The organism is Prosthecobacter sp., assembly GCF_034366625.1.
In the GTDB taxonomy this organism is placed as follows: Bacteria; Verrucomicrobiota; Verrucomicrobiia; order Verrucomicrobiales; family Verrucomicrobiaceae; genus Prosthecobacter.
In genome coordinates this window covers 115,344-225,956 of the sequence record NZ_JAXMIH010000010.1, presented here as the reverse complement: position 1 = coordinate 225,956, position 110,613 = coordinate 115,344, and the positions used below count along the sequence as shown (strand labels likewise).

The window sequence follows — 110,613 nt, the reverse complement described above, 5'->3', positions numbered from 1 at the left end:
AGCATGAAAAGCAGCGAGCCCAGCAGCCACGCGGAGGGTGACACGCCACCGACACGCTCGCGCTCGTAGATCGCACGCCGCGCGGCGATTTCCCGCGCCCCGAGCCGCACCGCCATGAACATCACCAGCAGCACCTGGACCAGCACGATCATCGAGATCGTGTAAGACGCAGGCCAGACCACCTCGGCATTCACGGCACCACCGCGCATGTCCTTGAGCAGTTTCAGATTCGGCAGCAGCAGCAGGGCGGCAATGGCCGGCGCGCCCACCAGCAGCGCCGCGTGCATGATCCACTCCCGCGGCGTCCGCCGTAGCAGCGACCAGCGGCGGCGCACCAGATGCTGCGCCTGGGTGAACATGCCCGGAAGCGGAATGATCGGCCGCACCTCGACTTCGGCGGGCTTCTTCTCCTCTTCCACCTCGCCACGTTGCTTCATGACGATCGTGCGATCCTCATCGCCAGGATCCTCCTCGGCGGCGGAGAGATTCTCAGCGCCGCCACCGAGCTTGAAGGCCGCGTAATACGCGTCGCGATGTTTCATCCAGGAGTCGCCCCAGCGTTGGGCCGGGCGTTTCGCCAGGCGCGCATAGACTTCGTCATACGTCGGCACCGTGAAATAGTGCGGCACTGCCCGGGCTGGTCCATGGAAGGCCACGTAGCCTTCATGCATCACCACCACCGTGTCATATGCCGCCAGATTCGCCAGAGAGTCCGTCGCATGGACCACGATGCGGTCGGGGCGGTCGCTGGCCACCAGTTTGAGCAGCGCTTCAAACTCGCGCTCGCTGCGCACATCCAGTCCCACGGTGAAATCATCGCACAGCACGATCGCCGGGTCCGCCACCAGCGCGAGGCCGAGCTTCAGCCGCCGCCGTTGCGGCAGCGCCAGCGCCGAGGTGCGCTCCGTGGCGATGTTTTCCAGCCCCACTGTCACCAGCACGTGCGACACGCGGGAGATCATCTCGTCCTTCGTGCGTCCGGCACCGCGCAGCAGGGCCGCGCTGATGAGGTTTTCGCGCACGGTGAGATGCTCGATCAGGCTGTCGTCCCCCGCAGGCACCCAGCCGAGCTGGTTCGGATACAACGGTTGTTTGATCAGATCACGCCCGCGCAGGGTCACCTCGCCGGCCTCGGGATCGGTCAAACCGGCCAGGATGCGCAGCAGCGAGGTCTTGCCGCTGCCAGACGGCCCGATCACCGCCAGCACATGCCCGCCCGGTGCCATGAAGCTGACCTGCTCCAGCACCCGGAGGGGTTCCTTGTTCTTGCCGGGGACAACGTACGAGAGATTGTTGATTTCGAGCATAAAAGACGATCTAAGCTGGTCTGGTAGAAAGAGCAAAGTTCAAAATTCAGGCTTCCCATGCCTCGTCCCTGCTTTATTTCTCCATTCTCATGGCCTCCATCCTCCAAGTCCACCCCTCCGACGACGCCATCGTCGCCCTGCACGATCTCGACGCTGGCGCGGCGCTCTCATTGAACGGCACCACCTGGACGCTGCGCGAAAAAATCCCCGCCAAGCAGAAATTCGCCGCGCATGACTTCGCTGTGGGCGATCTCGTCACCATGTATGGCGTCACGGTTGGCAAAGCCACGCAGCCCATCGCGACGGGCGCTCTCATTCACACGCACAACGTCGTCCACGCCACGTCTGCCTTCAGCGGCAAGCAGCGCGACTACACTTGGACGCCGCCCGATGTCTCGAAGTGGCAGAACCGCACCTTTAACGGCTTCAAGCGCTCCCACGGCCCTGCTGGCACCGCGAACTTCTGGATCGTCATCCCGCTCGTCTTCTGCGAGAACCGCAACCTCGCCTTCATGCGCGAGGCGCTCACCCGCAGCCTCGGCTACGGCAAAACCTCGCCCTATGAGCAGTTCGCGCATCGCCTCGTGCAGATGCAGCGCGAAGGCGCATCCAAGGCGCAAATCGAGGCCGCCATGCTCGAAGCAGAGACTTCCGCCGCCACTGCCCGCGTCTTCAAGAACATCGACGGCGTGAAGTTTCTGGAGCACGGCCTCGGCTGCGGCGGCACGCGACAGGATGCGCAGGCCCTGTGCCGACTACTCGCCGGTTACATCAACCACTCCAACGTCGCCGGAGCCACCATCCTCAGCCTCGGCTGCCAGCACGCGCAGGTCAGCCTCTTGGAAAACGAACTCGCCACGCTCTATCCGCAGTTCGACAAGCCCCTGCTCATCTACGAGCAGCAGAAGAGCAAATCCGAACGCGACATGATGGCCAACGCCATCCGCGACACCTTCCTCGGCCTCGCCACCGCCAATGAGCAGACGCGTGAGCCCTGCGCCCTCAGCAATCTCATCATGGCCGTCGAATGCGGCGGCAGCGACGGCTTCTCCGGCATCTCCGCCAATCCCGCCATCGGCCACACTGCCGATCTCCTCGCCGCGCTCGGCGGTGCGCCCGTGTTGAGCGAGTTCCCCGAACTCTGCGGTGTCGAGCAGAGTCTCAGCGACCGCTGCGTCACCGCCGACCTCGCCGACAAATTCGTCCACCTCATGCGCGCCTATGAAGGTGCGGCCCAGGCCTGCGGTTCCGGCTTTGATGCCAACCCCAGCCCCGGCAACATCCGCGACGGCCTCATCACCGACGGCATCAAATCCGCTGGTGCGGCCAAAAAAGGCGGTACCAGTCCCATCGTCGATGTTCTCGACTATGCCGAGCCCATCCGCCAGCACGGCGGCCTCACGCTCTACTGCACCCCCGGCAACGACGTCGAAAGCACCACCGCCCTCGCCGGTGGCGGCTGCAACATGATGCTCTTCACCACCGGCCTCGGCACCCCCACCGGCAATCCCGTCTGCCCCACGCTCAAAATTGCCACCAACAGCGACCTCGCCCGCCGCATGCCCGACCTCATCGACTTCGACACCGGACCCATCATCACTGGCGCGAAGACCGTCGAGCAAATGGGCGAAGACATGCTCGAACTCGTCATCGCCACCGCCAGCGGCGACTACACGCCGAAAGCCGTCGCATTAGGCCAGGACGACTTCCTGCCGTGGAAGCGGGGCGTGTCATTGTGAAGCATGCTAATGGTCAAGTTCTGGCTATTGGCTGAGCTTGATATTCACCATCGGTGCTTAATGGACGGGGCTGCCATCAACAGCGGAGATGGCAAACGGCCGCCATCCTCCCGGAGGATCCCATTCACCCTCGCCGCGGACAACAGTGGGGCCTGCTTCATCAACGACCACACCGTCCATGCCGACCGGCTCGCTCTTCCAGCGAATCGAACGATCCGGCTCCATCCGGAACAGGCGCTCGCCTGACGCGATCAGCAGATAGTCAGCGGTCGGGTAGAAGTGACCAAAATAAGCCCCCAACTCGAGCGTGTGCGCGGATCGATCGGAGAGGGAGACTGCGTGAACTTCTTCGCCAAAGCCGATAAGCAGGATGTCGCGCCAGAGGATTGCCTCCTGGAAGGCAAAGCAAGCCGGTCTGGAAGCGTGAACATCGACTCGGAAGATGGGACCACCAGCGTCTGACACCGCCACATGACAATCGGGCGTCGCCAAGCCCGCAGGAACACGTCCGACGCGAACCAGTTCGAGTGGCAAGATCTTCTCGTCGATCGTGGTGGAGAGATGGGCGGCTAACATCGTTCTTCGTTTTGCTCAGCGACTCTGCCTGCAACGCGTGGATTGCAACCGGCACGCCGCGGCTACTTGGGCAGCCCCTTCAGTGCGTCCTTGAGCGCCTTCTGCACTTGCGCCTCGATGTCATCACCTGGGGCGTCGCCCGTGGTTTTCTTTGGGGTGGCAGGCGGCGCATCGCCGCCACTGCTCCAATCGAGGCCTTCGGTAAAAATCTTCACCACACTGCCCGCCGCTGCTGGCTGAATCATGATCGTCAGTTCCGCTTCGCCCTGTTTGCGCTTGAGAATCGCATTTGTCTTCCCCATCAAACTCCCGGCACCGTCCTTCCAGCCCTGCTGTTTCAGACTCGCCGAAAACTCCTTCGCCACCGCCTCGACCGGCCGCGCGCAGGAAAACTGGATCTGCTTCACGATCTCCTTGTATTCGACATCGGTCGCATCCTTCGGCAGCGGCAGCTTCCGCGCGGCGATGAGCGGCCCAGCTGCGGGCTTGGCTTCCTTCTTCATCGGTTCGTCCGGTTCACTCGCGGTCGGCTTGGGCGCCGCCGCAGGCGCATTGCGCAGCTTCTCCGGCAAGGGCGCGGCAAAGGTCAGGTCCACCTCCCACTTTTCGCCAAACGTGTCGAGCTCCCCGCCCGTGCTCACGCGACCGGTCACGTTCCCACCCGCGATCTTGAACTCCTCCATCTTGATGCTCCCGAGCGAGGTGAACCCCTGTTTCTCGTGCGCGCTGTGGGCCACCTGGCAGCCGAAAATACCTCCGTCATGATGCACGCTCAGTCGCAGCGCGCTGCCGAGCTTGCCAAACACCGCATCGAACGAAGGCTTCTTCGCCGTCGCAGGATTCTTCTCCGTGAAGATCAGTTTGACTGCTGCCTTCCCGTTGAAGGCCTCTTCTTCCTCAACCAGCACAAACTGGATCGCCGCGTTCTTCCCGTTGCCGGTGAACTTGCCGCTCACCGTCGGCTTCACCGGCGGATCGAGCTTGGCCGGTGTTTGTGCGGTGGCGAAACTTGAGACGAACAGCGCGATCAACGCCGCGGAGATTTGCCAGAATCGAAGCGAAGGAAAAGTCTTCATGGCTGGGAATATCCATAGTCAGAGTTGAGGTGAGTTCGAGTGGTATTTGCGAGCGCATGATCCGCGCCCGCCGCATGCCTGACCTCATCGACTTCAACACCAGCCCCATCATCACCGGCGCGAAGACCGTCGAGCAGATGGGCGAGGAAATGCTCGACCTTGTCATCGCCAGCGGCGACTACACGCCGAAAGCCGTCGTGTTGGGGCAGGATGACTTCCTGCCGTGGAAGCGGGGCGTGTCGCTGTGAGAGCTACAAATTGAACTCCGATCAGAGAAATATTGTCGAGAGATGATTGGCAACATCAGATCGTCACGGAATTTTCGTCTGTCCGCGTAGAATTGCACGCATTGCCTGACGCCGAGGAATGTTGATGAGAACCAAGGTTCCGTAGATCGCATAGCCCGTGAGGCTAAAATATGAAATCGCAGGAAACAAGAACCCCAGAGATGCAAAGCAGCCGGCCAACACTCCCAGATCCAACGAATGCTTGAGTCTGTAATCAGCATGAGCACCAGTGACGATCGCCAACCAAAATCTGAAGACTCCAGCCCAATTGAAGCCCGAACCCAATTGACTTCGCATCGTGCTGGTGATTTCCGCCTTAATTTCGGCAGATGGCATCTCACTAAACACGTTGATCATGATGTAACTTCGTCCGTCGAAGAGGTCGGAAAAGTCGTGTTCTATAACCCCACCAGTTGTCGCATGTATGATCCTCCCATCCTCTGTAAAGCTGCCAACGTGACTCCAGATTGATGACGTATAATACATTACTGCCCAACTCTGCCAGGAACCCACTCCATGCAGGAAGAATAGACGTCCCGCATCCCACTCTCGATAACGAGGAAAGTTTCCCGCCATTGCGAGCCGCCCCCTTGGGCTTTGATCAAATCGTCTCGATAAGGCCCCTTACCGCATCGGTATTGAATGTAATTGATGGCTGCAAAAATCATTTCCTCGGCCCAACTATCTAGGCAGAAACAAAACTGTCGAACGGATGATCCAGATAACTTCATCCAACGACATTTTGAACGATTAAAAGAAGTCTCTTGCCGACAAGCTCATGCTGATTTCTGATGAATTGATGCATAAGCCCCTGTTCTTCGCCTTCGCAGTTCTCACGTCCACAGCGGCCAAAGACATCCCCGTCGCTGACGCTGCCGCGTTTGCCGATGCCGCCAAAGCCGTTGCTGCGGGTGACACACTGATCCTCCAAGACGGAACGTGGGCCGATGCGCGACTCAAGATTCATGCGGAAGGCACGGCGGAGAAGCCGGTGACGATCAAGGCGCAGACGCCGGGGAAGGTGATGTTCACGGGCGACTCGCGCCTCTCGCTGGCCGGGGCGCACATCGTGGTGGACGGGCTGTGGTTTCAGAATCCGACGGGAGAGGAAGCCATTGAGTTGCGCATCGACTCGGATGAACTCGCCAACGACTGCCGGATCACGAACTGCGCGGTGACGAATGAGTTGCAGGCCGCACCGGGAGCCTCGGCGCGGTTTGTGTCGATCTACGGCGCGCGCAATCGCCTCGACCACTGCTTCATCCAGGGCAAGACGACGCAGGGCACCACGGTGGTCGTCTGGCTCTCGACCGAGGTCACGGGTCACGGCAAACATCACATTGATCACAATCACTTCGGCCCGCGGCAGAAACTCGGCCGCAACGGCGGGGAGACGATCCGCCTCGGCGACAGCAAGACCTCCATGCAAACGGCCGCCTGCGTGGTGGAGCACAACCTGTTCGAGAAGTGCGATGGCGAGGCCGAATGCATCTCCAACAAGTCCTGCGGCAACATCTATCGCTTCAACACCTTCAAAGGGGTCTCCGGCACGCTGACGTTGCGTCATGGGAACAAGTGCGTCGTCCACGGCAACGTCTTCCTCGGTGACAAGGCCAAGGGCAGCGGCGGCGTGCGCATCATCGGCGAGGATCACCTCGTCACCGGCAATCTCTTCGACGGCCTGACCGGCGACAACGAGCGCAGTGCGATGTGCTTCATGCTCGGCATCCCCGATTCGGTGCCCAACGGCTACTTCCAAGTCAAACGCGCCAAGGTGACGAACAACACCTTTATCAATTGCGCGCACAACATTCTCATCGGCATGCAGGGCGAGAAGAAAGCCACGCTGCCGCCGCTGGAGAGCGAGATCACCGGCAATCACATCCAAACGAGCAAAGGCGAGGCCTTTGAAATCAAGTGCGCGGTCGATGGCGTGACGATGAAGGACAATGAGACCGGCAAGGAACTGTCGGTGGATTTCAAACTGCCCGCACCGGAGCCGGTCGGCCCGGGGTGGTGGAAGTGATGCTGGAACGATATTCATGAGGACCTTGTCAGCATTCACTACCGTGTGCATTCGCTTGGCCGGGAAAGAGCTTGTCAAAGGCGGGTGGGAGTACAGGTTCGGCTTATGATGGATCTAAAAGACTTTGTAGCCGTAAGCATCGACCAGATTTTTGAAGGCATTAAGACTGCTAGGGAGAAGCACAGAGCTGTAGCTCCTCCAACGCGCTATGCTGCCGAGAAATCGAGCGAACCCCGCGGACCTGGAAACAGTCCATTGGACAAGATCGACTTTGATATCGCTGTCACAACTACAGAGGCAACAACCGACAAGATTGCGGGTGGAATCAAGGTTCTAAACATCTTTGGTGTTGGACTCGACGCATCCAAAGGACAAGAACTCCAGAACAGCACCGTGAGCCGCATCAAGTTCTCAGTGCCGGTCGTGTTTTGATCATATTTCCATGCGCACCAACGTCCTCGGAACTCCGCTCACCTGCTGCTGCCGCAAACCCATGACTGGGTTCTATCGCGATGGCTATTGCCGCACCGGTCCCGGTGATGTGGGCCTGCACACCGTCTGCATCGAAGCCACTGCCGACTTTCTGCGCTTCTCGGCCGCACGCGGCAATGATCTGAGCACTCCCGCCCCTGAATGGGACTTTCCCGGCCTGGAACCCGGCGACCGCTGGTGCCTCTGCGTCACGCGCTGGAAGGAAGCCCTCGATGCCGGAGTGGCTCCGCCCGTCTGCCTGTCCGCCTGTCACGAGTCCGCCCTCGAATGGGTCGATCTCGACGATCTGAAGGCTCACGCCCTCGATGATCCGGGTGGCGTCACCGAGTAATCCGGCGCGTTGCGCCCAAACAGAGTGCGCAGCTTGTCGCGAATGATTTCAAATGAACGGCGGATGACGCGGAACATGCGCGGCAGCACCAGCCAGAGTGTGATGAGCACGACGGTGAACAGACACAGCGCGACGATGGGCTTCAACACCATGATCAAGGTGCCCGCGGCTACCACGATGTCCTCGGTGATGCTCAGCGCGATGTTTGAGGCTGGTTCCGGCGAATGATTCGCCAGCAGACGTGTGCCTGCCTTGGCGCTGTGCGTCGTCAAAGCAGCGCCGCCAGCGAGCAATGCGGCCACGACTTCAACATGCGCGGGCATTTCTCCCAAAGCCTGCATGGCCAGGATCGTGCCACCGATCGGCCGGATGAGCGTGTGAACGCTGTCCCAAAGCGAGTCGATCCACGGCACCTTGTCCGCGACGAACTCGATGGCATACATCACACCGGCAGCGATGAGCACCCAGTCATGCCCCAGCACTTCAATGGATTGGAATTTCTCGGCCAGATGCAGCGCGTCAAAGCGCACCAGCAGGCCGGTGAGAAACACCGTGAGGTAAAGATTCAAGCCTGCGAGCGATGCCAGTCCGAGCCCGAGGCCAAGCTGTTCGAGGATTTGCATGATCGGCCTATACCATAAGTCGCCCCGGCGGTCGATGAACAAGTTTGGCGGGATTTTGGAATATATCGGGTAGGGCGGGCTGTCCCTAGCCCGCCGCCGTCACTTCTGACATGCCACAGACCACGACGCTTTGAGGACAAAGCGCCCTACCTTGCCGCGCACCGCGTCAATCACCCACGACTCGCCAAAAACTCCAGCACCTGACGCGCGAGAGCTTTGCTGATGCCCGGCACAGCGGCAATCTCCTCTTCGCTGGCTTTGCGTAGCCGCGTGACAGAGCCGAAGGCCTTCAGCAACGCCGCCTTGCGTGCCTTGCTGACACCGGGGCAGTCATCCAGAATGCTTTCAGCCACACGACGGCCCAGCAGGAGCTGATGGTAGCCGTTCGCCCAGCGATGAGCCTCGTCGCGGATGCGTTGCAGCAGCTTCAAAGCGCCGCGCTCGTGCGGAATGATGACCGGATGGCTTTCTCCGGGCCGATAGACCTCCTCGTGCTCCTTCGCGAGGCCGATGATCGGCAACTCATGCAACCCGAGCCGCTGCAACTCTGCCACAGCGACGCCGAGCTGGCCTTTGCCGCCATCGACGATGACGAGATCAGGCAGCGTCACGAATTTCGGATTCGCTGCGAGCCGCTGCATCGCCTCAGCGGGAGCTTCTTGTGAGAACTCGGCCGCATCTCCGGCTGCGGCACGGCCTTCGAGTAAAATGCGCGAGAAGCGCCGTCGAATGACCTCCGCCATGCTGACGAAGTCGTTCTGCCCGCTGACCGATTTGATCCGATAGCGCCGGTAGTTGGAGTTGTCCGGAACGCCGTTCTTGAAGCGCACCATGCTGGCCACGCAATGCGCGGTGCCGATGTTGGCGATGTCAAAGCACTCCATGACGAGCGGCGGGCGCTCCAGATGCAGCAGCTCTTGCAGTTCACTCACATCGGCCATCGGGTCGATGCTGCTGACCACTCGCGCACGCGCGCCACGCTCGAAGGTGCGTGAAGGAATGAGCGTCTTTTTAAAATCATCGACCATGTCGCGCAATTCGGCGGCTTTTTCGAAATCGAACCGTGCTGCGGCCTGCTGCATCTCTTCTTCCAATGCGGTGACGAGGCCTTTGGAGCGACCGTCGAGGAACTCACAGGCCTGCTCGACGCGCTTTTTGTAGTCTTCCTGCGAAATGCGGAGGATGCACGGCGCGGAGCAGTTTTTGATGATGTCGTTGGAGCAGTGCTTGTAGTCGGCCTCGCCGGGCTTCAGCGGGCGGCAGACGCGCAGGCCAAATTTTTTGTTCAGCCAGTTGAGCGTCGTGCGCAGAGCCATGCCGTGCGGAAAGGGGCCGAAGTAACGGGCACCATCCTCCTTCTTAAGCCGGGTGGTGGACAGCCGGGGCATGGCATCGCCCATGTGAACGCGCACAAGGAAGTAACGTTTGTCATCGCGAAAGCTGACGTTGTAGCGCGGACGAAACTCCTTGATGAGCTTGCTTTCGAGCACCAGCGCCTCGGTGTCGTTGCGCACATGCTGGAGGTCAAAATCCCAGATGCTGGTGATGAGTGCCCGCGTTTTGCGGTCGGCAAGCTGGGAACGGGCGGGCGTGAAGTAGTTCGCGAGACGTTTGCGCAGATCACGCGCCTTGCCGACGTAGATCACGTTGTTCAGCCGGTCGCGCATGATGTACACGCCCGGCGTGTGCGGCACATCGCGGAGTTTGACGAGGAGATCAGGTTTCTGGCGTGAATCGGGCATGCAGGAGGGTTACGTGGCCACCACCCGCCACGGATGAACCGCTTCGGAGATGCCTTTCAACTGCATCGGTGGCATCGGTTCCGCCTGAATCAACTCCCGAGCTTCCGCATATGTCTCCGCGTCCATCACGATCTCCCCCGCTTGCGCGATGCTGCACAGCCGCGAGGCCAGATTCACGCGATGACCGAGCACCGTGTAGCTCAAGCGCTGATCCGATCCCATGCAGCCCGCCACCACCGAACCGGTGGCAAGACCGATGCCGACCTCCAACGAGTGCTTCGAAGTCTGATTCAAATGACGACGCACTTGCAGCATGCTCAGCGCGCATTGCACGGCGCTCAGGGCATCGGCCCCCGTGCTGACGGGAGCGCCAAACAGCACCATGATCAGATCGCCCACGAATTTATCGACGATGCCGCCGTGCTTGTAGGCCACATCGGTCAAAGCGGTCATGTGCTCGTTCAGCAGTTCGATCACGTCGGCAGGCTCCATGTTCTCGGTGATGGCCGTGAAGCCACGGATGTCACAGAACAACATCGACACATGCCGGATCTCGCCGCCAAGGCCGCTGCTCTGCTCGATCAACTGCGCCGCCACGGTGCGATCCGCCACGGCGTTGAGCACGCTGCGGTATTTCTCCTGAAGCGCGAGACCGGTGGCCATTTCATTGAAGGACGCGGCGAGTTTGCCCAACTCATCCTGCCTGCGTACCGGCACGCGCACGTCAAAGTTGCCCAGCTCGATCTGGTGCGTGCCGCTGACGATGTCACGGATCGGCCCGGAGAGTCCGCGTGAGATGTAAAGCACGACCAGCAGGGCAATCATGAGCGCCACAATGCCCAGGCCGCCCACATCACGCCGCAGCTCGGCCAGTTCACGGTCCATCGCGTCGAGCGGGTAGAGATTCACCTGCGCCGCCAGCGGGAAGGGCGAGTCGGGATTGAGCACGCGGTAAAAGATCTGGTGCCGCACGCCATTGATCGGCATGGACATTTCCCGCTGCGCCCGCCCTGAACGATGAATCGACTCCGCGATGTGGCGGGCGACCTCCTCCCGCTCATTTTTCGGAATGGTGGTGCTCACCAGCGCCTCCTCCACCCACACACCGCTCATGATTTCGCCAAACTCCGAGCGCTTCGTCTGCTCATAGAGCACCCGTTCGGCCAAAACCTGCAGCGGCAGGCCAAACAGCATGGCTCCCATAAACTTCCCACTCTGCGGATCACGTAGCGGGGTGATGAAGACCTCGCGCACCTGCTCCGTGCGGCTGTCCTCGCCGAACTCGACGCGCAAGTAGCCGACCTCCTGCTCCTTGAGGATGTCTTCGAGCTTCCGCTCGCCCAGCCATTGCAGCCTGCCGGATTTGCGACGGAACTCCGCGCTGGTGGCACTCTCTTTTGGCAGCGGGGGCATCAGGTTGCGGCCCGGCGGCGCGTTTTTCTTGGGCGCGGCCACAAAGTTGCCCGCCGGGTCGATGATGGCGATGTAAGGCATCTGCGCGGGCATCAGCCGCGCCATCGCGCGTCCGGCATCGGCACGGTCACGTTCTTTGACGCCCCCGCGTCCGCCCGCTGCTGGAAACTCGCTTTGCAGCCGGTCTGTCCCCAGCGCTTCGAGCTGCGGCCGCAGAATCTGCGCGGCGGCGGCGTAATCCTGTTTCGTGATGGCTGCGACGATTTCTGGCTGCTGTGCCAGCCGCGCGAGTTGCTCGGACAAGGCCTCGGTGCGCTTCTTTTTGGCCGCGCTGAAGGTGCTGATCTGCGATTCAAACTGCTCCGCGAAGAGCCGACGATACGCGGCTGTGAATTTCCACTCCGCCAGCACGAGCGTGGCGATGGTGATGCCCGCGACGACGGGAAACACGGTGAAGATGAGCTTGGCGCGAAAACTGGAGAACCACTTCATGGGGGATGTCACGGTGGCATGAACCCCGCGTCGAGCCGGATGGTTGCTCAGCGAACGCGTTTCATCGTGAACGTGCCGCGATCCATCGCGCTCTTGTAGAGGGCGTTGAAATCATCACCCTTGATCGTGCCTTCGTAGTGATACAAGCCGCCCGCCCAGTCCGGCATCTTGTGTTCACCTTTGAAGACATGGCCATCGCCTTTCTTTTGCACATTGTGGACAGCCTTGTAGCTGCCACTGAGAATGGACTTCCAAGTGGCTTGGTAAAAGAACTCGTGATCGCCCTTAGCGTACAACTTGCCCGTCTCAAGCGCCCCGGAAACGACACAGCGCAGCTTGCCGTGATGACCGTTCGCCGTGCTAAGCCAGGTGCCTTCCCATTTGCCAGCCACACCGTTGGCTGGAGGCGGCGCAGGGCAGATGTCTCGCTTCCAAGCTTTGCGGAAATCGCCGCTGCAGGAAGACAGAACGAAAATAAACAGGCAGGCAAAACTGATTCGAAGCGGTTGGGGGAGGTTCATGGGGTTCTATCTCACGAACGCATCCAAACCGCTCAGTTTTTCGTTCGTCATGGGGCATTCTCCCACTTGCCCCCGTTCATATCCGCGATACTTACCCAAGAACCTCAACCCACCCCAACGCCATGGCCCACACCCTCGCCCCCCTGCCTTATCCCTCCAACGCACTGGAACCCCACATCGACCAGCAGACCATGGAGATCCATCACGGCAAGCATCACAATGCCTACGTGACTAATTTGAACAACGCTATCGCCGGCAAGGCCGACCTTGAGGCGCTGTCTATTGAAGACCTGTGCAAAAACATCTCTAAAGTGCCTGCCGACATCCAAGGTCCGGTGCGCAACAACGGCGGCGGTCACTTCAACCACACGCTGTTCTGGAACATCATGGGTCCGAACGCGGGTGGCGCCCCCACTGGCGCTCTCGGTGACGCGATCACCGCCACCTTCGGCAGCTTTGATGCTTTCAAAGAAGCTTTCGCCAAAGCTGGTGTGACCCGCTTCGGCTCCGGCTGGGCCTGGCTCGTCGTCAAAGACGGCAAGCTCGCCATCACCTCCACGCCGAACCAGGACAACCCGCTCATGGACGCCTCCGGCACGCCGATCCTCGGCTGCGATGTCTGGGAGCACGCCTACTACCTCAAGTATCAGAACAAGCGCCCCGATTACATCGCCGCCTGGTGGAACGCCGTGAACTGGACCGCCGTCGCCGCGAACTACGCCAAGGCTCTCGGCTGATCCGCTCCGTTGACTCTCGCAGTCACTCCCCAAAGCGCGGAACGGCCACCCCGTCCCGCGCTTTGTCTTTGAATCATTCGACATTCGACACTCTGCATTCCCTTGGCTCTCGTCCTCCATCGTCTCCGCAGCGGCCTGATCTATTCTCAGGCCTTCGCGGACTATCTGGAGTCGAAGCACAACATTGAGCGTCTTGGTCATCAAGGTGACGTTTTGCACCTCGATTATGTTCGTTGCGGCCAGGGGGATCTCAGCGGCCAGGAGTGGTGGCAGCTCATGTGGATCAGCGGCTGGCAGGCTCCGACCGAACACCGCCATCAAATCGGCGATGTGGAAGTTTACATTCCAAAACAGGCCATGCGTGGTCTGAAGAACCGCATGCTGCACTTCGACGGGCAGAACGTGGTGGTGAAGCGATGAAGGATTCTGGTAAAATAATGACGGGTAGAATGATGATCTGAATCGAAACCCTTCTGACATCATTTTACCCGCCATTATTTTACCAGTTCAGTTCCCACCAATGCCCACTTTAGCCGACATCGGAGAAGACAAACTCATCCGCAAACTCATGCGCGGCGTGAAGCTCGACCGCGATGTCATCGCCGGAGCCGGTGATGATTGCGCCGTCGTCCGCAGTACGAAAAACGAGCACACGCTGCTCAAAACCGACGCGCTTGTGCAGGACGTGCATTTCACGCTCGAAACGCCGCCGAAACTCATCGGGCGCAAAGCCATCGCACGTGTGGTGAGTGATTTCGCGGCCATGGGCGGCACGCCCAGACATGCCATGATCACCTTGGTGGCCCCACCAAGCATGGAGGTGGAGTTCCTCACTGAGATCTATCGTGGCATGCGCGCCATTTCGAAGCAGTACGGCATCAACATCGTCGGCGGCGAGACCTCGCGCGGCCTCGTGCTCATGCTGTCCATTTCCATGAGCGGCACCGTGCCGTCGAAGCGCTGGCTTTCCCGCAGCGAGGGCAAGGCGGGCGATGTCCTGCTCGTCACCGGTCGTCTCGGTGGCTCCATCAAAGGCAAGCACCTCAAATTCGAGCCACGCCTCGAAGCCGGCCGCTGGCTCTCCGAAAACGCGCATCCGCATGCGATGATGGACATCAGCGACGGCCTTGCCAAAGACCTGCCGCGCCTCGCCCTCGCCAGCGGTACTCATTATCAAGTCAACGTCGCATCTCTCCCGTGCAATCCCGGCTGCACTTTCGATCAAGCCTGGGGCGACGGCGAAGACTACGAACTCCTTCTCGCCGTGAATCCCCGCAGCGTGAAATCTCTCCTGCCGAAATGGCGTGAAGCCTTCCCGAAGCTTCCCCTCACCATCATCGGCAAACTCGTCCCTCCCGGCCAAGGCCGCCCGCCGGACTTTGAGAGCACGGGATGGGATCATTTTGCACTCAGTGCTGACGCATGATCACTCTCACGACTGCTGATGACGCCCACGCCTGGGGCATGCAACTCGCGCCGACACTGTCGGCGGGCGATGTCATCGCGCTGTGCGGGAATCTCGGCGCTGGAAAGACGCAGATCACGCGCGGCATTGTCGCTGGCATGGAATCGAAGGCCGCTGTGACCAGCCCCACCTTCACTCTCGTCCACGAATACCTCGACGGCCGCCTGCCGGTCTTCCATTTCGACTTCTACCGCATGGAAAGTGCCGTCGAGGTCATCGGCATCGGCTGGGACGAGTTTTTGACCGAACCCGGCGTCATCATCGTCGAGTGGGCCGACATGTTCCCCGATTTGATGCCGTCCAGCACGCGCTGGTTTCACATCGAATCCTTGCCGGATGGCTCGCGGCATGTCACGGAAGGGCCGCTCGCGAAATGACCCGAACCCTCCTCGCCCTCGACCTTTCCACCGCCCACGGCAGCATCGCCGTCGTGCGGGGCGATGACGTACTGTTTCGTTCCTCGTTCCAATCCGAACGCTCTCACAACGCGCAGGTCTTCGCGCCTCTACGCGACGCCTTGGCCGCAGCAGGTGATGAGCTAACTGGCATCGTCATTGGCAACGGCCCCGGCTCTTACACCGGCGTGCGCATCGCCATTGCCGCCGCGCAAGGCATCGCGTTGTCGCGAAATGTGTGGTGCGTCGGCTGGTCGTCGCTCACGGCACCGGACATTGAGGCCCCAAACAGTTATCCGATCATTGGCGATGCCCGCCGTCAGAGCTTTTACCTCGCACGAGTCGATAATGGCCGGCTGCTGCCCGATCTCGAAACCGTGTCTGCCGAAACTGCCCGCGAGCGGACGGCTGACGGCCAAACGTGGCTCACGTTCGATCCCAAACCGCCCTTGGCATTGACGGATATTCGATCGGCCAAGCCTAGCGCAATTCGTCTGGCTCGAATCATCCAGTCGTTGAGCCAAGCCGAGCTCGACGCGCTCATTCAACAACCTCTGATTCCGCATTACCTCGCCGAGGCCTTCATCACGATGCCGAAGCGTCCCGCTTTAACATCCCAACATCCATCACCATGACTCCCGAACCCATCTCCAACCACGTTTCCGAATGGGGCGAAGGCCCGATCTGGCATCAAGGCCGTCTGCTCTATGTCGATATCGAGACGCACAAGATCATCGCTTTCAAGCCGGACACGGGAGATGAAAAGATCTGGGATGTCGGGCAGCGTGTCGGCACGGTGGTGCCGCGTGCGAAGGGCGGACTCGTTTGGGCAGGGGATGATGGGTTCTTCTTTCTCGATGAAGCCAGCGGTCAAAGCACGCCCATCTCTAACCCGGAGCCGGATCTGCCGGACAACCGCTTCAATGACGGTAAATGCGATCCGGCGGGCCGTCTGTGGGCCGGAACGATCTGCTTGAAGAGGCGTGCCGATGCCGCGCTCTACTGCCTGCACACTGATCTGCGGGTCGAAAAGAAATTTGCCCCGGTGACGAACTCCAACGGCATCATCTGGAGCCGTGATACGCGCACGATGTATTACATCGACACGCCGAGCAGAAAGGTGCGCGCCTTCGACTTCGACAACGCGGCCGGTGTCATCAGCAACGAGCGTGTGGTGTGGGACACCAGCGTCGATGCGTCAGTGCCCGATGGTATGACCATCGACAGCGAGGACCGGCTCTGGATCGCCTTCTGCCACGGCGCGAAGGTGGTCTGTTTCAATCCCGCCTCGCAGAAGGTCGAGATGCAGATCGACTTTCCCTGCGTCGAAACGACCGCCTGCGCCTTCGGTGGCCCCGATTTGCGTGATCTCTACATCACGACGGGCTTGAAGCCCGGCCTTGAAGAACCGCTGGCCGGACGTCTGTTTGTCTGTCGTCCAGGTACTCAAGGTGTTCCCGCATCGGCCTTTGGTGGCTGATCGTTCTCAAAACAGCTCCAACTGCCCGCCGGGATCGAGTGGACGCCGAAAGGCATCCGCATTCACCTGCGGGCGGCGGTGGAGCATGCCAGCGCGCTGAATGGAAACGCGGAAGAGCGAGGCGATTTGCTCGGACCAGATGCCGATGCCTTTGAGGCGCTTGCCGAATTCGCCGTGGGAGAGTGTTTTGCCCTGCGTCTCCTCGATGCGGTTGAGGATTTTGTCGCGCATGCCGGGGAAATGTTGGTCCAGCCAGGCGCGGAAGATGTCCTTCACAGCGAAGGGCAGGCGCACAACGGTGTAACCGGCGAATTGCGCCCCGGCGGCGCGGGCGGCGTCGATGAGGGCGGGGATTTCGGAGTCGTTCAGGCCGGGAATGATCGGCGCGGTGGAGACGCCGACGGGCACACCGGCCTCGTTCAAGATGCGGATGGCCTCCAGGCGCATCTTTGGCGCGGAGGCGCGGGGTTCGAGCTTGTGGGCGAGGTCGGGATCGAGCGTGGTGACGGAGATGTAAACGGCGGTGGCATGATGGCGGGCGAGTTCGGCGAGGAGGTCGACATCCCGTGTGATGAGGTGGTTTTTCGTGATGAGCACGACGGGATGGCGTGCTTCGGCCAGGACTTCGAGGCAGCCACGCGTGATGCGCAGTTTTTTCTCGATGGGCTGGTACGGGTCCGTGACGCCGCTGAGGGAGAGGGTGACGGGTTTGTAGGACGGTTTGAGCAATTCAGTGCGGAGCAGGGCAGGGGCGTCCTCTTTGACCATGATGCGGGACTCGAAGTCCACCCCGGCGGAGAAGCCGAGGTATTCGTGCGTGGGCCGGGCGTAGCAGTAGGCACAGCCGTGCTCGCAGCCACGGTAAGGATTCAAACTGGCCTCGAAGGGGAGATCGGGGCTGTTGTTCTTCGAGATGATCGAGGACGAGTGATCGCGAAGGAACTTCGTTGCGACCTTCTCCGGCGATTCGCCGGGATCGTAGTCCACATGCAGTTCGGCGAAGCGCTGGTCAGGATTGAAGCCTGCGCCGCGTCCACGAATGCCGGAAGGAGGCGTCTGCATGACACCGTGGGGGTTGCCTCAAGCTGCCACTGGCTGTGCCACGGCGCGGCGGGCGAGGAATTCATCTGCCAGCGCCCGGTAGGCTTGGGCTCCACGGCCGGAGGGTTCGTATTCAATGATGCTTTTGCCGAAGCTGGGGGCCTCACCGAGGCGCACGGTGCGCGGGATGAGGGTCTGGTAGCAGGTTTCGGCGAAGTAGTTGCGCACGTCGTTGACGACCTGGTTCGCCAAGTTCGCGCGGCTGTCGAACATGGTCATGACGATGCCTTCGAGCAGCAGTTCGGGATTGGCCCCGCAGTCACGGATCTGCTGGACGACGTTGACGATCTTGGAGAGGCCTTCGAGCCCGAAGTACTCGCACTGGATGGGCACGATCAGCTCATCGGCCGCCGCCAGTGCCCCCGTCATGAGGACGCCGAGGGAGGGCGGGGTGTCGAGAATGGCGTAGTCGAAGTGGCCGGAGTCACGCAGGGGGGAGAGCACCTCGCGCAGGCGTGCCATGTGGTTGCCGGCCTGGGCGAGTTCGATTTCGCAACCGGCGAGTTCCTGGTGCGAACGGATGATCGAAAGGTTCGGCAGTCGGGTGCTGCGGATGGCGAGACGTGGGTCGGTGCCATCCACGAGGGCCGAATAGAGGCTGCCGCCGTCTTCTTGGGCCAGGCCGAGGCCGCTGGTGGCGTTGGCCTGGGGGTCGAGATCGATCAGCAGAACCCTCACCCCACGTTGGGTCAGGCATGCGGCGAGGTTCAAAGCGGTGGTCGTTTTACCGACTCCGCCCTTTTGATTGGAAATAGCAACGATCCGCATAGGCACTTGTCATTGGACTTTGCAGATAAACCATGAGACACGCCAGCACGAAATGGAGATCACGGAGAAATGGCTCGGCGAGATCGGCGGCTGGGCGGTCATGAAGGCCGCGCGTTCGCTGGTAGATGCTGGTCTGGCGGCGGTCACGAGCACGAGTGATGGAATGATTCGTGGCACGGCGGGGTCGGGCAAAATGAAGTTCACCACCGGCCTGCGCATCCGCACAGCGACGGATGTGGAGAATCTCTGCACCTGTCCGCATTCGCGACGCAGTGGCATGATGTGCGAGCATGCGCTGGCGGTGGCTCTAGCTCATGTGCGGGAGCAAAGCGGTGGCGGCAGACCGGTGGCGAGATCGGGACTACAATACCCCAGCCGCTGACGATCTCCGGGCGCTACTCGCTCTACCTGCCGGAAACTTTGCTCCAGGGGCAGGCGCGGGAACCTTTTGGCGTGTTTGTGAAGTTCGAGGCTGGAGGTGAGGAGGAGTCATCGCTGTTTGCGGCTTGGCTGGCCGGGCAAGGGATCAAGGAACCGCAGAGCCTGCCGATCTCGCTCAAGGGTGAAGGGTTGAAGGTGTTCCTTCAATCGCTGGCGGAGCATCCCCGGGTTTTTGCGGGCAAGCCGAACGGGAAAGAACGCTCCCTCCACGTGGCCCCGGAGTTGGTAAGACTGCCGCTGGTGGTCGAGTCGGCCGATGCGCAAAACGTCCGGCTCAAACTGGAAGGCAGCCAGCATCGTCATGTTCTGGGTGCTTGGTGGCTCTGCCAGGAAACGGCCACACTGTTCCGCCATCTGGCCGACAGCCCCGAACTGACCGCCTTGGCGGGTGATTTGAGCCGGGGAGCGGTAACGCGTCCGCTGCGCTGGCTGGCAGAGCAGGGGGAGGCTTTGGGCGAGTGCTTCCAGATGGAACTGCGAGGCGAGGGTCTGGAGAAATTCCATGTCGCTCCGGTACCGTGCGAGTTCGAAATCCAGCTCGACGGCTCTCTTCAGAGCGTCGAAGCCCGTGTCACCGCCAAGTATGGCACCCATCGCTGGCCGGTGGTGGCAGAAGGCACCAAACAGAATACAACAACATCCATCTTCCCCATTCAGGATCAATTATCTGAGTTTTTATTTTACGTGTGGAACAGAGAGTCTGAATCCCGTCTTTTGCGGCGTTTGGAGGGGCTGGGTTTCACGCTGGAGGGACAAATTTGGCGTTTACAAGGCACCGAAAACGTTCTGCGTCTCTATGCCTCCGAGCTGCCGCTGTTGCGAGATCTAGCGACGATTCTGGAAGGAGAGCGTTGGCGTGGCGTGACCCGGGGAATTCAGCGCATCGCCCCGAAAACCAAGTTTGTGCCGCAGGGAGGTCACTCGGGCGGCGGGGACTGGCTTAGCATGGAACTGGCTTATGAATCGGCCGACGGCTTCCGCCTGCCACGTGCCGAGGTGCTGCGGTTGGTACGATCCGGCCAACGCTCGGTTCAAGGGGCCAATGGAAAGCGTTACATTCTCGACATCGCCGCTGTGGACGATCTGGAGGAGTCGCTGCGCGATGTCCCGCTGGAACTGACGCCCGATGGTGCCCGGGTTCATGGGGCGCATGCGGCCTATTTTGGCGATGAAGCCGCTGGAAATAGCAACGATCTTAGCGTTACAAATGACGAAGTGAGGGCTGAAATCGGCGATCTTGCTGGCCTGCTGCGACCTTACCAAATGGAGGGCGTGTGCTGGATGACTTCGCGCATCCTCCGAGGCAGGGGCGGCATCTTGGCTGATGAAATGGGTCTCGGCAAAACCGTTCAGAGCATCGCGCTAGCGCTGTTCCTGAAGCAGCGGAAAGGGGCACAAAGCGGCCCGGTGCTGGTGGTTTGCCCCAAGTCGCTGCTCGGCAACTGGCAGGCTGAGTTTGAGCGCTTTGCACCCACCCTGAAGCTGCTCCAAGTGCAGGGTTCGGGCCGGGAAAAGGCCCTGGCCTCGATCAACGTTCATGACGTGATATTGACATCTTATCAGTTGATCATCAGAGATATTAAACATTACCAAAGTATTCAATTCGGCCTGCTACTGCTCGATGAGGCCAGCTTCATCCGCAATCCCGACACGGACGCCGCCAAAACGCTCCGCAGCATCAAATCGAATGGTCGGATCGCCCTGACGGGGACACCGCTGGAGAACGGGGTGCGGGATTTGTGGTCGATCTTCCAGTTCGCACTGCCGGGCTACCTCGGGAACCAGAGTTCCTTCAAAGAGCGCTTTGAAAGCCCGATCCAGTCCGGTTTGGACCTCCCGGCGGGCAAATCGGCCGCGCTGCGGCTTCAGAAGCTGACTCAGCCGTTCTTTCTGCGTCGGACGAAACGGCAGGTGCTCAAGGATCTGCCCGAGAAGATCGAGCAGGTGCTCTGGTGTGTTCCCAGCGCGGCCCAGACCGAGTTCTACCGCAGGATTCTGGAGGAGGGCCGGGAGGAGATCAAAGCCGCCCGCCGCCGTTCCGGCCAGAACGGGGCCAAGATGACCATGTTCACGGTTCTGCTGCGCCTGCGCCAAGTCTGCTGCGATCTGCGCCTCACCGGCGTCCAACCCGAGGCGCTCAAGGGGCTGGTACAGGAGAACCTTTCCGGCAAATGGCCTGCCCTCATCGGTCAAATCGAGTCCACGCTCGAATCAGGCGGTAAACTACTCGTGTTCAGCCAGTTTGTGCAGTTCTTACGTCTCATGCGTGACCATTTGAGGGCGGAGAAACTCGACCATGCCTACTTGGATGGCAGCAGCCAAGACCGCTCGGCCCAAGTGGAGCGCTTCCAGAAAGACCCGAACTGCCGCATCTTCCTCATCAGCCTCAAAGCCGGCGGCTACGGCCTCAATCTGACCGCCGCCGACAACGTCATCCTGGCCGATCCGTGGTGGAATCCCGCCGTCGAATCCCAAGCCATCGACCGTGCTCACCGCATCGGCCAGCAGAAGGTCGTCAACGCCTATCGCCTGGCGATTCGAGGCACGGTAGAGGAGCGCATCCTCAAACTTCAGGCCCAGAAACGCGGCCTAGTGGAAGCCGCTCTGAATGATCAGGCCCCGATGATGGAAGGTTTGAGCGAGACGGATTTGGAGCAGTTGATTCAGTAGCCATTACTTGGTTTTCAATTTCTCCGCCAGAAAGCCGAACAGGTCCGGCCACTTCATGTGGGCGTAGTCATTGTTGTAATTGATCTCGTGCTCGATCCCGACGGCTTTGAGCTTCTCGGCGATACCCGCGCCGAAATTGGCAGAGTGCGGCGGGTCTTTGTAGGGCTGGCCGAGGTTGGGCGTGTTGTCGTAAAACAGCAGCACTGGCGGGTCATCCGAGCTGGCGAGGGCATAAGGCGAGAAGCGCTCGATCCACGGCAGCAGAGGCTCCCGTTTGTCGAGGAACTCCTGCATGCTGCCCAGAGCGAAGGCGTGATTGCCGTATTGATTGTTGGGAATCCACGCCTGCATCTGCTTTGGGTCCAGCGTGGTCTGTGGCACGAAGGCCAGCACACAGCGCAGCCGGGTTGATTCGCGGGAAATTGGATCCGCGCTCTTCGGGTCGGCCATGTCCGGGTGAAACGCCAGCCACAGCGCCGTGAAACCACCCGCCGAGCCGCCACAGCCACCGATGCGGTCTTTGTCGATGTGCCAGTCAGCCGCCTTGCTGCGCACGAACTGCAAGGCTCGCGCTGCATCGTCCAAACAGGCCTTCACTGGCGGGTCAATCTTCGCTGCCGTGGCATCCGCGATGAGGCGGTAGTTGATCGAGGCCACCGAGATGCCGTTTTCGAGGCATTTCACCAGAAAATCGGGATTGGCCTTGTCCCCGCTCATCCATCCGCCGCCGTGGACGAAAAACAGCAGCGGCGTCGGCTGTTCGGCCTTCGCTTGGTAAAAGTCCAGCACCTGCCGCTCATGCGTGCCGTAGGGCACGTTGGCGTGGGTGGAAGTTTGGGCTTGGACGTTTCCTCCTGCCAACAGGCACAGGAAAAGGAGGGGGAGACGGAATGAAACCATGCGGCGCGCTTCTTTTACACTTCCAACTGGATGCCCAGTTCGATGACCTGCCGCGGCGGAAGATCGAAGTAGCCGGTGGCGGGGCGGGAGAGACGGGAGAGCATGACGAATAGCTTCTTCCGCCATGCGGCCATCTTGCCGGGGCCGTTGGTCAGGAGCACCTCGCGGCTTTGGTAGAAGGTGATGCCGTTGCGTTTGACCTTGGTCTTCTCGCTCATGGCCTGGCAGAGGTCGTTGAACACATCCGGGGACTCGGAGAAGCCGTAGCGCAGGAGCACGCGGTAAAACTCATTGTGGTACTCGCTGATCTCGTGGCGGGTCGCGTCCTGGACGTAGGGCACGCCCTCAAAGCGTACGGTGAGCAGCACGACCTGCTGGTGCAGGGCCTTGTTGTGCTTCAAATGATGCAGCAGGGCCAGCGGCAGGCCGTCGGCGCTGGCGGACATGAAGACGGCGGTGCCGGGCACGCGGATGATGCGGTCCTTTTTGATCTCATCGACGAGGAACTGCACGGGCAGGCGGCCGCGTTGCATGGCCTGGAACAGAATGGCGCGGCCATCGGTCCAAGTTTTCATGACGATCCAGATGCCGGCGGCGACGACGAGCGGGAACCACGCGCCCTGCATGAATTTGACGAGGCTGCCGGTGACGTAGCCCAGCTCAATGATGGTGAAAACGAGCACCGGCAGGAAGGCCTTCCAGAAGGCCCAGCCCCAGATGCGGCGTGCCACGAAGAAAAACAGGATGCTGGTGAGGAACATCTCCAGGGAGACGGAGAGGCCGTAGGCGGAGGCAAGATTGCTGGAGGTCTCAAAGCCGATGACCAGCGCGATGCAGGCGGTCATGAGGAGGAAATTCACCTGCGGCATGTAGATCTGGCCGCGCACGTCGGGATTGGTATGGATGATCTTCAGACGCGGCAGGTAGCCGAGCTGCACCGCCTGCTGGGTGAGCGAGTACACGCCGGTGATCATGGCCTGGGAGGCGATGATGGTGGCGGCGGTGGCAAGGATGACCATCGGCACCAGCAGCGATTGCGGCACGAGTTTGAAGAAGGGATGCTCCAGCGCGTTGGCATCACTGATCACCAGTGCCCCCTGGCCGAGGTAGTTGAGGACCAGGGATGGATAGACCAGGATGAACCAGGCACGCTTGAGCGGTTTGGCCCCAAAATGGCCGATGTCGGCATACAGCGCCTCACACCCGGTCACCGAGAGCAACACCATGCCCATGATGACGATGCCGTGATAGCCGTGATGCAGCATGTAGCTGAAACCCCAGTGCGGGGAGAGCGCGGAGATGACTTCGGGATGCTCAATGAAGCGATACAGCCCCAGCCCCGCCAGCGTGGCGAACCAGAGGATCATGATCGGGCCGAAGGCCACGCCGATCCGCGCGGTGCCGTGTTTCTGCACCAGGAACAGGCCGAAGATGATGGCCACGGAGATGTACACGATGACTTTTTGCGACATGCCCTCGCTCACTTGTTTCAGACCCTCCACGGCGGAGAGCACTGAGATGGCGGGGGTGATCATGCCGTCGCCATAAAGCAGGGCCGCCCCGAACAGGACCACGAGCACGACGAAGGCCGTGCTGCGCGGCGTGAGCGCGTCTTTTTTCGACCGCAGTAGCGACAGCAGAGCAAACATGCCGCCCTCTCCCTGCGCAGTGGCCTGGCTGAGCAGGCTGAGGTACTTGATCGACACCATGAGGGTCAGCGACCAGAACATCAGCGAGATGGGTCCATAGACCATTTCCACGCCATCCTTGCCCGGCACATACCCGGCATGGGCGAGGCATTCCCGAAGCGCATAGAGCGGACTGGTGCCGATGTCCCCAAAAACCACTCCCAAAGCCACGAGGGCCAGGGTCCAACTGTTTGAATTCTTGTGTTCTGACATGAAGAGTCTGCGGGTATTCCCGCAGCCCTGTTTGAATCAGGGACTGACGCTGTTAGCCAGCGGGAAGGGGGATGCAAGGGACAGTTCGGCGCAAAAGGCTGTGTGCATGAACAGCTTCACTCCCTCATTTCACCCCCAGTTTCCCGACCTCCTCCGCAGTCAACGCACGATCAAACACCGCGATCTCATCGAGCCTGCCTTCCCAGTTCGACTCATTGTCGCTGCGCCCGCCGAAGAAGAGTTCTCCCACGGGCTGGAAGGGATCAATGAGGTTTTGAGCTTGGAGTTCGAGTGTGCCGTTGAGGTAAACACGCACCGCATTCTTGTCGCGAACCAGCACCAGATGCTGCCACTGCCAGCGTGGAATCTCGGTCTTGCCGGCCACGAGGGCTTTATCGTCCGTGCCGGTGAAGAAGATCAACTTGCCCGTGTGCCCGCTTTTGCCGCCGATGCCGAGGTGGTCGCCGTACGCACTGAGGCTGTGATCGTGACCGATGGAGAACAGCCATCCGCTGGTGTCGCGTCCGTCATTCGGCATGCCATTCCAGAACCAGAGGGAAACCGAGTAGTGGTCGCCATAACCGGCAAAGCGTGACCGGATGCGGGCGCCAACCAGATGCGGTGCGCGGTTGATGTTGTCGTTGGCGCAGAAGGCCTGCGACTTCGGGCCTTCCAAATAGTAGGCCACATCACGCTCATACGTCGCGTCGTGTCCATGGCTGCTCGCATCAGCAGCCACCGGGCCGGTGAACTCATTCAAGCGCCAGTAAGCGGCGGGTTTCAGAGCCAGCACAGCCTTCGCCGCCGCTCCATTGCTGAGTTTCCATTGATGACGTGGCTTGTTGGCGACCTTTTCGAGCATTTCGATGGCCGCAGCCGCGATCTTCGGCTCCGCCATCACTTCCAGACCGGCGGAACGTGCCGCCCAAGTGTTGTAGCCGCCCCAGGCATGCATCTCCGGCGGCGGGATGTAGCCGTCGCCACCATTGGCCAGTTCGATGACCATGTTGTAAGGCAGGGGACTGGCGGCTTTGATCTTCAGGCCGGTGATCGCGTACGTTTCATTCGGCGTCGTCGCGATGCCGATGTCGCCGAGGCGCAGCGCCTGCACCACGATCTCCGTCTGCTGCCGCTCATGCAGGATGATCTGCTCACGTGCATAAACCTCCGTGGGTGTCTTCGCCAAACGATCTCCCATCTCCGCGACGATGCGCTGTGCCCATTCGAGACGCTGCTTGTCCGGCACACGGTATTTCAGCGTCATGCGCTTCTCCGCCATCGCGATCACGGGTTGGTCGCCATACTTGATGCCTGCGTAGGCCTTCATCGCGATGTCGAGCAGTCCGTTCGTGTATTCGTCGATGGTCGGCTTGGGTCGCTGCTCCGCAGGCACTGTGTAATCCACGCGATAGATGTCCCCGCTGCATCCATGCGACATGATGCCCACCATCTTGCCTTGCGGGTCGATGCGCTGTTTCAATCCTTCCGAGAACAGCCCGAAGTAGTCCGCACTGATGTCTTTATCACCGAAGTAGTGCATCGAGAAGTTTGCCAGCACCGCCAGCGGCTTGCCGTCCTTCGTCTGAATCGAGATCAGTGACAGATCAGGATCTTCCGGCCCCGCTTCACCCACGGCATCATCCCACTTGGCACCCGCGTGCATGGCGGCGCGCACCGTTTTGTTGCCGAATGGATCTTCCGCGATGCGATCCGGTCGCCGAATCCACTGCCGCAGTGCCGTGAACTCCGCCGCGTTCCCCTTGGCAAAACCAATGCGTGCTGGCTTCAGCTCCGCCTGTGCCGCCGCAATGGCCTCCACCAGCTTCTCCTTCAAAAAGGGCACATAGTTCGGATCAGGATCGGTTCCGAGGCATCCCATTGATGCGGGTGCCGAATGCGCATGCGTGGCCGAGATCAGCATGTGATCCATTGCGATACCCGTCTTCGCTGCGGCCATTTTTTTCGCTTCGTCGAGCACTTCACGACTCATCATGCAACTATCGGCCACAACGATGGCGATCTGTTCTTTCCCATCCGTCACCACGATGGCCCGCGCATTCACGCGCGTGTTGATCTTGTCCACATAGCGGCTCAGCATCCCGCCATTGACCAAAACGGGCAGTTTCGGCGGCGTGATGTCGATGACCGCAGCCCCGGCTTTGAATTCAGCGTGGAGAGATGGTGTTACAAACAGAAGAGCGAGTGGAAGGAGTCGGCGAATCATGGTGCATGGGGATACGGCCCTGAAGCATGTCCTTTTCCGCATCACCTCACTTCACCATCTTCAAATACGCCTCCGCATAACGTTTTCCGAGTTCCCGAAACGAAGCCGAATCAAAGTGAACCTTGTCCCCTTTGTGTTTCAACCCCTCGGCGCTGACGAATGCGGTGTGCGGCACCTTCTTGGCCAGATCTTGATGCGCTTTGTCCACGATGACGGCTTCCGGCGTCCAGGGCACACCATCAAACTTGCCCATCTGACCGGCGATGAAGGGCGCTTCGGGCGCATTCACCAGTTCGCGCAGACGTTTCACCAGATCATGCAGCTTTGCTTCGTAGGCCTGGGCGAGTTCAGGCTTGCTGTCGCTCTCGCCTTGATGCCAGAGGATGCCTTTCAGCGTGCCGGCGGGCAGCGCGAGCGCGACACGCTTCGCCATGTCATCCCACGGATGGCTTTTCGTGGCCGGATAAAACACGCCCGGCTTCCAGGTGTCGATGGGTGAGCCGCCCACGGCGCATGGGATGAGTCCAATCGTCACGCCTGGATTCGCCTCGGCGACGATTTGGGCAAAGGTCTTGCCGAGTCCGACGCCTGCGGCTGATTTGTCGAAATGCAGCGGATCAATCGCCGGCACCCACTTGCCCTCCTTGCTCAGCATCAGCACACGTGGATGGGGCGTCTTGTCCTGCTCCTCCACCACGCCACGTCCGGCCATGTTGGACTGTCCGACGAGCAGGTAGAGGTGAAGTTTATCCTTCGAGGGAAGTGACACCTCCTGGGCGGAGGCGCAGGTGACAAAGAGAATGGCGCAAAGGTGAAGCAGAGGGCGGATCATGGTTTGGACGGGGTGAGTTTGAAGAGAACGGGTTCGCTGGCATCCTTCTTCACATCCTCCTGCCATTGCGCAAAAGCGGTGGCCAGGCGTTCGACGTCAGCAGGGCGTTCCTTGGCTAGATTGTTGGCTTCGGCAGGATCATTGGCAAGGTCGTAGAGTTCCCACGCTGCTTTCGCGTTCGGGCGGATGATTTTCAAAGCGCCCTCGCGCAGTGCGGCGGTGCCGCCGAGGTGAAACACGAGCCGTTCATGCGGCGATGGCGCCGCGCCGGTGAGCGCAGCAAGGCATGGGCGGCCATCGAGCACGCGATCCTTGGGCATCGACTGTCCTGCGAGATCGAGAAAGGTCGGCAGCAGGTCGAGATGGCTCAGCATCGCGCTGGAAACGCTGCCGGGCTTGATCTTGGCCGGCCAGCGGAGAATCGCCGGCACGCGCACGCCGCCCTCATACAAACTCGGCGCACCATCACGATAAATCCCCGCGCTGGCGACACCGAGTCCATGCGTGGGCCGCAGGATTGGTCCCATGTCGGAAATGAACATCACCAGCGTGTTCTCGCGCAGACCGGTGGCGTCCAACGTGTCGATCACACGGCCCACGGCTTCGTCCAACGCCGTGAGGACGGCGAGGTATCGGTGCTTCTCGTTCGCATCGTCCGCCGCCCAGCCGTAGCGAGCAAATGCCGTTGGTGGAGCCTGCCACTCGGCCTTCTCGCCCTCCTTCATGTTGATGCTGCTGACGTAGTGCGGCGCGTTGAAGGGCAGATAAACGAAGAACGGTTTCTCACCCTTCGCGTGTCGGCGGATGTAATCGCAGGTGCTGTCCGCGAAGATGTCGCTGCTGTAACCCTCGACATGATGACGCTCCGTGCCGCGGAAGATGTCATACTCGCCGTGATAGGTGTGCGTGAAGTAATTGATGTTGCCCGAGCGGCAGCCCAGAAACTCATCGAATCCGCGTTCTGTGGGCCGGCTTCCCGTCGCGAAGCCGATGTTCCACTTGCCAAAGCATGCCGTGGCATAACCCGCCTCCTGCAAATACTGCGGCATGATCTTCTCACGATGCGGCAGCCCCACGCCATGCCAGTTTTCCACCGTGCGCAACTGATGCACCAGTCCATTGCGCAACGGATGCCGCCCCGTCAGCAAGGCACCACGTGACACCGTGCAGGTGGATGAAACGACGTAAAAATCCGTGCACCTCACCCCCTCGGCGGCGAGACGATCAATGCGCGGCGTCTTCACCTCGCGGTTGCCATAACAACCAAGATCGCCGTGGCCAAGATTGTCCACATACATGAAGACGATGTTGGGTTTGGGAGCGGCGGCGAGAAGCGTGGTCCCCAGTCCCAGCATCACGGTGAAAATAAGCTTCATGGTGCGACAAGAACAGAGCTGGCATCGTGTTCTTTCCGCCCAAGGCCTCCGCGCAGCTCATGCGTCTGTGCCATGACAAAAACCAGAATGAGAAATGATGAAAATAGAGAGGAACGGGGCAAGAGGGGGTGATAGCCGGGTGGTGTGAAGTGCGTTACGGGGCGGCCATGATTCGACTTAGTCTCTTTTCACTTCTTTTTGCGGTGTGTTCACTCCCAGCGGCGCCGCCGAATGTGGTGGTGTTTTTGGCGGATGATTCGGGTTGGGGTGATTTGAGTCTCAATGGGAACACCAACATCCAGACGCCGAACATTGATTCGCTGGCGAAGGCAGGGGCGAGTTTTGACCGGTTCTTTGTGTGTGCGCTGTGCGCGCCGACACGGGCGGAGTTTTTGACGGGACGGTATCATTCGCGCGGTGGTGTGCTCGGTGTCTCGACGGGTCAGGAGCGGCTCAACACGGATGAAAAGACGGTTGCGGACAGTTTTCTGGCGGCGGGTTATTCGACGGGTGCGTTTGGCAAATGGCACAATGGCAGCCAGTGGCCGTATCATCCGAACGCCCGCGGGTTTCAGGAGTATGTGGGCTACACCAGCGGCCACTGGGGCGAGTATTTTGACCCGCCGCTGGAGCACAACGGGAAGATGTTCCGTGCGAAGGGCTTCATCGTGGATGTGCTGGTGGGGAAGGCGGTTGAGTTCATCGAGACGAACCGTGAGAAGCCGTTTTTCTGCTACATCCCGCTGACGACGCCGCACTCGCCTTTCAGCGTGCCGGACGAGCACTGGAACAAGTTCAAGGACTCGCCGGTGACGATGCGCGGCGCGGATGGTGAAGCGGAGGACATCAATGTCACACGCACAGTGCTGGCGATGATGGACAACATCGACATGAACGTGGGGCGTGTGCTGAAGAAGCTGGAGGAGTTGAAGCTGAGCGAGAACACGATTGTGGTGTATTTCAGCGACAACGGACCGAACAGCGTGCGCTGGAACGGCAGCATGAAGGGCAAGAAGGGCGTGACGGATGAGGGCGGCGTGCGCTCGGTGCTGTATTTCCGCTGGCCGGGCAAGATCAAGCCGGGGACCACGATCACGCCGATCGCGGGGGCGATTGATCTGCTGCCGACGATCACAGCGCTGGCGGGGGTGAAATCAGTGAGCACGAAGCCGCTCGATGGCTGGGATTTTTCCACGCTGCTGTCGGGTGGCGAGTGGAAGCGAGGGCCGCGTGAGCTGATGAACTACAACGGGGGGCGTTTGAGCGTGCGGAGCCAGACACATCGGCTGGATGCTTCGGGCGGATTGTTTGACATCGTCGCTGATCCCAAGCAGACGAAGGACATCGCCAGCGAAGAACCCGAGGTCGCGGCGAAACTGGCCGCTGCGGGGACGAAATGGCATCAGGAGGTGTTTGGGAGGCCGTATGCGATGGCACCAGCCGCTGCTGGCAAAGGAAAGGGGAAGGCGAAGGGCAAAGGCGGTGCCAATTTCGCCGATGACCGGCCTTATCCAGTCGGTTACGCGGAGTTTCCGGTCACGATGCTGCCAGCGCGTGATGGCGTGCCGCATGGCGACATCAAACGCAGTTCCGGAGCGCCGAACTGCTCGTATTTCGTGAACTGGAAGACGAAGGAGGACTTCATGACCTGGGATATCGACGTTCATACAACGGGCGAATACGAGGTGAGCATTGATTACGTTTGCCCGGAGCCCGACGCGGGTTCGCTGATCGAATTGAGTTTTGGCGATGCCAAAACGACCGGCAAGGTGACGCCGGGCTGGTATCCGCGTCTGCTGGACGACCAGGACCGAGCGTCCCGCAAGGGGGAAAGCTACATGCGCGATTTCCATAGCCTCTCGCTCGGCACGATCCATCTGCGGGCGGGGCGCGGTTTGCTCACGCTGCGGGCGCTGGAGATTGCCGGGCAGAGTGTGGCGGAAGTGCGCCGGGTGACGCTCGTCTTGAAGACAAAATGATTTATGGCATGAATCCTGATGCTGAAGCAGCCTTCCCACCCAGATCACCCACCCCCAACCGCATGAATTTGCCCCGTACTTTCTGCCTTATTCTTCCGCTGCTGCTGGCCGCCTGCGGTTCCGTCGAAATCGCATCTCCAGACGCCCCAGGCATCGTGGTGGCCCAAGAGGAAGCCCGGGAGTGCGGCCAGGGAAGGATTTTGTTCCCTGCTGGAGAGTACAAGGCAGAGGTCGTCTCACCCGCCGGAACCTATTACAAGGCCCCGAAGCGCATTCGTACCCTCGGGGTCTTGATCGGGCGTTCGGAGGAGGGCGGCATCTTTGTGGCCAACACGACCGGCAATCCACAGGCGGCTTGGTTTGGCGATCCACGCGATGACGTGGACGAAAGTCCCGGCACCTTGTTCGGGGCCATCGGCATGAGCGCTCCGAAGCTGTGGCCCTACTCCCCGCGTATTCCCTTCACGGTCAAAAAATAGCGCCGTCTCGGCTCTAAATTCGTGGGAAGGGCGGCATTCTGTAAGGACTTTGTCAGAGAAATGGTTTTCGTTGCGCCGAGTGTTATAAAAACTATAATCCAAGACGTATGAACAGCCGTCTCATCACTTGGTCCATTGCCTCCGCCGTCATGTTGGCGGGGGGGATTGCCGCGATGAAGGAGGGCTGGCTGAATGGCTGGAAAATGCGGTTTGGAGAGATGATGACCAATCCGGGCGGCCAATACAGCGCGGCAAGGTTCCGCATTGATGTGGTGGATCAGTTCAACTATTCACGTCTGGCGGCGAAAACCCCGATGCTGCGGGTAGATCCGGAAATGGAGGCCTGGCTGGACAAGGAGTTCCCCAAAATAGACACGGCCAACCTCAACAAGGTCACTGAACTGGTTCAGGAAGGCATGCCGCGCTATTACCGCGTCTCTGTCTGCTCCGCCAGCAGCCCGAGCCTGCGCGAACTGCTGCAGCGTTTTCATGAATATGCACACCGTGCCCAGCCTGAGATGACGCACATGGCCGTGGCGTTGCGTCCGCGTGCCAGCGGACTGATGCATGAGGCGTTGCTGGTGCTGGGCCAGCGTTTGCGTGATTTCACGCCGGAGGCGCTGTCCCAGTCCTCGGACGAGCCGTTTTTCAGCTCCTGTGTGCATTGCAAGCAGCCGCATTTCATGAAGCTCTCTCGCGCGCAGCGCAGCATGGCGCTGGAATGTCCGAAGTGCCGCCGCAAGTACGCGGTGATCGCCGCTGACAGCTCCGGCCATTTTCGTTACGTGAACGAATTCCTCACCGGCTACGCGCCACCGGCGACGTTTGCGAAAAACCAGTCACGCGTGCAGCAGCTTTTCACGATCTGGTCCGCCGTCCACACGAACTGCCTCTACACCAATGATCCCGGTGCCAAGGCGGGAACCAGCTTTGCCAAAAAGGAGCAGATGGACTGCTGGCAGTTCGCGGATGAGACCCAGCGCATGCAGCGCGGCGATTGTGAGGATTCCTCGATCTTCCTGGCCGACTGGCTGATGTCGCGCGGGTTTCAGGTGCGTGTTGCCTTGGGGCGTTACGGCGATCTCGGCGGGCATGCGTGGTGCGTGGTGAAGATCGACGACAAGGAATATCTGATCGAATCGACTGAAAGCCGTCCTGATCCCACCGATCCGCCGCTCGCCAGCCGGGTGGGCAGCCGCTACGTGCCGGAGGTGCTGTTTGACCGCTTCGCGATTTATGTTCCCAGCAGCCCGAATCGTTCCTGGAAAGGGGACTACTGGTCTGCGAACACCTGGACACGCATCGAACCGCGCAGCGAACTGGGGGGCGATCCGATCCTGGCGCGTGCGCCGGCCGGAGGGCCGGTGAAACCGGGGGCCAAAAACCTGCTCGAAGTCACCGCGACGGCGGATGCCACGCGTCTCGCACGCACCACCTTCGCCAGTCCTGCTTCACCGACCTACTTGAACCTCGGGGACATTCCCGCAGGCGCGAAAGAGTGGCGCCGCTCGCTGATTCCCAAGCGGACGCCCTAGCCGTTGCTTCATCGAAGTGTGATCGCGTGTTGACGCCTTCCCGTGCCGCGTACAGCATTGCAGTCACATGCTCGCCAGCATCGCCATCCTCACGTTGTTCGGCATCTTCCTCATCATGCTGGAAACCTTCCTGCCCGGCTGGGTGGCGGGGATTCTCGGCACGATCTCGATTCTTGCGGCGGTCTGGCTTGCGGTGATGGCGGAGGAACTTTCTGGCTGGAGCTCTGGCATGCGGCTGCTGCTGGCACTGGGCATTCTCGTTTTTGCGGCGGCGGTCCTGCTCGTCTGGCTGCGCTGGTTTGCGGTGAAGTTTTTCCGCGGGTCGATGACGCTGACGGCCAGCATTGAAACGCCGGTTTGCATCACGGCCGCCCTCGGTGCACAGGGCCACGCCCTCACCGAACTGCGCCCGTTGGGCCGTGCGGAGATTGACGGAAAGCGCTACGAAGTGCGCTGCCAGACGGGCCTGGTGGCCGCTGGCACGCGCATCGAAGTCATCGCCACCGAACCCGGCAATCTGCTCGTCCGCCCTCTCACCGCCTGATTTTTTTCACTCCAACTCACCCCAACAACCATGCCACGCCCCCTCGAACTCTTCCTCATTGGCGCCGTCATCATCGTCGCGCTCGTTCTCTTCCTGATTGTCGGGAAGTTCTTCAATCTCTGGCTGCGTGCCCGCGTCGCCAACGCTCCCGTGAGCATCACCACGCTGCTCGCCATGTGGCTGCGGGGCGTACCGAACGCGCTGATCGTTGACACACGCATCACCGCGGCCAAGGCCGGCATTCCGATCAATACCGACCAGCTTGAGGCGCACTTCCTCGCAGGCGGAGAAGTCACACACGTCGTGCTCTCGCTCATCGCCGCTGACAAGGCCGGCATCCCGCTCGACTACAACCGTGCCTGCGCCATCGACCTCGCCTGCAAAGGCACCGGCAAGACCGTGCTCGAAGCCGTGCGCACCAGCATCAATCCCAAGGTCATCGACTGCCCGCATCCTGACATGGGCCGTGGCGGCAAGATCGACGCCGTGGCCAAGGACGGCATTTCGTTGCGTGTCCGCGCCCGCGTGACCGTACGCACGAACCTCGACCGCTTCGTCGGTGGTGCCACGGAGGAAACCGTCGTCGCCCGTGTCGGCGAAGGCATCGTCACCTGCATTGGTTCTTCCGCTTCGTACAAAGACGTGCTCGAAAACCCCGACAGCATCTCCAAACTCGTGCTGCACAAAGGCGTCGATGCCGGCACCGCCTTTGAAATCCTCTCCATCGACATCGCCGACATCGACGTGGGCGAAAACGTCGGTGCGAAACTGCAAACCGAGCAGGCTGAAGCAGACAAGAAGATCGCTCAGGCCATGGCTGAAATGCGCCGTGCCGCCGCCGTCGCACTCGAACAAGAAATGGCCGCAAAAACTCAGGAAATGCGCGCACGCGTGGTCGAAGCCGAGGCGCAGGTGCCGCTGGCCATCGCCGAAGCTTTCCGCAACGGCCAGCTCGGCGTCATGGATTACACCAAGTATAAAAACGTTCTCGCTGACACCGAGATGCGCAGCAAGATCGCCGGTGATACGCACTCGAAGTAGCTCAGCCACGTTTTTGCCATGCAACCGATTCTGTTGAGCACCGGCGTTGATCCGTTCCAGATGGCGATCATCGTCATTGCGGTCATTGCCGGCTTCATCAAATGGCTGTGGGAGAACTGGCAGTTGAAGCGTGAGGCCGCGCAGAGAACGCCGCCTGATCCCGAGGAGCAGCGCCTGCGTGAAGCCGCGTGGCGCAAACAAACCGGCCAAGGCGGCCCGCCACCGCTGCCGCCTCCCGCCGCTCCCTCGGCGTGGGATGAACTGCGCAAGGCGTGGAAGGAACTGCAGGAGACCGCCAGGCAGACGCAGGCACCGGTGCCGCCGCCCCAGCCCGCCAGCAGGCCGCCGCCGGTTCAACAGCAGCGGCAGCGACCTGTGCGCACTTCCGCACCGGTTGCACCGCCCTCCCCGGTGGCCGCTGCTTCCACAACTCCGGCCCCAGTCATGCAGGAAAACAATTTCCCGCAGCAGAAGCAGACCACCCCCAAGGTCTCCGTCCTCGCCGCCGTGCACAACCTGCGCCGTGATCCCGCCCTCATGCGGCAGGCGATTTTGATGCAGGAGATTCTTGGTCCGCCAAAAGCCTTGCAAAGCTCCGCTGATTTCGCTATCTAAAGCCCGCTTCTTTGAGACAACGCCGGTGTGGTGAAATTGGTAGACGCGCTAGACTCAAAATCTTGTGTCCGTGAGGACGTGTCGGTTCGAGTCCGACCACCGGTACCAAAGAAGCCCGCAGGAGACAGGGCAGAGCAACGTATCATTCCCGCATGAAACCTTCCCGTGCCGCACAAGCCCTCGTTGCAGCCCTTGCGTTGATCGCGTGTCTCGCCTGGGCGGCGGAGGATGACAAGGGCGGCGGCACACCCAAGAATTTCGGCATCAACGACGGCAGCCTCCCGGAGAATCCGCGCGAGTACCGCCGCAATGGCTACGACATCTATCCCACCTGGCCGGTCAGCAAGGAACTGCCCAACGACGTCTTCACCTTCGCCCGCATCCGCTACAATTCAGCCTATGGCGGTCGCTGGAGCCGTGGCGGTGGCCGCCAATGGTCCACGGACTATCCGGACTCCGACTTGAACATGTCCTACCGTCTCCAGCAGCTCACCTCCCTCCAGGTGAATCCGAACGGGGCCATCGTGGACATCATCCCGGAGCAGATGCGCCATTACCCCTTTCTCTACATGATCGAGGTGGGTCACATCAGCATCACTGACGAGGAGGCCAAAACGATGCGCGACTACATGCTCAACGGCGGCTTCATCATGGTCGATGATTTTTGGGGCACCGAAGCCTGGGAGAATTTTGAAGTCGCGCTCAAGCAGATCTGGCCTGACCGCAAAATCGAGGAGATTCCCTTGGAGCACGAAATCTTCCACATGGTCTTTCCCATCAAGGTGAAGCCGCAGATCCCGCACATCCGCTACGCCGAGTACGTCATCAACCAGGGCATCACCTGGGAGTTCGACAAGCCCGGCTCCGAGCACGTCCACTACCGCGGCATCTTCGATGACAAGCGCCGCCTCATGATGGTCATCTGCTGGAATACCGACACCGGCGAAGGCTGGGAGCAGGAAGGCACCGACCCGTGGTACTTCCGCGAATTCTCTGAGAAGTACGCCTATCCGCTCGGCATCAACATCATCTTCTACGCGCTGACGCATTGAGGTCTGAATTTTCGCCTGATGAACCCGGAAGACATCAATCCGTATGCACCACCACAGTCCAATGTGGTGAAAATCGAAGAAGAAGTCCTGCATGATGCCCCGAGCGCGGGCAGCGGGAAGCGGTTCCTCAACTACTTGATCGACCGGGTGGCCGTCTTCGGCCTTTTCTTTGTTGTCGGCATTGTCCTGGTCACCCTTGATGAGCTGGGCATCACCTTTGAGGCTGCCTCCATCTTCGATAAAATCGGTTTCTTGGAGGACATGCTGCTCACCGGTGTCATGACAATGATGTATTACAGCTGTTTCGAGGGAGCCTGTGGCAGATCCCTGGGAAAATGGATCACCGGCACCAAGGTCGTTTCAGTCACGGGCGAGCCGCTCTCGTTTGGCAAAGTTCTCGGGCGCAGCCTCACCCGCATGGTTCCCTTTGAGGCGTTTTCCTTTCTCGGGGGTGCCGACAGCGGCTGGCATGATGCATGGACCGGCACACGCGTCATCGACCTTCGCGCAGCGCCTGTGCCCAAACCACGTCCGATGAGCGCCAGCAACCTGCCGCGCTTCTACACACCGCAGGCACCGGTGCAGGCGGTCTCACGGCCCCAAGACCCGGCGTGATCCGCTTGGATCACGCTCCAACAAACGGTGGAAGGGTTGACTAAGCCGCGCCTTCGAGCTGCGCTTCGGTCTTCTTCCGTTCGCGCTGGCGTGTGCTGCTGTCGAGGGTGCGTTTGCGCAGGCGGATGCTCTTGGGCGTGCATTCTGCCAGCTCATCGGGGGCGATGTATTCGATGGCGCGTTCCAGACTGAAGCGAACTGGCGGCGAGAGCGCGATCGCCTTGGTGCCGCCTGCTTCGCGGAAGTTGGTCAGGTTTTTACTGCGTGTCGGATTCACTGGCAGGTCGTCCGCACGTGGGTTTTCACCGATGAGCATGCCGTCATAGACGAGTTCCCCCGGGCCGATGAAGAGCTTGCCGCGAATCTGGATCGTATCCAGTGCATAGCTGGTGGCTTCGCCGCCTTCGGTACTGACCAGCGTGCCGGTGCCGCGCGTCTGCATCGGCCCGGCATGCGGGGCGTATTCTCTGAAGAGATGGCTGTGGATGCCATGACCGCTGGTCTGGTTCATCAGATCAAACTCGAAGCCGATCAATCCGCGTGTTGGAACGTAGGCCTGCAGGCTGGTGCGTCCGCTGTGCGCGTTCATGTCCTCGATCTTGCCTTTGCGCTCGGAGATCGATTTCATCACGTTGCCGAGGTATTCATCCGGCACATCGACGTAGAGCGTCTCAAACGGCTCGCAGAGCACGTCATCAATGCGCTTCATGATCACCATCGGGCGGGACACGAGCACTTCGAAGCCTTCACGGCGCATTTGCTCGACGAGCACGGCGATCTGCATTGAGCCACGGGCACTGACATCAAAAATGCCCGCCGTGTCCGTGTCCTTGACACTGATCGTCACATTCATCTTCTGCTCGCGGTCCAGACGGTCACGAATCTTGCGCGAGGTGACGTGATCACCCTCGCGACCGGCCAGCGGGCCGTCATTCACCGAAAACTGCATCACAATCGTCGGCGGATCGATGGCCACAAACGGCAACGACGGTGCATCTGCCGCACCGGCCACCGTTTGACCAATATCGACATCTTCAAAGCCGCTGATGCCCACGATGTCGCCCGCCGTGCCTTCCACGGAGTCGCTGGTGGTCAGTGTCGTGTATTGAAACACCTTCGTCACCTTGACCGGCTTGGCTTTTTCCTCCGGCGTCTTGCCGAGCAGGAAAATGCGATCGCCGAGCTTCACGCTGCCGCGTGTCACCTTGCCGATGGCAACACGGCCCACAAAATTGTCCCAATCAATGTTCGAGACGAGCATCTCAAAGCTGCCTTCGATCTCCGCTTTCGGTGCCGGGATGTGCTCGACGATCTTGCCTAGCAGGTAGGTCATGTCGTGGTGCTCGCCGTCTGGCTTGTCGCTCACCCAGCCGGCGCGTGCGCTGCCATACAGGAAGGCGGCGTTGAACTGGTCTTCAGTCGCGTTGAGATCGAGAAACAATTCCAGCACCTTGTCATGCACCTTCAAAGGCTCGATGTTCGCGCGATCCATCTTGTTGATCAGCACGATGGGTTTGATGCCCTGTTCCAGCGCCTTCTTCAGCACGAAACGCGTCTGTGCCTGCGGGCCGTCATAGGCATCCACCACGAGCATCACGCCATCGACCATCTTCATCACGCGCTCCACCTCGCCGCCGAAGTCGGCGTGGCCGGGCGTATCGACGATGTTGATGATGTGGCCGTTCCAATGCACGGACGTGTTCTTCGCCTTGATCGTGATGCCCTTCTCCTTTTCGAGGTCCATCGAGTCCATTGCACGTTCAGCGATGGCCTGGTTTTCGCGGAAATTGCCGCTGGAGCGCAGCAGCCCGTCAACGAGCGTCGTTTTGCCGTGATCGACGTGAGCGATGATGGCGATGTTACGAATTTTATCGGGGGTCATGGGCAGTTTTTGGGGGGCGGGGGGTCGCGAGGGTAGCAGGGTCTGCGCCATAGGCAAACGGTACGCTGCGCCGGTTTCGCCCCCTCGCCGGTGGGCAGACTCCGTCAAGGCGTGGCCACGAAGGACACGACGCCTGACGGTCTTGCCACCTCTTGACTCCTGGACGGCTGAGTTTCTCTCTCCGCCTCAAGGCGCCAACTGGAGCGAGTACAGGATCTTGGGAACGGACGCGGCCTTGGAGATGTGCTGCCGGGTCGAGTAGAAGGAGAACACCCAGACACGGTTGCGGTAGGGCAGATGCACTTGCAGGATCGACTGCGACTTGCTGCGGGTGGCGGCCTCGCAGCGGAAGGCGTTCACGCCCGCCAGGCTGAACATGCCGGTGCGCTCGACCTTGGTGAAGCCCCCCTCGGCCAGCGCCTGCTGGATGCCTTTTTGATACACCGCGTTCGCCACCAGCGCGTCCTTGGAGCCGGGATCGTTGCCGCCCAACGGACCGGTGAGCACAAAGCGCAGGCTCTCGTTGTCCGCCGCCGCAAAGAGCACGGCGCCGGCCGGTGCCTGCTGCGCGATCCGCCAGTCCGGCGGCAGGGTCACGGCCAGGCGATGCGCCGGGATCGACACCGTTTCACCGCCGGGCCCCGGCGTGAACTTCAGGGCGGAGGTGCTCGCGCAGCTCGCCAGCAGGAGGGAGGTCAGCAACAGCAGCAGCAGGGAAGGGAGGCGTTTCATCAAAGGGTGGGCTTGGAAGGAGCCCATCAAGGAACGGTGCAGGCGCGAAGGCAACTCGAAATGAACCTGGACATGCATTGCCTGAGCGATGCCTCGCGTCATCAAGTTTTGGGATTCCCAGGTGTTTGGAGTGCTTCATGGAAAAAACTGAAAAGCTGAGACGCTGAAATTCTGATTTCCCATTTCAGCTTTCAGCTTTCAGTTCCCGCTCTCCCTTTCGGTAAGGATCACCCGACGGCGGAGCCGAGGGCGATCAAAGACTGCCGGAGGACCACGTCACGCCGCTGGACCACAGGGCCATGGCTGGAAATGCCTCCGTTTGAAAAAGTTCTCTTCACCCTTGTCGCTCCTCAGGCCGGAGCCTTGGATGACCGCGCAGGTTGAGTCTGCGACTTCGCAAACTGGGTTCGCGACTTCGCAGGTTGAGTTGGCAACTTCGCAGATTGCGTCTGCCAATTCGCAAACCAAGCTGGCGGCTTCGCAGATCGCGTCTGTCACTTCGCAGGTTGGATTTACGACTTCGTCGATGGAGCTGGCGAGTTCGCAGGCTGGATTTGCGAATTCGTTTATGGAGTTCGAGGGTTCGCAAATAGACCCTGCCAATCCGGCGTTGGAGCCGGAGATCAGGCGGGCAGGTCGGGCCGTCGCGTTCATGGCCGCCAGATCATCGGCCCCCGCCCGCTGCTGCCCGACCCTTATTCCCTCTCCGAGCGCACCCTGACGCTCTACGCCAGCGAGATCAGCCACTCCGCCGCCCAATCATTCTTCGGCACCATCCAGCCCGGCGTGCAAATCCACGCCACCTGCCCGCTCTACCTCGTGCGCGACACCCGCAAAGGGGAAAGCCGCAGGATCTCCAGCGCCGCCTCAAGCGCTTCCGCGAGCAGCGGTCTGGTCAGTAGTCAGCCGATCACCTCCTGCCGCTCCCTCGACGGGCTGTACTTAATCTTCAGATCACTGCCATCCCAAACCGCCTCGCAGGATTCGAGACGGTAGGTGTCCCCTTGGTTCCAGCTCATGCCGATGAAGTCCTCGATCAAATCCTTCACCAATACCCGCTCTCCTGGCTGGATGTCCGCTGTCTTGACCCTTAACTCTTAGCCAGGGTCTCCAAGTCTAGCGAGCGAAGCGAGGAGACGAGGGTTTGGGTGGGAGAGGGTCGTCTCCCGGCGGGCGGAAGCCGGGAACGCCATCGCATTGGAACACCAGGCCGGCTTTGTCTGTCCAGAGATGGGGCCGGTGCTGCTGCGGCATGCCGCAGCGTTTGTCCCCAGGTTTGGGGGGAGGCATCGGCGGCGTTGGCGAGGGTGGTGGTGGTGGCGAGGGTGGCGCGGGCGGAGGATCGCGTGGCACCGGCAGCGCCGCCAGTCCCGCCGCGTAGTGAAGGCCGCTGCCGAGGAACAGCGCGGCCAGCAAGGCGGTGAGCAATGGTTTCATGAGATGGGGGGGAGGGATGATGGGGATCATGCGCCGCTGCGAACCGACCCAAGCCCAGGGGGCGCTTCGCGGCGAGGCGAGGCATGACTTCCGTACGTTGTTTCGGCGCGGAGGCCGGTGCTGGATGTATCCCGTCAAGGAAGCGGCAGCGCCGGGAGGTGAAGACGCCGGGTCAGGCTGCGTGGCGGGGGCATGGCCGATGCAAAATCGACCCATCCAAGCGGGACCCGGGCCGCGATAGTCCAGTTCAATCTCACTTCTCGTTTTGCTATGGAAACCATCGACCAAGTCATCGACATCAACCTGCCCGTGCAGGACGTTTACAATCAGTGGACGCGCTTTGAGTCCTTCCCCTTCTTCATGGAGGGCGTGCAAAGCGTGCGTCAACTGGACCCGCAACGGCTGGAATGGGAGGTGCAGATGGGCGGCAAGAAGAAGACGTGGCAGGCGGAGATCTACGAGCAGGAGCCGGATCAATGCATCGCATGGCGCAGCACGAGCGGGGCGAAGACTTCCGGACGGGTGGATTTCTGCGTTCTGGAGGACGACAAGCAAACGCGGATCTTCCTGCACCTGAGCTACGAACCCGAAGGACTCGCCGAAAAGACGGCCTTTGCCCTGGGCCTGGTGAAGGCGCGCGTGAAGGGCAATCTCCTGCGCTTCAAGGAATACATCGAAGACGCGATCTTCCTGCCAGAGGGCTGGCGTGGAGTGATCCACGAACACAGTGTGCGCCGACAGGAAGAGAAGATGGCAGAGGCCGTCATGCAGTAGCGTTGCGACGAGTCGCTGGAACGAATCATGGGGGAGGGGAACCCGCTCAACAGATCGCGCTCACGCGATGGCATGCCCTGATGAAATGACCCAACTGTTCGCAGTTCTCAGTTCGCGGTTGTGCGCGAACGAAGCTGTTGAAACAGCGAACCGAGAACAGCGAACCGAGAACAGCGAACTTTATGATGCTGCGCTCCGCTCACCTGCATCCAGTCAGAAAGCCCTGAAGCGACGGCGTCTTCGCCGTCGCTTCGTGTTTCAACGCCACGGATGTCACAACACAACCACCGAGCTGCGTTCACTCGACCGTGAGGGTGCGCTTCATAGCCTCATGATTCGGGCAGGTGATTTGATACGTGCCGGGCTTGAGGTTGACGTGCATGACCTTGGAGTCGTCAGGTTTGACATCGAGGAGGAACTTCTCATCCACGCCTTCACCTTGGACGCGGAAGTTGTGTTTCTCCTTGCCGGCGTTTTTCACCACGAAAGCGGTTTTGCCCGCTTCCAATTTGGCCGGCATGTCGATGCCGCCGCTGTCGAGTTTGACCTCGACTTTTTTGGCGTCGGAGTCCGGGGTGACGGCATCCACCAAGGCCTTGCCGGCCTTCTTGGTGCCGTCCACGACTGCTTGTCCGGCATCCTTGGTGACCTCTCCGGCTTTTTTCAGCGCGTCCTTGGTCTTTTCGCCGACGGTTTTTTCAGGTTTCTTTTCTTCCGCGGCAGCGAATGACATCGCTGCGGCGCAAGCCAACATGATCAGGGTTAAGGGTTTCATGCCCGTAAATCGAAGACAGGACAGCAAGTGCGTGCCCCGAAAGCACGCCTGACGACTGCGTCAGGCTCCGCTCTTAACCGATGTTCAAATCCTTCCGTGCGACGGCGATGGAGATGGCATAACCGCCCATCACATCGATGAGCGACATGAGGCCGAGCAGAAAAAACACATTGGTGCCGGCGCCGGCGACGACCAGGAACTCGACAATGAAGGTGATGAACACCAGCATGGAGAGAATGTGCTCCAAGGTGGAGTGGTGCGTCGAGCGGGTGGATTTGAGAAGCTCGATGAAGAGCAGCATGAGCCCGCCGATGATCATGGCCTCGTTCCACCCGACGGACCATTGCGCGCCGGAAATGAGCGTGGCCTGCCAGAGAGGCTGGGCAAGCGGGAGCCGAAAGTCGTGCCCCATCTGCAGGGCGACATTGTACACCAGCAGCGCGAACGCCAACAGGGGGAAGCTGCGAATGATCCCGGGCTTCGAACGTGATGAAGTGAGAGCGTCGTCCATGGCAGGCATGTCTGAGTGTGAAGTGTTTAATTTAGAAAAAAACAGACCGCGCCGGGAGCGGCGCGGTCAGCAACGTGGTCCCAAAGCGCGATCTCAGGAACTCAACGCCGACGGTCGTCGGAGATGGAACCCGAGCCGCTCACGGAGGCGGAACCGATGCCGCTGCCTCGGACACTGGCGCTGCCGCCTCCGCTGCACGAGGAAAGCACTGCGGCGGTCAGGAGTGTGATGATGGAAAGAAGGACGTGTGTTTTCATAAGGAACGGGATGTGATGTTTGCACTCATCCTTCGTCGCTGCGGTGGCAAGTGGTCGTAACAATGCGTCTTTTCGGGTGGCGGAGAGACATTGCCAATGACGTGGCTCAGGGCGACGTGACGGACAGCGAGTCGGCGAGGGCGCGGTAGGTACTGCTGACAGGAATCGATTCGCGGGCGGCGCGGGCCTGCTTGGCCAAACTAGGGCCGCAGGTGGAGGCACTGGCGCGGAGCGCGGCGTCATCGCGCACGGATTCTTCCTCGGTCATACGATTGATCATGGCGTCCCAGTTGAGGAGCATGCGCCACTGGTGGAAGGCGACGTAGTGCCTGGTATCATCGTCGGTTTCGGCACCGTAGAGGGCCTGGGCTTTGCGCAGGTGGCTGAAGGCGGTGGGGTAGGCGGTTTCGGCGTGGGCCTTGTATTGATCCAGTGTGAAGGCCTTGCCAGTGGCACGCCAGGCGGCGACGGCTTCGGTGTCGATGGTGAGCGCGGGAACGAGGGTGAGCAGGATGTGATCGCGCATGTGGGGCGCGGGGCCGGCCTGCAGGCCGTTCTGGGCGCTGGCGAGAGCCTGATTGTATCTGGCGGTGCGCGATTCGGCGATGGCGCGCATCATCCAGGCATTGGCCTTCAAGCGGGCATCCGGCAGCGTGGCGATGAAGTCTACAGAAAGCTGGCTGGCGACGGAGGCATAACCGGAGGGCGTGCCGTGGCCGACGGCGGCGAGGTTGTCCTGCCGTGAGGCGGCATCGAACTGGCCCTGGATGGCGCGGAGTTTGGCGACCGGCTGGATCTGGGCGCAAGCGCCGAGCAGCAGGGAGAACAGCAGACAGGCGAGACGAGAGCGGCGGTGGTGGTTCATGGTCAGGCGTGTTTGAGGATGAGCTTGGCGGTGCTGATGACGGCGGCGGTCTCGGTGAGAGTGAGTTCGTCTTGCAGCACCTGAAGGAGCAGGCCCTCGATGAGCACGGGCAGGTTCGCGCCGTTGACGCGGTTTTGCAGCTTGCCGGAGGCGAGTTCGAGCGCGGCGCTGATGGTGGCCTTGACGGGCTTTTTGAGGCTGTCGTCCAGCAGGTCTTCCAGATTGGCGGAGACGACGGGCAGGATGCCGGTGACGATGGCGACAAACACATCGCGGCTGACGAGACGGCGCGGATCCGGGTGCGCGGTGACAGCCTCGACGGCCTGCTGGGTGATCTGGAAGAGCAGGTTGTCTCGCACGTTGGTGGTGTCGAGATCGAGGAGCTTGTCGGCATTGAGCACGCCGGTTTGCACGGCGGACTTCACGAGCGTGAGGAAACCTTCACCGGTGACGAGCTGTTTGGGATTCTCACCGAGCGCCTTGGCGGTGGAGCCGATGATCTGGGCGAGCACGGTCTTCACGTCGTCATCATCCACGCGGTGCAGGAGCTGCTCTGGATGCTTGGAGACTTCGGTGAAGGCGAACTGCGTGAGTTCGACGAGCTGGCGCTTGGAGAGCAGGTCATGCGCGGTCGCGCCGCCAGCAAGGCGCTTGCCCAGACCGTTGGCGATGGCGGTGACGGTGTCGGCAAGGATCTGCTGCTCGGGTTTGTCCGCGTGGATGAGGATCTCGACGTTTTCCGTCACGGCGGCCAGCGCGCTTTGCACGATGGCGGAGACGGTTTCCTTGCCGAAGACCTTGCTGGCCTGCGGCGTGGACAAGGCGGTGACAGTACCGCGGATGAGTGAGGTGAGCAGCTTTTGATCGGTGAAGACGGTGCTGTTCTCGGCCACGGCGGTGAGCGCGCTTTTGTAGATGAGCTCCAGCGACTCGTTGGTGAAGAGGTCTTCCTTGCCGTCGATGCCCGCGATGACGCCGGAGAGCGTGTGCTTCACCAGCGTCTTCGCGGTGGCATCAGCGGGCATGAAGAGGTCGATGTTGCCGGTGAAGGCGGTGGCTCCGCCACGCACGATGCTGGAGGCGATGCGTTGGATGAGATCGCCACGCCGCGTGCGCTCCGCCGCGCTGCCGAGTGCCTCGTAATCTTCCAGCAAAGATTGGGTGACGCCGCCGACGAGGGTTTGCAACCGCCGGTCATCATCGAGCAGAGTGACGTTATCATGCAGCGTGCGCAGCGAGGCATGCATGACATGGGAGAGGAGGATCTTGGGCGTGCTCTCGGAGAAGTTCACCGCATCGAGATTGCGGATGAAAGACTCCAGCACCTGTCGCGTGCCGTTGTTGCGGCCGAGCTTGTCTGGATTGAGCGCGAAGTAATCAATGCCGATTTCCGCGACGAGGCCGACGACACGCTGCAAGGCCGGACGCGCGCCGAAGCCGGCGTTGGCCTGCTCCACGCCGCCGAGTTGCTGGATGAGAGTCAGCGCATCCTGCGGCTTGTCGGCCTGGATGTCCCTGAGAGCGCGGTAGGCGCTGACTTTGTCCGCGTTGGTCTTCACCCAGGCCATGGGAGCGCCAGGCGCGCGCAACTCGGGGTGATCGCGGAAATAATCCACCGCCGCAGACTCCAGCTCGTTCCCGGCGATGTCGCCCACCGGCAGCTCGACGGCGTGCTCGTGCGTGCGGTCGATGAAGATGTCCCGTGCCTTGCCGGCCAGTTTGATGCCGGCCTGAATGGCGAAGATGATGGTGCCTGGATTGATCATGGACGCGGCCTTTCAGGAGAAATGGAATGCTGAAAAGGGATTAAGCCGGTCAGGTGATCGGCCGACAAGAACAAAGCGAGCCGAGAGGCCTGAAACTGCACGGAGAGTCACTTGCCGTCGGCGTGAATGCAGTATGATAAGAGCATGACTGCACCTGTTGCCTGGATTCGGATGAGCTGGCTGCTGCTGGGGCTGGCGGCGTGCCGGCACACGAGCACCCCGCTCGTGGAGGAGGTGCGCAAGGCCGTGGTTCCGACGAATCAGCGACTGGTGGTGAGCGTGGCGGAGCAGATGCTGGTGGCGTTTGACCGCGACCAGCCGAAGCGGATGTACCGGGTGAGCACCTCGCGCTTCGGAACCGGTGACAAACCCCGCTCTTACAAGACGCCGCTGGGCCAACTGCAGGTGGTGGACATCATCGGGCAGGGGCTGCCGTCCGGGGCGAAGCTGAAAGCACGCCTGCCGACAGGGGAAATCGTGCCGGTGGACGCGCCGGGGCGGGATCCGATCGTGACGCGAGTGTTACGGTTGCATGGCCTGGAGCGGTGCAATGCGCGGACGCTGGAGCGTTTGATTTACATCCACGGCACGCCGGAGGAGGCCAAGCTCCAAACGCCGGCGTCGTGGGGTTGCGTGCGGATGGGCTCGTCGGATATCATTGCGCTGTGCCGATGGGTGAAGCCGGGCGCGCGGGTGGACATCGTGTCCGGGAAGCTGCCGGCGCCGAATGCGCTGCCGCCGTGAGGAGTGCAGGGGGGAGGGGAAAACTGAAAGCTGAAATACTGAAATGGGAAAGCGGAGAGCGGGGATGGGGAGATGTCAATTCTGGCACAGGTTTGCACCGTCATGGCGCTGGAAGTGACATTGCAGTCTCTGGCGGTTTGTAGTGTCATGTCTCCACTATGAAGACGAACCCGACCAGGTCTTTGAACAGGGTGATGAGGATTTCGCTGCTGGTGGCCCTTGCGGCTTGTATGACTCGAGTGGCGTGCGGCACGGTGGTGATGATCGATTTTGAATCGATCACGCCGGGCGACCAGAACTCCACCTTTCTACAGGGGTATGGCATCAGCTCCGTGACCACGGGCGGCGGTGGACTGCCGACGCGAGTGTATGCGGATCAGCCGGAGGCGGTGCTGCCGTCGGGAACGCATTTCTTCACGCCGTCCGGCGGCGGTTACCCAAACCCCGCCTTTTCATCGGCGCCGGACTACTTCTACACGGACCTGACGTTCGTCACGCCGGTGGAGTACTTCAGCTTCTACCGCGCGACGCAGAATGTGCCGAGCTATGGCACGGCGGGCTGGCAGGCGGTGGCGTATGATGCCTTCAACAATGTGGTGGACACGGAGGGCGTGGGCCTGGCGGGAGGACTGGATTATCCGCCACCGGCGAATCCGGTGCCGTACCTGCTGCAAGGCGCGGCGGACATCACGAAGGTGCGCTTCCGCGTGAACTACAATTATCAATCCACTTCGGGCACGGTGTGGATCGATGACATGCAGTTCAACACGACGCCGGAGCCCTCGCGCTGCCTGCTGCTGGGCCTGGGACTGACCGGGGTGATGCTGAGACGCCGACGGAGGTGAGGGGAATGTTTGAGATGTGGGCGGGAGTGTTGTATGTAACAACTCACGTTTGTTTCTCCCAACACCTCATGCCGCATCCCTCCCTGCAACGCCGTCACATCCTGAAAATCGTCGCGCTGACGGTGTTCGGCACGCTGGTGGTGTGGTATGCGGGGGCGCTCCTGAGTTTTGCCGGAAGCTCGCACGGCTTCAACAACCGCTTCTCCGCGGTGGCGCTGCAGCATCACTGGTGGTTTCTGGTGTGGAGCAATCTGGTGGTGCTGAAGGGCTACCTGCTGGTGGCGGCGGGCTATGTGGTGATGATTTATCCGCTGGTGCGGCTGTGGGGCAAGGTGCGGCCGTTTGCACGCTGGGGCGTGGTGTGGCGCACGCTGCTGTTCGCCGGGCTGCTGTATGGCTTCTTCATCTTCAAGCTGATGCTGGAGAAACCGTACTTCGGGGACTACAGCTACCTGCTGGGCTGGTATGACGCGCTGGGCACGGTGTGCGGCACGGGCGTGCAGAACGCGGTGCATGTGCTGATCGCGCAGGTGTTTCCGATGACGGCGATCGTGGCGGCGGCGGGCTTTTACCTCTTTGAGCTGCGCCGGTGGTTTGCACGCGCGGCACGTCCGCTGCTGTTCAGCTTTGCAGCGGTGGCGGGGGTTCTGGGGCTGCTGGTGGTGAGCGGCTATGGCGTGAGCCGTGCGCCGGATGCGGTGGAACTGGCGGGCGGCCGCAAGCGCCCGAAGAACATCGTGATCCTGGGATCGGACTCGCTGCGCGCGGATCATCTCTCCTGCAACGGCTACCCGCGCCTGACCTCGCCGAACATCGACCGTCTCGCGGCGCAGGGGGTGAATTTCGACCGGTGTCTGACGCCGATCGCCTCGACGCTGGAGTCGCTGACGAGCATGTTCTCCTCGCAGTATCCGCACACGCACGGCGTGCGGCACATGTTTCCAAACCGGGCGATGGTGGACACGGCGAACCGGGAATCGCCCTCACTGGGCGCGGAACTGCAGCGCCTGGGCTACGATACCGCAGTGATCGGCGACTGGTGCGCCTGCGGTTTCAACGAACTGCCGATGGGTTTCAAGGACATCATCGTTTCCGACTTCGACAACTTCCGGGTGTACATGAGCGAGGCGGTGTTCCTGCATCACCAGATCCTGCCATTGTTCTTCGACAACCACGTGGGCCATCTGCTGTTTCCGAAGCTCAAATCGTTCGCCAACTACATGACGCCGGAGGTTGTCACCGACCAGGTCATCGACCGCCTCAAGCAGCGTGCGACGGACGGGAAGCCGTTCCTGCTGTTTGGCTACTATTCCTGCACGCATCTGCCTTACAAGACGCCGACGCATTACGCGAAGCTGTGGACCGACCCGAAGTACGACGGACCGCACAAGCATGAACTGGCGCTGAATGTGGACCAGTTTATCGGCGGCACCGACATCAATGAGAAGTGGAGCAAGCTGCCGCCTCAGGAAGTGGAGCAGATTGTGGCCCTGTATGACGGCTGCGTGCGCATGTTTGACGACTCCGTAGGCCGTGTGGTGGCGGAACTCGAGAAGCAGGGGCTGATGGACGACACGATCATCCTGGTCACCGGCGATCATGGCGATGATCTCTTTGAACCGAACTGCACCTTCGGCCATGGCACGACCTTCAACGGCGGCGACCAGGCCAATCATGTGCCCGCCATCTTCCACATTCCCGGCCTGAAGAAACCTCAGCGTCATTCGCAAATCGCCCGCACGCTCGACTTTGCTCCGACGCTGCTTGATCTCGTCGGCGCTCCAGCGCAGCCGCGCTTTGAAGGGACGAGCCTGGCCCCGCTCATTCGTGGCGAGAAGCAAAGCCTCGGGCTCGCTTACTTTGGCGAAAGCAGCTATCTCTTCTTCCGCCGCAAGATTCCGGGTGAGGAACCTCTGTTCATACCGCCGATGGATGAAACCACCTTCATCGATCCTGATTTCGATTTTCATTTTGTGCTCAAGGACAAGTTTCAAGATGCCGTCCTGAAAACCAAGGAGCACTGCGTGCGCACCGAGCGCTTCAAATACATCCGCACGCCGGGTGTGAGGCACTCCATCGAACGTCTGTTCGATCTGCGCGAGGATCCGCACTGCGAGCGCGATGTGAAAAAGCTCTATCCCGAGGTCAAGGCGCGCCTCGCCGCCGCTCTGGACCAGTGGCTCACCAAGCACGTGCAGAGCACCACCCAGGAAATCTACGGCATCCTTGGTGAGGACACCCTCCAGCCTGTTGCCCCGTGAACGACGCCGACCTTCCGCATCTCGTCATCGGCGCGTGCATGAACGTCCACCGCGTCCTCGGCCCCGGCCTCACCCGGGACGCCTATGCCGAATGTCTCGCCATCGAGCTGCGGGAACTGGAGTTCGATTTCAAACGCAGCGTGCCACTGGAGTTTGACTACCACGGCAAGCGCATCAAGACCGCCACGCGGCTCGATTTTGTTGTGGGTGGATCACTGCTGCTCCAAATCAGAGCCCAGGACACCATCACGAAACTCGAGGAGCAGCAATTGGAGTCCCAACTTAAGCTCAGCCGGCTCAGCACCGGCCTGTTGGTCAATTTCAACGTTGCCACGCTGCGCAAAGGCATTCATCAGATCACCATGAAGCGGCAGGAGCAGTCCAAGACGTGACAGACATCGCCTGACCGGTTTGGTTCCGGCTTTGTTGGCCCAGCCGGTGACCAAATATCCATATTCAAACGGCACCAGCGCCCGATTACTTGACTTTACATTGATTGTTTGTAGTTAATTGGTACTGGTTCAGATCAATTATGGCGGTTCAAAAAGACGCATTCCGCGTTTTTGCCGTCACGTCGCCAGTACCGCCATCGTGCCCGGTGATGCGGGTTTTGAGTTATGGCGGAGGTTAATCCCCCTGCTTCAGGAGAAAGTGAAAATGCGGCCACGGATCAAGCAGATCAAAATGCGGCAACTCACATGGGAGTAGCGATTCTAGCGCGAACTTGTGAGAGTGACAGCGCAGCCATGCTGCGGACGATGCTAGGTTGCCCGGAATGTCTGGCCGATTTGTCTGAAAGAAACCCTTTGTCGTGGTTACAAAGCTTGCGCTCCCGCTGGCAAGCACTTGGTTTTCCTGATCCAGCAATTCCACAGGGAGAGAAGCTTCTAGAGGGACTGGAAAAGGCTTTGGATTCATGGGAGGCGGTGGCGTGAGTTTACTTCAAAGCGGTTTCAAGGTCGGACAAAAGGCGCAAGAATCTTTCCTTCACAGATTCGGCCTTTTGATTTTGTATGCGTGCATCCACGCTCCAAGGGTCGTTTCCTGTGGGGTCTCGGCATCCATGTGCCGCAAAATCGCGAAAGGCATCCCAAGCGTCTGCTGCCTTACATTGCTGTTTGCCCCTCATCCACTCAAGGCGGCCAGAGATGGCAGACTGCAATTGATTTACAATTTCGCCATGGATTTCAACAAACTGGCCGCCATGCGCAAAAGCACCAATCTTCCGCTTGGCTTCCCTGATCCTAAAAAAGCAGATACTTTTCAGCCTTTTGCCATCGCCGCGCCTTTCTATCCATTGCGTGATGAGGCTGCCAATCCATCCAAGAGCCAACCCGCCCACAAAGGCCCATCCTCTGTCAAACCACCCTTCCTTTGTGGAATTGACAGCACTTTCGCCGCCTTGATTCTTGGGGGTTGCATCATCGGGCGATTGTTGTTTTGCCTGTGCCTCTATTCGTGGGACAGATGGAACGAATACTGGTGGTGGCATGGCGGGCGCACCAGATGGCTCGCTTGCTTGAGCAAGAAGAAGGGCGGCAAAGATGGCAAGAGTCATAATTGAATTAAGACTCATCCTGTGCCATCCTTACCCCATGGCAACCACCAAACGCGCAACCAAACGAGCCAAGCGTAAAACCGCCACCAGTGCGGCAGAAGCGGGCGTACGCTCTGCGCAGAGATGGATGGCGGATTTCATCGCCAAGGCTGATCCTGAATCGGTCAAGAAGCCAGCAAAGCAGCGCTAGAGGCACTGACTTAAAATCTCACGCCGCACACAATTCTTCGCGATGTGGCGTGCTGCGTATTTTTGCTTTCGAGAAGTCCACATTCGGGGCGTCAACTTTAGCCGCCGCCACCACCTTGGACAGGTTGAACTCGTTGAACCCAATGCTCTCAATTCCAATCACCTCGCCCCGCGAGTCAAAATCAATTGCTAGATGCATTCCTCCCGCCGTTTGTTTGGCGATAGTTTTTGCAACCTTCCCGCTCTTAAAGCGCACATACGCAGCGTGCGAGTCGAAATCAATTTCGACCGTTGGAGCAGTTTTACTCTGCACAAAAAACGTGTGGTTTTCTTTCATAGATAATATGCAGTGACAAGCCAAGCTTCAGTACGTTTAATCTCAGCGATAACGACGAGAGTTTTTCCATCAACGGTTTTTTTGAATCTCTTAATTTTGCCCTTATGCAGGGGCTTCCCTGGAATGTGTTCGTGTGAATCGGGATAATTTATCGCATCCTGACAAGATTGGTACGACAAATCGCGCTCCTCTAGGCGCTGGTAAAAATGCCGTGTGCAATGAAACCTCACCCCGTGAGGAGACGGCAGGGGTGCCGGATTGTCAATTCTCCTTTCTGGTGCAGCGCAATAAAATTGCCCCACGTACGTAACGTCTTTACGCCACAGCAGAGTTGGCGAGCAAGACCGCTCGCGCCCATTCCCTCGGCTTCTGCTTGGCCTTGTTGGCTGCGGTTGCGATGGCTTCTTTTTCGTTGGCCGAAAGGCGCAGGGTGAAAACCTGCTTCGTTTCATCTTCCGGCAGCTTGGGGCGTCCTAGTGTTGTTCTTTTCATTTCCGTAATACGGGAAGTTGTTGCAACCAATGTATTTCCGTGTTACGGTAAGTCAACCCAAGAAATCTCATGGAAACGCTCTCCACCCCCAAACGTGCCGCCATCCTGCAATGTCTCTGCGAGGGGAACAGCGTCGCCAGTACCACGCGCATCACGGGTGCCGCCAAGAACACGATTCTAAGCCTCCTGCAACGCGCTGGCGCTGCCTCCGAGGCATACATGGACGAGCATCTGGTGAACCTGCCAAGCTCGCATGTGGAGATGGACGAGCTTTGGTCTTTCGTGGGCCACAAGAACCGGGGCAAGGAAGACCCTCGCGAATTGATCCATGATCCGGTGGAAGGTGACGTTTGGGTGTGGAAGTGCATTTGCGCAGACACGAAACTCATCATTGGCTGGCATGTCGGGGGCCGCACATTCGAGAATGCCGTGCGCTTCTGCCGCAAGCTGCCGCACCGTTTCGCCAAGCCGCCGCAAATCTCCACCGATGGCCTGCAAAGCTACCCGCTCGCCATCTCCTACGCATTCGGTAACGACGAGTACGCCCACGGGCGCTTGATCAAGCTCTACAGCAAGAACAAAGAGGGCCGCGAAGTCTGCATTGGCGCTCGCAAGGTCAAAGGCTACGGCAAGCCAGACATGGAGCGCACTTGCACGTCCTTCGTGGAACGCTCAAACCTCACGATGAGGATGCAAAACCGGAGATTCGCCCGCAAAACCAACGCGCATTCCAAGATCGTCCCCAACCACAAGCACATGATCGCGCTCGGCTTCATGCACTTTAACTTCTGCCGCGTGCATCAAACCCTCAAGCGTACGCCCGCAATGGCTGCTGGCGTGTCCAGCCACGTCTGGAGCTTGCGCGAAGTGGTGGAGATGATGGACGCCAGCGAAGCAGCCGCGCAGGAAAGAGCCTTCGCGCTGGCCTTTCGCCAGACATGGGCAGAGTAGCATTTCACGCCAAGCCGTGACCGCAGGCATCGCAGCGCCCAAGAGTCCGCAGACCGGGATTCTAGAAACACTGCAACCGATAATCCCCGTGACCGCAGGCCACATGCCAGCCGCTCAAGACAACGTTCCTGCCGTGGCGTAGAGAGAAGCAGGGGAACATTTGGCTAACCGTCGCAAAAACGCACGGTGCCAAATGCCGCTTGAAATTCCCATATTCGGTGTGAACCAGTACCAATTAACTGGTACTGGTTCAGATCAATTATGGCGGTTCAAGCGCGGGCATTACTCGCCTTTCGTTTGAGGCGTTTTGGTCAGGTCGAATCAGTTCCTCCAGATCCGTCTCGCTCAAGCCTTCCATCATCGGCGCTTTGATCATTCAGGGCGGCTTCCACGAACTCGCGTTTTTGGGCTTGGAGCTTGAGGATGCGTTCCTCGACGGTGCCACGGATGGCCAAGCGGTAGGCGTTGACGACCTTTTGCTGGCCGATGCGGTGCGCGCGGTCGATGGCTTGGGATTCGACGGCGGGATTCCACCACGGGTCGGCCAGGATGACGTTGTCGGCGGCTGCCAGATTGATGCCATAACCACCGGCTTTGAGGGCTGAGGAAGATGCGGCAGTTCGGGTCTTTCTGGAAGCGTTTCACTTGGGCTGAGCGGTCCTGGCTGCTTGCCATCCAGGTAGGCACGGTCGAGTTTTTGCGGTCTTTTCGAGTCACGCGCTGAGCGTGATAACTCACACACTCAACTGTGAATAAATACTTTAACACACCTAGCAATGCAACATCTGCCAAACTGATCGAGTGATTCACCTGACGGCATGGATCTCCTGCGATCAGGCCAAAACCTTCCGACTAAAAGGCCTTCCAGAAGGCAACCTCAGCAGAGAATGGCTTTGGTGGTGTGTGTTGAGCGCCCAAATTTCCCTGCCTGAGCGATGGAAAACGACCCCAAACTTCCCCAATCGACACCTTGATGGCTCGCGTGTGACTTCAAAGTGACTTTCGCGTGCGGAAGTCCCGCCCCGCGAAAACCGCTTCCGGGAGTGCCCATGAATAAGGGGATGCTCATGAAAGTGGCGGCGTGACGACAAAGACGGGTTTGTGCGAAACGGCGAGCACCGCCTGCACGGTCGATCCCAGCAAGGCAACACCAGTTCGAGAGTGTCCTTGTGTTCCCATGCAGATGACATCGGCACCCCGGCGTTCCGCAGCCTCGCAGATGGCGGCGGCGATGTCGTGGTGAGTCAGCACCTCGGATGTGATGGCGACACCCGGAACCGACAGTAGCGAGGCGGGCAGTGCCTTCAATTTCACCTCCGCCTCTCCCCTGGCCTTGGTCGTGGCGATGCTGTGATCAAAATACACCTCGGAGGCAATGACGGGATTGATGCCGCTCGATGGCTCATGACAGACGTGTACGAGGTGAATGGCACCACCCGCAGGCAGCAAGCCGTGGGCATGGCGGAGGGCTTCGGTGCAAACGTCGGTGAAATTCGTCGCCAGGAGCACGCGGTGGATGGATGGGATGCACGTTTCAGGCAAGCCTGCGGCAGATGGAACGCAGAGGACGTTGGCCGTGGCATGCGCGAGTGTGCTGCGGGAGAAGGAAGGAGCCTTCAGCCGCTGCCAGCCATGTCGCTGATGCGTGCCGACCACCAGCAGGCCGGACTTTTGTTCATCCGCCGTGCGCAGAAACTCGGCTGCGGGCAGACCGACGACATCACTCACATGCACCTTGACCGGCACATCGCCGAGAATGGCATGCAGGCGCTCCCAAACATCGCGCTGACGAGCGTCCTGCTGCTCCTTGGAGATGATGTGATCTTCAACCAGACGCACATAAGCCGCTTCAACTTCCACCTGTCCCAGCGTGACCAAGGTCTGCACCGCCGCAATGGCTGCATCCGCCGACGCGGTGAAGTCCACACCGCAGAGCAGACGCAGCGCGGCTTCACCGCCCAGCCAGTCACGCAGCAGATCCGGCTGACGAACGATCAGCGTGGGCACAGACGCGCCTTCGGCGACACGTTCCGCCACGCTGCCGAGCAACCAGCGCTCGGCCATGCCTTTGCCGACCGATCCAAGAATGATCATCTTCGTTGGCTGCTCAGCCGCTGCGTCAATAATCTCCGGGCTGGCATTCCCATGACGAAATTCTTCAACGACTTCCAAGCCGGTGGCACGCAACCGTTGCGCCTCACGCTTGAGCTGTTCGCGCAGAGGCTGGTCATCCGGCACCACGACCGGCAGATCGCCCATCACAATATAGTCCTGCGCGCAATGCACGAGCCGCAGCGGAAGCTGCAGTTTTTTCGCCAGCGCCGCAGCGATGTCGGCGGCCGCCATGGCGGCTTTGGAAAAGTCAGTGGCACAGAGGATTTGCATGATGAAGGTGGGTTGAGGTTAAAGCTGATGAAGGTGGAATCGGGGTCCTGCGCTCAAATGCCTGACGGGAAAGTCTCCGGCACTTCACCGGCTTCCCATGCCGCAGTTCGCTCCAAGGGTTCGACGGCGCGGGTTTCATCGAAATGAATCACGGCATCAAACTGGTCCGACAGGCGGGCATGGAAGTAGTGGCTTTGCCGCTCGGTGTCCGGCCGGTAGATGACGCCAATCGCTCGCTCCAGATGCAACTGACGCAGGGCGTCTTTGAGGTGGCTGTCCTCCCGCAACAGCAGCAGAAAGCGTTTCAATCCGACCTCATGAAACAGCGTCTCGAAACTGGCATGCAAGGCTGGTCGCACACACTTTCGTTCCGCCTGACCACCCCAGTCTGAACTCGCGGTGACGGTGCCGTGATGCGTCGTGAACCCCACCAGGACAGCCTTCGCGCCGTAGCGCTGACGCATGAGCTGACCGACATTCCATTCACCCCGGTGCCCCATGGCGGTGGCGCGTGCATCACCCAAGTGGGAGTTATGCGCCCATACCACGATTTTCGGCGGCCGCCCTTGATGCGTGAGATGACGCTCCAGCTCGACGAGCGTCTCCACCATATGGGTGTCACGCAGATTCCATGACGAAACATCGCTGCGATACATGGTGCGGTAGTACTGCTCGGCATTTTTGACGAGCCGTGCGTTCTGCTCGGCCATGAAGAAATCATCGGCGGCCACGCGCCCATCGAGCCGTGCCAGTTCGCTGGCGCGTGAGTACAGCTCGACAAACTGACTGACAACGGCGTCTTCACACGAGTAGCCATGGCCACGGGCGGTTTCAAAACCATATCGCTGCGTGTCACCGCCAAAACTGTCAAAGCACGCATAGCGCGCCCGGGCACGCGCGGCGGCTTCAGGATCGACCTTGTCAAGATAGCCCAGCACCACCGCCATGGAGGAGTTCATGCTGTAGAGGTCCAGGCCATAGAATCCTGTTTTGGACCGCTCCTTGGGCTGGCCATCGTTATGCGCGCGCAGCCAGCCGACAAAGTCGAGCACATCGGCATTGCGCCACATCCACGCGGGAAAGCGCTTGAAGCCGCCGAGAGAGTCAATGGCATCCATGTCATCGCCCATGCCGCGCACATAGCGGTTCACGCGGCTGGCATCAGGGAAGTCGGCTTCGACCGCCACGGCGGTGAAACCTTTCTCAGTGATCAGCCGCTTGGTGATCTGGGCGCGTTCGCGGTAGAACTCATGCGTGCCGTGAGATGCCTCGCCCAGCAGCACAAACCGAGCATCGCCGATGAGATCGAGCAACGGATCGTAGTCGGAGATCTCGCCTTCACGCAGAGGGTGTGCGGCCGCCCGCACGAGCGACTTGGGAGACACCTGGGCGGCTACATGCATGGTCAATCCTCCGCATCTTCGGTGTGGTGCTTGGTGTCGCCGCGCAGGACGCGGGCATAATCCTCCAGCCGTCGGCGTGCGGCGGCGAAGGCATCACGGATGGAAACATAGATGTCCTTGTGGTCGGGCTGTGTCTCCAGATGTTTCTCCCACTCGCCGGTTTCGCTGTTTGCGACGGTGCCGTGCAGTGAGGGCTCGTGGTTTACCACGATCTCGGAACCGGGCACATGCAGGTCGATACTGATGTGAAATCCTTTGCCCCGCTGGTGATGCTGATGCGGCGCCTCGACGACCACACGGCAACTGGTGATGCGGTTGAAATAGTGCCCCAATGCCGCCACCTCCTCGCGAATGCGCGCTTCGACGGCGGGTGAGACATCCATGTGGCGGAAAGTGATCTGGGGTGATTGTTGCATTTGATGTTGGAGTTGAGGTTCTTCACGATGACAAGCGAGACATGAAGATACTGGCGCAGCAGACATCGCGGCACTCTCCATCACCTGTCAGGCACTCTGCCGATATTGTCGTGAAGGCCATGTTGGAGCTGCGCGTCTGCATCGCGGCATAGATCAGGAATGTTCCAACAGTGCATGCAAGCAGTGGCCAGCCACGAATATAGCGGGCTGGCCGAGGGGCGATCACTGCTATCACAATGATTTCTGTCTTCATGGGTCTTACTTGGTGCTCGCCACCGGCTCGCGGTTGATCCCAGCGTGCTGGAGCACATCAATGACCAGGCGGTCCGAACCCGCCGAAGCCGTTGAAACAGTCCCGAATGGAGCGCACAACTCCTGCATGGCGGTGATCATGGCACCCGCCTCGACTGGCTCTGCAAGGCGTGCCTGGCACTCCCTGATCACGGTGGGAAAAAGGTGCAGATGGGTGATCTGCTTGCCCTCAACAAGGATCTCAAAGATCCAGGAGCGGTCGTTGCGCTCGATGGGATCGATGGCGTAGTCGTCCACAAAATCACCCGTGGAATACAGGATCAACCCGCCTTCAAAGACCTCAATGCCACGGCACACATGTGCCGAGTGGCCGAAGATCACGTCCGCGCCGGCCCGGATGAGACCGTGCGCCAGCGTGGTGTGTTGCGCACGCGGATGCGCGCCCCAGTTTCCGCCCCAGTGGGCGGCCACAATGAGCACGTCCACCTGACTCCGTGCCTGATGGACCTTGTTGATGAGTTCCGCCGTACGCTCGTCGTTGGTCTCCACCGGCACATAAAAGATGCCGGGATGATCCTCTCCCGCGTCCCAGGCCGGCTCATTGTCGGTGAAGGAGATAAAACCGATGCGAACGCCACGCACTTCACTGACAGCCAGTTGCGTTGCCTCCTCCCGGTTTAATCCCGCACCGCTATGAGCGACATGGGCACCATCCAGCAGCCTCAGCATCTCCACCATGCCGCGATGGTTGAAGTCGAGCGTGTGGTTGTTCGCCAACGAGACAGCATCCATCCGCGCCGCCTTCAGCGCCGCGAGATTTTTTGCATCGGTCTGGAAGTGATATGCTTTCGGAGAGCGTGCCCATGGCGAGCCATGGTCGGTGATGACGCACTCCAGATTGCACGCTCGCCAGTCAGCTCCGAGGAAGAGCGGCAGCGTGTTGCCCCAGGGATATTCCGGCGGCTGGTCACGCAGGTGTTCATTGACCTGACGACCGAGCATGACGTCGCCAACGAGGAGGAGCTTGAGAGGGTTGTTCATTGGAAGCAGTCGTTGATGGCAGGCACAGGGAGTGGATTCATGGTCAGAGCATTGGTGCTGGCTCAAGATCGGATGCCTTGACGAGCAATTGCGTGACTTCGGCATCCGTGGTCTGGGAGAAGTCTTCATACCACTGGCTGACGCCGCGAAAATCCTCCGGCGTCATGAGGGTGAGCAGTTCATCGACGATGGGTTCTAGATCAGCGCAGGAATCAGGCGACGCGACTGGCACGGCAATGATGATCTGCTGCGGATGCTGTTGTCGCAACGCCTGCACCGCAGCGCGGATGGTGGAGCCGGTGGCGATGCCGTCATCGACCAGGATGACGATTCTGCCATTGATCTCCGGTGTGCCGGTGTGTCCACGGTAGGCCAGTTCTCGACGGCGCAGTTCCTTCAGTTGCAAGACGGCTTCGGCTTCAAGCGCAGCGCGCGGAATGCCCATGGCCCGCATCACGTCATGGTGAATCACCTGCACCCCGCCGCTCGCGATGGCACCCATCGCGAGTTCCTTATAGCCTGGCACGCCGAGCTTGCGCACCACCAGCACATCCAGCGGCGCATGCAGTTGCTTCGCCACCTCATACGCCACCGGCACACCGCCACGGGGCAGTCCGAGCACGATCACGTCCTCGCGATCCGCGTACTTCATGAGGGCCTCGGCCAGCAGTTGCCCGGCATGCATGCGATTTCTGAAAACCAAGCTGTTCATGCGGCCTCCTCCCATTCGGCAGCAATGCCCATGTGCTTGCTGAACCAGTGTGCGCTGATCTGCGCCACCTGCTCCAGCTTGCCCGGCTCTTCAAACAGATGGGTGGCACAGGGCACGATGCGGAAGTCTTTCTCGCAGCGCAGTTTGTCATAAGCTTCATTGTTCAAACAGATGACCATCTCATCGTAGCCGCCGACGATCAGGAGCGTCGGCGAGCGAACTTTGTGCAAGGCGTTGCCAGCGAGGTCGGGCCGTCCGCCGCGCGAGACCACGGCGGCGACACGGTCGCCGAGTTCCGCTGCCGCCATCAGCGCGGCGGCACCACCCGTGCTGGCGCCAAAGTAGCCTGCCTTCAAGCCGCGTGTCTCCGGCTGCCGCTCCAGCCAACGTGTGACCCCGATCAGCCGCTGCGCCAGCAGATCAATGTCAAAGCGCAGAGCACCGGTGATGGCGTCCTGCTGCTCTTCCTCGTGTGTCAGCAGATCAAACAACAAGGTGCCGAGTCCTGCCTCACGAATGATTTCAGCGACATACTGATTGCGCGGGCTGTGCCGGCTGCTGCCGCTGCCATGCGCGAAGAGCACCACGCCCGGCGCGTAGTCGGGCAGTTCCAGCTCACCTTCGAGCTCCACATAACCGGTGGAAATCTTCACCGTGCGTGGCGCCTTCTTGGAAATTGCAGAGATGGTTTTCATGTCAGGGGGATTCGGTGGCGGCCACTTCTCGAGTCAGCAGATCCTCGTCTTCCGGATCCTCCATTGCTGACAAGGCACGCGGACCTGAGGTTTGGATGGATGAAACCGCGCCCAGGTGTGTTTGGTTGACGAGGCCTTCCTGTTCCAGACGCTCCTCCACTTCCCGTAGGTAACGCGTCCACGGCACCGCGCGCAGTCTTGCCGCTGGAATAGGTTTGCCGGTCTCCTCGCAGTTGCCGTATTTGCCGTCGAGTATCCGGCGGATGGCTGCATTCACCTCGTAGAGGGCATCCTGCTCCTGCGAAAGAATACCAAGAGCCAAATCATGATCGAACTCATCCGTGGCACTGTCGGCCAGATCCATGCTGTGCGGCTCCAGCGGTTCGGCTGCTTCAGCCATCTGGACGTCGCGGTTTTCCAGCAGGTGATCTCGAAAGGATTGCAGCCGCTGGTAGTGCCAGGACCAACGATCTGGCACGCGCACGGGGGAAGAAACTGGTGTTGGTGTTGGTGTTTTCATGATGTGGCTCCATTCAGGCTGCGACGGCTCACTGAGAGAAGAAAGTCCGCACGAAATGATGGGGCATGGAATTCACGGAGAAAAATCGGCAGGCGACCTCGAACCCGGCCGTCTCCGCCCCATGGCCCCATCATTAAGTTTTTTGCGTGACCTACTGCACCTTGACCTCGATGGTTTTCGGCTTGGCCTTTTCATCCTTGGGCAGATGCACCGTCAGCATGCCATCCTTGAACTCGGCTGAGACTTTGTCGCCGCTGACGGCTTCAGGCAGGGTGAAACTGCGCAGGAAGCTGCCATAGGAGCGTTCGATGCGGTGGAATTTCTTCCCCTTCTCCTCCTTCTCGATTTTGCGCTCGCCCGAGATGGTAAGCTCGCCGTTCTCGACGTTCACTTTCACTTCCTCCTTCTTCAGCTCCGGCAGCTCGGCTTTGACGAGGTACTCGTTGGCATCTTCGCTGATGTCCACCAGCGGCGTCCATTGGGAGACGGTCATGGCTTCTTTTTCACCGTTTCTTGAGGGGAAGTTCGTCCCAAAGAGACGTTCGAGGCGGTTCTCCAGATTGCCGAGTTCACGAAGAGGATTCCAGGTTGTTAATGCACTCATGATGTTTGTTTTTTGCGGTTTGGTGGGCGGATTTGTTCTTGTTCCGGTAAAACCTGTCCGCCACGAGCAGGCTGCGCCGAAGATTGGTTGATGAAGGTCAGCGCGCTTTGGCTGCTTTTTTAGCGTTCCCTGGCTGGCGCTTTGCAGAGCCATTGCCAGCAGGCGTGGCATCACGTTTCGCCGCGATCAATTTCCGATTTCCGGCTGCCGCCACAGGTTTGCTTTGTGCGGGACGTTTGCCGAAAAGCTGCTCCTCGGCTTGAAGCCAGTATTTGAGATCTTGACCGGGAGGGCAGTTGTCCCGCTGCCAAAGGTGATAGGCCAGCATGCGGGTTTCATCGAAGTGACGTTGAGGTGTTGTGGGAGGTGTCTGGTTCATGGCGGGTGGTGTTGAGGTGGAATGATCTGATTTTATCCATTGATGCCCCAGCAGGCGGGAGCGGAGTAAAAGTCCGAGCCGAACGGCTGGCGCCAGCTCTGCATCCCCTCCCCTTTTCGGCGCAGGAGCCTCAGCGCGCAGTCGTGGTTCAGGTGCTGGTCCAAATCATGATTGCACATGAATTCGGTCTGCCAGCGGCAGGCCAGTTGTTTCAGGCTTGAGCAGAGATTTGCGGAGCCATCACCAGCGTCATTATCATCATCATCATCCAGCGCAATGAGCGCGGCGCGATGGTGCTGCGGTTGTTCCCGGAGGCTGGCATCCAGCCAGCGTTCGATGTGATTGGGCAGCGGTTCGGTTGCGGCCACCAGGATCACATCCGCCTCGGCGGCCGCGCGGATGGACACGGCCCGCAAATCCAGTTGCCGCTCCAGCACTCCATAGTTCCAGGAGGCGGAGCAGATCCGCAGGTCGGAACCCAGGGAATCATTGAGCCACTCCAAGGTCTCATGGACACGAATGTCTGCGTAAAATCCGTTGTGGATGGCAACAACGGTCAAAGCGGGGTCTTGAATCCGCTTGTTAACATGACGAGCCGGGGGGCGTGGGAGAGTGCATTGCATGACGCGATAGTTCCCAAGCATGCAAAATCCGACAATGGGCAGAGTCCCGTTTGGCTTCTCAGCAAACGGCTGAGACGGGCTCAGCCGAATGGCAGATGCCTAAATGCAAGCGGGGGCCGGGATTCCGCCGGATAAAACAACGGTTGTGCCGCACTGTGTCCGCGCCTCAAGTTCTCTCCTGCACCACCATGCCTCGTGTTCCGCTCTATCTCAAAAACATCGTCTGCCTCGAAGCCCTGTGGACCGAGGAACTGGAGAACCGTTTGAGCGTGCTGCCCATCCTGGAACTGACGGCACGGACCACGAGCGCGAAGTTCATCTACCTCACCTGCAACACCAAGGCAGAGCTGCGGCACAACCTGAGCCTCGTCAGTCGCAAGAAATCCTATGGCATCCTGGTGCTGGCCTTCCACGGGGATCCCGGGAAGATCGAGCTGGCGAAACACGTGGTTGTCTCGCTCGACAGCCTGGCCACCATGATGGGCAGAAAGTTTGCCGGATGGGTGGTGCATTTTGCGAGCTGCAGCACGGTGCAGGCCGATGAAGAACGGCTGGCACGCTTCGTCACCGAGACACAGGTGGCGCTGGTGACGGGTTTCACCCAAACGCTGGACTGGACGGAAGGCGCGGTGATGGATCTTTTGCTGCTGCGCTGGCTGCAGGATTACCGCGATTTGAACGCGTTCTGGAAACACCTGCAAAAGCGCTACCCTGACCTCATTGAGACCACCGGAATGACCGCGTTTCCCCTGGCATTGGCAACGCAGACGAAAAGTCAGCCGCAGCCGAATGCACGTGGACGGGGTTCCAGAAGAAAGACATCCGCGCCCGGATAGGCGGCCGCCGCACGCTTCGCCCAGGCCGGATCACGCAGGACAATCACCACTGACATCAAGCCAAATGAGGGCAGATCCTCCCCGAGCGGCAGATAGCGGACTCCAAACCGGTCGTCCTCCATTTCCTTCTGGCCACGACGGGCCACATAGGCAAAACCATTCTGGTTGAGATGGCGTGCCAGTGCCTTCACCTGCCCGTCGGGCAGATCAGCCGAATCCGTGCCGTCGTCTGGATCCGGGGCGATGATCAGGAAGTTCCGGTACGTCGGCCAGCCGTCTTCATGGCTGGCGGCAGGGCGGCCTGTGGTTAACTGGAAGTCTTGATTCATACGGCGGCGGGCAGAAGTTTCTCCTCACGCTGAGTCAGAATGGTCAGGAAGTCGTGGAAACACAGCAGGCTCCGCTCGAGTGACTGGCTGATCGAAGGCAGCGGACTGCCAAGCCATTGATAGATGCCGCTCATGTCGAAACCGACCTGGACGATGACCCAGGTCCGGTGGTCGTTGATGGGTTCAAAGCTCACCGAGCCAAAGTTGGGGTGGGGTGCTCCAAACACGCTCTTCCAGGCGATGCGCTCAAACGGCACCACCTCACAGGCCTTCGCCTGCCACGCAAATTGATCGAACAGAGTTCGAACACACCAGGTCATGCGACCGCCATCGAAATGTTCGGGGGCGGTCGTGCCCTTCATGAAATAGGGCAGGTCAAACTTGGTCCACATCTCGTAGGCCAGGGTGAATGGCACCGGCACTTCAATGGACATGATAAGGCAGGCCGCCGCTTCATCGCTGGCAATGCTCCGCACGAGATGCACCCCGTTGTGCTGGTCATCCGGACGCTCGTGCCCGATTTGCGGCGGAGGGGCCACGATGGGGGCTTCGGCCTGTGGTTTGATCGGAGGCGGAACTCTTCTCAGCAGCACTCCTGTCTTGGTTCGATTTGTCGGCGCATGCCGGCGCTTGAGAACGTGGTTCATGTGCTTGCGCAGCGGGTGGTATCGTTTCGTTTTCATGGAGAGCCGGGAGTGTCAGTGGCGGACAAACTATTGGGCGGGCAGACTGGCGTGTGACGGCCAGCCGCCCGCCGCCATGCGGCGCTGGTGCGCTTCGACGTCGATCCCTTGGGACCGAGATGTTTTGTTCAGGGGCAAATGTTCCATGACCAACTGGGCCCTGAGTCCAGCAGCAGGCAGGCATGCCAGGTCAGTGTGTGCTCTCCCGCTGTTGCTGAATCCCTTCAGCCGACGCCAGTGGAAGAGTCTGGTCCCCTGCGGCTTGTGACAAAGCCCGGCTACTTCACCCATGAGTTGCTGCCTGAGACGGGAATGGCTCATGGCTCCCCTTCCCCCGGCTGTAGTTCGTCAGTTCTCATGCGCCGATGCTAGAAGGCGGGCGGGCACGAACAATGGGGAGACCCTCCCGACAGTTGTCAGGAAATGACTGAGACAGTCTTGGCAGATCCGCAGGGTGCTGGCCGTCACCTCAACCCAAGCGCATCACACCTGCTCCCCCACCCAGCGTACGGCGTAGTGAATGAGTTCCGTGGCGTTCTTCAGCCCGAGCTTCTCTTTGATGTGGCCGCGATGCGTGTCCACGGTCTTGAGGCTGATGTGCAGTTCCTGCGCGATCGCACGGTTGTCCTTGCCCTGGCCGGTGAGGCGCAGGATTTCGAGTTCGCGGTCCGTGAGTTTTCCCAAAGTCGAACTGCTGGCGGAGGAGCGCGGGCGGGAGAGGGCGTCGAGGATCGCCGCCGCCGTGCGCTCGCTGGCATACACCTGCCCGTTGAGCACCTTGGTGATGGCATCCCGCATCTTGTCCGGGCCTTCCTGCTTCATGATGTAGCCACGCCCGCCGGCACGCAGCACCCGTTCGGCATACAGTTGCTCGTCATGCATGGAGATCACCAGCACGGGCAGTTCAGGCCGCATGGCGTGGACGTCCTGCAGCAGTTCCAGCCCGCTCTTGCCGGGGAGGTTGATGTCCATGAGCACGATGTCTGGATTCAGCTTCGAGATCGCGGCAAAGGCGTCCCGGGCGTTGTCCGCCTCGCCGCAGACGACGAGGCCGGGGATTGCGGAGGCGATGCGGACGAGTCCGTCGCGAAACACGGGGTGGTCATCGACGATGAATACTTTTTTGGCCGGTGGGCCGGATGCTTTTTTAGCCATGGGTGGAAATGATTGCGGGTTAAGATTGCGGTGTTGGAATGGTGCAGACAACGGTGGTGCCGATGCCGGATGGATGGCGTTGGATGTCAAGGATGCCGCCAATGATGTCAGCGCGGTAGTTCATGATGCGCAGGCCCATGCCACGATGCTTGGGGTCCGGCTCGGCGAGGCCCTTGCCCTTGCCCTTGCCCTTGCCCTGATCCTTCACGGAAAGCACGGTATGATGGGGATTGGTGGAGAGTTCGATGTCGATCTCCTTTGCCCGGCCATGCTTGACGGCGTTGGTCACCGCTTCCTGGGCGATGCGGTAGAGATGCGTGGCCGTGGTGTTGTCCATGTCGATGGCCGGCGGGCATTGGCACCGGCAGTCGATGCGGAACATGTCGCTGGTGCGCGTGGCCAGTTCATCCAGCGCGGTGACGAGGCCGCCAGCCTGCATCGCCACGGGATGCAGCCCGCGCGCGAGCGAACGCGTCAGCCCCAGGGCGTTTTTGAGCAGGCCGGTGATCTTGTCGGCGCTTTCCGCCTCAGGGGAACCCTGCTTGATCAGGTTCGATTTCATCACATCGCTGAGCAGCCAGATGCCCGCGAGCTGCTGGCCCAGATCATCATGCAAATCCTGGCCGATGCGCTGCTTTTCGTGCTCGCTGATGTGCAGGATCTCCTCTTCCAGCTTGCGGCGCATGGCCGCCTCCTGCCGGAGTTTTTGATTGGCCTGTTGCAGCGCCCTGGTGCGTTCTTCCACACGTTTTTCCAACTCCTCATTCAGCCGCCGGATCACCTGCTCCGCGCGTTTGCGTTCGCTGATATCGACATGCGCGACAACGACGGAAGGCCGGCTATTGCCGGTGAATGGCGTGACGTAGCCAATGAACCAGCGCTGCTGGGTGGGCGAATGGCAGGCGTATTCCATGCTGAAGCGTGGAACGGCCCCGCTCATCACCTCGCGGATGCCGGCGGCAAATCGCACCGCCTCTTCGACTCCGTCGCCTGCGGCGGCATCACACACGGTGAGATAATTCATGCCGGTCGGAATGGTGGCAGGCAGCGTCCCATTCGTCGCGGCAAACTGGTGCCAGGCTTGATTGACGCTGATGATGACCCCGTTCTCGTCGAGCACGGCGAGACTTGCCGGAACGGCTTCGATGGTGGCATCGGCGAACAACCGGGCCGCATGCAGGCCCTCATTGGCCTGGGTGAGTTCCGCCGTGCGCTTGATCACGCGGCGCTCGAGTTCCGCGTGGGACTGGACCAGCGCAGCCTCGGCGGCGGCGAGGCGCTGTTGCTCCCGAATCCGTGCCAGCGCGCTTTGCACCACGGCCGGCATCATCGCGATGAAGTTCACGTCCTTGCCCAGATAATCGAGCGCCCCGCGCTTCATCATGTCCACCGCCACTCGCTCATCCCCCTGGCCGGTGATGACGATGAAGGGCAGGCGGAGGCCCTCCGATGCCATCACATCGATCAACTCGTGGCCTTTCACATCCGGCAGCCTCAAATCCAGCAGCAGGAGGTCCGCCCGGTGCTGCCGCAGCCACTCAATGGCCTGTTTGCCGGACTCAGCAGTGGCGGTGTGATGACCGTCCCGGCGCAGCTCGCGCACGATGAGCCGGGCGATCCCCGGATCATCATCCACCACAAGGATGGTCATGGGCGTGTGCGGTGTGATCATGGGATCGTCAGGGCTTGCCGTTGATCTCGGCGCACTTGTCGCAGCCCGCCGGACTCGCGCTGCAACGGTTGCAGCCCCGCAGGTGGCAGCGCTCGATCTCGCGTGATGTTTCATGGTCTGCATCGCTACGGGAGACTGGCGCATTTGCAAAAGCCAATGAACAGCCCCCGCAGGTGCGGAAGCCGCACCGCCGGACCGCGCCATGCGGGTTCACGCTTCATGTTCAGACTCATGCCGCCAGATTAACCTCCCACGCCGTCCCCACAACGCGGCAGGGACACTTCGCGTCCCAGCCAACGGCTGAGACGGTCTGCGAGTTTTCTCTGAGACGGCTGAATCAGGCGGGGGGTCCAGGTCGAGTGCGAGGCCGGGCACTCCGCCGCCGCTGGCCCTGGCTCTATAGAATGGTCACCTGCACGCTGCTCTCGACGATGCCTGCGGCGACCGCGTAGCGGGTCAGTCCGGCGGTATTGTGGATATTGAGTTTGTGCATGAGGCTTTGCCGGTGCTTCTCGATGGTCTTGGTGCTGATCTGCAGCTCCGCTGCGGACTCCTTGTTGGCCTTGCCCTCCGCGATGAGTTGCAGCACCTCCATTTCGCGCGACTTCAGGAGGGCGGCTTTCTTCCTGGCAAACTCGCTTCGAGCACGGGCCTTCGCGTCATGAGCGCTGAGGCGCTTCGAAATGATGGGACTGTAGAAGGGACGGCCTTGGTGAACCTCCCGGATCGCAGCAGGCAGCTCATGGACGGAAGTTTGTTTGTTCAGGTAGCCTGCTGCGCCGAACGCCATGACCTGCTCAACGTAAGCGTCGTCACTGTGTGCGGAGAGCACAAGCACCTTGGTCGAGGGTGAGGTCTGGCGTACCTGTCGCGTCGCTTCCATGCCATTGAGCAGCGGCATGCTGAGGTCCATGACGACCACATCGGGACAGAGCTTGCCGACCAGCGTCACCGCCCGGCGACCGTTCTCCGCTTCGCCGACGACTTCGATGTCGTCTTCCCGGTTCAAAAAGGCCCGCAGACCTTCGCGTACAATGGCGTGGTCATCAGCCAGCAGGACAGTGATCGTGCTCATGGGTGTTCAAGGGTTGGGGTTTCGTCCGGCCGTTTTTGTTCCGTCCCGTCTGTGGATGGTGAATGAAGATGCTGTGAGTGCATGGCGGCGAGCGTGTCGAGTGAGGCAAAATCCGGCAATTGGCAAAATCTCTCTTTGCTTCTCAGTAATCGGCGGAGAAGGCGCGGGCCGGCAGTGAGCTGCTGGCAATGCTTCACTGCGACAGGCATCTGAAGTTCGGCTGCGCGGACGCCGAACTTGACCAGGGAATCGCTTGATTCCAAGAGTGCCTCGCGATGCCGGTGACCGATGCTCAGCGGGAGCGATCCCTCACTTTTTAGCCATGACCGGGGCTTTGCGTGCGGCCTTGCGGCCATGAGGAGCTGCGGTTGGCACGGCGGGCGGAGGCATGGGAAGTGTGCAGGTGACGCAGGTGCCGCCGCTCGTTTGATTCGCGATGGACACCCTGGCGCCGATCATGTCGGCACGGTAATGCATGATGCGCAGGCCCATGCCCTGCCGCTGGGGATCGAGTCCGCTGATGCCGCCGCCGTCATCCTTCACCGTGAGCGTGAGGGTTTCTGCGTCGGACGACAGGCCGATGCGCACCTGCCGCGCGTGACCGTGTTTGACGGCGTTGCTGACGGCCTCCTGGGCGATGCGGTAGAGGTGGGTGGCCGTGGTGTTGTCATTCACCTGAACCGCCGTGGGGCAATCGAACTGGCAGTCGATGTGGAACAGGCCGGTCATGCGTGCGGCCAGATCATGCAAGGCCGACACCAAGCCATCCGGCTCCGGGGCCACGGGGTGGAGCCCGCGGGCCAGGCGGCGGGTCATGGCGACCGCCTCTTTCAAAAGGTCTGAGATCTTGGCGGCGGCGGGCACCTCGGGCGCGGCACGCCCGGCCAGGGTGCGCGTCAGTACGGTGGTCAAGATGCTCAGGCCGGCGAGCTGCTGGCCCAGATCGTCATGCAAATCCCGGCCGATGCGCTGCTGCTCACGCTCGCTGATCTGGAGGATTTCCCGCTCCAGCCGCTGGCGGTCCTCTTCAGCGGCGGCAAAACGCGCCTGCTCCTCCAGCCTTGCCAGCGCGCGCCGGACCACCGTGGGCACGAACTCGATGAAGTTCACGTCCTTGACCAGGTAGTCGAGCGCGCCGCGCTTCATCATGTCCACCGCCACGCGTTCATCCCCCTGGCCGGTGATGATGATGAAGGGCACGGAGCGGCCCATGGCTGCCATCGCCTCAATGAGCGCCGGGCCTTCGATGTCCGGCAGTTTCAAATCGAGCAGAAGAAGATCCGCGCGGTGCTGCTGCAACCAGCCGGTGGCCTCCTTGCCCGAACCGGCGGCAGCAGTTTGATAGCCTTCCCGCCGGAGTTCGCGCTCGATCAGACGCGTCAGCCCCGGATCATCATCCACCACCAGGATCGTGACAGGCGGATGCGTGGCGGACATGGCGAGGTCAGGGCTTGCCGTTGATCTCAGGCACCTGCACGAGGGACACGAACATGCCGAGCTGCTTGATGGCCTCGGCGAACTTGTCGTAGTCCACCGGCTTGACGATGTAGCTGTTGCAACCCAACTGGTGGCAGCGCTGGATCTCACGCGGGTCGTCCGTGGTGGTGAGCATGATGACGGGCAGCTTGCGCAAGGAATCGTCTTCCTTGACCTGCCGCAGCGTCTCCACGCCGTCCACCTTCGGCATGCGGATGTCCAGCATCAGCAGGTAGGCCGTGTCGCTCTTGCGGTGCGGGCCGGGGCCGCGGCGGAAGAGGAAATCGAGCACCTCCTGGCCGTTCTCGAAGAACTGAATGGGATTGTGCAGACCCACCCGCCCCAAGTTTTTCTCGATGAGTCTGGCGTGACCGGCGTCGTCTTCCGCGATGATGATCACTACTTCCTGAGTCATGCTCATCGTTTAGTCTTGTTGGGCATGGCTGGCAAGCTGACAAAAAAAGTGCTGCCTTCGTTGGTGACGGATTCGACCCAGATCTTGCCGTCCAGCCGCTCCAGGATGCGCTGGGCAATGGTGAGGCCGAGGCCCTCTCCAGTGCTGTGCGCGGGGTTCAGCCGGTGAAAAATCTCGAAGGCCTTCTGCTGGTGTGCGGGCGCGATGCCGATGCCGTTGTCACTCACCTCATAAATCACCTGCGCCCCCTCCACCCGCCCGCTCACACGGATGCGCCCCGGCCGTGCGGGGTCGAGATACTTGATCGCGTTGTCGAGGAGGTTGGAGAAGACCTGGTTGATCTGCGTGGCATCGCCACGGCAGTCGGGCAGCTCGCCGATGTCGAGCTGCGCACCGGCCTGCTGGAGCTGGAACTCCATGGCGTGGGCGATTTGCCTGAGCATCTCCTGCATGGACAGACGCTCGATGGTGAGCGCCGCACGGCCCAGCCGTGAGAAGCGCAGCAGGCCGGCCAGCAACGAGTCAATTTTAGACACACCCGCCTGGATGAAGCCAAGCGACTCGGGGATGTCCTCCTCCAAGGCCGTCCGCAGATCAGCCTTCGGCACGGCTGCCCCTGGCGCCGCATCCAGCGCCTTGCGCAGGCCGTCGCAGGTCCGCATCAGCTCCCGGCTGAAGCCCTGGATGTTCACCAGTGGCGAGCGCAGATCGTGCGACGCCACATACACGATGGCCTCCAGCTCCTTGTTCTTTTCCGCGAGCGACTGCGCCAGCTCGGCGAGCTTCTCCTCATCGCGCTTCCGCTGCGTGATGTCCGTGCGGATGGCGATGTACTGCTGGGGTTTGCCCGCTGCGTCCACGAACGGAAAAATCGTCGTATGCACCCAGTAGATGCTGCCGTCCTTGGCGCGGTTGCGGATTTCACCCTTCCAGATTTTCCCGTGGCCGATGGTGCTCCACAGGTCGTGGAAGAACTCCTTCGGATGATGACCGGAGTTGATGATGCGGTGGTCCTGTCCCAGCAGCTCACTGCGGTTGTATTGGGAGATCTCGCAGAATTTGTCATTCACATAGGTGATGACTCCGCGCGCATCCGTGGTGGCCACGATGGAGTGGGCATCCAGCGCCGCTTTCAGGTCCATCAACTCATTGACCAGGACAAGCTGCCCGTTTGTCGGTTCATCGTCAGGCAGATGAGCCGCCGCATCAGGGATGGCTTCGATGCGCTTGAGCCGCTCGATCAGCTCAGCCTTGGTCATGCGGGAGTAGTCAGTCATTCGAGGTGACAGTCTGACGGCAACCGGGACCGCCATCCACTGGAAAGTGAGGCGACCGCTGGCTGATGGCTGGCTCATCCTGTGTGCGCGTGGATGAAAACGATCAGGCCGCGAAACCGAAGCGATGCTTCACCTCGACCGAGTCCAGATCGAGAGATCTGCCCAGCACACGCGAGGCCAGACGCTCCGCCGCCACATGAATCATTTGATCTGATTGTTTCTGCGCAAGTTCGACTCCTTCATGTTTGATCGCATTGACCCTGGCCCCCGAAGCCAGCAGGTTCATGAGGAAGTCCTCGGCTTCCACCGGGTCGTCCGTGCGGTGAGTGTCCACGCGCTTGTTGTGATGAGGATGGATCACGTATTCGATGTCAAATTTGGCGAGCATGGTGGGTGGTGGTTGAAGTTGGAATGAGGTAACAGATTGATCCTGCCACGCTCTGAGCGGGCCTGCTCAGCCTTCGATGGCGTCCTTGGCTCCGATCTTGTGCGCAGCGCGCGTCTGGCGTGCGATCTTTCCGGGTGTGAGTGCAAACAGATGCCGCGCCTTGCGGAAGATGCGGGCGCGCAGAGTCTTCATCTGGCGGTGGATGGCGCGGGCCAGGCGGTCGGAAGAGCCGTGGGAGTAATGCTCTCGCAGCATGGCGAGGTCATGGATCTGGCCAAGCAAACTGCCGAGCTTGCGCGAGGCGCTGAGATGACGCCGATCACGCAGCACGAGAAGCGACTGGAAGTAATGATCCTTCACCGGTGAGCGCCAACGATGCAAGCGAGCCGCTGACGGCTTGCGCTCGCAGCGCCGGAACCACTGGCGGGCTTTCGCATAACGGCGGGCATAAGCCGTGGCGATGTCATCCCAGGCCAGGGGGCGCAGCGTCATGGTCTGCAGGCGTCGGGTGAGCGCATGGGCCGTTGCCTTCAGCCTGCGAAGCTGTGCTGGTCCCGGCAGTCCATTGGGACCATCGCCATTCTCAGGAGCGATGCATTCCTTGTGGCAGACGACGTCGCCCTCACCGAGTTCAGCGAGCAGCGCATTGAGCACATGCTGATCGCGATGCATGGCAAAGGCCTGCTTGAGTACGCGCATGCTGCGCCGGATGGCTTTGATCGTGGCCGGTGCCAACCCCGGCGCGATCAGCCGCAGGATGGCGCGCAGTTTTTTCATGCGTACACGCAGCGCGTGGATGCGCGTGTGCGGATGACGTGACGACAGCAGCATCAGATCGCGTTCCGCCTGTCGCGAGATCGACAGCAAGACCTGCCGCAGCCTCTGCTCTGGCGGCGAAGCTGCGGATGAACGTGCCGTGGCCATACCACCGGAGAATTACTTTTGCCCCGGAGCATCCACCTCGCTCGGGACCACCAGCACCGGACAATGGGCGCGCTTCAAAACATCATCCGCGACGCTGCCGACGAGCAGCCTGTAAAACGTGCTGTGATGATGCGATCCGAGAATGATCAGATCGGCGTGGCACTTCTTGGTTTCTGCGAGCACCGCCTCCACGCTGGCCCCTTCCAGTTGCTGGACGGAGGCACGCACGCCGAATTTAACCAGGGAATCGCGCATCTCCAGGAGCTGCGCGTAGTGCTTCTGGACCAATTCCGGGGAGGGATCCTGCATGATCATGGGTGAGACAAGTCCCACATCGACGACCACGGGTTCCTTCGCCACCACATGCAGGATGATCACCTGGCTGTTGAATGCCGTGGCCAGCGCGTGCGCCTGCTTGAGCACTTTGAAGGTGAGATCGGAAAGATCGACCAAGGCCACGATGGTTTTCATAGTTGTGAGCCTAAAGAGGCTAGATCCGCCCGGTCAAGAGCAAGATGATCAGAATGATGACAATAAGGCTGGCACCACCACCCAAGTAGTGGTTGCCAGACCTGAATCCATAACCGCCGCCGCCGAGAAGCAGGAGAATGAGCAGAATGATGAGGATGTTCATGATGTTTGAGACGGTTGGTTGCAGGCGGCTGGTTGATGGGATGCCAAGTTCAGAGCGCCTTCTCCTGACCGGCCTTCAAGACTTTTACGCCTAACATCGGGCGACGGCTGCTTCTCGGCGCTTTTTTCGAACCAGTCTGCCATCCTTGTGCGTTTGCTGGTTCGGCTTGAATGTCACCAACCTGCCGCGTTACATGCAGCGTTTTCTTTTTTCTGGCGTGCGCATGCACGATCCTGTTAGACTAAACACCGCCACCTTCCAATCTTATGAAAACACAGTCCATCGTCGGCATCGTGCTCATCGCCATCGGCATCATTGCGTTAGGCTACCAAGGATTCACATACACGACCAGGGAGAAGGCCATTGACCTTGGTCCCATCCAGGTGACGACCGAAGAGACTCACACTTTCCCCTTGCCACCCGTCGTCGGGGGTGTCGCACTGGTCGGCGGCATCCTGCTGCTGATTACGGCTGGGAAAAAAGCTTGAACGGCAGCGAGCGCCTTGACCAGGCGTCATCGCCATCAGGAACTCAGCAGAAACCAACACAACCATGAACACCAAGAACCTCGGCATGCTCCTGCTTGCCATCTATCTGATCATCGTTGGCCTCATTGGAACCTTCGGGTTCAGCCTCGGCCAGCTCAGCATCCTGGTGCCAATTCTCGCCATCGTTGCGGGTGTCATGCTCTTGATCGGCAAATAAAGCAGGCCGCGATTTGCCGCTGCGGTGCTGCTCTGTGATCTGGCGTCAAGTGACCGGCTTCCTTCGCCACAGTTGAAGGATGAACCAACTAGAAACCAAGCAGATGGCTGATCCAATCGCGAATGACTGGGGCTCACGCAGCCACGTGCAGACCCTCGTGCTGATGGTGGCGACGGCTTTCGGCATTTATCTCTGTTATCGGCTGGCCGTGCCATTTTTACCCCCGCTGGCGTGGGCGCTGGGACTGGCGGTCTTGTTCACGCCGTTCCAACGATGGGTCGAGTCGAAGCTCAAGCATCCCAGGCTGGCCGCCTTCGTCTCCGTCCTGGTGATCGGCGTGATTGTGGTCGTCCCGCTGACATTCGTGGGGCAGCGGCTCGTCGTGCAAGCAGCGAAAGGCGCGGATCTCATCGAAACGAAGGTGACCTCAGGCGAGTGGCGGCGCACCTTCGCAGCGCAGCCGCTTCTGGCGCCTCTCGCCGACAAGATCGAGAAGCAGATCGACCTGCCGGGAACCGTCAAGTCTTTCGCCATCTGGCTGAGTTCCAGTGCCGGCTCCATCGTCACGGGTTCCCTGCTTCAGGCGATCGACTTCTGCCTGACTTTCTATCTGCTGTTCTTTTTCCTCCGTGACCGTCGTGCAGCGCTGCAGACGCTCAAGTCTCTGTCGCCACTCACGGGAGTGGAAATGGACCGGATCTTTAGTCGTGTCAGCGATACCATTCACGCCACGATCTATGGCACGCTGACCGTCTCGTCCGTTCAGGGCCTGTTGGGCGGACTGATGTTCTGGTGGCTGGGCCTGCCCGCGCCGATGCTCTGGGGAGTGGTGATGGCATTGCTGGCTGTGGTGCCGGTGTTGGGAGCCTTTGTGGTTTGGATTCCAGCGGCCCTCCTTCTGACGTTGGAAGGCAGTTATGGGAATGCGCTGATTCTCACCCTCTGGGGCCTGATTGTCGTCGGCACTATCGACAATCTGCTGCGGCCCATCCTGGTGGGCAAACGGCTGAAACTTCACACCATACTCGCTTTCATGTCGGTGGTCGGTGGCCTGATCCAATTTGGTCCCGCAGGTCTCATCCTCGGTCCCGCCGTTCTCGCCGTCACCACGGTGCTGCTGGAAATCTGGTCCGGTCGAAACAGCGCCGAATTGGGTTTCGAGCCTGGGGAGTTGTCTGGGTTTGAAAGGCAGGGCGGCTTGGAGGATCACGGGGCGGCTAAACCTCGTCTGAACAAGCCCTCATCATGAACCCAAGAAATGGCACCCACAACGATCAGGCCAGCAGCGGTGTCGAAGTTTGCCTCACCTGGAGGTGCCATTCCCCCTCGTGCCGTCGCCGGATTCCTGCTGCTTCTTGGCGGCATCGCTTGCGGCCTTCTCACGGCGGATCTCACGCATGCGGCGGTAACCGACGAGCTTCTTGTGCTGCTCGTCCCAAAGGCGGTAGGCCAGGGATTTGAGGCTGATGCGGATGGTGATGGGCTTGACCTGCTGGAAGATGGGATGGGAGTTGTGACAGCGCTCCAGATGGTAGTTCGGGATGCGGGAGCTGAGATGATGGATGTGATGGAAGCCGATGTTGCCCGAGAACCATTGGAGCACACGCGGGAGCTTGTAGAACGAGGATCCCTGGAGCGCGGCAGCCGTGTAGTCCCACTCTTCGTGGTGCTCCCAGTAGGCGTCTTCAAACTGGTGCTGGATGTAGAACAGCCACACGCCCAAAACCCCGGCCACCCCGGTGATGATGGCTTGAACGATGAGATAGTGAACCGGCCCGAAAACCCACGAGAGACCGAGGACCATGCCCAGAAGCGCGAGGTTCATGTACCACACCGACCACTTCTCCCGGCTGTCACCGCGCTTGTTGGGGATGCGCTGCAGCAGGACAAAGAGGACAAAGGGGGCAATGAGGAACAGCACGATGGGATTGCGCGCCAGCTTGTAGGCGAAGCGCTTCCAACGCGAGGATTCGAGATACTCCTGCACCGTCATGGTCCACACATCGCCGATGCCACGACGGTCGAGGTCGCCCGTGGTGGCGTGGTGCAGCGAATGTTCCCAGCGCCACTGGTAATAAGGGGTGAAGGTCAGCATGCCGGTGATGAAGCCGGTGATGTCATTCGCGAGGCGCGACTTGAAAAACGAACCATGCCCGCAGTCGTGGAAGATGATGAACACGCGCACCATGAGCGCGCCCGCGAGCATGGCAAGCCCGATGACCAGCCACCACGAGACGCTGAACGCGAGATAGATGCCATACCAGAGCGCGGCGTAAGGAACGAGGGTGTTTACAAGCTGCCAGACAGCACGTCCCAGAGACGGTTTTTGAAACTCAGAGACGATGGCCTTCCATTCGGTGACAGAGGGAAAACGTGCTTGTGGCGTTGGCTGGGGGGCTTCGAGGGTGTTCATGGCTCCTCCTGGTGAGGATGTGAGAATATGCGGGCGAAGCAGAGCCCGGCAACACAGGACTTCATCGCAGTTTAAAAGGAATGCACCCAATCTAGCCGGAAACACAAGGCGGGGTGGAATCATTCAAGCACGGGCTTCACCACGAGCACTGAACATGGCAGCCGCGTCAGCAGGTGCTCCGCCGTCGATCCAAACAGGACGTAGCGCAGATTGGTGCGTCCTTTGTTGCCAACGATGATCAAGTCCGCCTTCGACTCCTGCGCATGGGTCACGATGCCGTTGCCATGGTTCATCGACTCCTGAAGTACCTCGGTGGACTCGATGCCCTGTGCTGCATCGCGCACGAACTCATGCAACTCCCGGCGGAGATTCTCGATGTGAGCCTTGCGCTCCGACGGAGTGAAAACAATTACCGGATAGGTTGATTCTGCAAACGTGCCGCCATAAGGGCCTACCACCCATGGCTCCTGCCAGACATGCAGGAAATCCACGCTGGCCGAGTCCTTGACGGCGATGCGGCGGGCGGCGGCAACCACCTCACGCGAGGTCTCTGAGAAATCAAGGCAGGCGACGATCTTCCGAAAGGCTTGCGGGTGATCGGACCGCACCAGCAGCACCCGTGACGGTGACTTGCGGGCCAGCTTGCAAGAAACCGAGCCGGCACCTGAGACCGCATCGCCTGCTCCGGTGATCCCGGCCACGAGCAAATCCGCTTTCAAGCTGCGGACGTGCTCAAGGATCTCATGCAGAGGCGTACCGACCGCAATCGTGACCTCGGCATTGGCCGGCACTTCAGACTGTTCCAGCCAGCGGATGAGCGCGGCCTGGGCGCCTTCAGACGCTGTCTTTGCCTGGATCTCGTAGCTTGATTCACGGCTGCGGGCCAGCGCTGCCACTGCGGAGGAGTCCGCCACATGCAGCACATGCAGTTTGGCCCCTTGGAGACTGGCGATGCGCGCGGCCTGCTCTAGAGCGGCACGTGAGCCGATGGAGAAATCCACGGCGACGAGGATGGTGTTCAGGGTGTTCATGGGATGAGGGGGCAAGGGCAATATCGCGCCGCAACGTGTGGGATTTGTCCGCCTCGATGAGATTCGAGGACGTGAGCTTTCATCTGCAAATGCTATTCATCCCTTCCCTGGACGCCAACAGGGTTGTGTGACCCAAATGAGCGAAGTCTGTGTGAAAATTGCCCTTTGACCTACATCACTTGGTCCAGCTCAGTCATCTTTGTTGCGTGCTGGCTGGGATGAGTCGGCTTTCACCACAACCAGCCGCTTTTCCCTGGCCGCCAGCAGTTCCAGCGTTTCACGGATCGCGTCCGCATCGACCGCGACGGCGAGGTGCGAGAAAGTCTGCGCTTTAGGACCGATGCGCTGGATGATCATGCCCACCAGTTCGGGACGGCTGCCACGACCCGAGATGAACACCGGCGCGCCGCTGTCACCGGGATAGACATCGGAGTTGATGAGAAACCGCCCATGCGCCTGTGACGTTCCCACCGGATAGGAGGCGACTCTGCCGCTGCGCAACACTGGGAAGGCGCCCTCTGTGCCGGGTAGCACTTCAGGATAGCCCAGGAATGAAACCTCCACCCCTGAGCGCAGGTATCTGCCGTCGCTCGCAAGCATGCGTTCATCCAGAAAAGACGACATCTTGGCGCGGCCGGCGATTTCCGCAGGCAGACGCAGTGCGAAAGCCGCGAGATCATGCCGCGGATGGCGCACGTAAAAGCGCTCCATGCCCTGCGACACGAGCGGGTTGAAGGCGAGGAGAGAAACCTGCGCCTCGCCATTCTCATCCAACTTGCGGATGCCGATGATCAACGGCCCACGACCGACGGTGTCGAGCACATGCACGGAGGTGAAGACGACCGGCAGCATGCCGCCGGGCTCCTGCGCATCGCGCAGGTTGATGACAAATCCTGTCGCCTCCCCTTTCCGCGTGGCCAGCGGATAGGTGGACCACATCATCTTCTCACTCACATTCATACGTCCGGCACAGCCAGACAGCAGAACGGCTGTCATCATCAGTCGCAGATTGGTCAGTGATGTTCGGGAACCAGCGGTCCTGACGCTTGAAGAGCCGGAGTATTTCATGTGGAGATGCCTTGTTAACGCTTCTGTAACCCCTCTCGCGTGCCCCGTCTGCAACATTCCCAGATGGATGCTGTGCAGAAAAACAGCTCATTGAGCTTCTTTTGTCATCGCCAGTCATCAATAGGGTCGTCAGACTCGAAATAGAAATGATTTCACACCCATGAACGACTCCCTCGACTCCATGCTGGAGAAGATGCGCGTGCTGGAAAAGGACATCCTGCGCGAACTGCAAAAGAAGGAACAGGAGTTCTTCTATGAGGTGCGCCAGGGCAAGATCCGCTTCACCACAGAAGCCCGCGCCCGGCACAAGCTGCTGGTGAAGCGCTTCACCGCCTACATCCGGGAATCGCGTTTCATGATTCTTCTCACCACGCCGGTGATCCTGTCCTGCATCCTTCCCATCGCCCTGATGGATCTGTTCATGTCGGTCTATCAGGCTGTCTGCTTCCCAATCTATGGCATTCCCAAGGTGAAACGCGCTGACTACATCCAACTGGACCGGCGGCATCTGGCCTACCTGAACTGGGCGGAAAAGCTCAACTGCGAGTACTGCGGCTATGCCAACGGCGTGCTGGCCTGCGCCACCGAGATCGCCGCGCGTACGGAGCAGTACTGGTGCCCGATCAAGCACGCGCTGCGCATGAAGTCCATGCACAGCCGCTACCGGCATTTCTTCGACTACGGCGACGCCGAGCACTACCGCCAGCAGATCGAAACGGTACGGCGCTCGTTTGAAGACATCGACCAGGATGAGGCGAAGGTTCCCGCCGCTCCAGCCAGCACATGATCCGCCCGACAATCGCCAAACCACGAGAAGCCGCCGCGCCATCCTCCGCTAACCTGACACCACTGCCATGAAAACGAAGACCACATCCACGAAAGACACCGCCCCTGAAGCCACAGCGAAGCCACTCCCACGCAAGCTCGGAGCCAACCACAGTGAAACGGCCAAAAAGCCCCGGAAGCACGATAACAACTTCAAGCAGTCCAAAGATCTGCGGGAGGACCGGGGCATCCGCCAGTTGAAAGCCAGCCCGAAATCACAATCCGCACGAGGCGGACGCTGACACTCATCCACCATCGCACGCCATGAATGAACGTGACCCACCTCATCCCGCTGAGCTTTGCCTTCAGCGGACCCTTGAGCGGACGGAAGCTTATGTGCGCCGTGAACCGGCCAAGGCGGTCGCCGCCGCCATGGGTGCCGGATTGCTGCTCAAACTGCTGCCCACGCGCGCCATGGTCCGCCCGCTCACCACGCTTGCCGTGGCACTGCTGCCTCCCACGTTGCTGGGACTCGGCCTGCTGAAGGCTTTTGAACTCTGCAGCCAGCACACCCATCTCCAACCGGTGCCACAGCCGCCGGTTGAGCCATCCTGATCCGGCTCACACCATGCCACGCAGCATCCGCTTTACCCGCATCGTTTCGATGACGGACCAACTGGCCGCGCAGCTTCAAGGGCTGCAGTTCGCGGGCCTGCAACCTCCTGATGTCACCTGGCGGCCGGACGTGAATGTCTATGCCTATGCAGACTGCATCGAAGTCTGTGTGGATCTGGCGGGTGCGCGCAAACAGGACATCAAGGTGGAGGTGGAGCCGCGTCGTCTCGTGATCCGTGGTCAGCGCCAGCCGCCTGATGGCGGCTGTGACCAGTCCAACCGCTGCCGTATCCTCGTCATGGAAATCGCGGATGGCAGCTTCGAGCGCGTCCTCGAATTCCCGGTGACGGTGGACACCGAGCGCGTGGTCGCGAAGCAGGACAACGGCTGGCTCTGGATCACACTTCCGGTCGTTCAACAGGAGGATGAGTCATGACGGACACTCTCTCTTTGAAAGGTGCCGAGACCACTGCTGCGACAACGAGCGTGGCGTCATCTGCGGATGCGGACGGACCGCCGGTCACGCTCGTGCCGGGAGCGGTCGAGGTGCTGCCGATCCTGCCCCTGCGCGACACGGTGCTCTTTCCTGGCACCATCATGCCGCTGAGCATCGGCCGGGCCTCCAGCCTGCAATTGCTCGAAGAAAGCCTGACGCAAAGCAAGCTGCTCGGACTGGTCCTGCAAAAGGACAAGGAGAGCGAGAATCCTTCTTTGGAGCACCTGCACGAGCACGGTGTCATCGGCCGTGTGATCCGCATGATCCGCCAGGACAAGGGCGTCGTCATTCTGGTGCGTGGCGAGCAGCGCATGCGCATCAAGCAGGTGACCCAGCAGGAGCCGTTCATGAAGGCGGAGGTGGAGACACTCTCCAGCCAGATGCCGTCGAAGGATGATGACATGGCCGAAGCGGCCGTGCGCAATCTCCGCGAGTCTGCCGAGAAACTGCTCAGTCTGCGGCCTGAAGTCTCGGACGAAGTCAAAGCCGTGTTCTCGACCATCGAAGATGCCAGCACGCTGACCGACATCCTGGCCGCCAATCTGAGCATCGAAACCGAAGCGAAGCAGAAACTGCTGGAGGAAACACATGTCGCACGTCGCGTGGCGGCGTTGGAAGTTCACCTCCACAACCAGCTGCACATCGCCGACCTGCAGAGCAAGCTGCGCGAGAATGTCAGCAGCGAATTTTCCGAGGCGCAGAAGCGCGCCTATCTGCGCGAGCAGCTCCGCGCCATTCAAAAGGAACTGGGTGAAGATGGCAGTGGTGAGGAGCAGGTGGAGGATCTCCGCCAGCGTCTGGACAAGGCTGGATTGCCGGAGAAAGCAAAGATGCAAGCCGACCGCGAGCTAAAACGGCTGGAAATCATCCCGCCGCAAAGCCCGGATCATTCCGTCATCGTCAACTACCTCGAAACGCTCGCCGAGCTGCCTTGGAACGTGCTCAGCGACGAGAAGGTGGACTTGCACAAGGCGCAGGAGATTCTCGATCGCGACCACTACGGCCTCGCGAAGGTGAAAAAGCGGCTCATCGAATACCTCGCGGTGCGCAAACTCAATCCCACCGGCCGGGGGGCGATCCTGTGTTTCCTCGGACCGCCTGGCGTTGGCAAAACGAGCCTCGGTCAATCCATCGCCGAAGCATTGGGCCGCAAATTTGCGCGCATCAGCCTTGGTGGTCTGCGTGATGAGTCGGAGATTCGTGGTCATCGCCGCACTTACATCGGCTCCATGCCGGGACGTTTGATTCAGGAACTCAAGCGGCTCGGCACCCGCAATCCCGTGCTCATGCTTGATGAGATCGACAAGCTCGGCGCGGACTTTCGCGGCGATCCCGCCAGTGCGCTGCTGGAAGTACTCGATCCACGTCAGAACCAGGAGTTCACGGACCGCTATATCGATGTGCCGTTCGACCTCTCGCAGATCATCTTCATCGCCACCTGCAACACACTCGACAGCATCCCGGCTCCGTTGCGCGACCGCATGGAGATCGTCGAATTGTCTGGCTATACTGAGCGGGAGAAGCTCAACATCGCGAAGAACTACATCGTCAAACGCCAGCTCACCGAGCACGGCCTGACCGAGGCCCAATGCACCTGGAGCGACGAAGCCATCGAGCGCGTGATCGAGGACTACACACGTGAAGCTGGCGTACGGAACCTGGAGCGCCAGATCGCCTCGGTGACACGGCACATCGCCGCAGGCATCGCCAAAGAGGAAATCACCGAGGCCAAAGTCACGCCCGGCCTCGTGCGCGAATCTCTCGGCCCTCCGGCGTTTGTGCGTGAGAGCAAGCTGCAAACCAGCACGCCCGGTGTCGTCACCGGCCTCGCTTACACGACTGCCGGTGGCGAGGTGCTGCACATTGAGGCGATCAAGTTTCCCGGCAAAGGTGGCTTCACTCTCACCGGCCAGCTCGGTGATGTGATGAAGGAATCCGTCCGCGCCGCGCTCAGCCTCGTGCGCAGCCGGGCCGCGCAGCTCGGCATTGATCCGAAGGTCTTCGACAAAAACGAAGTGCATGTGCATGTGCCCGCCGGTGCCGTGCCGAAAGATGGTCCGTCTGCTGGCATCGCCATGTTTACCGCACTGGCATCGTTGTTTTCCAACCGCCGCGTGAGCAAGGACGTGGCCATGACCGGAGAGGTCACCTTGCGCGGCCTGGTGCTGCCCATCGGGGGCTTGAAGGAAAAATCCATCGCGGCCCTGCGTGCCGGCATCAAGACCATCATCATCCCCAAACTCAACGAGAAGGACGTGCCCGATCTGCCTGATGAGGTGAGGCAGCGCTTGAAAATCATCCCAGTGGAAACCGTGGACGAAGTGCTGGCAGCAGCCTTGGAGCCAGCCGCCAAAACGGTGTGAGGTCATCAGCCATCGAGTGGGCCGCCTCATGATCTCCACCGCCACCCAACGTCTGCTGAGCTTCCTGTCCGACATCGATTCGTATCCGCATCACCCGCCGCAGGTCACGTTGGTGCAAACGCATGCCTCATGGGTCTTCATCGCGCCGCCCTTCGTTTACAAGATCAAGAAGCCGGTGAACCTCGGCTTCCTCGACTTCTCCACGCTTGAACTCCGACATGCTGACTGCGAGCACGAGCTGGTGCTGAATCGCCGCCTCGCCGAGGACATCTACCTGGGTCTCAAACCCATCTGCGAGAGCGATGGCAGTCTGCATTTTGGCAGCGACGGTGTGATCGTCGAATGGGCCGTGAAGATGCGTCAAATGGACCCGCGTTACTTTTTGAAACAGCTCATGCAGGATCAAGCCGTGGGCATCCCGGAGATGGATCGCATCGTGGACAAGCTCCATCGCTTCTATGCCACGCAACCACCTCTGCCGAAGAGTGCCGTGACGACGGCCAATGAGCACCTGCGCCAAGGCACCGAAGACAACTTCAAGACCGCCAGGCAGTTCGTCGGCCAAAGCCTCTCCCAGCACGCGCTTGATGCCATCGCGCTCTACACCCGTGAGTTCTTCACACGGCAGAGCGCTCTACTCGACTCACGCCTGCACGACGGCTGGATTCGCGACTGCCACGGCGATCTTCATCTCGATCACATCCATCTCTCACCCGAGGCCGTGCGCATTTATGACTGCATCGAGTTCAACACCGACTTCCGCTGCATTGATGTGGCCTGCGACATCGCGTTTCTCGCCATGGACCTCGATTTCAATGACCGACCCGATCTTTCGCGGCACATCGTCGAACGCTTCGCCGTGCTGCTGGAAGACAGCGGCATGAAGCCGCTGATGGACTTCTACAAATGCTATCGCGCCTGTGTGCGCGGCAAGGTGGAAAGCATGCACGCCAACGCGGAGACCGTGGCTGATGCTGAAAAGCAGTCGAGCCTGCAACTCGCCCGCCGCTACTTTCAGCTCGCGCTGCAATATGCCGTCACCCGATCTAAGCCGTGTGTCTTCGTCTTCATGGGCAAAGTGGCCTCTGGCAAGTCAGCGCTCGCCGAAGCGCTCAGCCAGGAGACCGGCTGGCCGATTCACTCCTCAGACCGGCTGCGCAAGACACTGGCTGGCACACCACTGAACCATCGCGGCAGCAAGGCAGAGCGCGACGCGCTGTATGCGCCCGAAATGACCCAAAAAACTTACGACCTGCTGTTTGAGCAGGCCCTCGCCTCACTGCACAAGGGCCACAGCGTCATCCTCGACGCCACGTTCTCCAAACTCGATCATCGCAACGCCCTCAAGCAGCTCATGGCTTCGGAAGGCTGCGACGTTCGATGGATTGAAGCCTGCGCTGGTGAGCCGGTGGTGCGTGAGCGCCTCCAGGAACGCGACCAAGATGCTACGGTCGTGTCAGACGCACGCCTCGAAGACTACAAGCTCCTGAGCGCCAACTACGAACCACCTCATGAACTGCAGCCAAACGAGAAGCTCTCGATCCTGACAGACGGGAAACTCGATCAGGTGCTTGACGTGCTGTTGAGCGACCTGGTGATCCGCCAACAGCAATCCATAGCGACTGCCAATCTTGACGGCCAGAGCTAATGGATTCCAGTAGCATCTATCGCGCATTTCCTCGGATAGACACGCAGGGCAACCTCCTCTAAAAAGCAACATCTACGAGCCCCCAGCAGTTCGGTAACGCGATGAATGCATGAACCATGGCACCTCCAAACAAGATTGCTCGCTTCCCTGTCCTTGGGTGGGTACGGGCCAGTGTCTGTTGCAGCAGGTGTGCGGCACCGTGGTGGAAGGCGGGCACCTGAGCTATGGCCAGATGGCGGGCCTTCATACGCTCTACTATCCGCATGCACTGCCGCCCTGCGTTGCGCCGGACGGACGACTGCGCTGGAATTTGGAAGGCTTCACCGCAGGATCAGAACTCGCTGCCGCCGACTGGAACGACGACTGTCCCGGACTCTAAGAAACGTGCAGCCTGCCGCAGCGGTTGATAGCTGGAGCACTCGTCATCTCACGGTGATGTTGTTCAGACAGCTCCACCCACACGATTGAGGTAATCACGGCCACGCACGGCGCGCGCGAGCATCGACTCCACAGTGTCCTGCCCGCCACCATGAAGTTCCAGCACCAAAACACCGTGAAAGTGATGGTGGCGCAGTTCACGGATGACCCAGGGCCAGTCGATGGTGCCCTCACCAGGCGGCAGATGGGCATCCCAGTCGCCGCAGTTGTCATTGATGTGAACCATCTTGAGATGGCCGGAGAGCTTCTGAATCACCAGCGCCATCTCCCGTGCCAGGTGCGCGTGCCCGGTGTCCAGACAGGTGCCCACGTCGCAGACGGTGATCTCGCCCAGCAGATACATCATTTCCCGCACATGGCCGAACATCAGATGCGCGAGCATGTTCTCCAGCAGGAGATGGACGCCCAGTTCGCAGCAACGCGCCGCCACACGATTGAGAGAGGCGGCGGCATGATGCATGTGCTGCAGGAATTCCGCCTCCGGGGGGCGCCCCTCACGTTCCGGTCCCGGATGCAGGACGACATGCTCGCAGCCGAGCAGGGCCGCGGCTTCACAGGCGCGCAGCAGTTCCTGCACAGCCGCCTCCCGTGTTGTCTCGTTCAACGCCGTGATGTCGATCCTGTCGGCAAACGGCGCATGGAACGACACCGGATCCAGTTGCAGGGCGCGCAGGCGCTCTGCGGCACGCAGGACTTCATCTTGGTTGTGAAAGTCGAGATGCTTCGGAAAGGAGCAGATTTCAATCTGGCGAAATCCCGCGTCGCGCACAGGCTCCAGAATGTCAAAAATGCTGCGGCTGTAAAAACAGCCGGTTGAGAGGGCGATGGGCCAGTCGTTCATGAGGGCAGATTGGAAAGCAGTTGGGTTCGTGATGTTTCCAGCTCACAGAATCCCTCTGCGGGTGGATGGCAGAAGCCTTTTTCCTGGGTGGAGGTGCAGTTGAAATCCACCAGGCGGTCCAGCCCGGTGAAGTGAAGGCCGGCGAACAGGCGTGTGTAAAAATCAGCGCGGGTGCCGGCCTCATAGTCATCCCAGCGGATGCCCCAGGCATGCGCCGGGTTCTCGAACTTCGACCGGATCAGGCCGGCGATGTGCCGTGGATGCCAGCCCTGCGCGAGCATGCAGCGCGTCACCAACTGCATGCCGGCCGGCTTCAGCAGCAGATCGTTGGGCCATTCGAGCAGATGTCTCACACAGTGTGGCAGCACGTCCAGAGGTGTGTGATCGTACGTTTCCGGCCAGCGCTCCTGTGGATCATGCTGCGTTGAATAATAAAACTCATGAAACCGGCGCAACCGCGAGGCCAGGTAGTGATCCAGCAGGCGCTCGGTGCCCGCTTCCTGCAATGGGATGCGCACACACGCTCGTCGCGCCAGATCCAGCACATCCTCATCCACCTGCCGGGCCTTCAGGGCCTGCCGAAAGTCCATTTCGTGCAACGGAATGGAAACCATGGCGGGAATTTCTTCCTCCAGATGGAAATGGCTCACCAGCCCGGTCACCCAAGGTTTGCGATAATTCGTGAAGGGCATGCGAATCATCCGCGCGTGCAGCGGATCGCCATACTCCGAGATGTCGATGGAGATCATCTCACGCCGCGCCGTCACGCACGGCCCCACGTGCACGGCGGTGATCTCCACCGGCAGGATGCACTGTGAGGCGGCCTTTTCCTTGATGCTGTGCGCCACAAACTCGATCAGCAGCGCCACCGACGCGAAGAGATCCTGATCGCCTGCCCCGATGTGCCCGGTGAGGATGGGCGGCAGCCGTTCCATGCACCGGCGAGTCAGTTCCGGCGCTGGAGACAGGCTGCGGAGGCGTGCCGCCACCGCACTCTCACGGCTGACACGCCACACAAAGTGATGCCCCTGCCCGGTGATCAGGTGCAGCGGGCGGATGCCCCACTCCAGCAGCAGCGACTCGATCACCCGCACCACCGGCTCCTGCAGGTCAAAGCAGCGCCATGGATCCACAAACGCCTCGGCGGGTGAATCAAAGTTCACATACTCGACGTCCAGATGCAGCAGGCAGGACTGTGAATCCGCCAGTGACCGGGCAATGTCCAGATCACGCTCCAGAAACCAGTCCAGCTCCGCTGGCGGACGCAGTTCCCTGCGGTCAAAGGTGAATCCATCCGAATGCGTCAGATACACCGCTGTGGCGTGGTCAAGCGAGTCGCCACCGAGAAACTCGATGAGACGCTGCCTTACCGCACCATCTCTGTACAGGGCACTCATATGATCAGCATCCTAACGGCAGTCCGCTCAGAACAAACGAAAAACTGCGCCACGAACAAGAGCGGCACAAACATGGCATGGCAGACGTATGGCATGTGTCCTACCATCCTTCCATGCCTGCCCCCCCCCCTCTCAACTGGCACGCTGAGATTCCCGAAACTGCACTGAAAAACCTGCAAAGCGACGCCCGCTCCGGTTTGACCGCCGCCGAGGCCGCCTCACGCTTCGAACAACACGGCCCGAACGAACTGCCCGAGGCCGCGCACAAGCCGATGTGGAAGGTGTTTGCGGCGCAGTTTGCCAGCCCGCTCATCTACATCCTGTTCGTCGCAGCAGTGATCGCGTTTGCGATGGGGCATTCCAATGATGCGTTCGTCATTCTCGTCGTGGTGCTGGTGAATGCGGTCATCGGTGCGCTGCAGGAAGGCCGGGCGGAGCATTCGATGGAGGCGCTGCGCAAGATGTCATCGCTCAAAGTGCGCGTGGTGCGGGATGGCACCGAGTCCATCATTGAAGCACGCGATGTGGTGTCCGGAGACGTTGTTTTGCTCGCTGCGGGAGATGCGGTCAGCGCGGATGCACGTCTGCTCGAAGCGGCGGCGCTGGAGGCCACTGAAGCCGCGCTGACAGGCGAATCTCTGCCCGTTTTAAAGCATACCGGGGCGCTGCCGGAGGACTCGGGCCTCGGCGATCGCAAAAACATGATCTACTCCGGCACGCACCTCACGGCTGGGCGTGGACGAGCAGTGATCGTCGCCACCGGATTGCAAACGGAGGTCGGCAAGATCGCCAAGCTCACCTCGACGGCCACGGACCCGAAGACGCCGCTGGAACTGCGGCTGCATCAGTTTGGGCAATGGCTGGTGGTGGCGTCCATCGTGTTGTTTGGCGTGATCATCGCGTTCGGACTGCTACGCGGCCTGCCGTTTGTGGAGATATTCATGGTGGCGATCAGCCAGATGGTTTCGATGGTGCCCGAAGGTCTGCCAGTCGCGATGACCATCGCGCTTGCGGTGGGCATGCAGCGCATGGCACGGCGCGGTGCCATCGTGCGGCGTCTCGCGGCGGTGGAGACGCTGGGCTCGACGAGCATCATTTGCAGCGACAAAACGGGCACGCTCACGAAGAATGAGATGACCGTCACCACGCTCATCCTGCCCGATGCGCGCTGCGTCAAAGTTACAGGTGCCGGTTATTCGCCGGAAGGCAGGCTCAATGTCGATGGCAAAGAACTCAACGCGCCCAATGACGCCGCCGTGAAGTCGCTGCTGGAGGCCGTGGTGCTCTGCAACGATGCCCAACTCGTGCCGCCCGATGCTGCTGACACACGCTGGCGTGCGCTGGGTGATCCCACCGAGTCCGCGCTGCTCACCGTCGCGCTTAAGGGCAGGGTGGAACCGGAAACACTGCGCCATCAGTCACCACGCCGCGCAGAGATTCCGTTTGATGCCACCACGAAGATGATGGCGACGCAGAATGGTCACAACGCGAGCGGGCGCATCGTTTTCAAAGGCGCACCGGAGATGCTGCTCGACCTCTGCGATCCCTCGACCCTCGATCTGGCCAAAACACATCAAACCGCCACCGATCTCGCCGCGCAGGCATTGCGTGTGCTGGCCGTGGCCGAGGTGAATGACGCCGTGCTCGATGAAGCGGCGGGCTTTGAGCCGTATCGTGGTCGTCTGCGCTTCCTCGGCCTGCTGGGGCAGATGGACCCGCCACGCGAAGAGGCCAAAGCCGCTGTTGAGGAATGCCTCGTCGCGGGAATCCGGCCCGTGATGGTCACGGGCGATCACAAAGCCACCGGACTTGCGATTGCGACCGCACTGGGCATCGCCAGGCCCGGTGACATCGCCGTGGATGGCGCGGAACTCGAAGCCATGTCCGAACCCGACCTGCGCGCGAGTTTGGACCGCATCTCCGTCTTCGCCCGCGTGCATCCGGCGCAGAAGTTGCGCATCGTCGAGGCCTTCCAATCGCAGAAACAGGTTGTCGCCATGACCGGTGATGGCGTGAACGACGCGCCCGCTCTTGCCACCGCCGATGTCGGCGTGGCGATGGGCATCACCGGCACGGAAGTGGCGAAGGGCGCGGCCAAGATCGTCATCACTGATGACAACTTCGCCACCATCGTCAAAGCCGTCGAAGAAGGCCGGCTCGTGTATCAGAACCTCAAGAAGGTGGTACTGTTCCTGTTCGCCACGTCTATTGACGAAGTTCTCGTGCTGCTGCTGGCGCTGCTGTGCGGCTATCCCCTGCCCTTGGCCGCCGTGCAGATCCTGTGGATCAACATCGTCACCGAAGGCACCGTCACCGTGAACCTCATCATGGAAGGCCTGGAAGGCGATGAAATGCGCCGGAAGCCCACGCCGTCTGGCGAGGCGCTTATCACACGGCCGATGTTCAACCGCCTGCTGCTCATGGTCACCACCTCCGTCGTTGCCATCTTCGGCTTTTTCATGTGGAGCATGGCCAGCGGCGCGCCGTTTGAACTCGTGCAAACGGAGACCTTCACACTCGTGGCCATCAGCCAGTGGTTTAATGTTCTCAACTGCCGCAGCGCGCTCAAATCCACGCTCAGCCTCGATGTCTTCAAGAACCTCTGGCTCGTCGGCGGCCTCGTGCTCGGCAATCTGCTCCACCTGCTCGTCATCTACACCGACACGCTCAACCATGTCTTCCACACCGTCCCCATCCCGCTGGCCGACATCTTCCTCCTCGGCCTCATCGGCAGCAGCGTGCTGTGGGTGGAGGAGATTCGGAAGTGGTTTGCACGAAGAGCGGCGAATAGTTGAGCGTGCCTTGCCCCGCAGCGTATTCATGGCTAACAGCACATATTCATGACCGAACTCGCCATCATCCTGCTGCTGCTCGTTTTTAACGGCCTCTTCGCCATGGCGGAGATCGCCATCGTATCGGCGAAGAAGGCGCGCCTGCAAGAGCGTGCGGATGGCGGCAGTGAGGGCGCACGACTGGCACTACAGTTGGCGCAGAACCCAGAACGCTTCCTCAGTACGGTGCAGATCGGCATCACACTGGTCGGTGTGCTGGCGGGAGCCTTTGGTGGTGCGAGTCTTTCCGGTTATGTCGTGCCGTGGTTGAAAGCGGTGCCGTGGCTGGCCGAACACGCGGAGCAGGTGGCGTTTGGCCTTGTCGTGGCTTTCATCACCTATCTCTCGCTCATCATCGGAGAATTGGTGCCGAAAAGCCTCGCGCTGCGCAATGCAGAAGGCATCGCGTGCGCCATGGCCGCGCCCATGAACTGGCTCTCGCGCATCGGTCGTCCGCTCGTCTGGGTGCTGGAACTGAGCACGCGCACGCTGATGCGGTTGTTTGGCAAATCCGAGGCTCCGAGCGGTCCGACACTGGCAGAGGTGGAGGTGCTGGTACGCGAAGGCCTCATCACCGGCAACGTGCATCATCAGGAAAGCGCGATGGTGGAGGGCGTCTTCGATCTGCGGGATGTGCGGGCGGAGGAAATCATGCGCCCGAAGCCGAAGGTGATCTTCCTGCACATCGACGACACGGCGGCGAGCGCGGCGGAGCAGCTCAGTGATGGCGTGCGGCAGGTGGTGTTCCCGGTTTATGACGAGACGCGCGATCATGTGGTGGGCCTTGTTTCGCTGCGCGCCTTGTTTTTGTCCGTGGCGAGCGGTCAACAGCAAAAGGTGAGCGAGTTGATGCGCGAGCCGGTGTTTGTCTCCGACAACCAGCCTGCGTTGACGTTGCTGGAGGAGTTGCGCAAGGCCTCCCACCACGCGGCGGCGGTGACAGACGAATTCGGCATCGTGCGCGGCCTGATAACGATCGAAGACCTCGCCGAGGAGATCGTCGGCGACCTTACGAACCGCCCAGGCTCGCCCAGCACACCGCAGATTCGTGAAAATGGCCCGCAATCGTGGCTGGCAGACGGCATGACCGAGATCGACGCCGTCAACACGACGATTCCAGGCTTTGAAACCATCTCCAATGCGGAAGAGGACAGCTTTCAGACACTGGCGGGCTTCATCATGCAGCATCTGGAGCGCCTGCCACGCGAAGGGGAAAAATTCACTGTCGGTGCGTTCGAGATCGAGATCATCGACATGGACCGTCAGCGCATCGACAAAATCAGCATCCGTCGTCTGCCCGAGCCAGCGCCTGAATCAGCCGACTAACCAGAAAAAAACCACCGCGATGGCAGTTGGTGGCAAGGCACCGACAAACAAGCCCAGGGGGCTGATGCCCTCGTTACCAAATGCCTTGGCGTTTTGCAGGATGCCCACCCCCGCAGGATTTGGCGCATTGGCGATCACCGTCAGGCCGCCACCTGTCACCGCACCGGCGACGAGCGCGTATTGCAAATCAGGCGTGATGCCTTCGACGAGTGAACCTAGATAAGTGAGCGCGGCATTGTCGGTCAATGCGGTCAGACCGGTGGCTCCAAAGTACAAGGTGGCTCCGTTCATGCCTTCGATCAGCGGTTTGAGCCACCAGGACTGCAAGGAGCCGAGCGTGACGAGCCCGGCGAGGAAGAAGCCGACGAGCAGGCCCTCACGCAGCTTCAAATTGTCCTGATACTCCCGCGTGGCGGTGACGAGGCCGAGGAAGATCATGAACACGCCGAAAAACACATCCGGGTGATGCGCGAAGCCCACCACGGCGGCAAGGAACCCGAGGTGCGCAAGCGTGAGCCAAATGGGGATGACCGCGCTGGGATTCGGCGCGGGCTTGATGCCTTGAAGTTCTTTGCGAAACACCAAGGCCACCAGCGCCGTGGAAACGAAGCAGCTCGCCGCCGCCCGCCAGCCGAAGTGCGTGAGCATGAACAGCGTGTCCCACTCCCACTTCGCCGCCACCATGAGCACCGGTGGTGCGGCGAAGTGTGTGAGCGTGCCGCCGATGGACACATTCACAAACAGCAGGCCCAGCGTGGCGTAAGCGAGCTTCAAACTGATGCCACGATCAAAATAACGACGCTTCAACACCAGCGCTAGCAGCGTCATGGCCGCCGGCTCGGTGATGAACGAACCCAGCAGGCTGCCGACGGACAAAGCCGCGCCGTAAAACGCCAGGCTTTCCGTCATCGGCAGCAAACGCGCAATGAACGAGATAAAACTCTCCGCCAGCTTCACCACCGGGCGCGTGGCCGCCACCACCATGACGACGAGGACGAATTTCGGCTCGGTGAAGTTCAGGCTCTCGATGTACACGACCGCGTCATGCACAGACCCCTTGAGCGCCGCGATCCCCGCAAACAACGCCGCCGCCCACAGGCCGAAGACCACCTCCGTCTCCGCCAGGAAGTGCAGCATGTTTTCCTGAATGGAACCTTTGGGATACTTGTGCGCCCAATGCGCGAAACGCTTCACCGAAAAGGTGTGCAGCACCGCAAGGGCAAACAGACTCGTTGCGAGGATTTCAGCAGGATTGGCAGTCATAGTGAGGGGGATTTTTCCAGTGTACTCAAGATGCAAAGAAAGAGAATCTAAAGCATCAGCAGCGCCGAATACCACCACGCCCATCCTGCCCGCGCCGCGCCAGCCAGCAGGAAAAGAATGGAGATGATCATGCGCGGCAGAACCCATGCTGGCTGTGGCAAGCGATGGATGCCGAGGGTAGGATAACACCCCATTTCTAGCGCGAGATCGGAACCTTATGATCGCGTCCTTATGACACCTCATCCCGCGTCCAACACCGAGGCAGCCAAGCCTTTCACCACTGCCGCGACTTTGGACGCCACGGAGCCGATGAATGACAATATCACGCCCTTTGCTCCCACCGAGGATGAAATCGCCGACAGAGCCTATCTCAAATTCCAAAATCAGGGGGCGTCAGACGGACATGACCTGACGCATTGGCTGGCCGCTGAAACGGAATTGATTGCCGAGCACGCTCTGGTGGGGACGTGAGGACAACACCGATCTCCCTCTTATGAACACCTCTCTCAAAACCATCCTCATCGCAGTTGATTTTTCCACCGGTTCACGCGCGGCGTTGGAGCAGGCCAGCCGTCTGGCACAGGTCCATGGGAGCAAGCTTCATGTGCTGCATGTGATTGATGCCCACGCCCTGGCTGCGATGGCGGAACGACGTGGTGAGGCATTCGAATCCGCCGCCCAATCAACCACGGAGGGCGGCAGAAAGGCACTGGAGAACTGGCTGGCGCAATCCAGCGTTCCGAGTGGCCACGAGATCACGCTGGTCATTGGTGTGCCGCTGCATGAGATCCTGGAGCACACGAAATCGCTGGGCGCTGACCTGCTGGTGGCAGGCATCGCAGGTGCGGGTGAGAACTCCGTGGGCGCGGGTTCCGTGTCCAGCAAGCTGGCACGTAAATCGGCGGCGCATGTGCTGCTGGTGCGCGCGGATCAGTCGCAGCCGTTTCAAAAGATCGTGGCCTGTGTTGATTTTTCCGAGCATGCGCAGCGCGTGCTGGCCCTGACGCGGGAGCTGGCGCTGCAAGACCATGCCAGCGTGGATTTTCTCCATGTCTGGGCGGACCCCGGCTCGATGCTGCCGGTCATGGGACCGTTTGGTGAGTCCGGGCTGAGCATGACCAATGCCACACTGGCTCCGCGTGATGAACTGACCACGGCGCTCCAGACGCATTTGCACGAATTCATCCACAGCAGCGCCGAAGGTCTCACCCACTTGGAAGTTCTGCACGAGGACCGCAAAACGGGCCGGGGCATCGCCGATCATGCGCGTGAGGCGGGCGCGGACCTCATCATCATCGGAGCGCTGGGCCGCACAAATCTGCGTTACCTGCTGTTAGGCTCCACCGTTGAGCGAGTGCTGATGCAAAGCGCATGTTCTATGCTCGTGGTGAAACCGGCGGAGGTGTGAGCGGATTCAGTGTCCCTCGCCGCCCGCGCTCACGGTGATCACCACATAGACGGCATACACCGCCAGCAGCACAAAGCCGCGCCAGCGGCCCAGCGCACCCTTTTTGCCGGGAAGAATCAGCAGCACGGTGATGCCGCCAAACAGCAGACTCGGCGCGATCTCCGGCACTTTGACCGCATAGGGCTGAATCAACGCGGCCACCGAGGCGATGAAGAAGACATTGAAGATGTTGCTGCCAAGAATGTTGCCGAGACCGACGTCGTGATGGCCGCGCATGCGGGCAATGAGTGTCGTCGCCAGCTCCGGCGTGCTGGTGGCAGCGGCCACCACGACCGCGCCGACGATGAAGGGGCTCCAGCCCAGCGCGGTGGCGACGCCCTTGCCGCCATGCACCACGAACTGCGCGGCACCGATCAGCAACGCGAGACCGGCCAGTAGCTCAAAGATTGTTTTGGGCAGAGACACATGCTCGCCCGGCTCTGTGCGCGTCACCGCATGCCGACGCGCATGACGGATGACGATGATGAGCCAGACGAAGAAACACACCATCATGATCCCGGCGTCGAGGCGCGAAAACCAGCCGTCAAACAGCAGCGCATAGACGATGCCGGGCACCAGCAGGCAAATGAACCAGTCACGCCGCACCCCGCCGTCCTCCACCTGCATCCCCGAGAGCGCCAGCACGATGGCAAGCACGAGCGCGACATTGACCACGTTGCTGCCGAGCACATCTCCGAGTGAAATCTGCGGCACGCCGTCCAGCGCCGCATGGATGGCCACAAGCAACTCCGGTGAGGAAGTGCCAAACGCCGCCACCGTGACACCGATCACCGCCGTGGGCCAGTGCGCCCAGCGGGCCAGGCCAACACCCCCTTTGACAAAAAATTCACCACCAAACCAAGCCAGCACAACACCGGCGATGAGCATCAAAATGTAGTCTTGCATAAGAAGATGGGGACAAACGGCTCACTCCCGTACCACCAGCACGCTGCAAGGCGCGTGGCGCACGACTTTCTCCGCCACGCTGCCCAGCAGCGCGTGCTTCAGGCCGGAATGCCCGTGGGTGGGGATGATGATCGCGTCCGCTTTTTCATCCGCCGCAGACTGGCAGATCACGTCCGCCGGACGGCCGTCCCTGACCACCACGCGCACGCTTGTGGCGTTGGAGAAGGCTTCAGTAGCCAGCTTTTTGAGGCTGTTCTCCGCTGCGTGGCGCATCTGCGCATGGAGGTCGCTCGTCTGCACGCGGAGTCCTTGATACGCGGGTTCGGTGACGTGCAGCAGGATGATTTCAGCACCGGATTTTTGATGCAGCGCTGCGGCGAAATGAACGGCGGCTTCCGCGCACTCGGAAAAGTCCGTCGGCACCAGGATTTTCTGCCAGAGGTCGGGAGTAGCGGAGGTTTTCATGGCGGTTCATACATGCTTGGCACACACACAACGGCAAGCGTCTTCGTCGTAGAAAATCCGCAGCATCCGACCTCAGCGCTGGCCTATCACGCTGAAATCGAGGTCGCCCTTGCCTGCGTCCACGCCTTTGCGCATCGCGGCGGCGGTGCAGTCGAGCGCGGGAGCATTCAGCTTGGCCTCGGCGGCCAGTTCGCGGGCGAAGTCGGCGTCCTTGAGCATGTTGCGCAGAGAGAAATGCGGCTCGAAGTCGGCTTTGATGATGGCGGGGAGTTTCATGCCGATGAGCATGGAGTAGTTGGCGTTTGACTCCAGGGCTTCGTGCAGGCGCTCCAGCGGGATGCCATTGGCCTGCGTGATCGCGGCGGCTTCGGCGACGGCTTCGACGATGACGGCAGAAACGAGGTTGGTGACGATCTTGAGCACCATCGCGTCACCCACACCGCCGAGCGGCAGGATTTTGGCCGAACTGGCTTCGAGTACCGGCTTGGCGCGTTCGAGCATCAAATCGCTGCCCCCGATGTAGTAGCAGAGCTTGCCATTCTGCGCGGCCATCTTGCTGCCGGTGAAGGGCGCGTCGAGAAACGCGGCGCCGGTGGCTTCGACGAGCTTCGCGGCTTCCAGCGTGGCATGCTTGCTCACGGTGGCATGGTTCATGACGAGATGCCCGGCCTTGAGCGCAGGCTTCATGTCCTCGATGGCCTCGATGAGCGCCGCGCTGTCCCGCACAAAGATTTGGATGATGCCGGCGGCCTCGGCCACCTCACGCGGAGACGAAAGGAAATTCGGCACAGGGCGGGCGCTGCGGCTCCACACAAAGACTTCATGTCCTGCCTTGCGCAGATTGTCCGCCACACGACTGCCGATGATGCCGAGACCAAGAACGCCCACGTTTTGTTTCATGCGCGGCATTTAGGGCGCAGGTTCGACGTGGTCAATGACCTGCGGGTGATAAAACACGAATTTCGTGGGCTGCTGCGAGCGCTGACGCAGTTCACCGACGAGGCTTTTCACGGCTTCCTCACGGCGCTGGCTGGTCAACAGGGCAAGAATCTCATCCCTGGCCTCCTCCAAGGACGGCAGGCGCGCTTCGCGGCGCTCCATCACGATGATGAGATGCCAGCCAAGCTTCGTGGGCACTGGATCACTGAATTGCCCGATCTTCAGCCTCTCCACAGCGGCCATGAAATCCTCCGGCAGACGCTCACGCGTGCACCAGCCGAGATCACCGCCGATTTTCTTCGTGCCGTCATCGTCCGAGTGTAGTGCGGTCAGTTCGGCGAAGGTTTTTTCCTTGGTAATGAGCTGGCGGTGAATCTCGCGGATCTCCACCTCGCGGTCAGGCTTTGTTTTGTCATGCCTCGTGAGAAACAGGTGCGCGGCATGGTGCGCCTGCGGAATGCGCAGCGTTTCTTTGAACTCATCATACCACGTCCGCGTGTCGGCTTCGGTCACTTCGGCGAGACGATGGGCGATTTTTTCGGTGATCCATGCCTCATCGAGCTGCGCGTCACGAATCGCTGTATCGAGCGACTTTTGTGTCTGCTGCTGCGCGGCGAGGCGGCCGGGATACTCGGCCGCATTGGCGAACTGGCGCTGCATCATCTCGGATTCGCGCCGGGCCTCGGCGGCGGACGGCACCGTGTCGAGGCCGTTCATGATGCGGAAGGCGCGCACGATGCGGTCGTTGACGAGGGTTTCGAGCACCAGCCAGCGCGTCTGCTTGCGCGCCTCGGCGTTGAGCGCGGCCCAGGACTCGCTCCGCTTCCAAAGATGCTCGCGCATGGCCTCCTCCAGTTCCAGGCGGGTGAGCGGTCGGCCATAGACCTCCGCCGCATACCCGCCTCCCGCGCCTTCGGGGGATGATCCCCTGCCCTGCATCAATCGCGCATGCAGCGGGCCTTTGCAGGCATACAGATCCGCCAGCAGATAACAGGCGGCGATGAAATAGACGGCGAAACGCCAGGGAAAGCCTTGGAGTGAGAACGGCATGAGCAGGCGCAGACTAAAACAGCCAGCAGCAATGACAACCATGCGCCGACGTCTGATCTTCAGGCACTGCCCACTTCGAACGGCATTTCGCGCCGGTCTGGCAAGGGTCTCTCTCTGTTGAAAGAAGCCGCGTCACCTTCGGGTTGAGCTCGTATGGACGCTCCTCCCGACGAACTCCCAGCCCTGTCATTGCCGCCGCCACTGCCTCCGGCCAAACCGCCCGGTCCCCGTCTTGGCAAGGCCTTGCTGGTGAGCTTCCTTTTCTATGTCGTGGTATTTGCCGTGACCATCCCCATCGCCATCTACTGCGCGGTGAGCAAGCAGAAGCCTGATTCCATCCTCATCATGTTCACCAGCCAGGCGGTGGGGTGGCCGGTAGCGCTCTGGCTGGGACTAGTGTTCATCAAGCGGCCCTGGAGCGGCTCCTACACCATCCGGGGTTTCCCATCACGCATCCTGCCCGGCCTCATCATCGGCTGCTTCGGCCTGACCATCGTGCTCCTCCACTTTGCCAGCCTCATCCCGATGCCGGACGCTTTCAAACAGGCGTTCCTGGGCCTGACACAAGGTAATGCCGCGATCTTCTTCGTCTCCATCACGCTGATCGCACCCGTCGCGGAGGAATTGTTTTTTCGCGGCTGGATGCTGCGCGGCTTCTTCGCCAACTACTCCGCGGCAAAATCCATCTGGCTCACGGCGGTCATCTTCGCCCTCTTCCATCTCAATCCCTGGCAGGCGGTGGTGGCCCTGCCGCTCGGCCTGCTTTTTGGCTGGTTGGTGCTGCGCACCGGCTCGCTCGCGCCCGGCATCATCGGTCATTTCACGGTCAATTTCTCCACCAACTACCTCATCATTCCCTTCGCCATGCTGCTCGGTCATGGCGCGGAAGAGATGCAGCAGGAAGACCACATGCCCGGCGACCTCCTTGCTGCCGGTGCCGTGCTCAGCGTCGTGGGCCTGGGCTGGATGTGGCGGGAATTGAAAAAAGTCCCCGCAGTGGGACTTGAGGCCGGCACCTCGCTCGGAGTGTGACAGCCTGCGATGCGCCGTCTGATCCTGCTGCTGAAGGCCTTCTGAAAGAACCCTGATTCCGCCTTTGACAGAGGTTAGGAGGCGTGTAGTTTCGCGCCCCTTTTCCCCCAGGGAACGTCGCCATGCCAAACACCCAAGTCATTCTCAAAGAAAAAATCAAAGGTCTCGGAGCCGAGGCTGATGTCGTCAGCGTGAAACGCGGCTTTGCCCGCAATTTTCTGCTCCCCCAAGGCAAGGCCTACGAAGCCACCAAAGGCAACCTTCGCTACACCGAGCGTCTCAAGGCCGTGCGTGCCGAGCGTGAGGCCAAGGAAGTCGCTGAAGCCGAAAAGCTGGCCGCAAAGCTCAAGAAGCTGAAGCTGAAGCTTTCCCTTTCCACCGGTCAGGGCGGCAAGGCCTTCGGTTCCATCACCACTATCGACATCGCCAAGGCCATCACCGAGGAGACGAAGCTGGAGATCGACCGTCATATGATCGTGCTGGAAAAGCCGATCAAGAACACCGGCAACTTCGAGATCGTCGTCAAGCTCGGCCACGAAGTCACCGCCACCATCAAGCTGGCCGTCTCTGCCGCTGGCGAAGCCGCTCCGGCCGAGGAAGAAGCCGCCGCCGAGTAAGCTTCATCCCCGCACTCTTCTTGTGAAGCCGCCCCGCATCCGCCGGGCGGCTTCACTGTTTTCGGGCCAACTTGGCGCGGCAAAATCATCCCGCGATGGCAAACAAGCGAAAGAGCCGCCGCAGAACGAGGTATTGACTTTCTCGCCTCCGTTTTGGAGCATTCCCAATTCACACCATGAAGAAATACAACGTCGGAATCATCGGATACGGCTGGGCCGCCAGCGCTCACATCGAAGCCATCAACAAAACCAAGCAGGGCCAGGTCACCGCGATCTATTCCTCCCGCAAACTGGACGACGCGGAGCTCAGCGCCAAGCACGGCACGCCGATCAAGAGCTATCAAAATCTCGACGAGATGCTCGCCAATCCCGACATCCATGTGGTGGACATCTCCAGCTACCCCAGCCAGCACCGCGCCCAAGCCGTGGCCGCCGCGAATGCGAAGAAGCACATCATCCTCGAAAAGCCGATGGCCAACTCCTTGCAGGAAGTGCGCGAGATCGCCGCGGCAGCGAAAGCGAACGGCGTGAAGGGCTGCGTCTGCTTCGAGTGCCGCTGGTCGAACCAGTTCCAGGTCACCAAGGCGCTCATTGATGAAGGCCTGCTCGGTGCCCTGCATTATGGTGAGGTCGATTACTACCACGGCATCGGCCCTTGGTACGGCCAGTTCCGCTGGAACACCGGCAAGAAAGACGGCGGCAGTGCCCTCCTCACAGCCGGCTGTCATGCGCTCGATGCCCTGCTCATGGTCATGGGCAATGAAGTGGACAGCGTCACCAGCTTCTCCACCAAATCCAAGAGCGACATCTTCAAGCCCTACGAGTACGACACCACCAGCGTCACCCTCATCCACTTCAAAAACGGCAGCATCGGCAAAGCCGCCGCCGTGGTGGACTGCCTGCAGCCCTACTACTTCCACACCCACCTCTGCGGCAGCCAGGGCAGCCTGCTGGACGACAAGTTCCACTCCATGAAGCTCCACACCGACAAGCACGCCTGGAGCAAGCTCTCCATGAAGATGCTCGACTCCGGCGACGTGAGCGACCACCCCTACGAATCCCAGTTCCAGGCCTTCTTCGACGCCCTCGATGAAGGCAAGGACATGCCCCTCACCAGTTTCCCCGAAGCTCTGAAGAGCTTCGAAGTCATCTTCGCCTCCGACCGCAGCGCCGAGCTCGGCGGCAAGCCGGTCAAGATCAGCGATCTCGACTAGGCTCTGGAATCCTTGACCTCTTGACGCGTTGAACGGCCGTCAAGAGGTCAAGAATAGTGCCGCCGATTTTCCCAACTGCCCCCTTGCGTGTCTGCTCCGCGTGCTGAGACTGGGGCTGCGGTGCCCTCTCGAAGCGAACCGCTTCATCTCTCCCACCTTCAACCATCCCACACCCATGCAAATCAACTTTGAAAAGGCCCACAAGTTGATCACCACTCTCGAAGAGAAACTCCAGGCTACCACGTCCCACGCCAACCAGGCGCGCGAGGTGCTGGATGAATGGCGGCAGAAAGGGGAGACCCGCCTGCGCAAGAAAACCGCCCAGGCCCTCAAGCTCGTGCGCAAGAAGGCCGACAGCTTTGCCAGAGCGCTCACCCATCTGGAGCAGAATCTCGCCAAGTCTCTCGACAATCTCTCCGCCTCGCTCGTCCAGCCTGCACCCGGCAAGGCGAAGCCCTCGGCGAAAACAGCACGCAAAGCCGCCACCAAAGCCGCGAAGTAAGTTCCGCGCCCCCGCTGCGCGGAAGGCAGGATCACGCATCCATCCGCTCCTCCTTGCCTCAGGCTTTCTACTTTTTGCTTTCCAAATTTTCTCGTCCTGCGGCGCTACTTCGCCAGCGCGTTCTCCATTTTTCTCCCCGCTGTCTCAAATCGACGCCCGACCTGTTCCCGCTGTCACTTCGCGGCGACGATGGAGTTTCAAACACACCAGACTCACCAGCAGCAGCATGGCGCGTGAGGGTTCGGGAGCGAGCGTGGCGTTGTCCAGATCGAAGTTCGCGGTGAACGGCATGCTGGCGACGGCAAAAAATCCCACATACGGGCTGGTGGCCAGCTCCGAAGTCAGGATGCCGGTGTCTTGGATATTATCGCCAAAATACCGAACTGGAGCGTCGCGGGCAGCAACACATTGTTCACCGCAGTGCTCGTGCCGCTCCTGTTGATAAGGGTGTTCCCCGTCGAATAGTTGTTGAGGAGTTCCAGGAACGAGCCCGCATACGAAGAAAGCAACTGATACTGTCCCAGCCCGTCCTGATAGTAAAACGACGTGGTGCCGCCTTCATACACCTGATGGGTCAGCGTCGTGGTGGTGTCATGCCAGTAGCTCGCCGGCTTGTTGTAATCCATCGCATAGGCGGACATATCCGCGTAGATCGTGGTGCCCGCGTTGAGAATCGTGCCGTTGGGCAGGTTCAATGCCGACCCCAGTGTGCCCGACGCCGCCGCCACTGGCAGACGAGCGCCATTGGCATAGGATTGAATGCTGAAGTTGGGGCGGGTGCCGCCAAACACACTCGTCGTGGTGCCGAGCGCCGCCGTGGCGGTGGTGCCCACGCCATCCAGCAGGCTGTAGGTAACGGCGATCAGCGTGCCCTGCCCCAGCAGATTCGCCGGGTGGTTGGGACCAAAGCGCGCAGCGCCGGTCGCCGGACTGGTGAAGGGCAGAAGGACAGGCCGCGTGTTCATCGTCGTATTGGAAAAGCTGCCGCTCCAACTGCTGATGGAGCCGTGGCCCACGACGAACATGTTGTTGAACTGCACGGAAACGACGGCGGCTGACACTCCGGTGAGGCCAAGACCCAAGGTCACCGCAGCAAGCAGGAGAGTGATTCTTTTCATACCACAAGCGTGTTGAAAGTTCCGACCCTGAAGTGTCCGGAACCGCTGGGCTGATAAGACCCCGCGACTCCGTGTTTTGAAAATGACATGGCAGCCGGGGTGAGATCAATGCCTATTTGAGATGAGAGCCGCCAGCGGCAGCGTGCTTCCCATTGCACTTCCTTCCCCTCCTCCTCATACTTCCTTGGAGACTCCCTGCCATGCCACCTCGCTCACAACCCTGGCTCTGCTGGATGGCCATCGTCGCCTTCCTCGGCGCGGCGGCGTTGCGGGCGGCCGATGATCAAGGGCGCGCGCTGCTCGGCACCACGGCTCCGGAATGGCAGGTGCAGGACTGGCTCCACTCCCCGCCGCTCAAGCTCGCCGATCTCCGTGGCAAGGTCATCCTCGTCCGCTGGTGGACCTCCCCCGGCTGTCCCTTCTGCGCCGCCACCGCGCCCGCCCTCAATGACTTTCACCAGCGCTATCGGGAGCGCGGCCTCGTCGTCCTCGGCTTCTACCATCACAAAAGCCCCGCGCCCTTGCAGCCCGGCCATGTCGCGGCGCAGGCCAAACAGCTCGGCTTGGTGTTCCCCATCGCCACTGATCCCGGCTGGCAGACCCTCAAACAATGGTGGCTCCAACCCGCCGAGCGCGACTTCACCAGCGTCTCCTTCCTCCTCGATAAGCAAGGTCGCATCCACCACATCCATCCCGGCGGCGAATACCCCCTCGGCAGCAAGGACCACCAGACCCTGCAAGCCCAGATCGAGTCCCTGCTCAGCAAGCCGTAAGCCTGGACGCGGAGAGCCGCTGCGCTCAGTCGGTTTGCCTTCAGCGATCTCCACTGCGCTCCGGCTCGCTTCTTTGCGATTGTCTCCAAGTTTGACTCCCTCGTGCATCACACTCGTGTCGGGCTACGCCCAATGCTTCGCATGGTCTGTCTCGCATGTCGCCACCGTGCTCGGCTCCGCATCGGCTCTCCTTCCGTTCTTTCGAATCCACTCCCACACTCATTCCCAACCGTCATCCCTACGGCAAAACCGCTCCCACCACGATTCATGGGGAGCAACAACCCTCCATCCCATGACAAAACTCGTATTCAAAGGCTCCTGGAATGAGATCAAAGGCAAGATGAAGCAGAAGTATGCCAAGCTCACCGATGACGACTTCCTCTTCACCGAAAGCAAGGACGACGAGCTGCTCGGCCGACTCCAAAGAAAAACCGAAGAAACCAAACAAAAGCTGCGGGACTACATCGCCAGTCTGTAACGGCGCATCCGCGAATCGTGGCAGGCTCACTTCCGGAGGGCAAGGCTCCGGCGCTGCCGAATTCAGCAACGCCGGAGCCTTGCCCTCCAAAAGCGGCATCACTCGCCGATGCAGTAGAGCGTGCGGGAGGAGCGGAGGAAGATCTGACCGTTGCTGAGGGCGGGGGTGGAGCTGTGGTCGGAGGTGTCGCCTTCGATGCGGTTGCGGGCGACGAGCTGGAAGGTGGGGCCGAGTTTGAGGACGAGGACTTCGCCACGGCGGGTGACTTGGTAGAGATGGCCATTCGCAGCGACGGGTGAGGAGTAATCGCCGCCACCGCCACGGCGTCCACCGCCACCACCGAAGCCGCCTTGATTGCCGTCAGGACGATTGGTGGAGGCAGTGTTGCCACCGCCGGTGGACTCAATGCGCTCGTTGTAGATTTCCGCGCCGGTCTTGGCATCGCGACACACCGCGAGTGAACTGCTGATCCAGTAGAGGCGGCCTTCCCACAGGACGGGCGTGGCGATGCGGGAGCCGTTGGAGCCGGTCCAGAGGGTGTGCGTGGCGCTGACATCGCCTTTGCCACCGGCCTTGATGGCGACGGAGCCGCCGCCGCGTTCGCCCATGGCGAAGACGGTGGTGCCGTCGGTGACGACGCTGTTGCAGACGGAGTCACTTTGCAATCCCTGCGCATACCAGCGCAGCTTGCCACTCTCGGGGTTGAAGCCCCAGACTTCGCCGGGCACGGCGATGACAAGATCGGTGCCGGCAACGACAGGGCTGCCCCAAGTGCTGGCGAAGCCTTCGGAGGGCGCTTTCCAAAGTTGTTTGCCGGTGTTTTTATCGAAGCCGAACATCGCCTGGCTTTCGATGACGGCGGGCACGATCAACACATCACCGTGTATCACAGGACTGGAGGCGGTGCCCCAGCCGCGACGGTCGTCCCAATCTCCCACCTCGGCCTGCCAGAGCGGTTTGCCGTCGAGATCGAAGGCATGAACACCGGACTTGCCGAAGAAGGCGAAGACGCTTTTGCCATCAGAGACAGGAGTGTGGCTGGCGTAGCCATTCTGCGCGAACATGCCGCCGTATTGCTCCTCCGGCTGCTTCGCGGGCACGGTGCGATCCCAGAGGATTTTGCCGGCGGTGCGATCCACGCAGATCAAGTGACGCTTCAAGGCGGTGATGTCGCCGCCGGAGCGTTCACCACTGTCCGCATAACCGCTCCAGCAGGTGACGAACACGCGATCACCCACAACGATGGGACTGGAGGAGCCGGGGCCGGGCAATGCCGTCTGCCATTTGAGATTCTTCGTCGCGCTCCACTCCACCGGCACCGGTTTGTCATCGGGGGCGATGCCGCTGCCATTGGGGCCACGAAAGCGCGGCCAGTCGGCGGCGTTGCTGATGAGATGGACAAAGAGGGATGACAGCAGAAGAAACGACAGGCGCGTGCTCATGCCGGCATTGAACGCGGCGGAACGGCGGCGGTTGCGGAGCGTGTCCTCAAGCCTTCTTGGCGGCCAACTGCCGCGCCTGCTCCACCCACTGCTCACGCTGGATGCGGTCTTTGAAGGCGAGGCGTGCGGAGAATTCTTTGATGTGCTCCTCGTTCCAGGCGGCGATCTGGGCGTAGGTGTAGATGCCGAACTCGTGGAGGCGCTGTTCGAGGACTTTGGCAATGCCTTTGAGCTCGGTGAGGTCGTCGATCTTCTCGGGCCGGGTCTTGTAAATGAGGCCGAGGCGGCGATCGAGCTCGGGCTGGATTGCGACCGCTGGCAGCGGTGTCAGGGGCAGCTCGGTCGTCAGCGTGGGGATGGTGTCGGTGGGGACCAGACCGACCGCAGGAAGAGCGTCGCCCGCCTTTTCAGGTTCCTTCACGACTGGCGGCGTGGCGATGATGGCGGCGAGTGGTGAGGAATGACGCGCGGGTGGTGGCGGTGGCTCGGTGGGAGCAGGCAGTTTGATGCTGGAAGTGATGGGCTCGGCGGGTGGCGGCGCGGGCGTTTTGATCTCGTTGACCGCAGGTCCAGCAGGTGGCGCTGCCGGGGTGACGGTTTTGGACTTGATAACGTTGGCACGCGACCTGGGCAGACGATCCTTGGTGGGGACACGTGCGTCCTGGGGGGGGATGGTTTCCTTCGTGATGGCAGGCACGGCTTCGGCCGCCGGCGCGCCCTCCTTGGGGGGCATGTGGATGGTTTCCGTGGCCATCGCGATGTTGGGACCCGATTTGACGGATTGGTCGCCGATCTTGCGCTTCAACTGGGCGATCTCATCCTTCATGGCGGCGGCTTCACCGCGAAGCTCACGGGTCTGGCGCTTGTAGCGGCCCCAGGTCGCATAGCCAAACAGCAGGCCGATGATGAAAAAGATGATCCCCAGCACGGTGACAAACACACCGCTGTGCATGAGCATGTAGAACAGCGGCTCGGTGGACAGGGATTCAAAGTCGAATTTCATGGGCGGCTATTTGATGAGAAGTTCGACGCTGCGTGGGCTGGCCGGTGCCGAGGGAGAGCCCGCAGGCACGGGATCAAAGACCACGGCGCTGACATCGGCGGCAGGCGCGCCCTGATCAATCAGAAAGGACATCACAGCTTCAGCCCGTGCCTTGCCGATGTCTCTTTCCACGCTTTCAGGCCCGGCAGGATCAGGATGCGCGCCGATCACCAGCCCGAGCGCCGGTCCGGCGGCGAGCAGCGTCGGTGCGAGTGTGGCGAGCTTCGTCTGCTCCAGCGGCGGAATGCGCGCGGAACCAGCATCGAACGCGATCACGCATCCACGCAGGGCCTCGCGCAGCGGATCGAGCGTGGTGGGCGGCAGCTTGGATTGAACTTCGTAGCCGGGGAAATGGTAGATCGAGGGCACGAGCGTGAAGCGGGCATCCACCTTCACCGCACCGGTGACGGGGCGCAGCAGGCCGAGCCAGGCGCTTTCCATCTGTCGTGTGGCCACTCCCACCAGATGCGGGATGCCATCTTCTCCGATGTCGAACGAACGCGGTGGCGGCATGCTGAAGAAACTGCGCACGAAGGCCGCCAGCAACTCTGGTTTCACAAACGCGGCTGGCAGCACATGCGGGCTGGCCTTGAGCGCCGCAGGATCGACCACTCGTGCTCCGGCAACTTCCGCGAGCGCGGCGACGAGCTCTTCTTTCAATGCGGTGTCTGGCAGCAGGCCGGTGAGCGCGATGGCATCAGCCTTGGCGCTGATGTGCAGTTCGGCGGGCACACGCAGCGTGTCGATGATGGACTTGAGCAGGCCGCTGTTCGCCGTGAGCGGCGGTTTGACACCCTCCGGCCAGCGTACTTCCGGCGCGGTGCGCAGTTCATCCGTGCGCACGACGAGGTCAGGCCGGAGTTCGGCAAGCAAACGGCTCACGTTCTGCACTTCGTCCCCTTCGGGCAGCCAGCCACTGAGTAAAAGCGTGTCCTTGTCCAGCTTCGCCTGGAGACCGGCCACCACATGAATCCGGTCGGCACCGGGTTGCAGCCGCAGTGGAACAAGAGATCGGATGGAGGCCAGCGCCTTCTGGCGTGCGGCCGGATCGGGTGCTTCGCCGCTGACGGCGATGTCAAAGAAGCGCACATCCACGACGGGATCGCGCACGCCTGCAGCCGTCAAGCGTGCCATCGCTTCCTGTGTGAGCGCAGGGAGGTTGTCACGGCAAAACAGCCACGCATGCACGCCGGTGGCCACCGGCAGCAGGATCAGCATGAAGAAGATGAGGCTGAGGCGCATGAAAGAGTGGGCGGAGTGGCATTTGACACAACGAGGGGCGAACCGATAATCGCGGCCCCCGCTGGCCGCGTACCGTTAAAGTTGGCCGCCCGCGAGGCAAGGATTAACTGCTACACCTTATCTAACCAAACACACACTCATGTCAGTCGTCATCGCCGGAACCGTCGCCCTAGACAATGTCAAAACCCCGCAGGATTCGCAGGAAAACCTGCTCGGTGGTTCCGCCAGCTACGCGGCGCTGGCCGCCAGCGTCTTCTGCCAGCCGATTCATCTCGTCGGCGTCATCGGCCATGACTTTCCCAAACCGCATCTCGACATGCTGGCCGCACGCGGCATCACGTTGGATGGCCTGGAGCGCAGCTCGGGTGAATCCTTCACCTGGAGCGGTGAATACCACAACGACATGAACAGCCGCACCACGCACAAGGTGGCGCTCAACGTGCTCGAAAACTGGCAGCCCAAGCTCCCCGCCGCCGCCCGTCAGGCCAAGGTGGCCGTGGCCGCAAACATGAGCCCCGACAACCAGATGCAGATGCTCGACCAGGTCGAAGCCGACTTCGTCACCGCCGACACGATGGATCTCTGGATCAACATCGCCAACGAGCGCCTGCACGACGTGCTCAAGCGCATCGACCTGCTCGTCATCAACGACGGCGAGGCGAAGGAATTTGCCGGCACGACCAATCTCGTCGATGCAGGCCGCCGTTTGCAGGCCAAGGGACCGCGTTTTGTCATCGTGAAACGTGGCGAGCACGGCAGCTTCCTGTTTGGCGAGAAGAAGGAAGACTTCTTCGCCTGCTCCGCCTACCCGCTGCACAGCGTGTTTGACCCGACGGGTGCTGGCGACTCCTTCCTCGGCGGTTTGTCCGGCTGGCTGGCCGCGAACGGCAAGACGAAGCCAACGTTTGAAGATTTGAAGACCGCCGTCGTTCACGGCAGCGTCACCGCCAGCTACACCTGCGAAGCGTTCAGCACGCACAAGCTGCAAACGGTCACCAAGGCCGACATCGCGGCACGTATTGCGGAACTGCGGAGCTTCACGGCATTTGCATAAAGTTTGCCGTTGTTTGCGGTGGTTGGCAGTCGTTTGCGATTGTTGTAAAACCACTGCAAACCATCGTCAACAATAGCCAACCATCGCAAACCCTATGTGGCAGACCATCAAAATTTTCAAAGACATCAAGCTGGAGAAAACCAGCGATGGCATCGCCAAGATCACCATCAACCGGCCCAAGGTGCGCAACGCCTTCCGGCCGCTGACCGTGAAGGAGATGTTGGAGGCGTTTGAAATCGTGCATGAGGACCGTGAGGTCGGCGTGGTCATCCTCTGCGGCGAAGGTCCCCTCGCCTTCTGCTCCGGTGGCGACCAGAAAGTGCGTGGCGATGCCGGCTACATCGGCGAAGACGGCGTGCCGCGGCTGAACATCCTTGATGTGCAGCGGAAGATCCGCACGATTCCCAAGCCGGTGGTGGCGATGGTGGCCGGTTACGCCATCGGTGGCGGCCACGTGCTGCATGTCGTCTGCGATTTGACTATCGCGGCGGACAACGCCCGCTTTGGCCAGACCGGGCCTAAAGTCGGCAGCTTCGACGGCGGCCTCGGTTCCAGTTACCTCGCCCGCATTGTGGGCCAGAAGAAAGCGCGTGAGATCTGGTATCTCTGCCGCCAGTATGATGCCAAGCAGGCGCAGGAGATGGGGCTCGTGAACACCGTCGTTCCGCTCGACCAACTCGAAGAAGAAACCCTCAAATGGTGCCGCGAGATGCTCCAGCATTCGCCACTGGCCCTGCGCTGCCTCAAATCCGCCCTCAACGCTGATTGCGACGGCCAGATGGGACTGCTCGATCTCGCTGGCAACGCCACGCTGCTCTACTACATGAGCGAAGAAGGCAAAGAAGGCAAAAACGCCTTCATCGAGAAGCGGAAACCCGACTTCTCCAAGTTCCCGCGAGTGCCTTGAGTTTTTCTGCTGATTCCAGCAGTTGCGCACACGGACGGCTGGCCCATCTTCACGCCATGCTCCGCCTCGCCCTGAAAATGCTGTTTGGTGACACGGCGAAGTACCTGATGCTCGTCGCAGGGCTGGCGGTGGCGACGTTTTTGATGGCGCAGCAGACAGCGGTGTTTTGCGGGCTGATGAGCTGGACGAAATCAACCCTGCGCAACGTTCCGGCACCAATCTGGGTGGTGGAGGAGAAGGTGGAGCAGGTGAACGAGACGAATCCGCTGCTGGACACCGACGTGGCGCGCGTGCGCAGCGTGGGCAGCGTGGCCTGGGCCTCACCGATTTATTCGGGCATCCAGCGCGTGCGATTGGAGAATGGAAATTTCAAGATCATCCAGCTCATCGGCATCGACGCGAACACGCTGGCCGGTGCGCCGGCGAAGATGCTGCAAGGCGATCTGATGCAACTGCGGCTGCCACATTCGGTGATCATCGACGACCTTGGCGTGCAACGACTCGCGAAGAAGCGTGGCGACAAGGTGAAGCTCGGCGATGTGTTCGAGATCAACGACCAGGAAGCGCGGGTGGTGGGCATCGCCGACGCGGTGACCTCCTTCACCGGCGGGCCGTATGTGTGGACGACGTATGAACGCGCGCTGCAATACGTCCCGGCGCAGCGCAAGATGCTCCAGGCGGTGATCTGCGCCCCGCGTGACGGTGTGAGCCTGGAGCAGGCCATCGCAGACATCCGGCGGGAGACGGGCCTGAAGGCCTTCATCAACCGCGAGGCCAGCTTTGGCGAGTTCATGGATCAAACAGGTGAGAAGCCGACAACCAACTTCAACGTCTCGACGGTGTGGTGGTATGTGAAGAACACCGGCATCCCGATTTCCTTCGGCACCACGGTGATCATCGGCCTGCTGGTGGGCATGGCGGTGAGCTGCCAGACATTTTACTCCTTCGTGCTGGAGAACATGCGGCATCTCGGCGCTTTGAAAGCCATGGGAGCCTCGAATGGCATCTTGTGCCTGATGCTGATCGTGCAAGCCTTCACCGTGGGCATCATCGGCTACGGCATCGGCCTGCTGGGTACGGCGGGATTCGCGTTTGGCGCGCTGAAGAACGAGCAACCGCCGTTTTACATGCCGGAATTCGTGCCATTCGCGGTATTGGCGGTCGTTTTGAGCATCTGCATGCTGGCCGCGCTGCTGGGCATCTGGCGCGTGAGCAAACTGGAACCCGCGATGGTGTTTAGAAGCTGATCACTCCAACTGCAGCTTCGCCAGCGAGCCATACAGGCTGCCCGGCTTCGCCACGAGTTCGTCGTGTGTGCCGCGTTCGAGGATCGCTCCGCCGGACATGACGAGGATTTGATCGCAGCGACGCACGGTGCTGAGGCGATGGGCGATGATGATGCTGGTGCGATTTTCCATCAGCTTGTCGAGCGCGTCCTGCACAAGGCGCTCGCTTTCAGCGTCGAGGCTGCTGGTGGCTTCATCGAGGATCAAGATGGCCGGATCGGCGAGAATGGCGCGCGCGATGGCGATGCGCTGGCGCTGACCGCCGGAAAGCTGCGCGCCGCGATCTCCGACGAGCGTTTGATAACCCTCCGTGAGTCCGACGATGAAATCATGCGCGTTCGCCTTCTTCGCGGCGCTGATGATCTCCTCCTCCGAGGCCTCTGGTTTGCCGTAGGCGATGTTTTCTTTGATGCTGCCGCCAAACAACAGCACCTCCTGCGGCACCAGCGCGAGGTTGCGCCGCAACGTGGTGAGCGACATGTCACGGATCGGTTGCCCGTCGATGAGGATTTCTCCCGTTGTTGGCTCGTAGAAGCGGAACAGCAGCGACACACTCGTCGATTTGCCCGAACCACTCGGCCCCACGAGCGCGATGCGCTGGCCGGCCTTGGCGCTGAGATCAAAATCTCGCAGCACCACGGCTTCGGCCCGCGTCGGATAGGCGAAACTGACGCCGTGCATCTCGATCTCGCCCTTGAAGCGCATCTTCGAGGCTCCGGCGGTGTCATCCGGCTCCGTTTCATCCCGCAGAATCTCGCGCACGCGTTCGGTGGCGCCGAGGGAGCGTTGAAGCTGCGTGATCAATTCGGGAAACTGCATGAACGAAGCCGCGATCATGCCGCTGAGACCTGCAA

At 60.6% G+C, this 110,613-nt stretch carries 116 protein-coding genes, 1 tRNA gene and 2 pseudogenes (2 of these 119 running past the window's edge); 53 read left to right on the top strand and 66 right to left on the bottom strand.

Translation table 11 applies throughout. The annotated features are described in order from the left end of the window. Positions 1-1,307 carry the 5' portion of an ABC transporter ATP-binding protein/permease gene (locus U1A53_RS13510; protein ID WP_322281670.1) on the bottom strand. It extends 448 nt beyond the left edge of the window, so 1,307 of the gene's 1,755 nt are visible here — the first part of the coding sequence; the start codon lies at positions 1,305-1,307; its stop codon lies beyond the left edge, outside the window. A gap of 89 nt (positions 1,308-1,396) precedes the next feature. Here U1A53_RS13510 and U1A53_RS13505 point away from each other — a divergent pair, with 89 nt between their 5' ends. After that, positions 1,397-3,046, top strand: coding sequence for an altronate dehydratase family protein (locus U1A53_RS13505; protein WP_322281668.1), 1,650 nt, complete (start codon positions 1,397-1,399; stop codon positions 3,044-3,046). Between the two features lie 57 nt (positions 3,047-3,103). On the opposite strand, the gene U1A53_RS13500 is transcribed toward U1A53_RS13505, so the two are convergent. After that, complete coding sequence (locus tag U1A53_RS13500) at positions 3,104-3,622, bottom strand: hypothetical protein (protein WP_322281666.1); 519 nt, start codon at positions 3,620-3,622, stop codon at positions 3,104-3,106. A gap of 62 nt (positions 3,623-3,684) precedes the next feature. Further along, positions 3,685-4,698, bottom strand: a complete 1,014-nt coding sequence (locus tag U1A53_RS13495; protein WP_322281665.1) for a hypothetical protein — start codon at positions 4,696-4,698, stop codon at positions 3,685-3,687. A gap of 59 nt (positions 4,699-4,757) precedes the next feature. On the opposite strand from U1A53_RS13495, the pseudogene U1A53_RS13490 reads away from it, so the two are divergent. Continuing rightward, positions 4,758-4,946 (top strand): annotated as a pseudogene (locus U1A53_RS13490) (altronate dehydratase); the annotation flags it as partial. Between the two features lie 63 nt (positions 4,947-5,009). On the opposite strand, the gene U1A53_RS13485 reads toward U1A53_RS13490, so the two are convergent. Continuing rightward, the gene (locus tag U1A53_RS13485; RefSeq protein ID WP_322281661.1) at positions 5,010-5,342 is read right to left on the bottom strand and encodes a hypothetical protein; all 333 of its coding nucleotides are present in this window, start codon (positions 5,340-5,342) and stop codon (positions 5,010-5,012) included. A 442-nt stretch (positions 5,343-5,784) separates the two neighbouring features. On the opposite strand from U1A53_RS13485, the gene U1A53_RS13480 reads away from it, so the two are divergent. From U1A53_RS13480 to U1A53_RS13470, 3 genes are all read left to right on the top strand, one after another. Next, the gene (locus U1A53_RS13480; protein ID WP_322281659.1) at positions 5,785-7,011 is read left to right on the top strand and encodes a polysaccharide lyase 6 family protein; all 1,227 of its coding nucleotides are present in this window, start codon (positions 5,785-5,787) and stop codon (positions 7,009-7,011) included. A 105-nt stretch (positions 7,012-7,116) separates the two neighbouring features. Further along, entirely contained in the window at positions 7,117-7,443 is a 327-nt protein-coding gene (locus tag U1A53_RS13475; RefSeq protein WP_322281657.1) for a hypothetical protein, read from the top strand. A 10-nt stretch (positions 7,444-7,453) separates the two neighbouring features. After that, positions 7,454-7,834: a DUF2237 domain-containing protein gene (locus U1A53_RS13470; protein WP_322281655.1), complete on the top strand. Its 381-nt coding sequence runs from the start codon at positions 7,454-7,456 to the stop codon at positions 7,832-7,834. On the opposite strand, the gene U1A53_RS13465 is transcribed toward U1A53_RS13470, so the two are convergent. The 4 genes from U1A53_RS13465 to U1A53_RS13450 form a co-directional block, all read right to left on the bottom strand. Beyond that, a complete protein-coding gene (locus U1A53_RS13465) occupies positions 7,798-8,457 on the bottom strand; it encodes a DUF4126 domain-containing protein (protein WP_322281654.1) in 660 nt (219 codons plus the stop codon). The two genes, U1A53_RS13470 and U1A53_RS13465, sit on opposite strands and share 37 nt — an antisense overlap. 170 nt (positions 8,458-8,627) lie before the next feature. Next, positions 8,628-10,199, bottom strand: a complete 1,572-nt coding sequence (locus U1A53_RS13460) for an excinuclease ABC subunit UvrC (RefSeq protein WP_322281653.1) — start codon at positions 10,197-10,199, stop codon at positions 8,628-8,630. A gap of 9 nt (positions 10,200-10,208) precedes the next feature. Next, on the bottom strand, positions 10,209-12,104 hold the full coding sequence (locus U1A53_RS13455) for an adenylate/guanylate cyclase domain-containing protein (RefSeq protein WP_322281651.1): 1,896 nt from the start codon (positions 12,102-12,104) through the stop codon (positions 10,209-10,211). 47 nt (positions 12,105-12,151) lie between these two features. After that, a complete protein-coding gene (locus U1A53_RS13450) occupies positions 12,152-12,625 on the bottom strand; it encodes a hypothetical protein (RefSeq protein WP_322281649.1) in 474 nt (157 codons plus the stop codon). 122 nt (positions 12,626-12,747) lie between these two features. On the opposite strand from U1A53_RS13450, the gene U1A53_RS13445 reads away from it, so the two are divergent. From U1A53_RS13445 to U1A53_RS13420, 6 genes are all read left to right on the top strand, one after another. Continuing rightward, positions 12,748-13,362 (top strand): superoxide dismutase, encoded by a 615-nt coding sequence (locus tag U1A53_RS13445; RefSeq protein ID WP_322281647.1) that lies wholly within the window; start codon positions 12,748-12,750, stop codon positions 13,360-13,362. 102 nt (positions 13,363-13,464) lie between these two features. Next, positions 13,465-13,782, top strand: coding sequence for a hypothetical protein (locus U1A53_RS13440; RefSeq protein WP_322281646.1), 318 nt, complete (start codon positions 13,465-13,467; stop codon positions 13,780-13,782). 100 nt (positions 13,783-13,882) lie between these two features. Beyond that, complete coding sequence (locus U1A53_RS13435) at positions 13,883-14,788, top strand: thiamine-phosphate kinase (protein WP_322281644.1); 906 nt, start codon at positions 13,883-13,885, stop codon at positions 14,786-14,788. Next, entirely contained in the window at positions 14,785-15,204 is a 420-nt protein-coding gene (gene tsaE, locus U1A53_RS13430; protein ID WP_322281642.1) for a tRNA (adenosine(37)-N6)-threonylcarbamoyltransferase complex ATPase subunit type 1 TsaE, read from the top strand. Before U1A53_RS13435 ends, tsaE begins: the two co-directional genes overlap by 4 nt. Beyond that, positions 15,201-15,857 carry a tRNA (adenosine(37)-N6)-threonylcarbamoyltransferase complex dimerization subunit type 1 TsaB gene (tsaB, locus tag U1A53_RS13425; protein ID WP_322281639.1) on the top strand — a complete coding sequence of 219 codons (657 nt, stop codon included), beginning with the start codon at positions 15,201-15,203 and terminating at the stop codon, positions 15,855-15,857. Before tsaE ends, tsaB begins: the two co-directional genes overlap by 4 nt. Then, complete coding sequence (locus U1A53_RS13420; RefSeq protein ID WP_322281638.1) at positions 15,854-16,702, top strand: SMP-30/gluconolactonase/LRE family protein; 849 nt, start codon at positions 15,854-15,856, stop codon at positions 16,700-16,702. The genes tsaB and U1A53_RS13420 overlap by 4 nt, the downstream gene beginning before the upstream one ends. Positions 16,703-16,708: 6 nt before the next feature. Here the strand turns inward: U1A53_RS13420 and U1A53_RS13415 are convergent, their stop codons facing one another. Beyond that, complete coding sequence (locus U1A53_RS13415; RefSeq protein ID WP_322281636.1) at positions 16,709-17,764, bottom strand: PA0069 family radical SAM protein; 1,056 nt, start codon at positions 17,762-17,764, stop codon at positions 16,709-16,711. A gap of 18 nt (positions 17,765-17,782) precedes the next feature. Beyond that, positions 17,783-18,571 (bottom strand): ParA family protein, encoded by a 789-nt coding sequence (locus tag U1A53_RS13410; RefSeq protein WP_322281634.1) that lies wholly within the window; start codon positions 18,569-18,571, stop codon positions 17,783-17,785. A 19-nt stretch (positions 18,572-18,590) separates the two neighbouring features. Between U1A53_RS13410 and U1A53_RS13405 the strand changes: the two genes are divergently transcribed. Continuing rightward, the gene (locus U1A53_RS13405; RefSeq protein ID WP_322281633.1) at positions 18,591-18,953 is read left to right on the top strand and encodes an SWIM zinc finger family protein; all 363 of its coding nucleotides are present in this window, start codon (positions 18,591-18,593) and stop codon (positions 18,951-18,953) included. Positions 18,954-19,024: 71 nt separating this feature from the next. Next, positions 19,025-21,682 (top strand): SNF2-related protein, encoded by a 2,658-nt coding sequence (locus U1A53_RS13400; protein ID WP_322281631.1) that lies wholly within the window; start codon positions 19,025-19,027, stop codon positions 21,680-21,682. A 3-nt stretch (positions 21,683-21,685) separates the two neighbouring features. Here the strand turns inward: U1A53_RS13400 and U1A53_RS13395 are convergent, their stop codons facing one another. The 5 genes from U1A53_RS13395 to U1A53_RS13375 form a co-directional block, all read right to left on the bottom strand. Continuing rightward, entirely contained in the window at positions 21,686-22,498 is an 813-nt protein-coding gene (locus U1A53_RS13395) for an alpha/beta hydrolase (protein WP_322281630.1), read from the bottom strand. Between the two features lie 98 nt (positions 22,499-22,596). Beyond that, on the bottom strand, positions 22,597-24,483 hold the full coding sequence (locus U1A53_RS13390; protein ID WP_322281628.1) for a KUP/HAK/KT family potassium transporter: 1,887 nt from the start codon (positions 24,481-24,483) through the stop codon (positions 22,597-22,599). Between the two features lie 124 nt (positions 24,484-24,607). Further along, positions 24,608-26,707, bottom strand: a complete 2,100-nt coding sequence (locus tag U1A53_RS13385; protein WP_322281626.1) for a neutral/alkaline non-lysosomal ceramidase N-terminal domain-containing protein — start codon at positions 26,705-26,707, stop codon at positions 24,608-24,610. A gap of 46 nt (positions 26,708-26,753) precedes the next feature. Further along, a complete protein-coding gene (locus U1A53_RS13380) occupies positions 26,754-27,539 on the bottom strand; it encodes a sialate O-acetylesterase (RefSeq protein WP_322281624.1) in 786 nt (261 codons plus the stop codon). Then, complete coding sequence (locus tag U1A53_RS13375) at positions 27,536-28,915, bottom strand: sulfatase-like hydrolase/transferase (protein ID WP_322281623.1); 1,380 nt, start codon at positions 28,913-28,915, stop codon at positions 27,536-27,538. The genes U1A53_RS13380 and U1A53_RS13375 overlap by 4 nt, the downstream gene beginning before the upstream one ends. 203 nt (positions 28,916-29,118) lie before the next feature. Here U1A53_RS13375 and U1A53_RS13370 point away from each other — a divergent pair, with 203 nt between their 5' ends. The 9 genes from U1A53_RS13370 (at position 29,119) to U1A53_RS13330 (ending at position 36,775) form a co-directional block, all read left to right on the top strand. Then, the gene (locus tag U1A53_RS13370) at positions 29,119-30,894 is read left to right on the top strand and encodes an arylsulfatase (RefSeq protein WP_322281622.1); all 1,776 of its coding nucleotides are present in this window, start codon (positions 29,119-29,121) and stop codon (positions 30,892-30,894) included. A gap of 62 nt (positions 30,895-30,956) precedes the next feature. Further along, positions 30,957-31,373 (top strand): hypothetical protein, encoded by a 417-nt coding sequence (locus U1A53_RS13365; RefSeq protein ID WP_322281621.1) that lies wholly within the window; start codon positions 30,957-30,959, stop codon positions 31,371-31,373. Positions 31,374-31,480: 107 nt separating this feature from the next. After that, positions 31,481-32,908, top strand: coding sequence for a hypothetical protein (locus tag U1A53_RS13360; protein ID WP_322281620.1), 1,428 nt, complete (start codon positions 31,481-31,483; stop codon positions 32,906-32,908). A 67-nt stretch (positions 32,909-32,975) separates the two neighbouring features. Then, the gene (locus U1A53_RS13355) at positions 32,976-33,452 is read left to right on the top strand and encodes an NfeD family protein (RefSeq protein WP_322281618.1); all 477 of its coding nucleotides are present in this window, start codon (positions 32,976-32,978) and stop codon (positions 33,450-33,452) included. Positions 33,453-33,482: 30 nt separating this feature from the next. Then, the gene (gene floA, locus U1A53_RS13350; protein ID WP_322281616.1) at positions 33,483-34,493 is read left to right on the top strand and encodes a flotillin-like protein FloA; all 1,011 of its coding nucleotides are present in this window, start codon (positions 33,483-33,485) and stop codon (positions 34,491-34,493) included. Between the two features lie 18 nt (positions 34,494-34,511). Beyond that, positions 34,512-35,108 carry a hypothetical protein gene (locus U1A53_RS13345; protein WP_322281615.1) on the top strand — a complete coding sequence of 199 codons (597 nt, stop codon included), beginning with the start codon at positions 34,512-34,514 and terminating at the stop codon, positions 35,106-35,108. A gap of 21 nt (positions 35,109-35,129) precedes the next feature. Further along, positions 35,130-35,216: transfer RNA gene (locus U1A53_RS13340), tRNA-Leu, on the top strand. A gap of 44 nt (positions 35,217-35,260) precedes the next feature. After that, complete coding sequence (locus tag U1A53_RS13335) at positions 35,261-36,160, top strand: DUF4159 domain-containing protein (protein WP_322281613.1); 900 nt, start codon at positions 35,261-35,263, stop codon at positions 36,158-36,160. 18 nt (positions 36,161-36,178) lie between these two features. Beyond that, a complete protein-coding gene (locus U1A53_RS13330) occupies positions 36,179-36,775 on the top strand; it encodes an RDD family protein (protein WP_322281612.1) in 597 nt (198 codons plus the stop codon). A gap of 40 nt (positions 36,776-36,815) precedes the next feature. Here U1A53_RS13330 and typA read toward each other — a convergent pair whose 3' ends face one another. From typA to U1A53_RS13315, 3 genes are all read right to left on the bottom strand, one after another. Beyond that, positions 36,816-38,657, bottom strand: coding sequence for a translational GTPase TypA (gene typA, locus U1A53_RS13325; RefSeq protein ID WP_322281610.1), 1,842 nt, complete (start codon positions 38,655-38,657; stop codon positions 36,816-36,818). A 186-nt stretch (positions 38,658-38,843) separates the two neighbouring features. Beyond that, complete coding sequence (locus tag U1A53_RS13320) at positions 38,844-39,389, bottom strand: hypothetical protein (RefSeq protein WP_322281609.1); 546 nt, start codon at positions 39,387-39,389, stop codon at positions 38,844-38,846. A 1,116-nt stretch (positions 39,390-40,505) separates the two neighbouring features. Next, positions 40,506-40,826 carry a hypothetical protein gene (locus U1A53_RS13315; RefSeq protein ID WP_322281607.1) on the bottom strand — a complete coding sequence of 107 codons (321 nt, stop codon included), beginning with the start codon at positions 40,824-40,826 and terminating at the stop codon, positions 40,506-40,508. 270 nt (positions 40,827-41,096) lie between these two features. Between U1A53_RS13315 and U1A53_RS13310 the strand changes: the two genes are divergently transcribed. Beyond that, on the top strand, positions 41,097-41,600 hold the full coding sequence (locus U1A53_RS13310; protein WP_322281605.1) for an SRPBCC family protein: 504 nt from the start codon (positions 41,097-41,099) through the stop codon (positions 41,598-41,600). Positions 41,601-41,898: 298 nt separating this feature from the next. Here the strand turns inward: U1A53_RS13310 and U1A53_RS13305 are convergent, their stop codons facing one another. The 5 genes from U1A53_RS13305 to U1A53_RS13285 all read right to left on the bottom strand — a co-directional run bounded on the left by U1A53_RS13305 (position 41,899) and on the right by U1A53_RS13285 (position 45,774). After that, the gene (locus U1A53_RS13305) at positions 41,899-42,375 is read right to left on the bottom strand and encodes a cupredoxin domain-containing protein (RefSeq protein ID WP_322281604.1); all 477 of its coding nucleotides are present in this window, start codon (positions 42,373-42,375) and stop codon (positions 41,899-41,901) included. A gap of 73 nt (positions 42,376-42,448) precedes the next feature. Then, positions 42,449-42,886 (bottom strand): hypothetical protein, encoded by a 438-nt coding sequence (locus U1A53_RS13300; protein ID WP_322281602.1) that lies wholly within the window; start codon positions 42,884-42,886, stop codon positions 42,449-42,451. A gap of 101 nt (positions 42,887-42,987) precedes the next feature. Beyond that, complete coding sequence (locus U1A53_RS13295; protein ID WP_322281601.1) at positions 42,988-43,143, bottom strand: hypothetical protein; 156 nt, start codon at positions 43,141-43,143, stop codon at positions 42,988-42,990. 106 nt (positions 43,144-43,249) lie between these two features. Next, positions 43,250-44,008: a hypothetical protein gene (locus U1A53_RS13290; protein ID WP_322281599.1), complete on the bottom strand. Its 759-nt coding sequence runs from the start codon at positions 44,006-44,008 to the stop codon at positions 43,250-43,252. 2 nt (positions 44,009-44,010) lie between these two features. Then, positions 44,011-45,774, bottom strand: coding sequence for a hypothetical protein (locus U1A53_RS13285; protein WP_322281598.1), 1,764 nt, complete (start codon positions 45,772-45,774; stop codon positions 44,011-44,013). Between the two features lie 144 nt (positions 45,775-45,918). On the opposite strand from U1A53_RS13285, the gene U1A53_RS13280 reads away from it, so the two are divergent. From U1A53_RS13280 to U1A53_RS13265, 4 genes are all read left to right on the top strand, one after another. Beyond that, a complete protein-coding gene (locus U1A53_RS13280) occupies positions 45,919-46,518 on the top strand; it encodes a L,D-transpeptidase (protein ID WP_322281597.1) in 600 nt (199 codons plus the stop codon). A gap of 230 nt (positions 46,519-46,748) precedes the next feature. Continuing rightward, on the top strand, positions 46,749-47,363 hold the full coding sequence (locus tag U1A53_RS13275; RefSeq protein WP_322281596.1) for a PEP-CTERM sorting domain-containing protein: 615 nt from the start codon (positions 46,749-46,751) through the stop codon (positions 47,361-47,363). Positions 47,364-47,431: 68 nt separating this feature from the next. Beyond that, positions 47,432-49,624, top strand: coding sequence for a sulfatase-like hydrolase/transferase (locus U1A53_RS13270; protein ID WP_322281594.1), 2,193 nt, complete (start codon positions 47,432-47,434; stop codon positions 49,622-49,624). Beyond that, entirely contained in the window at positions 49,621-50,016 is a 396-nt protein-coding gene (locus tag U1A53_RS13265; protein ID WP_322281592.1) for a GxxExxY protein, read from the top strand. The genes U1A53_RS13270 and U1A53_RS13265 overlap by 4 nt, the downstream gene beginning before the upstream one ends. Positions 50,017-50,561: 545 nt before the next feature. Here the strand turns inward: U1A53_RS13265 and U1A53_RS13260 are convergent. After that, positions 50,562-51,182, bottom strand: coding sequence for a hypothetical protein (locus tag U1A53_RS13260; RefSeq protein WP_322281590.1), 621 nt, complete (start codon positions 51,180-51,182; stop codon positions 50,562-50,564). 37 nt (positions 51,183-51,219) lie between these two features. Between U1A53_RS13260 and U1A53_RS13255 the strand changes: the two genes are divergently transcribed. Further along, positions 51,220-51,372, top strand: a complete 153-nt coding sequence (locus U1A53_RS13255) for a hypothetical protein (RefSeq protein ID WP_322281588.1) — start codon at positions 51,220-51,222, stop codon at positions 51,370-51,372. An 18-nt stretch (positions 51,373-51,390) separates the two neighbouring features. Here the strand turns inward: U1A53_RS13255 and U1A53_RS13250 are convergent, their stop codons facing one another. Continuing rightward, complete coding sequence (locus tag U1A53_RS13250; RefSeq protein WP_322281586.1) at positions 51,391-51,708, bottom strand: DUF2283 domain-containing protein; 318 nt, start codon at positions 51,706-51,708, stop codon at positions 51,391-51,393. A gap of 315 nt (positions 51,709-52,023) precedes the next feature. Next, positions 52,024-52,200 carry a hypothetical protein gene (locus U1A53_RS13245; protein ID WP_322281585.1) on the bottom strand — a complete coding sequence of 59 codons (177 nt, stop codon included), beginning with the start codon at positions 52,198-52,200 and terminating at the stop codon, positions 52,024-52,026. A 69-nt stretch (positions 52,201-52,269) separates the two neighbouring features. On the opposite strand from U1A53_RS13245, the gene U1A53_RS13240 reads away from it, so the two are divergent. Then, complete coding sequence (locus U1A53_RS13240) at positions 52,270-53,151, top strand: hypothetical protein (RefSeq protein ID WP_322281582.1); 882 nt, start codon at positions 52,270-52,272, stop codon at positions 53,149-53,151. A gap of 311 nt (positions 53,152-53,462) precedes the next feature. Here U1A53_RS13240 and U1A53_RS27080 read toward each other — a convergent pair. The 12 genes and pseudogenes from U1A53_RS27080 to U1A53_RS13180 form a co-directional block, all read right to left on the bottom strand. Further along, a pseudogene (locus U1A53_RS27080) lies at positions 53,463-53,753 on the bottom strand (C-terminal helicase domain-containing protein); the annotation flags it as partial. Positions 53,754-54,216: 463 nt separating this feature from the next. Next, positions 54,217-55,536 carry a universal stress protein gene (locus U1A53_RS13230; RefSeq protein WP_322281579.1) on the bottom strand — a complete coding sequence of 440 codons (1,320 nt, stop codon included), beginning with the start codon at positions 55,534-55,536 and terminating at the stop codon, positions 54,217-54,219. A gap of 53 nt (positions 55,537-55,589) precedes the next feature. Then, positions 55,590-56,939 carry an erythromycin esterase family protein gene (locus tag U1A53_RS13225; RefSeq protein ID WP_322281577.1) on the bottom strand — a complete coding sequence of 450 codons (1,350 nt, stop codon included), beginning with the start codon at positions 56,937-56,939 and terminating at the stop codon, positions 55,590-55,592. A 2-nt stretch (positions 56,940-56,941) separates the two neighbouring features. Next, a complete protein-coding gene (locus U1A53_RS13220) occupies positions 56,942-57,355 on the bottom strand; it encodes an HPF/RaiA family ribosome-associated protein (RefSeq protein WP_322281576.1) in 414 nt (137 codons plus the stop codon). Between the two features lie 22 nt (positions 57,356-57,377). Further along, entirely contained in the window at positions 57,378-57,608 is a 231-nt protein-coding gene (locus tag U1A53_RS13215) for a hypothetical protein (protein ID WP_322281575.1), read from the bottom strand. A 5-nt stretch (positions 57,609-57,613) separates the two neighbouring features. Then, positions 57,614-58,648 carry a CapA family protein gene (locus U1A53_RS13210; RefSeq protein WP_322281573.1) on the bottom strand — a complete coding sequence of 345 codons (1,035 nt, stop codon included), beginning with the start codon at positions 58,646-58,648 and terminating at the stop codon, positions 57,614-57,616. Positions 58,649-58,691: 43 nt separating this feature from the next. Next, a complete protein-coding gene (locus U1A53_RS13205; protein WP_322281572.1) occupies positions 58,692-59,333 on the bottom strand; it encodes a phosphoribosyltransferase in 642 nt (213 codons plus the stop codon). A 23-nt stretch (positions 59,334-59,356) separates the two neighbouring features. Then, positions 59,357-60,055 carry a dienelactone hydrolase family protein gene (locus tag U1A53_RS13200; RefSeq protein WP_322281571.1) on the bottom strand — a complete coding sequence of 233 codons (699 nt, stop codon included), beginning with the start codon at positions 60,053-60,055 and terminating at the stop codon, positions 59,357-59,359. 1 nt (position 60,056) lies between these two features. After that, positions 60,057-60,575 carry a TraR/DksA family transcriptional regulator gene (locus U1A53_RS13195; protein WP_322281570.1) on the bottom strand — a complete coding sequence of 173 codons (519 nt, stop codon included), beginning with the start codon at positions 60,573-60,575 and terminating at the stop codon, positions 60,057-60,059. Positions 60,576-60,726: 151 nt separating this feature from the next. Then, positions 60,727-61,179 carry an Hsp20/alpha crystallin family protein gene (locus tag U1A53_RS13190; RefSeq protein WP_322281568.1) on the bottom strand — a complete coding sequence of 151 codons (453 nt, stop codon included), beginning with the start codon at positions 61,177-61,179 and terminating at the stop codon, positions 60,727-60,729. A 97-nt stretch (positions 61,180-61,276) separates the two neighbouring features. After that, the gene (locus U1A53_RS13185) at positions 61,277-61,558 is read right to left on the bottom strand and encodes a DUF2934 domain-containing protein (RefSeq protein ID WP_322281566.1); all 282 of its coding nucleotides are present in this window, start codon (positions 61,556-61,558) and stop codon (positions 61,277-61,279) included. Between the two features lie 32 nt (positions 61,559-61,590). After that, positions 61,591-62,118, bottom strand: coding sequence for a hypothetical protein (locus U1A53_RS13180; protein WP_322281564.1), 528 nt, complete (start codon positions 62,116-62,118; stop codon positions 61,591-61,593). Between the two features lie 251 nt (positions 62,119-62,369). Here U1A53_RS13180 and U1A53_RS13175 point away from each other — a divergent pair, with 251 nt between their 5' ends. After that, a complete protein-coding gene (locus tag U1A53_RS13175) occupies positions 62,370-63,017 on the top strand; it encodes a DUF6642 family protein (RefSeq protein ID WP_322281563.1) in 648 nt (215 codons plus the stop codon). On the opposite strand, the gene U1A53_RS13170 is transcribed toward U1A53_RS13175, so the two are convergent. The 12 genes from U1A53_RS13170 to U1A53_RS13115 all read right to left on the bottom strand — a co-directional run bounded on the left by U1A53_RS13170 (position 62,957) and on the right by U1A53_RS13115 (position 73,045). Beyond that, positions 62,957-63,346: a hypothetical protein gene (locus tag U1A53_RS13170; protein ID WP_322281561.1), complete on the bottom strand. Its 390-nt coding sequence runs from the start codon at positions 63,344-63,346 to the stop codon at positions 62,957-62,959. The genes U1A53_RS13175 and U1A53_RS13170 overlap by 61 nt on opposite strands. Beyond that, positions 63,343-64,029 carry a hypothetical protein gene (locus U1A53_RS13165; RefSeq protein WP_322281559.1) on the bottom strand — a complete coding sequence of 229 codons (687 nt, stop codon included), beginning with the start codon at positions 64,027-64,029 and terminating at the stop codon, positions 63,343-63,345. Before U1A53_RS13165 ends, U1A53_RS13170 begins: the two co-directional genes overlap by 4 nt. Before the next feature lie 483 nt (positions 64,030-64,512). Continuing rightward, a complete protein-coding gene (locus U1A53_RS13160) occupies positions 64,513-65,184 on the bottom strand; it encodes a response regulator transcription factor (protein WP_322281558.1) in 672 nt (223 codons plus the stop codon). Positions 65,185-65,203: 19 nt separating this feature from the next. Continuing rightward, positions 65,204-66,856, bottom strand: a complete 1,653-nt coding sequence (locus U1A53_RS13155) for a response regulator (protein ID WP_322281556.1) — start codon at positions 66,854-66,856, stop codon at positions 65,204-65,206. Between the two features lie 397 nt (positions 66,857-67,253). Further along, positions 67,254-67,931, bottom strand: a complete 678-nt coding sequence (locus tag U1A53_RS13150; protein WP_322281555.1) for a response regulator transcription factor — start codon at positions 67,929-67,931, stop codon at positions 67,254-67,256. Positions 67,932-68,240: 309 nt separating this feature from the next. Beyond that, entirely contained in the window at positions 68,241-69,368 is a 1,128-nt protein-coding gene (locus U1A53_RS13145) for a response regulator (protein WP_322281554.1), read from the bottom strand. A 7-nt stretch (positions 69,369-69,375) separates the two neighbouring features. Next, positions 69,376-69,822 (bottom strand): response regulator, encoded by a 447-nt coding sequence (locus U1A53_RS13140; protein WP_322281552.1) that lies wholly within the window; start codon positions 69,820-69,822, stop codon positions 69,376-69,378. Positions 69,823-69,824: 2 nt separating this feature from the next. Further along, positions 69,825-71,099 (bottom strand): ATP-binding protein, encoded by a 1,275-nt coding sequence (locus U1A53_RS13135; protein WP_322281550.1) that lies wholly within the window; start codon positions 71,097-71,099, stop codon positions 69,825-69,827. 103 nt (positions 71,100-71,202) lie between these two features. After that, positions 71,203-71,487 (bottom strand): hypothetical protein, encoded by a 285-nt coding sequence (locus U1A53_RS13130; RefSeq protein WP_322281548.1) that lies wholly within the window; start codon positions 71,485-71,487, stop codon positions 71,203-71,205. 66 nt (positions 71,488-71,553) lie between these two features. Beyond that, positions 71,554-72,411 (bottom strand): CHAD domain-containing protein, encoded by an 858-nt coding sequence (locus tag U1A53_RS13125; RefSeq protein WP_322281547.1) that lies wholly within the window; start codon positions 72,409-72,411, stop codon positions 71,554-71,556. A gap of 12 nt (positions 72,412-72,423) precedes the next feature. After that, the gene (locus tag U1A53_RS13120; RefSeq protein WP_322281546.1) at positions 72,424-72,882 is read right to left on the bottom strand and encodes a universal stress protein; all 459 of its coding nucleotides are present in this window, start codon (positions 72,880-72,882) and stop codon (positions 72,424-72,426) included. Positions 72,883-72,901: 19 nt separating this feature from the next. Further along, positions 72,902-73,045 carry a DUF3309 family protein gene (locus U1A53_RS13115; RefSeq protein WP_322281544.1) on the bottom strand — a complete coding sequence of 48 codons (144 nt, stop codon included), beginning with the start codon at positions 73,043-73,045 and terminating at the stop codon, positions 72,902-72,904. A gap of 266 nt (positions 73,046-73,311) precedes the next feature. Here U1A53_RS13115 and U1A53_RS13110 point away from each other — a divergent pair, with 266 nt between their 5' ends. The 3 genes from U1A53_RS13110 (at position 73,312) to U1A53_RS13100 (ending at position 74,999) form a co-directional block, all read left to right on the top strand. Further along, positions 73,312-73,533 (top strand): hypothetical protein, encoded by a 222-nt coding sequence (locus U1A53_RS13110; RefSeq protein ID WP_322281543.1) that lies wholly within the window; start codon positions 73,312-73,314, stop codon positions 73,531-73,533. A 64-nt stretch (positions 73,534-73,597) separates the two neighbouring features. Further along, positions 73,598-73,750: a hypothetical protein gene (locus U1A53_RS13105; RefSeq protein WP_322281542.1), complete on the top strand. Its 153-nt coding sequence runs from the start codon at positions 73,598-73,600 to the stop codon at positions 73,748-73,750. A gap of 79 nt (positions 73,751-73,829) precedes the next feature. Next, positions 73,830-74,999, top strand: a complete 1,170-nt coding sequence (locus U1A53_RS13100; protein WP_322281540.1) for an AI-2E family transporter — start codon at positions 73,830-73,832, stop codon at positions 74,997-74,999. Positions 75,000-75,053: 54 nt separating this feature from the next. Here U1A53_RS13100 and U1A53_RS13095 read toward each other — a convergent pair whose 3' ends face one another. The 3 genes from U1A53_RS13095 to U1A53_RS13085 all read right to left on the bottom strand — a co-directional run bounded on the left by U1A53_RS13095 (position 75,054) and on the right by U1A53_RS13085 (position 78,193). Next, positions 75,054-76,163 (bottom strand): fatty acid desaturase, encoded by a 1,110-nt coding sequence (locus U1A53_RS13095; RefSeq protein ID WP_322281538.1) that lies wholly within the window; start codon positions 76,161-76,163, stop codon positions 75,054-75,056. A gap of 119 nt (positions 76,164-76,282) precedes the next feature. Beyond that, the gene (locus tag U1A53_RS13090) at positions 76,283-77,194 is read right to left on the bottom strand and encodes a universal stress protein (protein WP_322281536.1); all 912 of its coding nucleotides are present in this window, start codon (positions 77,192-77,194) and stop codon (positions 76,283-76,285) included. Positions 77,195-77,383: 189 nt separating this feature from the next. Next, positions 77,384-78,193, bottom strand: coding sequence for a serine protease (locus U1A53_RS13085; protein ID WP_322281534.1), 810 nt, complete (start codon positions 78,191-78,193; stop codon positions 77,384-77,386). 229 nt (positions 78,194-78,422) lie between these two features. Between U1A53_RS13085 and U1A53_RS13080 the strand changes: the two genes are divergently transcribed. From U1A53_RS13080 to U1A53_RS13050, 7 genes are all read left to right on the top strand, one after another. Further along, positions 78,423-79,049, top strand: a complete 627-nt coding sequence (locus tag U1A53_RS13080) for a hypothetical protein (RefSeq protein ID WP_322281532.1) — start codon at positions 78,423-78,425, stop codon at positions 79,047-79,049. Positions 79,050-79,116: 67 nt separating this feature from the next. Continuing rightward, positions 79,117-79,329, top strand: a complete 213-nt coding sequence (locus U1A53_RS13075) for a hypothetical protein (RefSeq protein WP_322281530.1) — start codon at positions 79,117-79,119, stop codon at positions 79,327-79,329. A gap of 22 nt (positions 79,330-79,351) precedes the next feature. After that, positions 79,352-79,642: a hypothetical protein gene (locus U1A53_RS13070; protein ID WP_322281529.1), complete on the top strand. Its 291-nt coding sequence runs from the start codon at positions 79,352-79,354 to the stop codon at positions 79,640-79,642. A gap of 13 nt (positions 79,643-79,655) precedes the next feature. After that, positions 79,656-80,078, top strand: a complete 423-nt coding sequence (locus tag U1A53_RS13065; RefSeq protein WP_322281527.1) for an Hsp20/alpha crystallin family protein — start codon at positions 79,656-79,658, stop codon at positions 80,076-80,078. Then, positions 80,075-82,501, top strand: coding sequence for an endopeptidase La (gene lon, locus U1A53_RS13060; protein WP_322281525.1), 2,427 nt, complete (start codon positions 80,075-80,077; stop codon positions 82,499-82,501). The genes U1A53_RS13065 and lon overlap by 4 nt, the downstream gene beginning before the upstream one ends. 28 nt (positions 82,502-82,529) lie before the next feature. After that, on the top strand, positions 82,530-84,149 hold the full coding sequence (locus tag U1A53_RS13055) for an AAA family ATPase (protein ID WP_322281524.1): 1,620 nt from the start codon (positions 82,530-82,532) through the stop codon (positions 84,147-84,149). 109 nt (positions 84,150-84,258) lie between these two features. Continuing rightward, positions 84,259-84,528 (top strand): hypothetical protein, encoded by a 270-nt coding sequence (locus U1A53_RS13050; protein ID WP_322281523.1) that lies wholly within the window; start codon positions 84,259-84,261, stop codon positions 84,526-84,528. A gap of 63 nt (positions 84,529-84,591) precedes the next feature. On the opposite strand, the gene U1A53_RS13045 is transcribed toward U1A53_RS13050, so the two are convergent. Beyond that, entirely contained in the window at positions 84,592-85,428 is an 837-nt protein-coding gene (locus U1A53_RS13045; RefSeq protein ID WP_322281521.1) for a sugar phosphate isomerase/epimerase family protein, read from the bottom strand. Beyond that, positions 85,425-86,825 carry a hypothetical protein gene (locus U1A53_RS13040; RefSeq protein WP_322281519.1) on the bottom strand — a complete coding sequence of 467 codons (1,401 nt, stop codon included), beginning with the start codon at positions 86,823-86,825 and terminating at the stop codon, positions 85,425-85,427. The genes U1A53_RS13045 and U1A53_RS13040 overlap by 4 nt, the downstream gene beginning before the upstream one ends. Before the next feature lie 113 nt (positions 86,826-86,938). On the opposite strand from U1A53_RS13040, the gene U1A53_RS13035 reads away from it, so the two are divergent. Together U1A53_RS13035 and U1A53_RS13030 are read left to right on the top strand one after the other, a co-directional pair. Further along, the gene (locus tag U1A53_RS13035) at positions 86,939-89,620 is read left to right on the top strand and encodes an HAD-IC family P-type ATPase (RefSeq protein ID WP_322281517.1); all 2,682 of its coding nucleotides are present in this window, start codon (positions 86,939-86,941) and stop codon (positions 89,618-89,620) included. Between the two features lie 45 nt (positions 89,621-89,665). Continuing rightward, positions 89,666-90,982: a hemolysin family protein gene (locus tag U1A53_RS13030; protein ID WP_322281515.1), complete on the top strand. Its 1,317-nt coding sequence runs from the start codon at positions 89,666-89,668 to the stop codon at positions 90,980-90,982. Here the strand turns inward: U1A53_RS13030 and U1A53_RS13025 are convergent. Next, entirely contained in the window at positions 90,971-92,245 is a 1,275-nt protein-coding gene (locus U1A53_RS13025) for a putative Na+/H+ antiporter (RefSeq protein WP_322281513.1), read from the bottom strand. The two genes, U1A53_RS13030 and U1A53_RS13025, sit on opposite strands and share 12 nt — an antisense overlap. 231 nt (positions 92,246-92,476) lie before the next feature. Here U1A53_RS13025 and U1A53_RS13020 point away from each other — a divergent pair, with 231 nt between their 5' ends. Further along, positions 92,477-92,716 carry a DUF2934 domain-containing protein gene (locus tag U1A53_RS13020; protein ID WP_322281511.1) on the top strand — a complete coding sequence of 80 codons (240 nt, stop codon included), beginning with the start codon at positions 92,477-92,479 and terminating at the stop codon, positions 92,714-92,716. A gap of 22 nt (positions 92,717-92,738) precedes the next feature. Continuing rightward, on the top strand, positions 92,739-93,653 hold the full coding sequence (locus U1A53_RS13015) for a universal stress protein (RefSeq protein WP_322281509.1): 915 nt from the start codon (positions 92,739-92,741) through the stop codon (positions 93,651-93,653). Positions 93,654-93,659: 6 nt separating this feature from the next. On the opposite strand, the gene U1A53_RS13010 is transcribed toward U1A53_RS13015, so the two are convergent. The 4 genes from U1A53_RS13010 to U1A53_RS12995 all read right to left on the bottom strand — a co-directional run bounded on the left by U1A53_RS13010 (position 93,660) and on the right by U1A53_RS12995 (position 97,052). After that, entirely contained in the window at positions 93,660-94,598 is a 939-nt protein-coding gene (locus U1A53_RS13010) for a calcium/sodium antiporter (protein ID WP_322281507.1), read from the bottom strand. A gap of 21 nt (positions 94,599-94,619) precedes the next feature. Continuing rightward, complete coding sequence (locus U1A53_RS13005) at positions 94,620-95,063, bottom strand: universal stress protein (RefSeq protein ID WP_322281505.1); 444 nt, start codon at positions 95,061-95,063, stop codon at positions 94,620-94,622. A gap of 72 nt (positions 95,064-95,135) precedes the next feature. Continuing rightward, entirely contained in the window at positions 95,136-95,963 is an 828-nt protein-coding gene (locus U1A53_RS13000; RefSeq protein WP_322281503.1) for an NAD(P)-dependent oxidoreductase, read from the bottom strand. 9 nt (positions 95,964-95,972) lie between these two features. Then, on the bottom strand, positions 95,973-97,052 hold the full coding sequence (locus U1A53_RS12995) for a peptidylprolyl isomerase (protein WP_322281501.1): 1,080 nt from the start codon (positions 97,050-97,052) through the stop codon (positions 95,973-95,975). A 153-nt stretch (positions 97,053-97,205) separates the two neighbouring features. Here U1A53_RS12995 and U1A53_RS12990 point away from each other — a divergent pair, with 153 nt between their 5' ends. The 4 genes from U1A53_RS12990 (at position 97,206) to U1A53_RS12975 (ending at position 100,417) form a co-directional block, all read left to right on the top strand. Beyond that, the gene (locus U1A53_RS12990) at positions 97,206-98,084 is read left to right on the top strand and encodes a type II CAAX endopeptidase family protein (protein WP_322281499.1); all 879 of its coding nucleotides are present in this window, start codon (positions 97,206-97,208) and stop codon (positions 98,082-98,084) included. 122 nt (positions 98,085-98,206) lie between these two features. Further along, complete coding sequence (gene rplI, locus U1A53_RS12985; RefSeq protein ID WP_322281497.1) at positions 98,207-98,701, top strand: 50S ribosomal protein L9; 495 nt, start codon at positions 98,207-98,209, stop codon at positions 98,699-98,701. Positions 98,702-98,877: 176 nt separating this feature from the next. After that, positions 98,878-99,915, top strand: coding sequence for a Gfo/Idh/MocA family oxidoreductase (locus U1A53_RS12980; protein WP_322281496.1), 1,038 nt, complete (start codon positions 98,878-98,880; stop codon positions 99,913-99,915). 175 nt (positions 99,916-100,090) lie between these two features. Further along, complete coding sequence (locus tag U1A53_RS12975; protein WP_322281494.1) at positions 100,091-100,417, top strand: hypothetical protein; 327 nt, start codon at positions 100,091-100,093, stop codon at positions 100,415-100,417. 144 nt (positions 100,418-100,561) lie between these two features. On the opposite strand, the gene U1A53_RS12970 is transcribed toward U1A53_RS12975, so the two are convergent. Both U1A53_RS12970 and U1A53_RS12965 read right to left on the bottom strand, forming a co-directional pair. After that, positions 100,562-100,708, bottom strand: a complete 147-nt coding sequence (locus U1A53_RS12970) for a PEP-CTERM sorting domain-containing protein (protein WP_322281492.1) — start codon at positions 100,706-100,708, stop codon at positions 100,562-100,564. Positions 100,709-100,758: 50 nt separating this feature from the next. Next, the gene (locus U1A53_RS12965; RefSeq protein WP_322281490.1) at positions 100,759-101,535 is read right to left on the bottom strand and encodes a hypothetical protein; all 777 of its coding nucleotides are present in this window, start codon (positions 101,533-101,535) and stop codon (positions 100,759-100,761) included. A gap of 200 nt (positions 101,536-101,735) precedes the next feature. On the opposite strand from U1A53_RS12965, the gene U1A53_RS12960 reads away from it, so the two are divergent. Further along, a complete protein-coding gene (locus U1A53_RS12960; protein ID WP_322281488.1) occupies positions 101,736-102,308 on the top strand; it encodes a TlpA disulfide reductase family protein in 573 nt (190 codons plus the stop codon). 292 nt (positions 102,309-102,600) lie between these two features. Continuing rightward, the gene (locus U1A53_RS12955; RefSeq protein ID WP_322281486.1) at positions 102,601-102,786 is read left to right on the top strand and encodes a CsbD family protein; all 186 of its coding nucleotides are present in this window, start codon (positions 102,601-102,603) and stop codon (positions 102,784-102,786) included. A 98-nt stretch (positions 102,787-102,884) separates the two neighbouring features. On the opposite strand, the gene U1A53_RS12950 is transcribed toward U1A53_RS12955, so the two are convergent. The 3 genes from U1A53_RS12950 to U1A53_RS12940 are packed head-to-tail and all read right to left on the bottom strand — an operon-like array spanning position 102,885 to position 106,512. Beyond that, positions 102,885-104,228 carry a PQQ-binding-like beta-propeller repeat protein gene (locus U1A53_RS12950; RefSeq protein ID WP_322281484.1) on the bottom strand — a complete coding sequence of 448 codons (1,344 nt, stop codon included), beginning with the start codon at positions 104,226-104,228 and terminating at the stop codon, positions 102,885-102,887. A gap of 46 nt (positions 104,229-104,274) precedes the next feature. Beyond that, a complete protein-coding gene (locus U1A53_RS12945) occupies positions 104,275-105,231 on the bottom strand; it encodes a hypothetical protein (RefSeq protein WP_322281482.1) in 957 nt (318 codons plus the stop codon). A 6-nt stretch (positions 105,232-105,237) separates the two neighbouring features. Then, positions 105,238-106,512, bottom strand: coding sequence for a hypothetical protein (locus U1A53_RS12940; protein WP_322281480.1), 1,275 nt, complete (start codon positions 106,510-106,512; stop codon positions 105,238-105,240). 139 nt (positions 106,513-106,651) lie between these two features. On the opposite strand from U1A53_RS12940, the gene U1A53_RS12935 reads away from it, so the two are divergent. From U1A53_RS12935 to U1A53_RS12925, 3 genes are all read left to right on the top strand, one after another. Further along, complete coding sequence (locus tag U1A53_RS12935; protein WP_322281478.1) at positions 106,652-107,566, top strand: PfkB family carbohydrate kinase; 915 nt, start codon at positions 106,652-106,654, stop codon at positions 107,564-107,566. A gap of 94 nt (positions 107,567-107,660) precedes the next feature. Further along, the gene (gene menB / locus U1A53_RS12930; RefSeq protein ID WP_322281477.1) at positions 107,661-108,473 is read left to right on the top strand and encodes a 1,4-dihydroxy-2-naphthoyl-CoA synthase; all 813 of its coding nucleotides are present in this window, start codon (positions 107,661-107,663) and stop codon (positions 108,471-108,473) included. A 56-nt stretch (positions 108,474-108,529) separates the two neighbouring features. Next, a complete protein-coding gene (locus U1A53_RS12925) occupies positions 108,530-109,720 on the top strand; it encodes an ABC transporter permease (protein ID WP_322281475.1) in 1,191 nt (396 codons plus the stop codon). On the opposite strand, the gene U1A53_RS12920 is transcribed toward U1A53_RS12925, so the two are convergent. Next, positions 109,721-110,613: the 3' portion of an ABC transporter ATP-binding protein gene (locus tag U1A53_RS12920; protein WP_322281473.1), read on the bottom strand. 889 nt of this gene lie beyond the right edge of the window; 893 of the gene's 1,782 nt are visible here — the last part of the coding sequence; the start codon falls outside the window, past its right edge; it ends in the stop codon at positions 109,721-109,723.

Bases quoted from the DNA above. Each gene is read 5' to 3' on its own strand.
- U1A53_RS13505 (WP_322281668.1), top strand. From the start codon at position 1,397: ATGGCCTCCATCCTCCAAGTCCACCCCTCCGACGACGCCATCGTCGCC.
- U1A53_RS13500 (WP_322281666.1), bottom strand. From the start codon at position 3,622: ATGTTAGCCGCCCATCTCTCCACCACGATCGACGAGAAGATCTTGCCA.
- U1A53_RS13495 (WP_322281665.1), bottom strand. From the start codon at position 4,698: ATGAAGACTTTTCCTTCGCTTCGATTCTGGCAAATCTCCGCGGCGTTG.
- U1A53_RS13485 (WP_322281661.1), bottom strand. From the start codon at position 5,342: ATGATCAACGTGTTTAGTGAGATGCCATCTGCCGAAATTAAGGCGGAA.
- U1A53_RS13480 (WP_322281659.1), top strand. From the start codon at position 5,785: ATGCATAAGCCCCTGTTCTTCGCCTTCGCAGTTCTCACGTCCACAGCG.
- U1A53_RS13475 (WP_322281657.1), top strand. From the start codon at position 7,117: ATGATGGATCTAAAAGACTTTGTAGCCGTAAGCATCGACCAGATTTTT.
- U1A53_RS13470 (WP_322281655.1), top strand. From the start codon at position 7,454: ATGCGCACCAACGTCCTCGGAACTCCGCTCACCTGCTGCTGCCGCAAA.
- U1A53_RS13465 (WP_322281654.1), bottom strand. From the start codon at position 8,457: ATGCAAATCCTCGAACAGCTTGGCCTCGGGCTCGGACTGGCATCGCTC.
- U1A53_RS13460 (WP_322281653.1), bottom strand. From the start codon at position 10,199: ATGCCCGATTCACGCCAGAAACCTGATCTCCTCGTCAAACTCCGCGAT.
- U1A53_RS13455 (WP_322281651.1), bottom strand. From the start codon at position 12,104: ATGAAGTGGTTCTCCAGTTTTCGCGCCAAGCTCATCTTCACCGTGTTT.
- U1A53_RS13450 (WP_322281649.1), bottom strand. From the start codon at position 12,625: ATGAACCTCCCCCAACCGCTTCGAATCAGTTTTGCCTGCCTGTTTATT.
- U1A53_RS13445 (WP_322281647.1), top strand. From the start codon at position 12,748: ATGGCCCACACCCTCGCCCCCCTGCCTTATCCCTCCAACGCACTGGAA.
- U1A53_RS13435 (WP_322281644.1), top strand. From the start codon at position 13,883: ATGCCCACTTTAGCCGACATCGGAGAAGACAAACTCATCCGCAAACTC.
- tsaE (WP_322281642.1), top strand. From the start codon at position 14,785: ATGATCACTCTCACGACTGCTGATGACGCCCACGCCTGGGGCATGCAA.
- tsaB (WP_322281639.1), top strand. From the start codon at position 15,201: ATGACCCGAACCCTCCTCGCCCTCGACCTTTCCACCGCCCACGGCAGC.
- U1A53_RS13420 (WP_322281638.1), top strand. From the start codon at position 15,854: ATGACTCCCGAACCCATCTCCAACCACGTTTCCGAATGGGGCGAAGGC.
- U1A53_RS13415 (WP_322281636.1), bottom strand. From the start codon at position 17,764: ATGCAGACGCCTCCTTCCGGCATTCGTGGACGCGGCGCAGGCTTCAAT.
- U1A53_RS13410 (WP_322281634.1), bottom strand. From the start codon at position 18,571: ATGCGGATCGTTGCTATTTCCAATCAAAAGGGCGGAGTCGGTAAAACG.
- U1A53_RS13390 (WP_322281628.1), bottom strand. From the start codon at position 24,483: ATGTCAGAACACAAGAATTCAAACAGTTGGACCCTGGCCCTCGTGGCT.
- U1A53_RS13385 (WP_322281626.1), bottom strand. From the start codon at position 26,707: ATGATTCGCCGACTCCTTCCACTCGCTCTTCTGTTTGTAACACCATCT.
- U1A53_RS13380 (WP_322281624.1), bottom strand. From the start codon at position 27,539: ATGATCCGCCCTCTGCTTCACCTTTGCGCCATTCTCTTTGTCACCTGC.
- U1A53_RS13375 (WP_322281623.1), bottom strand. From the start codon at position 28,915: ATGAAGCTTATTTTCACCGTGATGCTGGGACTGGGGACCACGCTTCTC.
- U1A53_RS13365 (WP_322281621.1), top strand. From the start codon at position 30,957: ATGAATTTGCCCCGTACTTTCTGCCTTATTCTTCCGCTGCTGCTGGCC.
- U1A53_RS13360 (WP_322281620.1), top strand. From the start codon at position 31,481: ATGAACAGCCGTCTCATCACTTGGTCCATTGCCTCCGCCGTCATGTTG.
- U1A53_RS13355 (WP_322281618.1), top strand. From the start codon at position 32,976: ATGCTCGCCAGCATCGCCATCCTCACGTTGTTCGGCATCTTCCTCATC.
- floA (WP_322281616.1), top strand. From the start codon at position 33,483: ATGCCACGCCCCCTCGAACTCTTCCTCATTGGCGCCGTCATCATCGTC.
- U1A53_RS13345 (WP_322281615.1), top strand. From the start codon at position 34,512: ATGCAACCGATTCTGTTGAGCACCGGCGTTGATCCGTTCCAGATGGCG.
- U1A53_RS13335 (WP_322281613.1), top strand. From the start codon at position 35,261: ATGAAACCTTCCCGTGCCGCACAAGCCCTCGTTGCAGCCCTTGCGTTG.
- U1A53_RS13330 (WP_322281612.1), top strand. From the start codon at position 36,179: ATGAACCCGGAAGACATCAATCCGTATGCACCACCACAGTCCAATGTG.
- typA (WP_322281610.1), bottom strand. From the start codon at position 38,657: ATGACCCCCGATAAAATTCGTAACATCGCCATCATCGCTCACGTCGAT.
- U1A53_RS13320 (WP_322281609.1), bottom strand. From the start codon at position 39,389: ATGAAACGCCTCCCTTCCCTGCTGCTGCTGTTGCTGACCTCCCTCCTG.
- U1A53_RS13315 (WP_322281607.1), bottom strand. From the start codon at position 40,826: ATGAAACCATTGCTCACCGCCTTGCTGGCCGCGCTGTTCCTCGGCAGC.
- U1A53_RS13310 (WP_322281605.1), top strand. From the start codon at position 41,097: ATGGAAACCATCGACCAAGTCATCGACATCAACCTGCCCGTGCAGGAC.
- U1A53_RS13305 (WP_322281604.1), bottom strand. From the start codon at position 42,375: ATGAAACCCTTAACCCTGATCATGTTGGCTTGCGCCGCAGCGATGTCA.
- U1A53_RS13300 (WP_322281602.1), bottom strand. From the start codon at position 42,886: ATGGACGACGCTCTCACTTCATCACGTTCGAAGCCCGGGATCATTCGC.
- U1A53_RS13295 (WP_322281601.1), bottom strand. From the start codon at position 43,143: ATGAAAACACACGTCCTTCTTTCCATCATCACACTCCTGACCGCCGCA.
- U1A53_RS13290 (WP_322281599.1), bottom strand. From the start codon at position 44,008: ATGAACCACCACCGCCGCTCTCGTCTCGCCTGTCTGCTGTTCTCCCTG.
- U1A53_RS13285 (WP_322281598.1), bottom strand. From the start codon at position 45,774: ATGATCAATCCAGGCACCATCATCTTCGCCATTCAGGCCGGCATCAAA.
- U1A53_RS13280 (WP_322281597.1), top strand. From the start codon at position 45,919: ATGACTGCACCTGTTGCCTGGATTCGGATGAGCTGGCTGCTGCTGGGG.
- U1A53_RS13275 (WP_322281596.1), top strand. From the start codon at position 46,749: ATGACTCGAGTGGCGTGCGGCACGGTGGTGATGATCGATTTTGAATCG.
- U1A53_RS13270 (WP_322281594.1), top strand. From the start codon at position 47,432: ATGCCGCATCCCTCCCTGCAACGCCGTCACATCCTGAAAATCGTCGCG.
- U1A53_RS13260 (WP_322281590.1), bottom strand. From the start codon at position 51,182: ATGACTCTTGCCATCTTTGCCGCCCTTCTTCTTGCTCAAGCAAGCGAG.
- U1A53_RS13255 (WP_322281588.1), top strand. From the start codon at position 51,220: ATGGCAACCACCAAACGCGCAACCAAACGAGCCAAGCGTAAAACCGCC.
- U1A53_RS13250 (WP_322281586.1), bottom strand. From the start codon at position 51,708: ATGAAAGAAAACCACACGTTTTTTGTGCAGAGTAAAACTGCTCCAACG.
- U1A53_RS13245 (WP_322281585.1), bottom strand. From the start codon at position 52,200: ATGAAAAGAACAACACTAGGACGCCCCAAGCTGCCGGAAGATGAAACG.
- U1A53_RS13240 (WP_322281582.1), top strand. From the start codon at position 52,270: ATGGAAACGCTCTCCACCCCCAAACGTGCCGCCATCCTGCAATGTCTC.
- U1A53_RS13230 (WP_322281579.1), bottom strand. From the start codon at position 55,536: ATGCAAATCCTCTGTGCCACTGACTTTTCCAAAGCCGCCATGGCGGCC.
- U1A53_RS13225 (WP_322281577.1), bottom strand. From the start codon at position 56,939: ATGCATGTAGCCGCCCAGGTGTCTCCCAAGTCGCTCGTGCGGGCGGCC.
- U1A53_RS13220 (WP_322281576.1), bottom strand. From the start codon at position 57,355: ATGCAACAATCACCCCAGATCACTTTCCGCCACATGGATGTCTCACCC.
- U1A53_RS13215 (WP_322281575.1), bottom strand. From the start codon at position 57,608: ATGAAGACAGAAATCATTGTGATAGCAGTGATCGCCCCTCGGCCAGCC.
- U1A53_RS13210 (WP_322281573.1), bottom strand. From the start codon at position 58,648: ATGAACAACCCTCTCAAGCTCCTCCTCGTTGGCGACGTCATGCTCGGT.
- U1A53_RS13205 (WP_322281572.1), bottom strand. From the start codon at position 59,333: ATGCATGCCGGGCAACTGCTGGCCGAGGCCCTCATGAAGTACGCGGAT.
- U1A53_RS13200 (WP_322281571.1), bottom strand. From the start codon at position 60,055: ATGAAAACCATCTCTGCAATTTCCAAGAAGGCGCCACGCACGGTGAAG.
- U1A53_RS13195 (WP_322281570.1), bottom strand. From the start codon at position 60,575: ATGAAAACACCAACACCAACACCAGTTTCTTCCCCCGTGCGCGTGCCA.
- U1A53_RS13190 (WP_322281568.1), bottom strand. From the start codon at position 61,179: ATGAGTGCATTAACAACCTGGAATCCTCTTCGTGAACTCGGCAATCTG.
- U1A53_RS13185 (WP_322281566.1), bottom strand. From the start codon at position 61,558: ATGAACCAGACACCTCCCACAACACCTCAACGTCACTTCGATGAAACC.
- U1A53_RS13175 (WP_322281563.1), top strand. From the start codon at position 62,370: ATGCCTCGTGTTCCGCTCTATCTCAAAAACATCGTCTGCCTCGAAGCC.
- U1A53_RS13170 (WP_322281561.1), bottom strand. From the start codon at position 63,346: ATGAATCAAGACTTCCAGTTAACCACAGGCCGCCCTGCCGCCAGCCAT.
- U1A53_RS13165 (WP_322281559.1), bottom strand. From the start codon at position 64,029: ATGAAAACGAAACGATACCACCCGCTGCGCAAGCACATGAACCACGTT.
- U1A53_RS13160 (WP_322281558.1), bottom strand. From the start codon at position 65,184: ATGGCTAAAAAAGCATCCGGCCCACCGGCCAAAAAAGTATTCATCGTC.
- U1A53_RS13155 (WP_322281556.1), bottom strand. From the start codon at position 66,856: ATGATCACACCGCACACGCCCATGACCATCCTTGTGGTGGATGATGAT.
- U1A53_RS13150 (WP_322281555.1), bottom strand. From the start codon at position 67,931: ATGAGCACGATCACTGTCCTGCTGGCTGATGACCACGCCATTGTACGC.
- U1A53_RS13145 (WP_322281554.1), bottom strand. From the start codon at position 69,368: ATGTCCGCCACGCATCCGCCTGTCACGATCCTGGTGGTGGATGATGAT.
- U1A53_RS13140 (WP_322281552.1), bottom strand. From the start codon at position 69,822: ATGACTCAGGAAGTAGTGATCATCATCGCGGAAGACGACGCCGGTCAC.
- U1A53_RS13135 (WP_322281550.1), bottom strand. From the start codon at position 71,099: ATGACTGACTACTCCCGCATGACCAAGGCTGAGCTGATCGAGCGGCTC.
- U1A53_RS13130 (WP_322281548.1), bottom strand. From the start codon at position 71,487: ATGCTCGCCAAATTTGACATCGAATACGTGATCCATCCTCATCACAAC.
- U1A53_RS13125 (WP_322281547.1), bottom strand. From the start codon at position 72,411: ATGGCCACGGCACGTTCATCCGCAGCTTCGCCGCCAGAGCAGAGGCTG.
- U1A53_RS13120 (WP_322281546.1), bottom strand. From the start codon at position 72,882: ATGAAAACCATCGTGGCCTTGGTCGATCTTTCCGATCTCACCTTCAAA.
- U1A53_RS13115 (WP_322281544.1), bottom strand. From the start codon at position 73,045: ATGAACATCCTCATCATTCTGCTCATTCTCCTGCTTCTCGGCGGCGGC.
- U1A53_RS13110 (WP_322281543.1), top strand. From the start codon at position 73,312: ATGAAAACACAGTCCATCGTCGGCATCGTGCTCATCGCCATCGGCATC.
- U1A53_RS13105 (WP_322281542.1), top strand. From the start codon at position 73,598: ATGAACACCAAGAACCTCGGCATGCTCCTGCTTGCCATCTATCTGATC.
- U1A53_RS13100 (WP_322281540.1), top strand. From the start codon at position 73,830: ATGAACCAACTAGAAACCAAGCAGATGGCTGATCCAATCGCGAATGAC.
- U1A53_RS13095 (WP_322281538.1), bottom strand. From the start codon at position 76,163: ATGAACACCCTCGAAGCCCCCCAGCCAACGCCACAAGCACGTTTTCCC.
- U1A53_RS13090 (WP_322281536.1), bottom strand. From the start codon at position 77,194: ATGAACACCCTGAACACCATCCTCGTCGCCGTGGATTTCTCCATCGGC.
- U1A53_RS13085 (WP_322281534.1), bottom strand. From the start codon at position 78,193: ATGATGACAGCCGTTCTGCTGTCTGGCTGTGCCGGACGTATGAATGTG.
- U1A53_RS13080 (WP_322281532.1), top strand. From the start codon at position 78,423: ATGAACGACTCCCTCGACTCCATGCTGGAGAAGATGCGCGTGCTGGAA.
- U1A53_RS13075 (WP_322281530.1), top strand. From the start codon at position 79,117: ATGAAAACGAAGACCACATCCACGAAAGACACCGCCCCTGAAGCCACA.
- U1A53_RS13070 (WP_322281529.1), top strand. From the start codon at position 79,352: ATGAATGAACGTGACCCACCTCATCCCGCTGAGCTTTGCCTTCAGCGG.
- U1A53_RS13065 (WP_322281527.1), top strand. From the start codon at position 79,656: ATGCCACGCAGCATCCGCTTTACCCGCATCGTTTCGATGACGGACCAA.
- lon (WP_322281525.1), top strand. From the start codon at position 80,075: ATGACGGACACTCTCTCTTTGAAAGGTGCCGAGACCACTGCTGCGACA.
- U1A53_RS13055 (WP_322281524.1), top strand. From the start codon at position 82,530: ATGATCTCCACCGCCACCCAACGTCTGCTGAGCTTCCTGTCCGACATC.
- U1A53_RS13050 (WP_322281523.1), top strand. From the start codon at position 84,259: ATGAACCATGGCACCTCCAAACAAGATTGCTCGCTTCCCTGTCCTTGG.
- U1A53_RS13045 (WP_322281521.1), bottom strand. From the start codon at position 85,428: ATGAACGACTGGCCCATCGCCCTCTCAACCGGCTGTTTTTACAGCCGC.
- U1A53_RS13040 (WP_322281519.1), bottom strand. From the start codon at position 86,825: ATGAGTGCCCTGTACAGAGATGGTGCGGTAAGGCAGCGTCTCATCGAG.
- U1A53_RS13035 (WP_322281517.1), top strand. From the start codon at position 86,939: ATGCCTGCCCCCCCCCCTCTCAACTGGCACGCTGAGATTCCCGAAACT.
- U1A53_RS13030 (WP_322281515.1), top strand. From the start codon at position 89,666: ATGACCGAACTCGCCATCATCCTGCTGCTGCTCGTTTTTAACGGCCTC.
- U1A53_RS13025 (WP_322281513.1), bottom strand. From the start codon at position 92,245: ATGACTGCCAATCCTGCTGAAATCCTCGCAACGAGTCTGTTTGCCCTT.
- U1A53_RS13020 (WP_322281511.1), top strand. From the start codon at position 92,477: ATGACACCTCATCCCGCGTCCAACACCGAGGCAGCCAAGCCTTTCACC.
- U1A53_RS13015 (WP_322281509.1), top strand. From the start codon at position 92,739: ATGAACACCTCTCTCAAAACCATCCTCATCGCAGTTGATTTTTCCACC.
- U1A53_RS13010 (WP_322281507.1), bottom strand. From the start codon at position 94,598: ATGCAAGACTACATTTTGATGCTCATCGCCGGTGTTGTGCTGGCTTGG.
- U1A53_RS13005 (WP_322281505.1), bottom strand. From the start codon at position 95,063: ATGAAAACCTCCGCTACTCCCGACCTCTGGCAGAAAATCCTGGTGCCG.
- U1A53_RS13000 (WP_322281503.1), bottom strand. From the start codon at position 95,963: ATGAAACAAAACGTGGGCGTTCTTGGTCTCGGCATCATCGGCAGTCGT.
- U1A53_RS12995 (WP_322281501.1), bottom strand. From the start codon at position 97,052: ATGCCGTTCTCACTCCAAGGCTTTCCCTGGCGTTTCGCCGTCTATTTC.
- U1A53_RS12990 (WP_322281499.1), top strand. From the start codon at position 97,206: ATGGACGCTCCTCCCGACGAACTCCCAGCCCTGTCATTGCCGCCGCCA.
- rplI (WP_322281497.1), top strand. From the start codon at position 98,207: ATGCCAAACACCCAAGTCATTCTCAAAGAAAAAATCAAAGGTCTCGGA.
- U1A53_RS12980 (WP_322281496.1), top strand. From the start codon at position 98,878: ATGAAGAAATACAACGTCGGAATCATCGGATACGGCTGGGCCGCCAGC.
- U1A53_RS12975 (WP_322281494.1), top strand. From the start codon at position 100,091: ATGCAAATCAACTTTGAAAAGGCCCACAAGTTGATCACCACTCTCGAA.
- U1A53_RS12970 (WP_322281492.1), bottom strand. From the start codon at position 100,708: ATGCCGTTCACCGCGAACTTCGATCTGGACAACGCCACGCTCGCTCCC.
- U1A53_RS12965 (WP_322281490.1), bottom strand. From the start codon at position 101,535: ATGAAAAGAATCACTCTCCTGCTTGCTGCGGTGACCTTGGGTCTTGGC.
- U1A53_RS12960 (WP_322281488.1), top strand. From the start codon at position 101,736: ATGCCACCTCGCTCACAACCCTGGCTCTGCTGGATGGCCATCGTCGCC.
- U1A53_RS12955 (WP_322281486.1), top strand. From the start codon at position 102,601: ATGACAAAACTCGTATTCAAAGGCTCCTGGAATGAGATCAAAGGCAAG.
- U1A53_RS12950 (WP_322281484.1), bottom strand. From the start codon at position 104,228: ATGAGCACGCGCCTGTCGTTTCTTCTGCTGTCATCCCTCTTTGTCCAT.
- U1A53_RS12945 (WP_322281482.1), bottom strand. From the start codon at position 105,231: ATGAAATTCGACTTTGAATCCCTGTCCACCGAGCCGCTGTTCTACATG.
- U1A53_RS12940 (WP_322281480.1), bottom strand. From the start codon at position 106,512: ATGCGCCTCAGCCTCATCTTCTTCATGCTGATCCTGCTGCCGGTGGCC.
- U1A53_RS12935 (WP_322281478.1), top strand. From the start codon at position 106,652: ATGTCAGTCGTCATCGCCGGAACCGTCGCCCTAGACAATGTCAAAACC.
- menB (WP_322281477.1), top strand. From the start codon at position 107,661: ATGTGGCAGACCATCAAAATTTTCAAAGACATCAAGCTGGAGAAAACC.
- U1A53_RS12925 (WP_322281475.1), top strand. From the start codon at position 108,530: ATGCTCCGCCTCGCCCTGAAAATGCTGTTTGGTGACACGGCGAAGTAC.